Annotated in this window: 96 protein-coding genes and 1 pseudogene (1 of these 97 running past the window's edge); 70 read left to right on the forward strand and 27 right to left on the reverse strand. The window is 70.5% G+C overall.

All coding sequences use genetic code 11. The annotated features are described in order from the left end of the window. The 3 genes from BMY07_RS35010 to BMY07_RS24735 all read left to right on the forward strand — a co-directional run. On the forward strand, positions 1-221 hold a 221-nt coding region (locus BMY07_RS35010), incomplete at its 5' end, for a hypothetical protein (RefSeq protein ID WP_218150754.1). A gap of 656 nt (positions 222-877) precedes the next feature. After that, on the forward strand, positions 878-1,687 hold the full coding sequence (locus tag BMY07_RS24730) for a S66 peptidase family protein (RefSeq protein WP_092783337.1): 810 nt from the start codon (positions 878-880) through the stop codon (positions 1,685-1,687). Positions 1,688-2,077: 390 nt separating this feature from the next. Beyond that, positions 2,078-5,584 carry a M28 family peptidase gene (locus BMY07_RS24735; protein WP_245782637.1) on the forward strand — a complete coding sequence of 1,169 codons (3,507 nt, stop codon included), beginning with the start codon at positions 2,078-2,080 and terminating at the stop codon, positions 5,582-5,584. A gap of 590 nt (positions 5,585-6,174) precedes the next feature. On the opposite strand, the gene BMY07_RS24740 is transcribed toward BMY07_RS24735, so the two are convergent. Next, a complete protein-coding gene (locus tag BMY07_RS24740; protein WP_092783339.1) occupies positions 6,175-7,698 on the reverse strand; it encodes an alpha/beta hydrolase in 1,524 nt (507 codons plus the stop codon). A 247-nt stretch (positions 7,699-7,945) separates the two neighbouring features. Here BMY07_RS24740 and BMY07_RS24745 point away from each other — a divergent pair, with 247 nt between their 5' ends. Then, the gene (locus BMY07_RS24745; RefSeq protein ID WP_092783341.1) at positions 7,946-11,365 is read left to right on the forward strand and encodes an aminoglycoside phosphotransferase family protein; all 3,420 of its coding nucleotides are present in this window, start codon (positions 7,946-7,948) and stop codon (positions 11,363-11,365) included. Positions 11,366-11,435: 70 nt separating this feature from the next. Further along, positions 11,436-11,879 carry a hypothetical protein gene (locus BMY07_RS35950; RefSeq protein ID WP_092783343.1) on the forward strand — a complete coding sequence of 148 codons (444 nt, stop codon included), beginning with the start codon at positions 11,436-11,438 and terminating at the stop codon, positions 11,877-11,879. On the opposite strand, the gene BMY07_RS24755 is transcribed toward BMY07_RS35950, so the two are convergent. After that, positions 11,868-12,860 carry a DNA cytosine methyltransferase gene (locus BMY07_RS24755; protein ID WP_218150755.1) on the reverse strand — a complete coding sequence of 331 codons (993 nt, stop codon included), beginning with the start codon at positions 12,858-12,860 and terminating at the stop codon, positions 11,868-11,870. The genes BMY07_RS35950 and BMY07_RS24755 overlap by 12 nt on opposite strands. A 454-nt stretch (positions 12,861-13,314) precedes the next feature. On the opposite strand from BMY07_RS24755, the gene BMY07_RS24760 reads away from it, so the two are divergent. After that, a complete protein-coding gene (locus BMY07_RS24760; RefSeq protein WP_092783346.1) occupies positions 13,315-15,453 on the forward strand; it encodes a M4 family metallopeptidase in 2,139 nt (712 codons plus the stop codon). Between the two features lie 89 nt (positions 15,454-15,542). Here BMY07_RS24760 and BMY07_RS24765 read toward each other — a convergent pair whose 3' ends face one another. Continuing rightward, positions 15,543-17,063, reverse strand: a complete 1,521-nt coding sequence (locus BMY07_RS24765; protein WP_092783349.1) for a M1 family metallopeptidase — start codon at positions 17,061-17,063, stop codon at positions 15,543-15,545. 212 nt (positions 17,064-17,275) lie between these two features. Here BMY07_RS24765 and BMY07_RS24770 point away from each other — a divergent pair, with 212 nt between their 5' ends. The 8 genes and pseudogenes from BMY07_RS24770 to BMY07_RS24805 all read left to right on the forward strand — a co-directional run. After that, the gene (locus BMY07_RS24770) at positions 17,276-17,662 is read left to right on the forward strand and encodes a helix-turn-helix transcriptional regulator (RefSeq protein WP_218150765.1); all 387 of its coding nucleotides are present in this window, start codon (positions 17,276-17,278) and stop codon (positions 17,660-17,662) included. 10 nt (positions 17,663-17,672) lie between these two features. Continuing rightward, the gene (locus tag BMY07_RS24775) at positions 17,673-18,089 is read left to right on the forward strand and encodes a VOC family protein (RefSeq protein WP_092783355.1); all 417 of its coding nucleotides are present in this window, start codon (positions 17,673-17,675) and stop codon (positions 18,087-18,089) included. Positions 18,090-18,165: 76 nt separating this feature from the next. Next, the gene (locus tag BMY07_RS24780; protein ID WP_092783358.1) at positions 18,166-19,437 is read left to right on the forward strand and encodes a caspase family protein; all 1,272 of its coding nucleotides are present in this window, start codon (positions 18,166-18,168) and stop codon (positions 19,435-19,437) included. Beyond that, positions 19,430-20,569, forward strand: a complete 1,140-nt coding sequence (locus BMY07_RS24785) for a Clp protease N-terminal domain-containing protein (protein WP_092783361.1) — start codon at positions 19,430-19,432, stop codon at positions 20,567-20,569. The genes BMY07_RS24780 and BMY07_RS24785 overlap by 8 nt, the downstream gene beginning before the upstream one ends. Further along, the gene (locus tag BMY07_RS24790) at positions 20,569-21,117 is read left to right on the forward strand and encodes a hypothetical protein (protein ID WP_143073626.1); all 549 of its coding nucleotides are present in this window, start codon (positions 20,569-20,571) and stop codon (positions 21,115-21,117) included. Before BMY07_RS24785 ends, BMY07_RS24790 begins: the two co-directional genes overlap by 1 nt. A gap of 113 nt (positions 21,118-21,230) precedes the next feature. After that, positions 21,231-21,647, forward strand: coding sequence for a glyoxalase superfamily protein (locus BMY07_RS24795; protein WP_092783367.1), 417 nt, complete (start codon positions 21,231-21,233; stop codon positions 21,645-21,647). A gap of 3 nt (positions 21,648-21,650) precedes the next feature. Then, on the forward strand, positions 21,651-22,550 hold the full coding sequence (locus BMY07_RS24800) for an RNA polymerase subunit sigma-70 (RefSeq protein WP_245782638.1): 900 nt from the start codon (positions 21,651-21,653) through the stop codon (positions 22,548-22,550). Between the two features lie 65 nt (positions 22,551-22,615). Further along, positions 22,616-23,359, forward strand: a pseudogene (locus BMY07_RS24805) (dolichyl-phosphate beta-glucosyltransferase); the annotation flags it as partial. 25 nt (positions 23,360-23,384) lie between these two features. On the opposite strand, the gene BMY07_RS24810 reads toward BMY07_RS24805, so the two are convergent. Both BMY07_RS24810 and BMY07_RS24815 read right to left on the reverse strand, forming a co-directional pair. Further along, complete coding sequence (locus tag BMY07_RS24810) at positions 23,385-23,969, reverse strand: hypothetical protein (protein ID WP_143073627.1); 585 nt, start codon at positions 23,967-23,969, stop codon at positions 23,385-23,387. Between the two features lie 944 nt (positions 23,970-24,913). Further along, positions 24,914-25,564 (reverse strand): Crp/Fnr family transcriptional regulator, encoded by a 651-nt coding sequence (locus BMY07_RS24815; RefSeq protein WP_092783377.1) that lies wholly within the window; start codon positions 25,562-25,564, stop codon positions 24,914-24,916. 260 nt (positions 25,565-25,824) lie between these two features. Here BMY07_RS24815 and BMY07_RS24820 point away from each other — a divergent pair, with 260 nt between their 5' ends. The 4 genes from BMY07_RS24820 to BMY07_RS24835 all read left to right on the forward strand — a co-directional run bounded on the left by BMY07_RS24820 (position 25,825) and on the right by BMY07_RS24835 (position 29,566). Beyond that, a complete protein-coding gene (locus BMY07_RS24820; protein ID WP_092783380.1) occupies positions 25,825-26,520 on the forward strand; it encodes a Crp/Fnr family transcriptional regulator in 696 nt (231 codons plus the stop codon). 499 nt (positions 26,521-27,019) lie between these two features. Continuing rightward, on the forward strand, positions 27,020-27,979 hold the full coding sequence (locus BMY07_RS24825; RefSeq protein ID WP_245782639.1) for a hypothetical protein: 960 nt from the start codon (positions 27,020-27,022) through the stop codon (positions 27,977-27,979). Between the two features lie 85 nt (positions 27,980-28,064). Continuing rightward, complete coding sequence (locus tag BMY07_RS24830; RefSeq protein WP_092783386.1) at positions 28,065-28,985, forward strand: alpha/beta fold hydrolase; 921 nt, start codon at positions 28,065-28,067, stop codon at positions 28,983-28,985. Beyond that, positions 28,982-29,566, forward strand: a complete 585-nt coding sequence (locus tag BMY07_RS24835; RefSeq protein WP_143073628.1) for an alpha/beta hydrolase — start codon at positions 28,982-28,984, stop codon at positions 29,564-29,566. The genes BMY07_RS24830 and BMY07_RS24835 overlap by 4 nt, the downstream gene beginning before the upstream one ends. A gap of 117 nt (positions 29,567-29,683) precedes the next feature. Here the strand turns inward: BMY07_RS24835 and BMY07_RS36250 are convergent, their stop codons facing one another. Beyond that, a complete protein-coding gene (locus tag BMY07_RS36250; protein WP_177215750.1) occupies positions 29,684-29,950 on the reverse strand; it encodes a transposase family protein in 267 nt (88 codons plus the stop codon). 1,163 nt (positions 29,951-31,113) lie between these two features. Between BMY07_RS36250 and BMY07_RS34520 the strand changes: the two genes are divergently transcribed. Then, entirely contained in the window at positions 31,114-32,478 is a 1,365-nt protein-coding gene (locus BMY07_RS34520) for a DUF6801 domain-containing protein (protein WP_177215751.1), read from the forward strand. A 134-nt stretch (positions 32,479-32,612) separates the two neighbouring features. On the opposite strand, the gene BMY07_RS24855 is transcribed toward BMY07_RS34520, so the two are convergent. From BMY07_RS24855 to BMY07_RS24880, 5 genes are all read right to left on the reverse strand, one after another. Beyond that, positions 32,613-33,767 carry a glycosyltransferase gene (locus BMY07_RS24855; protein ID WP_092783398.1) on the reverse strand — a complete coding sequence of 385 codons (1,155 nt, stop codon included), beginning with the start codon at positions 33,765-33,767 and terminating at the stop codon, positions 32,613-32,615. Positions 33,768-34,427: 660 nt separating this feature from the next. Then, a complete protein-coding gene (idi, locus tag BMY07_RS24865) occupies positions 34,428-35,009 on the reverse strand; it encodes an isopentenyl-diphosphate Delta-isomerase (protein WP_092783401.1) in 582 nt (193 codons plus the stop codon). A gap of 81 nt (positions 35,010-35,090) precedes the next feature. Further along, a complete protein-coding gene (argS, locus tag BMY07_RS24870) occupies positions 35,091-36,821 on the reverse strand; it encodes an arginine--tRNA ligase (protein ID WP_092783404.1) in 1,731 nt (576 codons plus the stop codon). 78 nt (positions 36,822-36,899) lie between these two features. Continuing rightward, a complete protein-coding gene (locus tag BMY07_RS24875; RefSeq protein WP_092783407.1) occupies positions 36,900-38,096 on the reverse strand; it encodes a lipase family protein in 1,197 nt (398 codons plus the stop codon). 470 nt (positions 38,097-38,566) lie between these two features. Then, positions 38,567-40,120 carry an amino acid permease gene (locus tag BMY07_RS24880; RefSeq protein WP_092783410.1) on the reverse strand — a complete coding sequence of 518 codons (1,554 nt, stop codon included), beginning with the start codon at positions 40,118-40,120 and terminating at the stop codon, positions 38,567-38,569. A 230-nt stretch (positions 40,121-40,350) separates the two neighbouring features. Here BMY07_RS24880 and BMY07_RS24885 point away from each other — a divergent pair, with 230 nt between their 5' ends. Genes BMY07_RS24885 through BMY07_RS24905 form a run of 5 tightly spaced genes read left to right on the forward strand, consistent with a single transcriptional unit; the run spans position 40,351 to position 45,237 of the window. Further along, positions 40,351-41,709, forward strand: coding sequence for a glutamine synthetase family protein (locus BMY07_RS24885; RefSeq protein WP_092783413.1), 1,359 nt, complete (start codon positions 40,351-40,353; stop codon positions 41,707-41,709). Then, positions 41,690-42,421 (forward strand): gamma-glutamyl-gamma-aminobutyrate hydrolase family protein, encoded by a 732-nt coding sequence (locus tag BMY07_RS24890; RefSeq protein ID WP_092783416.1) that lies wholly within the window; start codon positions 41,690-41,692, stop codon positions 42,419-42,421. Before BMY07_RS24885 ends, BMY07_RS24890 begins: the two co-directional genes overlap by 20 nt. Continuing rightward, complete coding sequence (locus BMY07_RS24895) at positions 42,418-43,773, forward strand: aldehyde dehydrogenase family protein (protein ID WP_092783419.1); 1,356 nt, start codon at positions 42,418-42,420, stop codon at positions 43,771-43,773. Before BMY07_RS24890 ends, BMY07_RS24895 begins: the two co-directional genes overlap by 4 nt. A 2-nt stretch (positions 43,774-43,775) precedes the next feature. Continuing rightward, the gene (locus BMY07_RS24900; protein ID WP_425426349.1) at positions 43,776-44,537 is read left to right on the forward strand and encodes a 3-oxoacyl-ACP reductase; all 762 of its coding nucleotides are present in this window, start codon (positions 43,776-43,778) and stop codon (positions 44,535-44,537) included. Next, complete coding sequence (locus BMY07_RS24905) at positions 44,521-45,237, forward strand: FadR/GntR family transcriptional regulator (protein ID WP_092783425.1); 717 nt, start codon at positions 44,521-44,523, stop codon at positions 45,235-45,237. Before BMY07_RS24900 ends, BMY07_RS24905 begins: the two co-directional genes overlap by 17 nt. Positions 45,238-45,240: 3 nt before the next feature. On the opposite strand, the gene BMY07_RS24910 is transcribed toward BMY07_RS24905, so the two are convergent. Genes BMY07_RS24910 through BMY07_RS24930 form a run of 5 tightly spaced genes read right to left on the reverse strand, consistent with a single transcriptional unit; the run spans position 45,241 to position 46,910 of the window. Beyond that, positions 45,241-45,456: a hypothetical protein gene (locus BMY07_RS24910; RefSeq protein ID WP_092783428.1), complete on the reverse strand. Its 216-nt coding sequence runs from the start codon at positions 45,454-45,456 to the stop codon at positions 45,241-45,243. Further along, positions 45,456-45,665, reverse strand: a complete 210-nt coding sequence (locus BMY07_RS24915; protein ID WP_092783431.1) for a hypothetical protein — start codon at positions 45,663-45,665, stop codon at positions 45,456-45,458. The genes BMY07_RS24910 and BMY07_RS24915 overlap by 1 nt, the downstream gene beginning before the upstream one ends. 50 nt (positions 45,666-45,715) lie before the next feature. Continuing rightward, a complete protein-coding gene (locus tag BMY07_RS24920; RefSeq protein ID WP_092783435.1) occupies positions 45,716-45,886 on the reverse strand; it encodes a DUF397 domain-containing protein in 171 nt (56 codons plus the stop codon). Further along, positions 45,883-46,068, reverse strand: coding sequence for a DUF397 domain-containing protein (locus BMY07_RS24925; protein ID WP_092783438.1), 186 nt, complete (start codon positions 46,066-46,068; stop codon positions 45,883-45,885). Before BMY07_RS24925 ends, BMY07_RS24920 begins: the two co-directional genes overlap by 4 nt. Then, positions 46,065-46,910 carry a helix-turn-helix domain-containing protein gene (locus BMY07_RS24930; protein ID WP_092783441.1) on the reverse strand — a complete coding sequence of 282 codons (846 nt, stop codon included), beginning with the start codon at positions 46,908-46,910 and terminating at the stop codon, positions 46,065-46,067. Before BMY07_RS24930 ends, BMY07_RS24925 begins: the two co-directional genes overlap by 4 nt. A gap of 117 nt (positions 46,911-47,027) precedes the next feature. Between BMY07_RS24930 and BMY07_RS24935 the strand changes: the two genes are divergently transcribed. From BMY07_RS24935 to BMY07_RS24960, 5 genes are all read left to right on the forward strand, one after another. Continuing rightward, a complete protein-coding gene (locus BMY07_RS24935) occupies positions 47,028-47,225 on the forward strand; it encodes a hypothetical protein (RefSeq protein WP_092783444.1) in 198 nt (65 codons plus the stop codon). 397 nt (positions 47,226-47,622) lie between these two features. Beyond that, a complete protein-coding gene (locus tag BMY07_RS24945; protein WP_245782640.1) occupies positions 47,623-48,774 on the forward strand; it encodes a class E sortase in 1,152 nt (383 codons plus the stop codon). Between the two features lie 153 nt (positions 48,775-48,927). Next, the gene (locus tag BMY07_RS24950; RefSeq protein ID WP_092783450.1) at positions 48,928-53,964 is read left to right on the forward strand and encodes an SdrD B-like domain-containing protein; all 5,037 of its coding nucleotides are present in this window, start codon (positions 48,928-48,930) and stop codon (positions 53,962-53,964) included. Positions 53,965-54,306: 342 nt separating this feature from the next. Then, a complete protein-coding gene (locus BMY07_RS24955) occupies positions 54,307-55,020 on the forward strand; it encodes a class I SAM-dependent methyltransferase (protein ID WP_092783453.1) in 714 nt (237 codons plus the stop codon). A gap of 89 nt (positions 55,021-55,109) precedes the next feature. After that, a complete protein-coding gene (locus BMY07_RS24960; protein WP_092783456.1) occupies positions 55,110-55,760 on the forward strand; it encodes a 4'-phosphopantetheinyl transferase family protein in 651 nt (216 codons plus the stop codon). Here BMY07_RS24960 and BMY07_RS24965 read toward each other — a convergent pair. Continuing rightward, positions 55,757-58,297: a P-loop NTPase fold protein gene (locus BMY07_RS24965; protein WP_092783459.1), complete on the reverse strand. Its 2,541-nt coding sequence runs from the start codon at positions 58,295-58,297 to the stop codon at positions 55,757-55,759. The genes BMY07_RS24960 and BMY07_RS24965 overlap by 4 nt on opposite strands. 328 nt (positions 58,298-58,625) lie before the next feature. Here BMY07_RS24965 and BMY07_RS24970 point away from each other — a divergent pair, with 328 nt between their 5' ends. From BMY07_RS24970 to BMY07_RS24990, 5 genes are all read left to right on the forward strand, one after another. Then, a complete protein-coding gene (locus tag BMY07_RS24970; protein ID WP_218150758.1) occupies positions 58,626-60,272 on the forward strand; it encodes a metallophosphoesterase in 1,647 nt (548 codons plus the stop codon). A 2-nt stretch (positions 60,273-60,274) separates the two neighbouring features. Further along, positions 60,275-61,945: an MFS transporter gene (locus BMY07_RS35600; RefSeq protein WP_425426350.1), complete on the forward strand. Its 1,671-nt coding sequence runs from the start codon at positions 60,275-60,277 to the stop codon at positions 61,943-61,945. A 34-nt stretch (positions 61,946-61,979) separates the two neighbouring features. Beyond that, the gene (locus tag BMY07_RS24980) at positions 61,980-62,720 is read left to right on the forward strand and encodes a TolB family protein (RefSeq protein ID WP_245782641.1); all 741 of its coding nucleotides are present in this window, start codon (positions 61,980-61,982) and stop codon (positions 62,718-62,720) included. A 20-nt stretch (positions 62,721-62,740) separates the two neighbouring features. Further along, positions 62,741-63,196 (forward strand): hypothetical protein, encoded by a 456-nt coding sequence (locus BMY07_RS24985; protein ID WP_143073629.1) that lies wholly within the window; start codon positions 62,741-62,743, stop codon positions 63,194-63,196. Positions 63,197-63,369: 173 nt separating this feature from the next. Further along, entirely contained in the window at positions 63,370-65,685 is a 2,316-nt protein-coding gene (locus BMY07_RS24990) for a tetratricopeptide repeat protein (RefSeq protein ID WP_143073630.1), read from the forward strand. Here BMY07_RS24990 and BMY07_RS24995 read toward each other — a convergent pair. From BMY07_RS24995 to BMY07_RS25015, 4 genes are all read right to left on the reverse strand, one after another. Continuing rightward, positions 65,682-68,102, reverse strand: coding sequence for an FtsX-like permease family protein (locus BMY07_RS24995; RefSeq protein WP_092783472.1), 2,421 nt, complete (start codon positions 68,100-68,102; stop codon positions 65,682-65,684). The two genes, BMY07_RS24990 and BMY07_RS24995, sit on opposite strands and share 4 nt — an antisense overlap. A 309-nt stretch (positions 68,103-68,411) precedes the next feature. Beyond that, entirely contained in the window at positions 68,412-69,149 is a 738-nt protein-coding gene (locus tag BMY07_RS25005) for an ABC transporter ATP-binding protein (protein WP_092783478.1), read from the reverse strand. A 97-nt stretch (positions 69,150-69,246) separates the two neighbouring features. After that, on the reverse strand, positions 69,247-70,461 hold the full coding sequence (locus BMY07_RS34525) for a DUF6923 family protein (RefSeq protein ID WP_092783481.1): 1,215 nt from the start codon (positions 70,459-70,461) through the stop codon (positions 69,247-69,249). Continuing rightward, complete coding sequence (locus tag BMY07_RS25015; RefSeq protein ID WP_092783484.1) at positions 70,458-71,219, reverse strand: bestrophin-like domain; 762 nt, start codon at positions 71,217-71,219, stop codon at positions 70,458-70,460. Before BMY07_RS25015 ends, BMY07_RS34525 begins: the two co-directional genes overlap by 4 nt. Positions 71,220-71,667: 448 nt before the next feature. Here BMY07_RS25015 and BMY07_RS25020 point away from each other — a divergent pair, with 448 nt between their 5' ends. The 4 genes from BMY07_RS25020 (at position 71,668) to BMY07_RS25035 (ending at position 76,395) form a co-directional block, all read left to right on the forward strand. Further along, positions 71,668-72,978, forward strand: a complete 1,311-nt coding sequence (locus BMY07_RS25020; protein WP_092783487.1) for a DUF2252 domain-containing protein — start codon at positions 71,668-71,670, stop codon at positions 72,976-72,978. Between the two features lie 50 nt (positions 72,979-73,028). Further along, positions 73,029-74,660, forward strand: a complete 1,632-nt coding sequence (locus tag BMY07_RS25025) for an alkaline phosphatase D family protein (RefSeq protein WP_092783490.1) — start codon at positions 73,029-73,031, stop codon at positions 74,658-74,660. A 29-nt stretch (positions 74,661-74,689) separates the two neighbouring features. Beyond that, positions 74,690-75,745, forward strand: a complete 1,056-nt coding sequence (locus tag BMY07_RS25030; RefSeq protein WP_092783493.1) for a hypothetical protein — start codon at positions 74,690-74,692, stop codon at positions 75,743-75,745. Between the two features lie 140 nt (positions 75,746-75,885). Further along, positions 75,886-76,395 carry a winged helix-turn-helix domain-containing protein gene (locus BMY07_RS25035; RefSeq protein ID WP_092783496.1) on the forward strand — a complete coding sequence of 170 codons (510 nt, stop codon included), beginning with the start codon at positions 75,886-75,888 and terminating at the stop codon, positions 76,393-76,395. 55 nt (positions 76,396-76,450) lie between these two features. On the opposite strand, the gene BMY07_RS25040 is transcribed toward BMY07_RS25035, so the two are convergent. Both BMY07_RS25040 and BMY07_RS25045 read right to left on the reverse strand, forming a co-directional pair. Continuing rightward, complete coding sequence (locus BMY07_RS25040; RefSeq protein WP_092783499.1) at positions 76,451-76,750, reverse strand: DUF3467 domain-containing protein; 300 nt, start codon at positions 76,748-76,750, stop codon at positions 76,451-76,453. A gap of 32 nt (positions 76,751-76,782) precedes the next feature. Beyond that, positions 76,783-77,727, reverse strand: a complete 945-nt coding sequence (locus BMY07_RS25045) for a DJ-1/PfpI family protein (RefSeq protein ID WP_092783501.1) — start codon at positions 77,725-77,727, stop codon at positions 76,783-76,785. Positions 77,728-77,798: 71 nt separating this feature from the next. Here BMY07_RS25045 and BMY07_RS25050 point away from each other — a divergent pair, with 71 nt between their 5' ends. The 5 genes from BMY07_RS25050 (at position 77,799) to BMY07_RS25070 (ending at position 81,302) form a co-directional block, all read left to right on the forward strand. Continuing rightward, complete coding sequence (locus BMY07_RS25050) at positions 77,799-78,200, forward strand: rhodanese-like domain-containing protein (protein ID WP_092783503.1); 402 nt, start codon at positions 77,799-77,801, stop codon at positions 78,198-78,200. A gap of 118 nt (positions 78,201-78,318) precedes the next feature. Continuing rightward, on the forward strand, positions 78,319-78,948 hold the full coding sequence (locus tag BMY07_RS25055; RefSeq protein WP_218150759.1) for a hypothetical protein: 630 nt from the start codon (positions 78,319-78,321) through the stop codon (positions 78,946-78,948). A 32-nt stretch (positions 78,949-78,980) separates the two neighbouring features. Continuing rightward, on the forward strand, positions 78,981-79,796 hold the full coding sequence (locus BMY07_RS25060) for a hypothetical protein (RefSeq protein ID WP_092783505.1): 816 nt from the start codon (positions 78,981-78,983) through the stop codon (positions 79,794-79,796). A gap of 70 nt (positions 79,797-79,866) precedes the next feature. Beyond that, entirely contained in the window at positions 79,867-80,388 is a 522-nt protein-coding gene (locus tag BMY07_RS25065; protein WP_092783507.1) for a methylated-DNA--[protein]-cysteine S-methyltransferase, read from the forward strand. Continuing rightward, complete coding sequence (locus tag BMY07_RS25070; protein WP_092783509.1) at positions 80,388-81,302, forward strand: hypothetical protein; 915 nt, start codon at positions 80,388-80,390, stop codon at positions 81,300-81,302. The genes BMY07_RS25065 and BMY07_RS25070 overlap by 1 nt, the downstream gene beginning before the upstream one ends. Here the strand turns inward: BMY07_RS25070 and BMY07_RS25075 are convergent. Continuing rightward, a complete protein-coding gene (locus BMY07_RS25075; protein WP_245782655.1) occupies positions 81,299-81,997 on the reverse strand; it encodes a FadR/GntR family transcriptional regulator in 699 nt (232 codons plus the stop codon). The two genes, BMY07_RS25070 and BMY07_RS25075, sit on opposite strands and share 4 nt — an antisense overlap. A 196-nt stretch (positions 81,998-82,193) precedes the next feature. On the opposite strand from BMY07_RS25075, the gene edd reads away from it, so the two are divergent. The 22 genes from edd (at position 82,194) to BMY07_RS25190 (ending at position 106,316) form a co-directional block, all read left to right on the forward strand. Continuing rightward, a complete protein-coding gene (edd, locus tag BMY07_RS25080) occupies positions 82,194-84,035 on the forward strand; it encodes a phosphogluconate dehydratase (protein WP_177215753.1) in 1,842 nt (613 codons plus the stop codon). An 11-nt stretch (positions 84,036-84,046) separates the two neighbouring features. Continuing rightward, complete coding sequence (gene eda, locus BMY07_RS25085) at positions 84,047-84,652, forward strand: bifunctional 4-hydroxy-2-oxoglutarate aldolase/2-dehydro-3-deoxy-phosphogluconate aldolase (protein ID WP_092783511.1); 606 nt, start codon at positions 84,047-84,049, stop codon at positions 84,650-84,652. Between the two features lie 140 nt (positions 84,653-84,792). Next, positions 84,793-85,650, forward strand: coding sequence for an SIS domain-containing protein (locus BMY07_RS25090; protein ID WP_425426351.1), 858 nt, complete (start codon positions 84,793-84,795; stop codon positions 85,648-85,650). 1 nt (position 85,651) lies between these two features. Further along, positions 85,652-86,506 (forward strand): class II fructose-bisphosphate aldolase, encoded by an 855-nt coding sequence (locus BMY07_RS25095; RefSeq protein ID WP_092783515.1) that lies wholly within the window; start codon positions 85,652-85,654, stop codon positions 86,504-86,506. Beyond that, positions 86,503-87,408 carry a 1-phosphofructokinase family hexose kinase gene (locus BMY07_RS25100; protein ID WP_092783517.1) on the forward strand — a complete coding sequence of 302 codons (906 nt, stop codon included), beginning with the start codon at positions 86,503-86,505 and terminating at the stop codon, positions 87,406-87,408. The genes BMY07_RS25095 and BMY07_RS25100 overlap by 4 nt, the downstream gene beginning before the upstream one ends. 76 nt (positions 87,409-87,484) lie before the next feature. Next, positions 87,485-87,829: a YidH family protein gene (locus BMY07_RS25105; RefSeq protein WP_092783520.1), complete on the forward strand. Its 345-nt coding sequence runs from the start codon at positions 87,485-87,487 to the stop codon at positions 87,827-87,829. Positions 87,830-87,949: 120 nt separating this feature from the next. Next, positions 87,950-88,234 carry a DUF202 domain-containing protein gene (locus BMY07_RS25110; RefSeq protein ID WP_092783523.1) on the forward strand — a complete coding sequence of 95 codons (285 nt, stop codon included), beginning with the start codon at positions 87,950-87,952 and terminating at the stop codon, positions 88,232-88,234. Between the two features lie 344 nt (positions 88,235-88,578). Continuing rightward, a complete protein-coding gene (locus BMY07_RS25115) occupies positions 88,579-89,052 on the forward strand; it encodes a helix-turn-helix domain-containing protein (RefSeq protein ID WP_092783526.1) in 474 nt (157 codons plus the stop codon). 723 nt (positions 89,053-89,775) lie between these two features. Continuing rightward, entirely contained in the window at positions 89,776-90,129 is a 354-nt protein-coding gene (locus BMY07_RS25120; protein ID WP_092783529.1) for a hypothetical protein, read from the forward strand. 157 nt (positions 90,130-90,286) lie between these two features. Next, entirely contained in the window at positions 90,287-91,303 is a 1,017-nt protein-coding gene (gene pstC, locus BMY07_RS25125; protein ID WP_092783532.1) for a phosphate ABC transporter permease subunit PstC, read from the forward strand. Then, the gene (pstA, locus tag BMY07_RS25130) at positions 91,303-92,700 is read left to right on the forward strand and encodes a phosphate ABC transporter permease PstA (protein WP_245782642.1); all 1,398 of its coding nucleotides are present in this window, start codon (positions 91,303-91,305) and stop codon (positions 92,698-92,700) included. Before pstC ends, pstA begins: the two co-directional genes overlap by 1 nt. Then, positions 92,697-94,292 carry a phosphate ABC transporter substrate-binding protein PstS gene (pstS, locus tag BMY07_RS25135; RefSeq protein WP_092783535.1) on the forward strand — a complete coding sequence of 532 codons (1,596 nt, stop codon included), beginning with the start codon at positions 92,697-92,699 and terminating at the stop codon, positions 94,290-94,292. Before pstA ends, pstS begins: the two co-directional genes overlap by 4 nt. After that, a complete protein-coding gene (locus tag BMY07_RS25140; protein ID WP_092783538.1) occupies positions 94,289-96,772 on the forward strand; it encodes a type 2 periplasmic-binding domain-containing protein in 2,484 nt (827 codons plus the stop codon). The genes pstS and BMY07_RS25140 overlap by 4 nt, the downstream gene beginning before the upstream one ends. 325 nt (positions 96,773-97,097) lie before the next feature. Then, positions 97,098-98,081 carry a substrate-binding domain-containing protein gene (locus BMY07_RS25145; RefSeq protein WP_092783541.1) on the forward strand — a complete coding sequence of 328 codons (984 nt, stop codon included), beginning with the start codon at positions 97,098-97,100 and terminating at the stop codon, positions 98,079-98,081. Positions 98,082-98,135: 54 nt separating this feature from the next. Beyond that, positions 98,136-99,710 (forward strand): Ig-like domain-containing protein, encoded by a 1,575-nt coding sequence (locus BMY07_RS25150; RefSeq protein ID WP_092783546.1) that lies wholly within the window; start codon positions 98,136-98,138, stop codon positions 99,708-99,710. 100 nt (positions 99,711-99,810) lie between these two features. Continuing rightward, positions 99,811-100,848: a WxL protein peptidoglycan domain-containing protein gene (locus BMY07_RS25155; protein ID WP_092783549.1), complete on the forward strand. Its 1,038-nt coding sequence runs from the start codon at positions 99,811-99,813 to the stop codon at positions 100,846-100,848. Beyond that, on the forward strand, positions 100,838-101,587 hold the full coding sequence (locus tag BMY07_RS25160) for a hypothetical protein (protein WP_092783552.1): 750 nt from the start codon (positions 100,838-100,840) through the stop codon (positions 101,585-101,587). Before BMY07_RS25155 ends, BMY07_RS25160 begins: the two co-directional genes overlap by 11 nt. A 43-nt stretch (positions 101,588-101,630) precedes the next feature. Further along, positions 101,631-103,253, forward strand: a complete 1,623-nt coding sequence (locus BMY07_RS34530) for a hypothetical protein (protein WP_177215754.1) — start codon at positions 101,631-101,633, stop codon at positions 103,251-103,253. Positions 103,254-103,323: 70 nt separating this feature from the next. Continuing rightward, positions 103,324-104,268: a sortase gene (locus tag BMY07_RS25175; RefSeq protein ID WP_245782643.1), complete on the forward strand. Its 945-nt coding sequence runs from the start codon at positions 103,324-103,326 to the stop codon at positions 104,266-104,268. Between the two features lie 11 nt (positions 104,269-104,279). Next, positions 104,280-105,098, forward strand: coding sequence for a phosphate ABC transporter ATP-binding protein (locus tag BMY07_RS25180; RefSeq protein WP_092783558.1), 819 nt, complete (start codon positions 104,280-104,282; stop codon positions 105,096-105,098). Between the two features lie 90 nt (positions 105,099-105,188). Continuing rightward, the gene (locus BMY07_RS25185; protein WP_170224670.1) at positions 105,189-105,506 is read left to right on the forward strand and encodes an STAS domain-containing protein; all 318 of its coding nucleotides are present in this window, start codon (positions 105,189-105,191) and stop codon (positions 105,504-105,506) included. Further along, complete coding sequence (locus tag BMY07_RS25190) at positions 105,507-106,316, forward strand: ankyrin repeat domain-containing protein (RefSeq protein WP_092783564.1); 810 nt, start codon at positions 105,507-105,509, stop codon at positions 106,314-106,316. Between the two features lie 11 nt (positions 106,317-106,327). Here BMY07_RS25190 and BMY07_RS25195 read toward each other — a convergent pair whose 3' ends face one another. Beyond that, positions 106,328-107,044 carry a CAP domain-containing protein gene (locus BMY07_RS25195; RefSeq protein WP_218150760.1) on the reverse strand — a complete coding sequence of 239 codons (717 nt, stop codon included), beginning with the start codon at positions 107,042-107,044 and terminating at the stop codon, positions 106,328-106,330. Positions 107,045-107,157: 113 nt separating this feature from the next. On the opposite strand from BMY07_RS25195, the gene BMY07_RS25200 reads away from it, so the two are divergent. The 3 genes from BMY07_RS25200 to BMY07_RS25210 all read left to right on the forward strand — a co-directional run bounded on the left by BMY07_RS25200 (position 107,158) and on the right by BMY07_RS25210 (position 110,194). After that, positions 107,158-108,525, forward strand: coding sequence for a sigma-70 family RNA polymerase sigma factor (locus BMY07_RS25200; protein WP_092783567.1), 1,368 nt, complete (start codon positions 107,158-107,160; stop codon positions 108,523-108,525). A gap of 110 nt (positions 108,526-108,635) precedes the next feature. Next, entirely contained in the window at positions 108,636-109,043 is a 408-nt protein-coding gene (locus tag BMY07_RS25205) for a YciI family protein (RefSeq protein WP_092783571.1), read from the forward strand. A gap of 8 nt (positions 109,044-109,051) precedes the next feature. Continuing rightward, on the forward strand, positions 109,052-110,194 hold the full coding sequence (locus tag BMY07_RS25210) for an RNA polymerase sigma factor (RefSeq protein WP_218150767.1): 1,143 nt from the start codon (positions 109,052-109,054) through the stop codon (positions 110,192-110,194). 15 nt (positions 110,195-110,209) lie between these two features. Here BMY07_RS25210 and BMY07_RS25215 read toward each other — a convergent pair whose 3' ends face one another. Together BMY07_RS25215 and BMY07_RS25220 are read right to left on the reverse strand one after the other, a co-directional pair. Continuing rightward, positions 110,210-111,592, reverse strand: a complete 1,383-nt coding sequence (locus tag BMY07_RS25215) for a lactate utilization protein B (protein ID WP_092783578.1) — start codon at positions 111,590-111,592, stop codon at positions 110,210-110,212. Continuing rightward, complete coding sequence (locus BMY07_RS25220; protein WP_092783581.1) at positions 111,589-112,275, reverse strand: (Fe-S)-binding protein; 687 nt, start codon at positions 112,273-112,275, stop codon at positions 111,589-111,591. Before BMY07_RS25220 ends, BMY07_RS25215 begins: the two co-directional genes overlap by 4 nt. A 190-nt stretch (positions 112,276-112,465) precedes the next feature. Here BMY07_RS25220 and BMY07_RS25225 point away from each other — a divergent pair, with 190 nt between their 5' ends. Together BMY07_RS25225 and BMY07_RS25230 are read left to right on the forward strand one after the other, a co-directional pair. Then, positions 112,466-114,817 carry a Tex family protein gene (locus BMY07_RS25225; RefSeq protein WP_092783584.1) on the forward strand — a complete coding sequence of 784 codons (2,352 nt, stop codon included), beginning with the start codon at positions 112,466-112,468 and terminating at the stop codon, positions 114,815-114,817. Between the two features lie 433 nt (positions 114,818-115,250). Further along, on the forward strand, positions 115,251-115,343 hold the 5' portion of the coding sequence (locus tag BMY07_RS25230; protein ID WP_092783587.1) for a LutC/YkgG family protein. The gene runs 510 nt beyond the window's last position; 93 of the gene's 603 nt are visible here — the first part of the coding sequence; its start codon is at positions 115,251-115,253; its stop codon lies off the right edge, out of view.

The following is a 115,343-nucleotide window of genomic DNA, read 5'->3' on the forward strand; positions in this document are numbered from 1 at the left end:
AGCAGCGCCGACCCTCGCGGGTTGGCGAGGATCGCAACGAGTGGCAGACCTACGACCTGCGCGACCCCGCGCAGCAGCGCCGACCCTCGCAGGTTGGCGAGGATCGCAACTCCTACGACGACCTGGTCGTCCGCTCCCCGCGCTACGGCAGCGCCGACCCTCGCGGGTCGGCGAGGATCGCAACCATGCCCTCGTGCAGCAGGCGCGCGCGGTGGGGATGAGGCACTGATCCTCACGGGTCGGCGAGCAACGTAACTCGTGGCAGGCATGCAACTGGTCGGTGGTTGCTTTCAGCTTGTCTGCACACTGGTTCTGGTGGAGCAGATCTGGAGCATGGCTCGGAGTTGAACGTCACCGAACGGGACTCTATGGCAGGAAACAGTACGCATCTGTGTCGGCTGATCAGGGGATACGCGATTCGCGCTGGTGAGAGCATTAGGTGAACCGGACTGGCAGTGTGAGGGTCAGGGGTTCGAATCCCCTCAGCTCCACCCAACTCAGGCGGCCTATGTCCATCGATTGCATGGACATAGGTCGTCTTTGTTTGTTGTGGGGGCCGAGCCCCCACACCCCCACGGTGCGGCGGTCGCCGGACCCAGCGGGGGCTCGCTCGGGCCTTCGGCCCTCACATCGAGTTTGTAACCAGTTGAGCTGTCGCCCACGGTGCGGTTGGTGGCGGAACCAGCGGGGGTCGCTTGACCTTCGGTCATCGCAACTGCGATCAGCTTCGTTGAGCTGTCTCTGTTCCCTGCAAGGTGGACTGTGCTTTGAAGTCCAGTGGCTTGGCGGTGTCCTGCACGAGGGCGGTATCGGGAACCGCGCGGGAAGTGGGTCCACTATGGACTGGTATGTCGGTTGACGGGGCGGTGGGGAGCGGGTGGCGGATTTGCATGCCGCGTTCGCGGATCCGGCCGTTGATGCCGTGATATACGCGATCGGGGGGCGGCACTCCGCCCAGTTGCTCTCGGCGCTCGACTTCGGCCTGATCGCCGATAATCCGAAGGTGTTGTGCGGGTACTCGGATGCGACGACGCTGCTTTCCGCGGTGCACCAGCAGACCGGGTTGGTCACGTTCTACGGGCCCGCGTTGATCCCGCAATTCGGTGAACTCCCCGAGCCGTACCCCGAGACCGTCGAGCACTTCACCCGCGTCGTGAGCACGGCGGCCCCAGCGGGAGTCCTGCCCCGGTTCGACTACGAGGTCGTGGACCTGGATTTCGACCGCAGGGAGCGCGAGCAGCGGCCCCGCGACCGTCGTCGGCCGTTGCCGCGGAAGGTGTTGCGGGGTGGGTGGGCGAGAGGGCCTGCGTTCGCGGCGTGCCTGCCGTCGTTGTGCACGCTGATCGGAACGCCCTGGATGCCCGATTTGGCAGGACATGTACTATTTCTCGAAACCCCCGAGCCGCCCTACGGTGCGCCCACCGCTGACTCCCACCTCTGGCACTTGCGCAACGCCGGGGTGCTCGACGACGTCGCGGCTGTGGTCTTCGGCAGGCCGCTCGGGTGGTCGGCCGAGGAGGACGTCGCCTTCGAGGTGGCCGCGCTCGAATGCTTTGGCGGTGGGGCGTTCCCAGTTATGGCCGAGGTGGAGTTCGGGCACACCAACCCCATCGCGACCATCCCGCTCGGGGTGGACGTCAGCGTCGACGGCGACGAGATCGCCATCCTGGGCCTCGCCGTCGCCTGACGCGGTGGTGCTTTTGGAGCAGTGGCGGACGGAGTAACGGGAGGCCCGGCGTCAAGATCTGGCGGCATCCTGGCCAACCTGGTGAGAACTTGTCCGGAAAGTCCGAAAAGTGCCGGGACTATTCGGCGAAAACGGTCTGAGCGGACACAACCCGTGGTCACGGCGGGTATGGATGATCTTGACGGTCCGAGTGGGCCGGTGCTGCGCCAGCCGAAGGACTTGCCAGATGTTGACAGTTGCGACCCTGGGCTTTTGTTTTCCTTGACTCGCATTTGAGCAAGACCAATGCTTCAGCGCGCTCGGTGCTGTCCTATTCCTCCCCTGCGGTGTTCTGCCCACGAGGCGGGAGCCGGTCGTGCCGTGCGCAACCCTGCACAAAGGAGCATTCGGATGAAGCGCAGAACGATGGCGGCTGGTGTCGCCTTCGCCGTGCTGGCCGGGGGGACGGTCGCGTTGACCGTCAGCCCGGTGTTCGCCAGCCAAGGGCAGCAGGCCCAGGTCCAGGACCGCCAGGCACTGGCGATCTCGGCCGCCGACCGCGCCGCGAACAGCGGCCTGGACGCGCTGGCCAAGGGCCCGGACGAGGCCTACTCCCGCGACCTGGTCAACCCGTTCTTCAACGACCTGTACTCGGTCTCCTACCAGCGCAGCTACCGCGGCCTCCCGGTCGTCGGCGGCGACGCGACCGTCCTGGCCGACGGCCAGGGCCGCGTCCAGGCCGTGATGGCCGCGACCAAGGCGAAGGTGGCTGTCCCCTCCACCTCCGCCAGGGTCACCAAGGCCGCCGCCGAGCAGACCTCGCGCGGCCTGCAGGGCAAGACCACCAAGGTCGAGTCCTCGCGGCTGGTCGTCAAGGTCACCAACGACGCCCCCTCGCTCGCGTGGGAGCACCTGGTGGTCGGCTCCACCAAGGAGGGTGGCCCGAGCCACCTGACCGTCTGGGTCGACGCCAACTCCGGCGCCGTGCTGGACAAGGTCGAGGACGCCGCCCACGGCACGTTGAACAGCGAGTGGAACGGCAACGTCAACATCGACACCACCAACTCCGGTGGCACCTACCGCATGGTTGACCCGAACCGCCCGGGCCTGCAGTGCGCGGACTACTCGAACAACACCGTCTTCTCGAAGTCGTCGGACTCCTGGGGCACCGGCAACGCCACCTCCAAGGAGACCGGCTGCGGCGACCTGCTCTACGGCGCCCAGCAGGAGTGGAACATGCTCCGCGACTGGCTGGGTCGCAACGGCCACAACGGCTCCGGCCGCAGCTGGCCCGCGAAGGTCGGCCTGAACGAGCAGAACGCCTACTGGGACGGCTCGACCGTCACCATCGGCCGCAACGGGTCCAACAAGTGGATCGCGGGCATGGACGTCGTCGGCCACGAGTACGGCCACGGCCTGGACCAGAACACCCCCGGCGGCACCTCCTCCGAGGCGGGCCTGGGTGAGGCGACCGGTGACATCTTCGGTGCGCTGACCGAGGCGTACGCCAACAACCCGAAGGACCCCGCGGACTACCTCGTCGGCGAGACGATCAACCTCGTCGGCAACGGCCCGATCCGCAACATGTACCAGCCGTCGCTGGTCAACAACGACCCGAACTGCTACAGCTCCTCGATCCCCAACACCGAGGTGCACAAGGCAGCGGGCCCGCTCAACCACTGGTTCTACCTGCTGGCTGAGGGCACCAACCCGGGCAACGGCAAGCCGAACAGCCCGACCTGCAACAACACCACGCTGACCGGCGTGGGCATCCAGACCGCGGGCAAGATCTTCTACGGCGGCATGCTCCTCAAGACCTCGGGCATGACCCACCGCAAGTACCGCATCGCCACCCTGACCTCGGCGAAGAACCTGGACGCGACCTGCGGTCTCTACAACAAGACCAAGGCCGCGTGGGACGCCATCACCCTGCCCGCGCAGACCGGTGAGCCGACCTGCACCCCGTCCGGCGGCAACGAGTTCTCCCTGTCGCTGAACCCGTCCTCGGGCTCCATCGCCAAGGGCAACTCGGGCACCTTCTCCGTCGCCACCCAGACCACCTCGGGCTCGGCGCAGAACGTGAACCTGTCCGCCTCGGGTCAGCCCTCCGGCGTGACCGTGTCGTTCTCGCCGACCTCGGTGCAGACCGGCGCGTCCTCGACCGCGACCGTGGCCGTCGCCTCGTCGGCCACCAACGGCACCTACACGATCACCGTGACCGCGGCGGGCGCTACCAGCCACACCGCGACCTACTCGCTGACCGTGACCGGTGGCACCGACCCGAACCCGAACCCGACCGCGCCGGACATCGACGTGGCCGCTGTTCAGGCGCACATCTCGCAGTTCGGCACGATCGCGTCGCAGAACGGTGGCAACCGCCGCGCCGGTAGCGCGGGTCACACCGCCTCCGTCGCGTACATCAAGGGCAAGCTGCAGGCCGCGGGCTACACCGTGGTCGAGCAGGTCTGCTCCTCCGGCTGCACCTACCGCTCGAACAACCTGATCGCGGACTGGCCCGGTGGCGACACCGCCCAGACCTACATGTTCGGTGCCCACCTCGACGGTGTCGCGGCCGGCCCCGGCATCAACGACAATGCCTCCGGCTCCGCGACGCTGCTCGAGGTCGCGCTCCAGCTCGCCGCCAAGAACCCGACCATGGTCAAGCACGTGCGCTTCGGTTGGTGGACCGACGAGGAGCAGGGCCTCAACGGCTCGAAGTTCTACGTCAACCAGCTGACCTCCGCGCAGCGGTCGCAGATCAAGGGTTACTACAACTTCGACATGGTTGCCTCGGTCAACGGCGGCTACTTCATCAACAACATCAACACCGCCGTCGCGACCCCGCTCAAGGAGTACTGGACCTCGCTGAACCTGGCTCCCGAGGAGAACACCGAGGGCGCTGGCCGCTCGGACGACTACTCGTTCCAGAACGCGGGCATCCCGTCCTCGGGCTACGCCTCGGGTGCCTCGGCCCGCAAGACCTCGGCCCAGGCGCAGAAGTGGGGCGGCACGGCGAACTCCGCCTACGACCCCTGCTACCACAGCTCGTGCGACACGGTGAACAACATCAGCGCGACGCACCTGAACCGGTCCGCTGACGGTGTCGCCTACGCGATCTGGAAGCAGGCCGTTGGCACCACGCCGAACCCGACCAACGACTTCTCCGTGTCGTTGAGCCCGACGTCCGCGTCGGTCCAGCCGGGCGGCTCCACCACCACGACGGTGTCGACCCAGACCACCTCTGGTTCGGCGCAGAACGTCACCCTGTCGGCCACCGGCGCCCCCACCGGCGTCACCGTGTCCTTCAACCCGAGCTCGGTGCAGACCGGCGCCTCTTCCACCGCGACGATCAACGTCGGTTCCTCGGTGGCGGCGGGCAACTACCCGATCACCATCTCCGGTGTCGGCTCCGCCACCCGCTCGGCGACGTTCACCCTGACCGTCGGCAGCACCAACCCGGGTAACTGCACCGGATCGAACGTCATCGTCAACGGTGGCTTCGAGTCCGGCACCACGCCGTGGACCCTCACCTCGGGTGTCCGCGACAGCAGCGCCCAGGAAGCGGCCCGCACCGGTAGCTGGAAGGCCTGGCTCAACGGCTGGGGCTCCACCCGCACCGACAGCGCCGCGCAGACCGTCACCATCCCGGCGGGCTGCTCCAACTCGACGCTGACCTACTGGCTGAAGATCACCACCAACGAGACCGAGAACGTGGTCTACGACCGCCTCACCGTCACGGTGAACGGCGCGTCGGTCGCCTCGTACTCGAACGTCAACGCCGGTGGCGGCTACATCCAGCGCACCGTCAACGTCGGCTCGTACGCGGGCCAGTCGGTCACCATCAAGTTCAACGGAGTCGAGGACGCCAGTCTCCAGACCAGCTTCCTCATCGACGACGTGGCACTGCAGACCAGCTGACCGGGCAGGACAACTGAATAGGTAGTGCCGCTGGAGCGGGGTGGGACCCTTGGGTCCCACCCCGCTTCGCTGTTCGGGGGGTTCGACCGGATCGCTCGTCAGCAGTGGAGTCACCGCGGGGAACTCGGCCCTGCGCCTGCCTGCTTCAGCCCGCCGAGCGCGGTCCGGTCGGATCGGACCGCCGCCCTGTCGTCCGCCACTCCCCGATGCACGGGCTGGGTTTCCGCCTCGACGTCCACGACCCCGATGTGTGGGCCGGGCCTCCGCCGTGAGCGCCCACGACCCTCGACGTGTGGACGATCACACACCCCGAACGCCCGCCCACCCCGCCCCGGCGCCCGCCCGACCAAGATCAACTCCCCGACCCGGGGCCCGCCCTCCCGGGGTACGGGGTCCCACGTTCGAGACTATCGAACTCGGCCGCTTGTCAAGAGGGGGTGGCGGTGGGCTGTGGATGGTTGGCGGGGTTGTGGACAAGTCGTCCTGGGATCGCCTGGGGCCACGAGAAACGGTGTGGGACTGGCGGGTGTTGCCCTGAACGCACCGGGGGCCGCCTCTTCGCGCAGAGGCGGCCCCCGGCGGTCAAGCGGCTACCTCACCCAGCCGGGCAGGCCGGGGAACGGGCCTGCGGGCAGGGGGCGTGCGGTCGCCGCGATGGACGGCCCCGTGGTCGGCTCGACGGCGGCGCAGCGGGTGCCGTCGCGGGGGGTGCGCAGGGTGGTCAGGTAGGTGTCGGCGATGCCGATCGTGCAGTCGGAGCGGGGGTAGACGCCGTGGCCCCAGCCCTCGTAGGTGACGAGGACGGTGGTGTCGCGGGTCTGCCGGTGCGTGGAGACGGCCCAGTCGTGGCCGGTGGCCGGGTCGTGCACGGCGTTGAGCATCAGGATCTTCGGGGCGGTGGTGATGTTCAGCCGGTGTTGCGGGTTGGTGGCCTTGGGCAGTCCGATGCAGCCGACGGTCGCCACGTGCCCGAGCACCGAGCCGCGCATGTGCGGCGCGAGCCGGTTCGCGGTGGACACCAGGGTGGCGAGTTCGCGGTGGTTGCGCACCCGGAAGTCCCAGTCCTGGCAGAACACCGAGGTGAACGGGTTCTCCACCGGCTCGGTGCTCGCCGCCGCCCTGGTCGCCGCCGGGGTGTCGAGCGAGGCGAGCGCCGAGGCCAGCGTGGCCCACTCGGGACCGTAGAACGCCCCGAACGAGGCGTTGATGATCTGCGCGGACGTGACGGGCGTGGTCTGGTCTGAGGGATCCACGATCTCGCCCCGGTCGGCGCGGGCCAGCAATTCGTCCCACCACTTCGCGACGTCCTTGCCGTGCAGCGCGCACGACGTGGTCCGCTCGCACCAGCGCACGAACTCGGTGAACGAGTCTTCCGCGGTGGCCGCGCTCTCCGCGCCGAACCGGGTGATCCCGGCGCTGCGGTCCATGTTCGAGTCGATGACCATGGCGCGCAGGTTCTGCCCGAACTCCTCGGCGTACTGCTGCCCGATCAGCGTGCCGTAGGAGACGCCGAAGTAGTTGATCTTCCGCTCGCCCAGTGCGACCCGAAGCGCATCGATGTCGCGCACCACCGACTTGGTGTCGACGTGGTCGAAGATCGGCCCGCTCTGCGCGCGGCAATCGGCGGCCAGTTCCCGGTTGTAGGCGGCCAGCGCCTCGAACTCCCGCTGGTTGGCCGGGTACAACGACGGCTGCCGCGCCACCACGTCCGCCGAGCACTTCACCGGCTGGCTGCGCGCCACCCCGCGCGGGTCGAACCCGATGATGTCGAAGCGCGCCAACACCTCTGGGCTGAAGAACCGCTCCGCCCCCAGCGCGAAGTTGACCCCGGACCCACCCGGCCCACCCGGGTTGATCACCAACACCCCGATCCGCCTACTCGGCTCGGTCGCCTTGCGCCGAGCCACCGCCAGGTCGAACTTCTCCCCCCGCGGCGCCCGCCAGTCCACCGGCAACCGCACCGTCCCGCAGTCCGCATCCCCCCGCTCCGCACAGGGTTTCCAGTCGATCCGCCCCCCGCGCTCCTGCACCTGCGCCCCGGCTAAGGACACACTCCCCACCACCAGCGCGATGGCCGAGGCCACCACACCCACTACCCGCGTCGTCGCTCGCACAGCTCCCACCCCTTGTCCGTCCACAGTGTCCATTCCCCCGCGTTCGGGTCCCGCGAACACTCCCAGCAGCCGATCACCGGTCACAACATGCTGGGGGAGGACCCGGTGATCACACCCGGGAATGACATGACTCGACTCGCCCCCTAGGGCTGACACCGAAGCCATCCGGCCCACCGGGCAGATCCGGACCGCGGTCCCCGGAGGCCGTTCGCCGTACAGCAAACGCGCGCTACGGCATGATGGCCCCATGGCACTGAGCGCGCGCTTCCAACCAGGGGCGACCCGCAGGCTGTTCGTGAACCGCGAGTCCGCGATCGCGAAGTTCGACGCCATGCTGGCTGCCGCGGGCACCCGACCGCAGGTGCTGCAGCTCAGCGGGGTCGGCGGGATCGGGAAGTCGCGGCTGCTCACCGAACTGCGCGCGCGCCTGGCCAAGGACCAGCCCGTCGCCCTGCTCGACCTGCAGGTCCCCTCCCAGCGGCAGCCGGAGAACGCCCTTGCCGTGCTGCGCCACCAGTTCGGCGCTCGGAAGATCAAGTTCCACCGCTTCGACATCGCCTACACCGTGCTGTGGCAACGGCTGCACCCGCACCTGCGCGTCAGCGCGGACCTGGCGCTCGCCGAGCGCAGCGAGGTGATCGGCGAGATCCTCAACGACGCGACCGGCATCCCGGTCTTCGGCACCGCGGCGCGCCTGCTGCAGACCGGCGCGGGCAAGATCCGGCGCAGCAGGCTCATCCAGTCCGACCAGACGTTGCAGGAGCTCGATCACTTGACGTTGCCCGCGTTGGAGGAAGCCGTCTCCTACCTCTTCGCGGGCGACCTCAAGGCGGGCGCGGACCAGCCGTACGTGCTGTTCGTTGATGCCTACGAAGCGCTGACGGGGGAGGGGCAGGCCGATGTCTGGCTGCGCGACGTGGTGGCGCAGTTGGACACCGGCCTCGTCGTCATCGCCAGCAGGGAACTGCTCGGCTGGGAGCGGCACGACCCCGAGTGGTCCACTCGCACCACCACCATTCGCGTTGACGACCTCCCCGTCGACGCCCGCCACCGGTTGTTGGCCGCGGAGGGCGTCGACGACGAGGGCGAACGTGACGCGATAGCCCGGTCCAGCGCGGGCGTGCCCTTCTACCTGCACCTCGCGATCGACGCGCGCAAGCGGTCCGGGGTCGCGACCGTGCACGAGCCGGTGTCGCACCAGGTGGTCCTCGAACGGTTCCTGCACCACGTGCGGCCCGATGAGGTCCGCACGCTCGAACTGCTGAGCCTGCCGCGCACCTTCGACTTCGAGATCTTCCAGGCGCTCACCGAGGGGTACGGCCTCCCGAGCCACCGGGACGCGTGGATCTCGCTGATCGGCTACTCGTTCGTCTACCCGACCGACGAGTCCGACCGCACGACCCGGTTCCAGTTCCACCAGCTCATGGTCGAGGCGCTGCGCGGCCGCATCGACGCCGAGGTGACCGCGGACCTGCACGGCGCGTTGCAGGACCTGTGGCTCGCCAGGGCGGAGGTGCCGATGGACCGGGTCACCGCGTTGCGGGAGGCCGCCTACCACGGCATCCGGGCAGGCAGGCTCGACGCCGTCGACCTCCTCCAGTACGCCGACCGGATCGCCGCGGCGGGTGGGAAGCAGGGCATCGACGGGGTGCTGGCGGACCTGGAGGCGTACCTGCGGCGTGCCCGCGACCGCGGCGAGGACGTGCGGCAGTTCGCCGACCTCACCCGGTGCCTGCTGGCCGAGGGCGCGCTGCTGATCGGTGACGCCAAACTGGCCGACGGTTACACGGCGGGCGCCCCACCCGCGGCCGGACCTGTGGCGGAGCGGTTGGCGCTGGCGGCGGCGAACGCGCGGCGGATCCTCGGCAAGACGGACGAGGCGCTCGCGGCGTACACGGCCCTGTGGACCACCGGGACGAGTCGGGTCCGGCTCGGTGCCGGGTTGTGGGCCGCGGACCTGCACATGGCCCAGGCCCGGTTCGCGCGCGCCATCGAGCTGTGCGCCGAGCTGACCACGCTCGCCGATCCCGACGACCACGAGTTCCTGGGGGACGTCGCGCGGCTGCGTCATCTCGCCTACCGGTTCGCGTTCGAACCGGACCGGGCAGCGCACTACCTCGCCGAGGCCGATGCGCACTACCGGGCAGCGGGAACCGTCATCGGACAGGCCAATCTGGCCACGAACACCGCCGAACTGCTGGCCATCACCGATCCCGCGCGGGCGGTCGCGGCCGCGGGCAGGGCGATCGAGGTGCAGCGCGAACTCGGGGCCTTGCACGAACTGGGCAAGGCGTACACCGCGCTCGGCCTGGCCCAGCTGTCCACCGGCGACCTCGACGCCGCCGAGCGGACCTTCGCCGACGCCTGCGACACGCTCGACCGCGCCGGGTACCGCTCCGGACGGGCCAGGGCCGAGCTCTTCAGGTCGGCGCTGCACGCCCGGCGCGGCGACCGGGCCTCGGCGGTCGCCGGGGTCCGCTGGACCGTCGCCGAACTCGAGGCGGCCAACGTCTACCCGACGCTCGTCCTGGTCGCGCGGGCCGCGCTGGCCCTGTACGGGTGGACCGATCCCGAGGTGTCCGCCGCCGCCGTCCGGGCCCGCGGCAAGATCGAGCCGCCCGACCCGACCCGGGACCTCGACCACGACGCCCAGCGGCTGATCGCCCGGGTGCTCGGTGTCGACCCGGATGCCTGCTACCGCGAGGCGCTCACCCGGACCGACGCAGCGGCGGGCTTCTACAACCACAACATCCGCGTGGACGGTTCGACCGGCGCGGTGAACGTCCGCATCGCGATCGCGGACGCGGACGTCATGGACCTGCGACTCTGGCCGGAACCCGAGGTGCTGCGCGCGATCGAGCCGCATGTCACCGCGGCGCCGCGGCTGCGCTGGGCCTCGGAACAGCCCAGCTACCAGGTCCACGACTTCATCCACGGCCAACTCCTCGACGACGTCGCGCCCCGTGGGCACGCGGTCCCCGCAGGCGTCATCGGCGATGTGGTCCACCTGTTCAGTGAGCTGGACCGCGTTCCGCCAGACGCCCTACCTCGGCCGACGGGGTGGCCTGAGGATGACCCGGCGGCGTTCGCACGCAGGCTGTCGGACGTGACCCAGGGGGTCTACGAGACCAACGCGGAGTCGTTCGCGCAGGTCTACCGGGACCTCGGAGTTCCGCGAGACCCGCTGGAGTCCGTCCTCGACGGCTGGCGGACGGTGCGCCACCGCCCGTTCCGCCTGGTACACGCCGACGTGCACCGCAAGAACATGATCATTCAGGCGGACGGCACGATCGCGTTCATCGACTGGGAGCTCGCGCTGTGGGGCGATCCGGTCTACGACGTCGCTGGCCACCTGCACAAGATGGGGTACCTGCCCGACGAACTCGACGCCTTCCACACGGCCCTGGCCGCCGCCGACCCACGGGCCGCTTCCGCTTCGTGGCAGGAGGACCTGGCCACCTACCTCGGTCATGAGCGGATCAAGTCCGTGATCGTGGACGGGGTCCGCTACGCGAAACTGCTCGCCGAAGGCAGTCGGAGTCCGCGGCAGGAACAGGAACTGGTCGCGAGCCTGGTCGGGAAACTGCGTGCCGCGCGCGCTACCTGGGGACAACAGGTCGACGTCGACTCGGCGGCTGTCGAGGCCGCACTGCGTTCCTGGCAGTGATTTCTCGGATGTGTCCCCTGTTCACCGCCAAGCCATTCTTGATCACCATGGGTGAGGTAGACCCGGACGCGTGACAGAGCACAAGGACTGGCGTTGGACCGAGGTGGCCATCGCGGTGGTGTTTCCTGGGGCGGTTTTGGGGCCGGTGTCGCGGTGGCTGGAGTTCGGCTTGCCGGGGTGGGTGCGGGGCACGGCGGATGTGGTGACTGTGGTGTTCGGGGTGTTGGTGGCGGCGTACCTGTTCTCGGACCGGGGTTATCGGGCCGTGATCAGGCGTGGGCGCGGGGTCGCGGGGGTGGTCGCGCCGGTGGTCGGGGTGGGGGCGGTGGCGGCGTTCTTGGTGGTCATGGCTTATGCCAACGTCGAGGAGGACTTCCTGGAGGGGCAGCAGATGCCGCAGGTGTGGGCGCTGGCGCGTGAGGTCGCGATGGTGGGGTTCGTCGCACTGCTGCCGGTTTACGTGGCGTTGCGGGCCATTGGCGGCAGGGGATCGGTGGATGAGTCAGTGGAGTGAGTCGATTGTGGCCGGGTCCAGGTCGATGCCCAGAGCGGCAGCCAGCACGTGGGCGGCGAGGCGAGGCGGGATGGCGTTGCCTATTTGTTGGGGGATGTCGTTGCCGGACCACGGGTAGTCGGGGGGGAATGTTTGCAGTGTGCCCGCTTCGGCGGGGGTGAAGCGGGGGAGTTCCGTTCCGTCTTGTGTGGTCAGGCGGTTGCGGGAGATCTTGCCGGTGACCGTGGCGGCGGGTTCGGCGGAGGTTCGGCGGCCTCGGGCTTTCGGGTCGCCGCCGGTGCCGTAGTTGGAGATGACCACGAAGTCGTCGCGGTCGAGGGCGTCAGCCATGGAGCGCCAGCGGGGCAGTCCGGGGACCGGCGCGGACCCCTTGCGGTAGCGCTGGTGCGTGGGCTGGGGCAAGGACGGTTGGCGGTCGCGGCGGGCGATGAGGATGGCGCGGCGGCGGGTTTGCGGGACCCCGTACTCCTCGGTGTGCAGGATCCCGAGGTCCGAGCGGTACCCGATCCCGGCGAGCGCCTCCGCGACCGCGACCCACACCGGCAGCACCGCCTGCACCTGCTCCAGGACGATCGCCTCGTACGGCCGCCCCAGCCGGTGCGCCTCCAGTGCCCACCGCAGCGGCTCCAGCACCAGTCCGGTCCGCTCGTCGTCCAGCCCGGCCAGGTCGTCGCGCACGTCCTCGCCCGCGGCCATCCGCTTCACGAACCCGAGCACGACCTCGAGCGCCCGTCGACCCGCCCCGGAACCGGCGACGGTGTACGTCTGGCACGGCGGCCCGCCCGCCAGCACCGTGGCGTCGGGGAACTCGGCGGGCCCGTGGTCGCGGACGTCGCCCACGACCGTCGCCAGCCCGGCCGCCGCCCTGGTGGCGCACGCGTTGCGGTCCCACTCGATCCCGGTTGCCACTACCCCGAGCCACCGCGCGGCCACGTCGAGTCCGCCGGGACCGGCGAACAGGTCGACCATCGCCACCGTCATAGCGGCCGAGTCTAGGTAACGGCTGCCCCGCGTCCCTTGATGGCCGCGCGGTCGCCGACTAGCGTCTGCGCACTTCACCCCAGCCGAGGGAGGCGCGAATGGTGTTCGCCAGGGTGGCGACCGTGCTGCTCGCCGTGGTCGCGATGATGATCGGGGACTCCCGCGCCTCGACCCAGTGGATGACCTACCTACCATTCTGAGTCAATTCTATGTATAAGTGGAAAGCGCCATTTGAGTACGGCCCGGTTGCCCATAAAATGCCCGCGATCGCACCGTTTGTCCGCTTTGACCTGCACCTTCACGGTGATGACGTTGTGAAGATTTAGCCGTGTGAAGGACCTGGTTTCACTCGCTTGCGCGGGGATAGCGTTCGGCGCCAATAGTTCATCCCTGCGTTTTCCAGGTTTCCCTGCCGTGGATTTCCCAACCACGTGAGGCCTGGGAAAGGAGCACCATGAAGCCGGCACATCGCCTGCTCGCCGTCGGCGGCGCGGTCGCCGCGGGACTGGTCGTCGTCGGGACCGCCATCGCGGTCCCGAACACCCAGGCCCAGCCCGCGACCGCCACCACTGCCGCCCAGGCACAGGCCAACGCCACCAGCGCTGTCTCGGCGCTGGTCGCCAACCCGCCTGCCGCACTGCACGCCAGTGGCAAGGACAAGTTCGTGCAGAAGGCCGTGCGGTCCGCCGGTGGCCTCAACTACGTCGCCTACGACCGCACCTACAAGGACCTCACCGTCATCGGCGGTGACTTCGTGGTCGCCACCGACGACCAGGGCACCGTCAAGGCGACCTCCGTCGCCCAGGACAACACCCTCGGCGAGGTGGACGTCACCACCGCCAAGCTGACCCAGGCGGGTGCCGACGCCATCGCGCTCAAGCAGGTCACCGGCGGCAAGTCCAACGGCGCGGGCCGCAAGGTCGTCGTCGCCGAGGGCAGTGGGCGCCTCGCCTTCGAGAGCAACGTGATCGGCAAGGACGAGCACGGCCACGCCAGCGCGCTCAGCGTCTACGTCGACGCCCAGGACGGCCGCGTGCTGCGCACCGTCGAGCACCTCGCGGAGGGCACCGGCACCGGGTACTGGAACGGCCCGAACCTGCCGCTCAACACCACCAAGTCCGGCAGCACGTACTCGCTCAAGGACCCCAGCATCACGGGTCTGGACTGCCGCGACTACAGCTCCGGCGCGGTCTTCTCCGGCTCCGACGACTCGTGGGGCAACGGCACCGCGACCAACAAGGAGACCGGCTGCGCCGACGCGCTGTTCGTCGCCCAGACCGAGAACAAGATGCTCTCGCAGTGGGTCGGCCGCAACAGCTTCGACGGCCAGGGCGGCGCCTGGAAGATCAACGTCGGCCTCGACGAGCAGAACGCGTACTACTACTCCTCGCGCCCGGCGTACGTGAACCTCGGCCACAACCCGCAGGGCCAGTGGGTCGGCTCGCTCGACATCCTGGGCCACGAGATGGGCCACGGCATCGACGACCACTCCGGCTCCGGCGGCTTCTCCGGTGGTGGCACCCAGGAGTTCATCGGTGACACCTTCGGCACCGCGACCGAGTGGTTCGCCAACGAGCCCTCGGCCTACGACGAGCCCGACTACATCATGGGCGAGGACACCAACCTCGTCGGCTCCGGCCCGATCCGCTACATGTACAAGCCCTCCCTGCACGGCAGCGACCCCAACTGCTACTCCAGCAGCGTGCCCAACATGGAGGTGCACGCGGCGGCCGGTCCCGGCAACCACTGGTTCTACCTGCTCGCCGAGGGCTCGAACCCGAGCAACGGCCAGCCGGTCAGCCCGACCTGCAACAACACCACGCTGCAGGGCATCGGCATCCAGAAGGCCATCAAGATCATGCACGGCGCCGTGCAGCTGAAGACCTCCAGCAGCTCCTACCTCAAGTACCGCACCTGGACGCTGACCGCGGCCAAGAACCTGTACTCGGGCAGCTGCGCGGAGTTCAACGCGGTCAAGGCCGCCTGGGACGCGGTGAGCGTCCCGGCCCAGTCCGGTGACCCGACCTGCACCGGTGGCACCACGCCGCCGAGCAGCACCACCACGACGCCGCCGACCACCTCGTCGACCCCGCCGACCACGAGCACCCCGCCGACCACCACGACCCAGCCCCCCGGCGGCTGCTCCGGCCAGAAGATCCTGAACCCGGGCTTCGAGTCGGGCAAGACCAGCTGGACCGACCCGAACACCACCATCGGCAACTGGACCAGCTACCGCGAGCCCGCTCGTAGCGGCACCCAGTCGTCCTGGCTCGGTGGCTGGGGCTCGGCGCACACCGACACCGTCTCCCAGTCGGTCACCATCCCGGCCGGGTGCCGGGCGACGCTGAGCTTCTACCTGCACATCGACTCCGCCGAGACCGAGAACCTGGCCTACGACAAGCTCGCGGTCACCCTCGGCTCGACCACGGTCGCCTCGTTCTCGAACACCAACAAGGCGAGCGGCTACGTGCAGAAGACCTACGACGTCTCCGCCCTGGCAGGGCAGACGGTGACGTTGAAGTTCGCGGGCAGCGAGGACAGCAACCTGCAGACCTCGTTCGTCCTCGACGACCTGGCGCTGACCCTGGGCTGAGTCCCCAGAGCAGTCCGGTAGGGATAACAGGGAAACGGGCGGGCACCCGGGGTAACACCCGGGTGCCCGCCCTCTTCCCATTCAGTAGCTCACTCGTGCTCGTGCAGGTGCGTCCTGACGTGGTTGTCCAGCGCGGCCCGGATCGCCTTGTACGACTTGGGCTCCGCGGTGGCGGCCACTCGAGCGGTAGGACCGTTCGGGCCCGCGAACGGCTTGCCCGGGGTGTAGAGCCACACCTTCAGCAGTTGCCGGACAGGCCTACCGGGCGCGATCCGCTCGGCCAGTGCGGTGAAGTCCTCGATCCGGCCGGTGCCGCCCTTCTTGGTGGCCTGCCAGGTCTTGAGGATCTGGAAGAACTTCTCGTCGCCGACCTGCGAGCGCAGCGCGTGCACGGCGGCGGCACCCCGGTCGTAGACCGCGGCGTCGAACTGCCGGTCCGCGCCCGGGTCACCGGGCAGGACCTGCCAGAACGGGTCGTCGGCTGGCTTGGAGTCGTAGACGTACTGCGCCAGCTCCGCCGCCGTGCCCTCGCCGACGTGCTCCGACCACAGGTACTGCGCGTAGGTCGCGAAGCCCTCGTTGAGCCAGATGTCGCTCCAGCGGCCCACCGCGACGCTGTCGCCGAACCACTGGTGGGCGTTCTCGTGCGCGACCAGCGAGGCGTTCGAGCCCGCGATGAACCCGCGCGCCCCGTACACCGGCCTGGTCTGGTTCTCCAGCGCGAACCCGATCGCGGTGGTCACCACGCCGCCCTGCGCCTCGAACGGGTAGGGCCCGAACTGGGTGGCCAGGAACTCGTTGATCTCCGGGGTGCGCTCGACGCTGGCCTTCGCCGCGCCGAGTGAGTCGCCCAGGTCGGCGCCGTAGGCGGTCACGAACGGCTTGCCGTCCGGCGTGGTCTGCCGGTTGACCTCGAACTTGCCGACCTCCAGCGAGGTCAGGTAGGTGGCCTGCGGCTGGGTGCTGCGCCACCACCAGCGGGTCCAGCCGGTGCGGTTCTTGGTGGTGCGCACCAGGGTGCCGTTGGACAGCGCGACGACGCTGTCGGGCACCTCGACCGACACGTCGAAGGTGGCCTTGTCGGTGGGGTGGTCGTTGGACGGGTACCACCAGGACGCGATCTCCGGCTCGTTCACCGCGAGCGCGCCGTCGGCGGTCTTCACCCAGGAGGTGAACCCGTTGATCTTCACGGTGGACGGCCGGTCGTTGTAGGCGACGACCACGGTGACCGGGGCGCCCTTGGCCAGCGGCCGCGCCGGGGTGACCACCAGCTCGCCGTCACCGGCGGCGTTGGCCGAGAAGGTCGCCGCCACGTTGTTCACCAGCACCGACGAGACCCGCAGTCCGAAATCCAGGTTGAATCTGGACAATTCCTGCGTGGTGGTCGCGGTGATGGTGGTGGTACCGGACAGGACATCCGTCGTGGGCTGGTAGGTCAGTCGGATGTCGTAGTGCGAAACGTCATATCCGCCGTTTCCGGCATTCGGGTAGTACGGGTCGCCGACGCTCGGCGCACCCGGGCCGGGTGCGGCCGCTGCGACGCTGGTCAGCAGGGTTGCGGCGACGGCAGCGAGCGCTGCGGTGGATGTTCCGCGAACAGTTCTGCGCATGATTCCCTCCCTCGTGGGCGCCGCCGAAGGTAGTGCTTTCCGGGCCGTCGACATACAGCCGAAAGTGGGCTCCTACAAACTGGGAATCATTTATTTCACCACTGCAAGCGATAGCGACGAACGACGTGGGCCATTGCGGCTAACCCGTCGTGTGCCATGCTGGCGGCGTGCTCAGCGACGACCTGGTCCGACTGCGGCAGGCCCGCGACCGGATGGACCGCGACTACGCGCAGCCGCTGGACGTGGCCGCGCTGGCCAAGGGGGCGCTCATGTCCTCCGGCCACTTCTCCCGCAGCTTCCGCGCCGCCTACGGCGAGTCACCGCACAGCTACCTGATGACGCGGCGCGTCGAGCGGGCCAAGGCCCTGCTGCGCCGGGGCGACCTGAGCGTCACCGAGGTGTGCTTCGCGGTCGGCTGCTCGTCGCTGGGCTCGTTCAGCTCCCGGTTCACCGAGCTGGTCGGCGAGACCCCCAGCGCGTACCGGGCGCGCTCGCACGACGACGCGGTGGGCATCCCCGCCTGCTACGCCAAGCGCTTCACCAGGCCGGTCCGCCACCCGGTCACGAATGGAGAAGCGACCGGGCCGGGGCCGAAGTAGCGTCGTCCACATGGCACTGACGATCTCGCACACCTTCATCGCCGTCCACGACCACGACGCGGCGCTGGCCTTCTACCGCGACGCCCTCGGGCTCGAGGTCAGCAAGGACGTCTCCTACGAGGGCATGCGGTGGGTGTCGCTGCGCCCGCAGGCCCAGCCCGAGCTCGAGATCGTGCTCGAGCCGCCCGCCGCGGACCCGAACACCTCCGCCGCCGACCGCGCCGTCCTCACCGACCTGCTCGCCAAGGGCCTGCTGCGCGGGGTCATCTTCGCGACCGACGACTGCGACGCGACCTACGAGCGGGTCGCGGCCAGCGGCGCCGAGGTCGTGCAGGAGCCGATGGACCAGCACTACGGCGTTCGGGACTGCGCGTTCCGGGACCCTTCTGGCAACCTGATCAGGTTCACCCAGGCCAAGCAGGCGTAACACCCGGTAGGCAGGGGCCGACATCCTGTTGGCGCCGCTCGGGACCGGGGCGGCGCGGAGGGGGTTGGTGCGGTCAATGCCGGGCAAGTCCCGCGCCGTGCTCATCGGCACGTCGACCTACAGCGACGCCGACCTGCCCGACATCCCGCAGGTCGGCCCCGGCCTGGCCGAACTGGGCCGGTTGTTCACCGCGCTCGGGCTGGTGCAGGGCTGCGACCTGCTGCTCGACCAGCCCAGCGTGCCCGAGCTCGGCCGCGGCCTGACCGCGGCGATGGACCTGGCCGAGGACCTGCTGCTGGTCTACTACATCGGCCACGGCCTGGTCGGCCGCTCGCACGAGCTGTACCTGGGCATGCGCGACTCGGTGCCCGCGCACCCGGACTTCGGGTCGCTGTCGTACAACTCGCTGCGCGAGCGGGTGCTGGACAGCCCGGCCGCCACGAAGATCGTCATCCTGGACTGCTGCTTCTCCGGCCGCGCGCTCGGCTCGGCGCTGTCCTCCCAGGTCGACGAGCTCATCATCGACGGCACCTACCTGTTGACCTCGTCACCGCGCGACAGGGTGTCTCTTGTGCTGCCTGGTGAGGAGCACACTGCCTTCACCGGCCGCCTCTTGCGCCTGCTCTCCACCGGCATCCCCGGCCGCGGCGACCACGTGACCATTGACGACGTGTACCACGAACTCCTGCGGGTCATGACCGCCAGCGGTCTACCCCGCCCCCAGAAACGCGCCACCCGCGCCGCCGACCAGTTCCGCATCCCCAACCGGGCCGCCGTTGTCTCTCCTGAGGACCTGCGCGCCCAGGTCGAGGCTGTTGTCGACGTGGCCCGCGCCTCCGGCTGGCCTACCGCGGTCGATGACCTCACCGGCCTGCTCAACCGCCAACTCGACTCCCTCCCGACCGACCACCCGGACGTCCTGCGCACCCAGTCCCACGTGCTGTTCGCGCTCGCTGCCGGTGGTGCCGCCGCTGAGTCCGCCGGTCGGTTGGCCGAGGTGCACGCCGCCCAGGTCGGTGTGCACGGACAGGACCACGTCGACCCGCTGCGCACTCAGCACTATCTCGCCATCTGCGTCGGCGAGAGCGAAGGGCCTCTTGCGGCTATCCCGCTGCTGAGACTGCTGACTCCCGCGCAGCGCCGCGTGCTCGGGTACGAACACGAGGACACTCTTCGCGCCCACCACACGTTGGCCAGGTATCTCTACCGGTCAGGAGCGGTGGAAGAGGCACAGGTGCTGCTGGAGGAGGTGCTCGTGATCCGCGAACGAGCCCTGGCGGCCGACGACCCGGTGCTGCTGCGGAGCAGGCGCGACCTGGAGCTGGTGCGGGGGTGGTCCGGTGGTTGAGGGGTTCGAGGGGTTCACCGCGGACGCCCAGCGGGTCATCGCCCTCGCGGAGGCTGAGGCCGGGCGGTCGCACCACGACTACCTCGGGTCCGTCCACCTGCTGCTCGGCCTCGCCCGGGGGCCGGGCCACGCGTCGCGCGTGCTGGTGGGGGAGAAGCTCGGGCCGGACGTGCTGCGCGCGCGGGCCGAGTCCCACGTCCGCCGCGGGGTGTCGACCGGCCGGGCACCGCTGCGGGTGGCGGCCGAGGTGCGCCGGGTGGTGGAACACGCTCGGGAAGAGGCCGCCGAGCTGGGCCGCCCGTTGGTCGACACCGAGCACCTCTTGCTCGGCCTGCTCAGCGAACCCAACTGCGTCGCCGCCCAGATGCTGCACAGCCTGGGCGCGGACCGCTTCGACCTGCGCCAACGGGTCATGGCAGCGCTAACTCCGACCCCCCGCCCTACCGGCAACCGGCCGGTCGACCGCTACACCGAGGCCGTACCTCCCGCGCCGGCTCTTGGCCGTGACGCCGAGATCGACCAGGTCGTGAGGATCCTGGGCCACCGCACCGGCGGCGTCGTCCTCCACGGACCAGCGGGCATCGGCAAGTCCGCGGTCGTGCGCGGGGTCGTCCACCGGATCAGCACCGGCAAGGTGGTCCGCGCCCTCGCCAACCGCCCGGTCCGCGTCCTGCGCGCCTCGCTGGTGACCGATGTCCGTGAACTGGTGGAAGAGCTCCTCCAGCTGCACTGCGTGCTCTGGGTCCCCGTGCCATCCCCGCAGGCTTCGGCGGTCTTGACCCTTGCCAAGCAGCTCGGCGTGAGGGTCATCGTCACTACCGACGACCTGTTGAAGCTCCCCGAGGACAGTCCCCGCGAGACCGTCGAACTCGCGCCCTTGACCGTCGACGCCACCGTCCAGGTCCTCGCCACCCTCCGCCCAGACCTCCAAACCCACTACGCCATCACCATCACCGACGACGCCTTGGTGGCCGCAGCAGAATCCGCCCCCACCCCCCTCCCCGGCGCCGCCATAGATCTCCTGGAGCACCTCTGCTCCCGCGCCACAGACTCGGTCCTTACCGCCGACCACGTCCGCCCCACCCGAACCGCACCCACTGACTTCGACACCGACATGTGGTCCCTCGGGTGATGGTCGACCAACTTCTGTTCGGCTGGCGTCCAGGGCAGGGGTACGACGTCGTCGCGGCCTCGATCAGCGACCCTCAGACCTGGGTTGACAGGTTGCGCCCACACGTCCGCTTATACGGGTTCGAGCACATACCGCCACCGGCTGACGCCCTGTCCTACCTGGTCTTCCCCGACCACACAGCCGCCGTGGTGCGTCGGTTCAACGACGGCCCCACGGTCGGTCTCGGCACTACGCACGCCCTAGTGGGACAGCAGTCCGATCTCACCCCGGAGACCGCGCTCGGCCTGGCCAACTGGGCCGGCTGGCTCCAGGCAGACCCTCTTACCCCAGCAACCCTGCCCGACGGCGTGGTGGCGCCGGCCCAAGAGGCGATCCGCCGAGTCCAACCCAGGTTGGCCGCGCTCACCAGGACAACGCCCATCACCATCGTCGGCTGCCCCGAGGACGACAAGATCCCGCTCCTCTGGTGCCTGCGCCCACGCTCGTTCACGACCCACCACCACACCCCCGAGGCCGGGGTGGACGTCGTCTTCCTCCCCGAAGGCTGACGTTCGCGCTGGTCAGGGCGAATTCATCGCCCGACCGATGAGTTTCTGCGCCCGGTCCCGTTACACGGGTACAAGGATGGCCACCGAGGCCCCCGACCCGAGGAGACACAGCAATGGACTGGCAGCTTCAGGTAGTCGTCGTTCCGGTTTCCGATGTGGACCGCGCGAAGGAGTTCTACGCGGACAAGCTCGGGTTCCGGGTGGACAACGACTTCCGCGCGGGCGAGCACTTCCGGGTGGTCCAGGTGACCCCGCCCGGCAGCGCCTGCTCGATCACCTTCGGCAAGGGCATGGGCGACGGCGAGCCGGGCAGCGTGAAGGGCTGCCACCTGGTCGTCACCGACATCGTGGCCGCCGGGAAGCAGCTCGACGCCGCCGGGGTCGAGCACTCCGGGCCGCAGCACTTCGTGGACGGCGTGATGACCCCCGGCCCCGACCCGGAGAACCGCGACTACGGCTCGTTCATCTTCTTCGCCGACCCGGACGGCAACGCGTGGGCGGTGCAGCAGGTCGTCACCCCGGCCAGGTGAGCGGTGACCGACTTCGAGCAGTACCGGCGTGAGCTGCACGTCCACTGCTACCGCATGCTCGCCTCGTACGAGCAGGCCGAGGACGCCGTGCAGGAGACCTTCCTGAAGGCGTGGCGCGGCCGGGAGGGCTTCGACGGCGGCAACACCAGGGCGTGGCTCTACAAGATCGCGACCAACGTGTGCGTCGACCAGGCCCGCTCGGCCACGGCGCGCACCGAGGTGGCGTGGCTGACCCCGTACCCCGACCGGGAGCTCGACGAGGTCGCGCCGACCGCGCAGGAGCCGCACGTGGTGGCGGTCGCCAGGGAGACCATCGAGTTGGCCTTCCTGGCGGCCCTGCAGGTCCTGCCCGGCCGCCAGCGGGCCGCGCTGCTGGCCAGGGAGGTGCTGGGGATGCCCGCCGCGGAGATCGCCGACTTGCTCGGGGTGAGCGTCGCGGCGGCCAACAGTGCCCTGCAGCGGGCCCGCGCGACCCTGCGCGACCACCTGCCTGCCCGGCGCGACGAGTGGGCGGCGCGGGAGCCGACAGTGGCCGAGCGGGACCTGCTCGCCCGGTTCATCGACGCCCACGAGCGGTGCGACGCCCCCGCGGCGCTGGCCGTGGCCGCCGAGGACATCCGGGTCACCATGCCGCCCAACCCGCTGCGCTTCGACGGCCGCGACGCCATCGCGGGCCTGCTGGAGCGCGCCTTCGGCCCCGACCGCGACGGCGACTGGCGGCTGCTGCCGACCACCGCCAACCGGATGCCCGCCGCCGCGAGCTACCTGCGCAGGCCGGGTGACACCGAGTTCCGGGCGTTCAAGCTCGACGTCCTGCGGGTCGAGGCCGGGCTGATCACCGAGATCACCACCTTCGGGTACGCCCTGTTCGACCACTTCGGACTGCCGATGCGGCTGCCGTGAGGTGCACAGGGTCCACATAGGTCGGCCACAACGGGGGCAAAGCGTCCGGGCCGATCGTTGTGGGCATGGAGACGGTGCTGGCCCCGGTGGGCGGACGGACGGACAACGGTGACCCGGTCGTGCTCGACGTGGTCATCCCGGTCTACAACGAGGAGCGGGACCTGGAGCCCTGCGTGCGGACGGTGCGCGCGTACCTGGCGGTGTCGGTGCCCTACCGGTTCCGGATCACCATCGCCGACAACGCGAGCACCGACAGCACGCCGCTGGTCGCGCGCGGGCTGGCGGAGCGGTTCCCCGAGGTCGCGGTGCTGAGCATGGCCGAGAAGGGCCGGGGGCGGGCGCTCAAGGCGGCGTGGCTGGCGTCCGACGCGGCGGTGGTCGCGTACATGGACGTCGACCTGTCGACCGACCTGGCCGCGCTGGGGGCGCTGGTGGCGCCGCTGCTGTCCGGGCACTCGGACGTGGCCATCGGGTCGCGGCTGGCCAGGGGCGCGCGGGTGGTGCGCGGCGCGAAGCGGGAGTTCATCTCGCGGTCGTACAACCTGATCCTGCGCGCGGTGCTCGGGGCCAGGTTCTCCGACGCCCAGTGCGGCTTCAAGGCGTTGCGCGCCGACGCGGCCCGCTCGCTGCTCCCGCACGTGGAGGACACCGGCTGGTTCTTCGACACCGAACTGCTGGTGCTGGCCCAGCGCGGCGGCATGCGCACCTACGAGGTCCCGGTCGACTGGATCGACGACCCGAACTCGTCGGTGCACATCGTGGCGACGGCGGCCGCCGACCTGCGCGGCGTCGCCCGCCTGTGGCGCTCCCGGTCCCGCAAGGCCGGCCGCGCCCTCAGGTACGCCCGCGTCGCGGCTCCGGCGTGGTGAACCCGTGCGTGAGCAGCTCCCCGGTCGGCACCGGGACCCGGAGGTAGGCGGTCTGGGCGAAGGACTTGACCCGCACCGGAACCGGGACGTAGAGCCCAGGGTCGTCGTTCGCGTACCCCGACAAGACAGCGTCCACGTACGCCCGCTCCGACACGACGGCAGCGACCTTGGTGCCTGGCCCCGACCGCTCCAACAACGCACGCACGGGCCCGGCATCGAGTAACCGGTGCGCCTGCACGCGGGCCATACCGCTACCTGCCGTGATGGACCTACCTCCGGTGAGCGGTCCTATATGGATGGTCGCCCGCATCCGCACCCCGTCGCTCAGCACCTCTTGCAACGCAGGCAGAAACGGGTTCAACAGCCGCGGTAGCAGCCCTGACCGCAGCCCTAACACCCACCCGTCCCCCGTGCTCACGCTCAACGAGGCCCGCCCCCACTCGGCCCCCAACCCACAAACCTCCAACGCCCGCACCAAAACCCGCGGCACCAACCCCGTCAACGCCGCCTGCTCACGCCCCAGCCGCCCCGCGAAGTCCTTGACATCCACCACCAAAATAGCCCGATACGGCGGCAACTCCACCCCACCACCCACTGTCGACTCCTCTCACCAGGAGCCCCCACCCTGCCCACCCCACCCACCCCCCAACCGTCCGCCACCGGACTGATTCCACCGTGGAAACCACCGCGCCCTTTCGTGCCCGATGCCCAGCGCCCACAACCGCGCCGCCCCCACTGGCCTGGCAACCCCTGCGTCTTCACCCAGCCCAGCGACTCCGTGCGCCTTTACCCAGCTACTCGCGACCCTGTGCACTCCGTGCAGCCATCGGCAACCCTGTGCACTCCACCCAGCCCAGCGACCCCGCGCACCACCCCAGTCCTGTCAACGCCTAGTGCTTCGCCCAGTCCAGCGCCCTCAAGCACTCGACGCTGCCGTCGCGATGCGTTCCGCCCCCCGCTGCTCCGCGACACGGCACCCCCGCACGCCCCCAGCGCCGCCTCGCGCTCCCGCGTTACCCCTGAGATGCCCCCGCCACGACACGTCACCCCCGCATGCCCCCCAGCGCCGCCTCGCGCTCCGCGCTGCCCCGCCGCGCACTGCACCCCCAAGCTGGGTGGTGCCCCTCGTCTCCGCACTGCCTAGCGCTGCCTTCCGCCCCCACCACCCAGCGAGGTCCCGCGCCTCCGCGCTGCCCCACACCGCGACATGCCCGCGTCCTACCCCGTGACGCAGCGCGCCCAGCGCCACCCCTTGCGCTCCACCACAACGCTTCGCGACCCCGTAGTGCCCCCCTGCGCCACCCCGCGCCTCTTACGCCCTCACCCCGCCACACGCCCGCGACCGGGGCGCAGCCCCCACCCTCTCCGGGGGGCGGCCCCGACGCCAGTCTAACGAATGTCAAGCCCCCGCAGGCCAAGTCCGGGCAATCTGTGGACAACCCGACCGATGTGGATAAGCCCGACCAGCGCGGCCGGGACCAAGCGGCTCAGGCTTCACCCGATTGAGAGCCCAGCGCGCCGCGCCAGTTCCGACCTGTCCACAACCACCAACCGCGGCCCACGCCCCAAAGCCCCGCATCGCCGCAACTCCGCGATCTGTTCGGCAACAGTGCTCCGCGCCATCCCCAACGCCTCCGCGACCGCCTCTTGCGACAACGGCACCCGCCGGTCCGACCCCTCTGCGCGGTCGATCACCTCCAGCAGCAGCCGCGCGACTCGAGCGCCGCTAGACAGGTGCACCACCGGAACCGCGCCCACCATCGCCACCAGCTTGATCCGCAGGTACTCCCTAACGGCGCCTCTAGCACCACCCGCCAACACCCCGTCCAACACCGCAGCCCCCAACACGGCAACCGTGCACCGGTCCAACGCCACCACCGACGCCGTTCGCGTAACCCCCGCCTCTGGCGCCAACTCGCCCACCAAGTCCCCGGGCCCGCGCAACGACACCAGCAGCTGCGCCCCCGACACGTCCGACACCATCACCCGGACCCGCCCTCGCAGCAGCGCTAACACCTGTCCGCCCGGTTCGCCCTGCCGCAGCAGCACGGCACCTCTCGCGTACTCCCGCGCTGTCCCAGCGGCTACGACCGCTGCCCATAACCGCGCGCCGACCAGGGCTTGGAAGGTCTGCACACTCTCCACCTACCGCCCTAAGACCCGCTGCGCGCGCTAAGAGCGGCCTGGTTCGCCCGAACTGATCACGTGTGGCCCCCTCGTCAACCTGGACAGAACTTGGTCAACCGGTGCCTGATCCCCGCCGGTCCGCGTCGCGGCGGTTTACCGTCGGGCGCTGTCGAGCAGAGAGGAGCTCCACCATGGAGACCGAACATCCGAGGTGAGTAGCGCGCCGCCCACCGCCCGGCGATGATCACGGTGACCTGGTGAGCGGCGGAGGGTGGCCCATGCGACTTCCGAGTGACCTGGTGGCCGAGTCCCTGATGGCCTACCTCTCCGAGGAGGACCGCGCGCACGTGGTCGGGACCGGGACGCCGCGGGTGTTCGGCGCGGGTGAGACGTTGCTGCGCCAGGGCGACCCGACCGACCACGTGCTGGTCCTGGTGCACGGTTGGGCACGGGTGCTGACCAGGCGCGCGGACGGGCAGACCGTGCTGGTGGCGTTCCGCGGCCCCGGTGACGTGCTCGGCGACCTGGCCGCGTTGCACGGGTGGGTGCGGTCGGCGGATGTGGAGAGCCTGGAGGAGGTGCACGCCGTGCACTTGCGGGCGCACGAGTTCGGCACGTTGCTCGAGGAGCGCCCTTCCGTTGCGATCGCGATGGTCAAGCAGCTCGCGGCCCGGCTGCGTGAGGCGGAGAACGCCCGCGCCGAGTTCGCAACGATGCACGTCACCGAGCGCGTCGCCGCCTATTTGCTCTGGCTGTCGCACACCTACGGCGTCACGACCGACGCGGGTGTCGCGTTGCGCGTCCCGTTCACCCAGCAGGACATTGCCAACCGAGTCGGCGCCTCGTTGCGCGCGGTGGCCAGGGCGTTCGCCGTGTTGCGCGACCGCGGCATCGTCGTGAACACCCGCAGGCAGACCGTCATCGCGCGCCCGGACGTGCTGCGCGCCTTCGTCCGCGAGGTTCCCGAGCTCTGATGTGCCAAATGGCGTGCTGGGGGCGCGCCACAGGTCATCGCGAGGGCGTTGTCCCAGGGGCATCCTTGGTCTTGCGAGCGAGATCCGGGGAGGGATCGGGATGAGGATGCTGATGACGGTGGGATCGGTAGCGCGAATCGGTTTCTGGACTTTCCTGGCCGGGTTCGGTTCCGGCATGTTGCTGGTCATCGGTTTCTGACCGGCCACCACGGGTGTTTCACCACGGGGGAGTCGTCTGCCCTTGAGCTGGAGGAGGTGTGTGCGATGGAGAGCCACTGGATCCTGTTCTTGCTGGTCTGAGCGCTGCCGCCGCTCGTCGGGGGGTGGGCGGCGGCAGTAGGGGGAATGGGGGGTGGCGCCCGGTCCGCGTCGGGGTAATGCGGACCGGGCGCCCTTCTTTCCGCCATTGTCGGCGGGATTGCGCGGCGGTCGTGGTAACGGGAAGGCGGGTGCGGCGATGCTGGTGGGTGGAATGGGCGTGCGAAAGGGTGGTGGCCGGGTGGGAGTCGAGATCGCCGATGTCGTCGCCGAGCTGAAGGAGGTCCGCCGGGGTCGGGGCGTGCGCTCCGACGACCTGCACCACCGGGTCGGCCCGGCGCTGCGGATGGCCTGCGACATCACCGACCTCGACGACCCGGCGCTGGTGCGGCGCAAGCTGGTGCTGCGGCTGACCCACCTGGGCGCTCGGCTCCCGTCCGACCTGAACCTGGCCGCGACCGCCGCGCTCGGCCTGCACAAGGAGGCCGACGGCGGGTTCCTCGACCAGCGGATCGACTGGCTGGCAACGAGGTTCGACCGCGATCCGCGTACCGCGCGCAGGCGGGTGGACAGCGCGTTCCAACTCTTGGCGGAACTGCTCTACGACGCGGGCATGCGCGACCGCAAGTCGGGCTCGTACTCGCCTGACGGGTGGTACGTGGAGTCCCTGCGGGCGGCGCTACGGCTGGATCTTGAGGTACCGACGCTGACCGAACAACGGCAAATCGTTGCCGCAGTAGATGAACTCGACGAGTTGGTGCTATCGCTGAGTGCTCCGCGCGATCAGGCGATGCCGGACGGACAAGCGATCACCGCTGAGATCGCCTACGGCGGCGAGATCGTCGAGGAGCAACGCGTCTCCTCTAGCCACACCCGCTTCATCGTCCGCTTGCCTAGTCCGCTGAGTCTTGGACAGCGGCATGACTACAGCATCAAGTTCACCTCTTACCCGCGATCGTGGATGCGGCCGTACTACGTGTTCACGCCGTTGCGCCGGTGCGAGGAGTTCACGGTTCGCGTGCGGTTCGATCCCACGCATCCGCCGAAGCGCGTGTGGCGCATCAATGGCTTGCCCGCCAAGGCTTTCGAGGACTTCGCCCCGGGCTCGGACAGCCTGGAGATCGACCGAGTGGGGGACGTCGCCCTGGAGTTCCACGACCTCCAACAGGGCCTCAGCTACGGCCTGCAATGGCACGACTAGCTTTCCGTTCGCCCTAAAGTGAATCCGCGTCCGCTTCGGGTGAACTCCCTGGCACGCCAGCACTTTCCCGGGACACGATGGATGCATGCGACTGCTCCTCATCCTCACCCTGCTGCTGACCGCACTCCCCACCACCGCGACGGCCACAGTCTCCGCGGCGATGGCCGCATCGCCCGCCACTACAACCTCGACACCCACTGAGATCCAGTGGCGCGCATGCCCAGGCGGAACCCGCGCGGCGGATGCGGGCCTGACGCCCACCGCCCGATCGCCTGCCGCGCAAGGACAACAGTGTGGCCAGATCCGGGCGCCCCTCGACCACGGCAAGGCCAACGGTCCAGCGATCACCATCGCCGTATCTCGGTTGACCGTGGCCGATCCCGCTGTCCGCCGCGGTGTTCTGCTCATCGTCCCCGGCGGCCCTGGTGGCGCGGGACTCGACCTGCCCGGCCTGTTGGCGACGCTGATGCCGCCGGAGGTGCTCGCGCGCTACGACCTGGTCAGTTTCGACCCGCGTTTGGTTGGTCGCAGCACCCCGGTGACCTGTGGCATCCCGGAGTCCCGCCTCATCGACATCGAGCCATGGCCGCGGCCGGGGTTGGCGGCGTCCATGGACCGGATCGCTGCGGGGTGTGATCCTCGGTTGGCGCACACCAGCTCCGCGGACATCGCGCGGGACATGGACCTCGTCCGCCGGGCGCTAGGGGAGGAGCGGTTGTCGCTGCTCGGCTATTCCGCGGGGACCTACCTGTCGGCGGTGTACCAGTCGCTCTTCCCGGACCGGGTGGACCGCGCGCTACTCGACAGCGGCGGCGATCCCGCCCTGGTGTGGCGGGGCATCGTCCGAGCGTGGGGCGCGGCGACCGAGGCACGGTTCCCCGACTTCGCGGCCTACGGCACCCGCACCGGCCTGGTGGCGAGCCCAGCCGAGGCCCGGGCCCTGTACTTCACCCTCGCCGCCCGGCTCGACGCCCGGCCGGTGACACTGCCGATGGCAATGCCTTGACCGGCCCGGTGTTCCGGGAGGCGACCCGGCAGGCGCTCTACTCCGACCAGTCGTTCCCCGGCCTGGCAGCGCTGTGGTCGGCGCTCCGGGACGGGCGAGCGCCGAGAGTGACACTGGCCCAGGTCGTCCCGATCCTGGCCAGCAGGGCGGCCCCTGCCGAACCCGGGTGGCCCGCGGTCCCGCCCGATTCCTTCGCGGTCGGCTTCCTCGGCGTCGTGTGCCGTGACGCCGCCTGGCCACGCTCCGCCCACCGGTACGCGGCAGACGTCGCAGTCGACTCACTCCGCTACCCCATGGTCGGCTCGATGTCCGCAGGCATGTTTCCCTGCGCACGGTGGCGCTTCCCCGCTGTCCCACCGGTCACGCTGCGTCCAGCCGCCAGAGACACCCTCGTCCTGCACAACCTCCGCGACCCGGCAGCCCCCATACCCGGCGGCCGCGCCCTGGCATTAGCCCTAGGCCCCAAGGCCCGATTCCTGTCCTTCGACCAAGGCGGCCACGGGACCTACCTCCTGTCGGCCAATCCCGAAGCGAACGCCATCGGTGCGGCCTACCTGGCCCACGGCCTATTACCCGGCTAGCAGCCAACCGAGCCATTCCCTCCGCGCTTGTCGTTGAGGGCGAATACTCCACACCGACTACCGACGCCCCTGCAACACCTTCGCCACGACCATCACAGCGGTCATCGGACTATACTTTTACGCCCGCTCTGAATAACCCTTGTCGGCAGGCCAGGACGTGGTGTTCCGATCTCGCACGATTCCCGATTGCTGAAGACAGTGGAAGTCGTGACGACGACCTTCGAACGGTTCCGACACCCATACGAGTTGGCCGTTGAGGGTGCGGGCGACCTGGACGTTGACCCCGGTCTTGCGGTGTCGCCGCGAGTGCAGGCCGGGTTGTGATGCCCGTGACCAGCAGGGCAACAGTGTTCCATCGACGATGTGGCGCCGTTGGTCGTCCACATCGTCAACCGTGGGGTGAGTGTCTTCGGTGTGGTAATCAGATTCTCTCAAACGGGCCGCCGTCTATTTCATCCACCCCCACCTTGACGATCATCCGATCGCCGGTAGACGGCGTCCTGAATAAGCCTCGTTGTCCACCCGCCAACCCAACTGATCATCTCCAGCGATATCTGCCGCTGCCTGTCCAGCAGGCGCCTTGGCGAGTTCGGCGACGACATTCGTATCGGGAGGTCGAGTGCAGCCGTTAACCAGGCAAGCGTGACCGCCGTGGACGGGGTCTGCTGCACGACTAGGTGACAGCGGTAGTCACGCAGCCTGGACGGCCGGCGTGGTCATGATTGTCTCGTAGTGGACGGGTCCCCGGCCGAGGGTGGTTTGGCGCCTGTGGCGGTGGTAGGTGCGTTCATTCCGGGTGACGATCGCGGTCCGGAGTTCGTCTCGGGTGGTCCAGGCGGGTCGGTCGAGGGTGTTGTTCTGCAGCAGCGCGAAGAGCTCTCCATTCGGCGTTGTCGCCCGCGGCGCCGACGAGGCCCATCGAGCTGGTCCGGCCCTGGCGGGCGAGTGCGCGAACGAGTCTCCTTGATCGGAATTGCGATCCGCGGTCGGTGCGGAGCACGCAGCCAGCGACCTCGTCACGTCACACGCCGGCGTTGGTGAGGGCGGTGACGGCGAGATGGCCTCGCATCCGGGAGTCGATGGAGTTACCCACGATCCGTGTGGAGCAGCCGTCTCTGACCGGCTGGGCACGCCAACGGCAATGGGCTTGGCGGGCGATCCCGGGTACCCGGCAGGTCACGGCGACCGAACCCCGTTCGCGGCCGGCTCGCTCACGAGCGGGTAGAGCCCCTTCCCAGCAGGTTCGCCTGCGACAAGTACGCCGCCGCGCGGCGCAGCACCTCGTTCTCCTGCTCCACCAACTCGTGGCGGCGACAGTGGAGTGAGTGGGGGAAGGGGAGTAGGAATTGTCACCTGCGTGATAAGTGGGGCGGCGTTTTTTGGAATGCTGTGACAATGGGGTTGATGACAAGGGAAAGGGGGGTTGCTGTGGTCGGGTGATAACTTCGCCGGGACTTCTTGCGGGTGTACTGGCCGGTAGTTAGCGTGGGCCCACGGCGGCTTTCTGCTGATTATCCCGGGTTGTTCGCACCCGAGGGAGGAATACCGTGAATCCTGCCAAGATCTCTAGGACCCTGGTCGCGGCGGTGGCGGGCACCGGTGCCGTGGGGCTGGTGGCGGCTGGGCTGCTGCTGGGCTCCGGTGCAGGCGTGGCCGAGCCGGTCTCGTTGACGCTGAACTACACCTGCCCGTTCCCGCTGATCGGCAACCAGGCCATCAAGGTGGTCATCAGTTCCGACATCCCGGCCAGTGTCGGAGTCGGGGAGCCGACCGGCGCGTTCGACATCACCGCGATCACCACCGTTCCGGACACCGCCACCCAGGGGCTGACCCTGGTCGGTGCCGCGACGGTGGAGGGCAAGGCGGTGTCGGGGGCCAGTGTGGCGGCGCCGGGGGTGACGGTGCCGGTCAGTGTGCCGATCACGGTGGAGAAGACACCGGTGCCCGCGTCCGGGGCGTTCGACGTCAAGGCCACCGGGCAGACCCCGTCGCTGACGTTCACCCAGGCGGGGACGGCGCGGATCAGCGTCAACGAGTTGACGTTGACCCTCACCCCGAAGAAGGCGGACGGGACCCTGACCGGGCTCGGCACGTTCGACTCGCCCTGCACGCTCAACCCCGGCCAGGACAACACCCTGCACACGTTCCAGATCACAGGAGGCACCACCCAACCCACGACCACCACCACCCAGTCGACGCCGACCAGCACCACCACCACGACGCCGACCAGCACGACGCCGACAACGACCACCACGCCGACCAGCACCACGCCGACGACCACGAGCACGACGCCGACGAGCACGACGCCCACCAGTACGTCGTCCACCGCCACGACACCGTCGACCACGTCAACGACCCCGACCACGTCGACGACCACCCCGTCGACCACGCAGCCGCCCGGTCCCGGGGTAAAGGTGGACTACGACCTGACCGGCAGTTCGACCCTCAAGGCGCTCAAGGGGTCCGTCGCGCTCACCGGTGGGTTCAGCGCGGAGGCGGATCTGGCGGCGGGGCGGTACACCGGCAAGCTCGCGCTCAACCCGACCAGCGGCAGGTTCACCATCCTGGGGTTCTTGCCCGCGACGTCGACGGTGGCGTTCGAGCAGGTCGGCACCGCGGGCGGCGCGCTGAGCACCGGCGCCATCACCTTCGCCGGGAAGCTGGACATCAAGATCACCCGCATCGCCGTCCTGGGGCTACCCGTCTACCAGGGTGACACCTGCAAGATCGTCACCCCGTCCGAGGTCACCCTCACCTCGGTCGGTCCCTTCGACGTCCTCAAGGGCGGCAAACTCACCGGCGGCTACGACCTCGGCAAGGTCAGTGGTTGCGGCAAGCTGAACAACCTCATCGCCCCTCTCATCACCAGCAAGGGCAACACCATCGACGTCACCCTGGCGATCAAGAAGTAGCTCGGCACGGCCAACCCCGGGGCTCTTCTCCACCCGCTTGAGGAGTCCCGGGGAGTCGCCGTGCCGCTCCGCGGTTCCTCGGGCACGCGACCGAGGAACCGCAGAGCAGGGGGCGCGTCATCGGGGCCGGTGGGCTACTGCTGGTCGGCCCACTCGGGGAGCCGGGCGGCGATGTCGGTGGGGCTGGGCATGGTGGCGATCTCCTCGGCGAGCGCGGCGACGATCTTGGCCGCGGTGTCGTCGGCGAGGAGGTCGGTCGCGGCCTCGGTCAGGGCCGCGGCGGTGACAGCGTCGCCGAGGAGTTGTTTGGCCGCGCCCGCGGTGGTGAAGGTCTCGGCGTTGGTGAACTGGTCGGCGCCCTGGGGGACGAACAGTTGGCGCACCCCGGCTGCCGCAGCGCCGAGGGTGGTGCCGGAGCCACCATGGTGGACGACCAGGTCGGTGTGGGGGAGCACCTCGGCCTGCGGGACCCACGACTCGATCGCGACGTTCGCGGGCGGTTCGCCGAGGGCGCTGAGGTCGACCGTGGGGCCCGCGGCGACCAGGACGCGGTGGCCGGTGGCGGCGAGGCCGTCGATGGCCTCGCGCAGGACCGCCGGGTTGCCGAACGCGGTGCCGAGGGTCAGGTAGATCAGCTTGCCCCCGCCCTGCGTGACCGCCGCCGGGAGCTCGCCCGGCGCGGCGAAGGCCACCGGTCGCAGCGGGACCCTGGTCGCGTACTCGGCCAGGGTTTCCTTGTCCTGCAACGACTCCGGGTAGATGTCCAGGTACGGGCCGCCGAACCCCAGCCTGTTCGTGCCGTCGAGTTCGACGCCGAACTCCGCGGCGAGGGTGGGCAGGATGTCCTTCAGGGCGGGCAGGTGGGCGAGCGAGGTCGGCTTGCTGATCCCGTGCGCCACCGCCGGGATGCCCGCGAGCTTCGCCGCGATCGCCGCACCGAACGCCGCCGACTCGTTGACGACCAGGTCGAAGTGCCGCTCCCGGAACAACGGCAGCAGGTCGGCGACGGCCTGCCGGGGCAGGACCTCACCGAACACCCGCATCGCGGCCCCGGTGACCTCCTCCGGGTCCATGTCCTGCAGGGTCCGGTCGCCGACCACCCGCTTGAACTCGGTGGCCATGTCCCCGCCCGCGTGGACGGTCTCGAACCCCAGCGCGGCCACAACGGGGTGGAACGTCTCCCAGGTGGCGTACGTGATCTCGTGCCCGGCCGCCTTGGCCGCGATGGCCAGCGGCAGCAGGGGGAAGGTGTGCCCGTGCGCGGGCAGACTGCTGAAGAGGATCTTCACCCTCTCCAAGGTAGGCAACATCGCCGCCCCCGGGCGAGTGATTTGCCCGCAGCGCCCGACTGCTGTCGGAATCCGCCGGAAAATCTCACCCCAGCGTGGCCAAGAACACCACCCGCGAACCCGGCGCGCGATCAGGTCCGGCCCAAGCGGCGGTGCGTGGGTGCGGCGAGCCGAACCTCGGCGCGGCCTGGACTCGGCCTGTCGTGCGCGTGAAGGTGGAACGGCGAGTCTTACCCCAGCGTGGCCAGGTACACCACCGACTAGCCAGTGCGCGACCGGGATTGGCCCACGCGGTGGCCGGCTTTGCGAAGGCGCGGCGAGCCGTGATGGGGAGGCTTATCCCAGGGCGGCAAGGAAGACCGGCCGATGCGTTCGGAGCAGGGTGCGGCTGGACTCTGCCCACTCGATCGCCCGGGATGTAGCTGAGGACGTCGCGGCCCTTCTCGTCCACGCCGAGGTGGCGCGGGGCGTAGGGGTAGCCCGCGGTTTCCAGGTACCGCAACACCTCCGCGGCGAACGCGGATCGACTCCGCCGGACCGTGTCCCCGACGCGGACGACCTCCGCGGTGTTGTTCCCCCCGACGAGGTGCTCCTCCACCATGCCCACACCCTCGGCTGATGACCAGGCCGAAGTCAACAGGCGAGGGTGTGGGGAGGCGGTCAGCGCAGTGCGGGCGGGAGTTGCGCCGGGTCCCCGGTCGGCCAGGTGAGCGGGTCGCCCAGGGGGACCAGGTCGGTGAGCTGGAGGACCGACCACGGGGAGATGTCCAGGGTGCCGGTGCTGACCTCGTCGAGGAAGTCCGGCCAGGTCAGCCAGCGGACGGAGTCGACCTCGGCGGGGTTGGGGCGGGGTTCGGTGTCGACCACGACCCGGTACACCGGGCAGATCTCGTGTTCGACGATGCCGTCCGGCATCACCGCGCGGTAGCGGAACGCGGGCAGGATCAGTTCGACCTTGTGCGGCCCCGGTAGGCCCAACTCCTCGACCAGCCTGCGCGACACCGCGTCGAGCGGGGACTCGCCGGGGGCGGGGTGCCCGCAGCAGGAGTTGGTCCAGATGCCCGGCCACGTCTTCTTCGTCAGCGCCCTGCGGGTGATCAGGAAGCGGCCGTCGGTGTCGAAGACGTAGCTGGAGAAGGCCAGGTGCAGCGGGGTGTGCTCGTGGTGCACGGTGGCCTTGTCCGCCGTGCCGATGCTGTTGCCCGCGTCATCGAGGAGCACGACCTGTTCGGCGATTGTCACCCGGTCACTGTGCCGTCACACCCTGCGCAGGGCAAGCCACAACCGGTCCCCCGATCGGGGCCAGAACGGGGGACCGGCCACTCACAGTTCCGCGGGCGCCTCGATGCCCAGCAGGTCCAGCCCCAGCACCAGCACGTCCGAGGTCACCTTGGTCAGCGCCAGCCGGGACGCGCGCACCTCGTCCGGGACGTCCGGGCGCAGGATCGGGCAGCTGTCGTAGAACGTGGTGAACGTCGAGGCCAGGTCGTAGAGGTACCCGGTCAGCTTGTGCGGCGCGTAGCCCTCCACCGCGGCGGTGATGGCGGCGGGCAGTTGCAGCAGCCGCACCAGCAGCGCGCGCTCGGCCGGGTCGGTCACCAGGACCTCGCCGAAGCGCGGCGTGCCCGCCTTGCGCAGCACCGACTGGCACCGGGCGTTGGCGTACTGCAGGTACACCGAGGTGTTGCCCTCCTTGGCCATCATCCGCGACCAGGTGAAGACGTAGTCCTTCTCCCGGTCGTTGGACAGGTCGGCGTACTTGACCGCGCCGATGCCCACCGCGCGGGCGACCTCGGCCTGCCGGTCGGAGTCCAATGAGGACCGTTCGGCGACCGTCTTGGCGGCCTGCTCGACGGCCTCGGCCAGCAGGTCGGCCAGCTTGACCGACTCGCCGGAGCGGGTGCGGATGGTCTTGCCGTCCTCGCCGAGGATGGTGCCGAATCCGATGTGGACGCTGGTCTGCGCCTCGGTCAGGTACCCGGCCTGCCGCGAGGCCGCGAAGATCATCGCGAAATGCTGGGCCTGCGGGGTGCCGACCACGTAGAGCAGGTCGGTCATCCCGCGCTCGGTGACCCAGTACCGCACGGTCGCCATGTCGGTGGCCGCGTAGCCGTACCCGCCGTCGCTCTTGCGCACGATCAGCGGCAGCGGCTCGGCCTCGCGGTTGGTGAACCCGGGCGGGAACACGCACACCGCGCCGTCGCTGATCTCGGTCAGCCCCTTGGCGGTCAGCTCGTCGATCACCGTGTCCAGGTACGGGTTGTAGAAGCTCTCCCCGTAGACGTCGCCGGGGGTGAGCAGGATGCCGAGCAGCTCGTAGGCCTGCTGGAAGTGCCGGGTGGACTCCTCGACCAGCGCCCGCCACAGCGTCAGCGTCCCCTCGTCGCCGCCCTGCAGCGCGACCACGCGCGCGCGGGCCCGGTCGGCGAAGGTCGGGTCGGCGTCGAACTTGGCCCTGGCCTGCTGGTAGAACCGGTTGAGGTCGCTGATGCCCGAGTCGGCGCCGTGCCCCTCGTCGACGAGGTGCTCGATGAGCATCCCGAACGGGGTGCCCCAGTCGCCGAGGTGGTTGTGCGGGACGACCTCGTGGCCCGCGAAGCGCAGCAGCCGCAGCAGCGCGTCGCCGATGATGGTCGAGCGCAGGTGCCCGATGTGCATCTCCTTGGCCACGTTCGGGCTGGAGTAGTCCAGCGCGAACCGGCGCGGCTGCTCGACCGGCGCGACCCCCAGCCGGGTGTCACCCACCAGGGCGCCGACCCGACCGGCCAGCCACTCGTCGCGCAGCCGCAGGTTGATGAACCCGGGCCCGGCGACCTCGGGCACCTCCAGCAGGTCGGCCGAGTCCAGGTGCGCCACGATCGCCTCGGCGACCTCGCGCGGCGCCTTGCCGATCTTCTTGGCCAGGCTCATCGCCGCGTTGCACTGGTAGTCGACACCCTCTCGGGTGGACGGTCGGATGACGGCCTCCGCCGGGGTGATCTCCAGACCGAGTCCGCGCCGCAGCGCCCCGGCCACCCGTGCCCCTAGCTCCAGCCCGACATCCCCGTGCGCCACCCTGGCACCTCCTCGCTTCTCGACACCGAGTATCCCAGGGTCGCGCACGGGGATTTCCGCCGCCCGCCGCGGCTCGGCTCAGCAGGTCGACTTCTGCGCCCGTCCGGCGAACCTGGCCTCCAGGAACCCGTACGCCTCCGGGTAGGCCGCCACCGCGCCGCCCACGTGGGTGGGTGCCACGTTCGTGGCGAACCGCACGTTCGCGCCGAGCCCGCACCACCGCCGCGCCAACGCCCGGCCGGTCGCGTACGGGATCACGTCGTCGAGCAGCGAGTGCGTCACGAGCACCGGCACCGCGGGCTTGCGCTGACCCAGCAGCTGCTCGGCCACGATCGTCCGGAACGGTTCCTCGCCCAGCAGCGCCGCGATCGGTCGACCGTCGCGGGTGAACCCGGCGGTCTTGGCGAAGGCGTAGCGGGGGATCGACTCGAACAGGCACTGCCCCTTGATGTCGGTCAGGAACCGCTTGCCCTTGTCGTTGAGGTAAGAGGCCGCGTCGATGCCATAGGACGCCTCAAGCCCCGCCACCGCGTAGCCGACGAACGCGACGTACAGGCTGCCGTCGAGCGTCGTGCCCACGTCGGCGAGGTCGGCCGGGACCGCTCCCGCCGAGACGCCCCGCAGGTCCAGTTCCGGCGCGTACGTCCCGGCGAGTTCGGCGGCCGACGCGGCGGCCCCGCCGCCCTGCGAGTACCCGACGACCGCGACCGGCCCGCGGTCCGGCAGTTCCGGCAGCTTCTGCGCCGCGCGGATCGAGTCGAGCACCGCGGTCCCCTGCACGACCCGGCTCATGTACGTGTGCACGCCCGGCGTCCCGAGCCCCTGGTAGTCGGTCAGCACGACGGCCCAGCCCCTGGCCAGCAGCCCCGCCACGAACGGACCCTCGTACTCCATCCCGGCCGCCAGCTGCCGCGACGGCGCGCACTGGTCGCCGAGGCCCTGCGTGCCTGCCGCGTACCCCACGACCGGCCGCACGCCCGCGCCCGTCCACGCCCTGCGCGGCGTGATCACCGTTCCCGTCACCGCGATGGCGGCACCCGTGCGGTCGCTGGAGCGGTACATGATCCGCGTGACCGTGCCGTCGACCCTGATCAGCTTCGCCGGGTCGACGAAGAACTCGGAGGGTTGTGTGCGCACGAGATCGCCGTTGTGCGCGGGCAGCGTCGCGGGCGGTTGGTAGAAGTCCTCTTGCGCCGTGGCGACCGCGGGCGCCGCGACAATCAGGGCACTCACGGCGAGCACGAGTGGCCCGAGCCGCTTTCGGTTGAGTGGCATGGGTTTTCCTCCGACCTGGTGGGGTACCGGATCGAAAGCTACTGACAGGTATGGCCACTGTGCTCGTCGTCACAACGAACTTTGTCCACCGCGACAACCGGGGAAATGGCAGTGGGGGCCACGACGCCCGTGCGGTAGGCGGTGGCCCCCACGCCAACTGGAGCCACTGCGTGGGACAGGCTCCTGGCCGGGCTGGCTTCGTGTCCTGGCTGGTCGGGGCAGGGCGCGGCGGTGGGGGTTCTGCACGCCCACCGCCGCCGCCACGCGTTCCCCAGACCCGCAGGGGGGCGGTCCGCGACGGGCGGCCTGCTCGGTGCAGGGTCCCCGGGCCCCCAGCCCTCGTTGGGGGTGCTCCGGCGAGTTGAGCGGTGTTCCCGTCGCGTGGAACGAAGTCAGTATTTGTTAACCACCGTGAACATGACAAGACGGTGCACCGGTGCGGAATTTCCCGTTTCCCAGTTCTGCGCCGTTCAGCTCTCGGCCAGGTCCCGTTCCACCGCGGCCAGTTCCGCCGCGCTGCCCTGCACCTTCGGCCCGGTGAACCACTTGCGCGCCGACACAATCCACCACAGCGCCGCCCCGCCGAGCACCACGGCGAACGCGATCGGGGTGTAGTTGAGCGAGTCCCAGGTCACCGGGTACACCTGCGGCAGCATGAACAGCACGAAGATGAACCCGACCCAGATGGTCGCGATCGTCCCAATAGGACGGCCCCAGCGGCCCAGGTGCCACGGTCCCGGCGTGAAGTCGTCACCGGCCCGCACCCGCAGGAAGATCGGGATGACATAAGCCGTGTAGAGGCCGACGACGGCGATCGAGGTGACCGCGGCGTAAGCGGTGTAGCTCCACAGGTACGGGACCGCCAATAGGAACGCTCCCACCGCCGCCAACCACACGGAATTCGTCGGCGTCCTGGTGCGCTTGTTGATGCGGTGCCACACCCGTGAACCGGGGATCGCGCCGTCGCGGGCGAAGGCGTAAATCATCCGCGAGTTGCCGGTCACCGCGGCCATCCCGCAGAACAGCTGCGCGCCGACGCAGATCAGCAGCAGCACCTTGCCGGTGGCGAGCCCGACCGCGTCGATGAACACCTGCGCGGGCGGCACCCCGGTCGCCGAGTTGACCGCGCCGTCGTAGTCCTGGATGGCGAAGGTCAGCCCGATCAGCAGCACCCAGCCCGCGGCCAGCGACACCAGGATGGACATGACGATCCCGCGCGGTCCGGCCACCGCGGCGCCTCGGGTCTCCTCGGTCATGTGCGCGGACGCGTCGTACCCGGTCAGTGTGTACTGGGCCAGCAGCAGGCCGATGAGGAAAACGTAGACCGGTGAGCTCCACCCCGTCTGGTTCACGAACTCGCCGAACACGAACGACGCGTCCTGGTGCTTGTCCGGTACTACAGCCAGCACGATCACGATCGCCAGCACGCCCAGTAGGTGCCACCAGACGCTGACGGTGTTCAGGATCGCCACGACTCTTACGCCGAAGGTGTTCAGCAGCGCGTGCGCCAAGAGGATGATCGCCAGCAGCAGCACGGTGTGCCCGGGCGTCGCCGCGAAGCCGAATTGCAGGTCTAGGAACGCGTTGAGGAACAGCGCCGCGCCGAAGTCGATGCCCGCGGTGACCGCGACCTGCCCGACCAGGTTGAACCAGCCGGTGAACCACGCCCACGCGGGCGCGTTGCGCTTGGCCAGCTTCGCCGCCCAGTAGTACAGGCCGCCCGCGGTCGGGTAGCTGGAGCACACCTCCGCCATGCCGAGCCCGACCAGCACGACGAACACGCCGACCAGCGGCCAGCCCCAGATCATCGCCGCCGGTCCGCCGGTCTTCATGCCGAACCCGTAGAGGGTCAGGCAGCCGGACAGGATCGAGATGATCGTGAAGGACACCGCGAAGTTGCTGAACCCCGACAGCGAGCGGCGCAGCTCCTGGGCGTAGCCGAGGGAGTGCAGCCTCGCCTCGTCGGAGTCGGAGTCGGCGGGGGTGTCGGGAGTCTCGGAGGTGGACTTGCCGGAGGTGGACATACATCCTCCAATGGATCGAAGGCGCTCCATTGCTGGCCAACAAGTGTGATCCTCGCTACTCGGCCGGTCAAGGTCCATTCGCGGTGACCTGTCGACTTCGCCGGGTAGTCACCGGCTGGGCCAGGTCGGCGGCTTCGCGGCGTGGCGGTTGCGCGGCGGGCGCGGCACTGCGAGCATGCTGGGGGATAGCGCTCCAATGGTCTTTTCCCGATCCTTTGCGGGAGGTAGGCGTGGCCGAGACCGGGTTGCCCCTCGAACGGCTGCGCGCGCTGGCCGACCAGGGCGAGGTCGACACCGTCCTGGTCGCGGTCACCGACATGCAGGGCAGGCTCCAGGGCAAGCGGGTCACCGCCCGGTTCTTCTTCGACGAGGTCGTCGCCAACGCCACCGAGGCCTGCGACTACCTGCTCGCGGTGGACGTGGAGATGAACACCGTCCCCGGCTACGCCAGCTCGTCCTGGGAGGACGGCTACGGCGACTTCGTCCTGCGGCCGGACCTGTCCACCCTGCGGCTGCTGCCGTGGCACCCCGCGACCGCGCTGGTGCTCGCGGACCTGGAGCTGGTCGGGGGCGGCCCGGTCACCGTCTCGCCCCGGCAGGTGCTGCGCCGCCAGCTCGACCGGCTCGCCGAGCGCGGCCTCACCGCGTACGTCGGCACCGAGCTGGAGTTCCTGCTGTTCAAGGACACCTACGAGCAGGCGTGGGACGCGGGCTACCGGGGCCTGACCCCGGCCAACCAGTACAACGTGGACTACTCGCTGCTGGGCACCGGCCGGGTCGAGCCGGTGCTGCGCGCGATCCGCAACGGCATGGCGGGCGCCGGGATGTACCCGGAGTCGGCCAAGGGCGAGTGCAACCCCGGCCAGCACGAGATCGCGTTCCGCTACGCCGACGCGCTCACCACCTGCGACAACCACAGCGTCTACAAGACCGGCGCCAAGGAGATCGCGGCCGCGCTCGGGCACAGCCTGACGTTCATGGCCAAGTACAACGAGCGCGAGGGCAACTCCTGCCACATCCACCTGAGCCTGCGCGAGGTCGACGGCACCCCGGTGATGGCGGGCGACGACGAGCACGGGTTCTCCCCGCTGATGCGGCACTTCATCGCCGGTCAACTGGCCTACCTGCGTGAGCTGACCTTCCTGATGGCGCCTAACGTGAACTCTTACAAGCGCTTCGCCGATGGGTCGTTCGCGCCAACGGCGTTGGCGTGGGGAGTGGACAACCGCACGTGCGCGCTACGGGTCGTCGGGCACGGACAGTCGCTGCGCGTGGAGAACCGGGTACCGGGCGGTGACGTGAACCCGTACCTCGCCGTGGCCGCCATGATTGCCGCCGGGTTACGCGGCGTCGACGAGCGTCTACCGCTGGAGGACCCGGTGACCGGCAACGCTTACACTGCCGCCAAACCCCGTGTCCCGACCACCCTGCGCGAGGCGGCCGACCTGTTCGCGGCGAGCACGGTCGCGGCTGAGGAACTCGGCGCGGACGTGGTCGACCACTACCGCAACGCGGCCGCGGTCGAACTGCGTGCGTTCGACGCCGCCGTCACCGACTGGGAGCGCGTGCGTGGCTTCGAACGGCTCTGACCGGCCGCCGGTCATCGGCATCACGACCTACCTGGAGAACGCCACCTTCGGGATCTGGGAAACCGAGGCCGCGGTCCTGCACCGCGACTACCTGGACTCAGTACGGGTAGGTGGCGGTAACCCGGTCCTCTTGTCCCCGATCGGCGACTGGCGCCCCTCGACCCTGGACTGGCTCGACGGGTTAGTGCTGTCCGGCGGCGCTGACGTTGACCCGGCGCGATACGGCCAACCGCCGCACCCAACCACTGGGACCCCTCAGCCACTACGGGACGCGTCGGAGTTTGCACTGTTGGCTGCCGCGATCGAGATGGACTTGCCTTTGTTGGCCGTCTGCCGCGGCCTTCAGGTGCTCAACGTGGCTCTTGGCGGGACCTTGCACCAACACACACCCGAGATCGTTGGCACCAACGATCACCTCCCGCACGTGGCGTCCTTCGGTAAGACGGAGATCTCGGTGACGCCGGGGTCGCTGCTCGGCCGGATCCTGGGGGAGTCCGTGTCGGTGCTGTGCCACCACCACCAGTCAGTCGACCGAGTAGCCGACGGCCTCCACGTCGTCGCCCACGCCCAGGACGGCACGGTCGAGGCCCTGGAACTCCCCGGCCGCCGCTTCGCGCTCGCCACCCAATCCCACCCGGAACAGAACGCCGACGACGCCCGCCTGTTCACCGCCCTGGTGGACGCGGCCAGGGCCAGGAGGGAAGACCGATGACCGCGTTCGAGGTCGTGAACCCGGCGACCGAGGAAGTGATCGCCTCGGTCGGGTTGGCCGGGGTGGACGAGGCCGATCGGGCGATCGAGCGGGCCGCGGCGGCGTTCGCGGGGTGGCGGGCGGTGGCGCCTGCGGATCGTGCTCGGCTGTTGCGGCGGTTCGCGGACGCGGTGGACGCGGATCTGGAGAACCTGGCCGGGCTCGAGGTGGCCAACGCGGGGCACACCATCGGGAACGCGCGGTGGGAGGCGGGCAACGTCCGCGACGTCCTGCACTACTACTCGGCCGCGCCGGAGCGGTTGTTCGGGCGGCAGATCCCGGTCGCGGGGGGTGTGAACATCACCTTCGCCGAGCCGCTGGGGGTCGTGGGGGTGATCGTGCCGTGGAACTTCCCGATGCCGATCGCGGCGTGGGGGTTCGCGCCCGCGTTGGCGGCGGGCAACACCGTGGTGCTCAAGCCCGCCGAGTTGACGCCGTTGACCGCGCTCCGGCTGGCCGAGCTGGCGCGCGAGGCTGGTATCCCGGAGGACGTGTTCCAGGTCGTCCCCGGGCGGGGCGATGTCGTCGGGCAGCGGTTCGTGACGCACCCCGCCGTGCGCAAGGTCGTGTTCACCGGGTCGACCAGGGTCGGCAAGCAGATCATGGCCGGGTGCGCCGACCAGGTGAAACGGGTGACCCTGGAGCTCGGCGGCAAGAGCGCGAACATCGTCTTCGCCGACGCCGACCTGGCGAAAGCAGCCGCCACCGCCCCGTACGCGGTGTTCGACAACGCCGGTCAGGACTGCTGCGCGCGCTCGCGGATCCTGGTCGAGCGGTCGGCCTACGACGAGTTCATGGCCGCGTTCGAGGTGGCCGTGCGCGGGGTCGTGGTCGGGGCGCCCGGCGAGGAGACCACGGAGATGGGGCCGTTGATCTCCGCCGCGCACCTGGACCGGGTGCGGTCCTATGTGGACGACGCGCCGGTCGCGTTCCGGGGTGCCGCGCCGGACGGGCCGGGCTTCTGGTTCCCGCCGACCGTGCTCGAAGCGGGGAGCTACCGGGCCCAGTCGGAGGAGGTTTTCGGCCCCGTCGTGTCCGTGGTCCCGTTCGCCGACGAGGCGGAGGCGCTGCGGCTGGCCAACGACACCGAGTACGGCCTGTCCGGGTCGATCTGGACCCGCGACGTCGGCCGGGCGCTGCGGGTCGCGCGCGGGGTCGAGGCCGGGAACCTGTCGGTCAACTCGCACTCGTCGGTGCGGTACTCGACGCCCTTCGGCGGCTTCAAGCAGTCCGGGCTCGGCCGCGAGCTCGGACCGGACGCGCTGGCCGCGTTCACCGAGGTCAAGAACGTCTATGTGGACACCCAGGAGTGAGCATGCGTCTAGAGGGACGGGTCGCCGTGGTCACCGGCGGCGCCAGCGGCATCGGTCTGGCGTCGGTCCGGCGGCTGGCCAGTGAGGGCGCCAAGGTCGTAGTGGGTGATATCGACCCATCAAGCGGGCGGAAAGCGGCCGAAGAGGTGGACGGGCTGTTCGTCCAGGTCGACGTGACCAGTGAGGACGAGGTCAAGGCCCTGTTCCAGGCCGCCGCCGACACCTACGGCTCGGTCGACATCGCGTTCAACAACGCGGGCATCTCCCCGCCCGAGGACGACTCGATCCTCACCACCGGCCTCGACGCCTGGCGCCGCGTGCAGGACGTCAACCTGACCTCGGTGTTCCTGTGCTCGAAGTACGCGATTGAGCACATGCGCCGCGCGGGGAAGGGGTCGGTGATCAACACGGCCTCGTTCGTGGCGGTCATGGGCGCGGCGACCTCGCAGATCTCCTACACCGCGTCCAAGGGCGGGGTGCTGGCGATGAGCCGGGAGCTGGGCGTGCAGTTCGCCCGCGAGGGCATCCGGGTGAACGCCCTGTGCCCCGGACCGGTGAACACCCCGCTACTGCGCGAGTTGTTCGCCGCGGACCCGGAGCGCGCCGCCCGTCGCCTGGTGCACATCCCGCTCGGCCGCTTCGCCGAGCCGGAGGAGATCGCCGCCGCGGTGGCCTTCCTGGCCAGCGACGACTCGTCGTTCATGACCGCGTCGCAGTTCCTGGTCGACGGCGGGATCTCGGGGGCATATGTCACTCCCGAATGACCCGCTCGACCCGGCCCTGGCCGCCCTGTTCCGCCCGGTCCGCGCGGGCAACGCCCTCGAGGAGACCATGGAGCGCATGCTCCAGGCCATCCGCCTCGGGGTCGTGCCGCCGGGCGGGCAGCTGCCACCCGAACGTGAGCTGTCGTCACGCCTCGGGGTGAGCCGGGTGACCTTGCGTGAGGCTTTGCGGGCGTTGCAGGAGTCCGGCCACGTCGAGTCCCGGCGCGGCCGCTACGGCGGCACCTTCGTCCGCGTCCCGTCGTCGGACCCCCTGCCCGCCCCGGACCGCGACGCCATCGAGGACACCCTCACCCTGCGCTACGCCCTGGAAACCGGCGCCGCCGAACTGGCCGCCGCCCGCTCCCTACCCCCGGCGACCCGCCGCCACCTGCGCGGCTGCCTCGCCGACGCCTCCGCCGCGGGCATCGACCACTACCGCCGCACCGACTCCCGCCTGCACCTGGCCATAGCCGAGGCCACCGCCACGCCATCCCTGACCGCCGCCCTGGCCGACGTCCGCACCCGCCTCAACGCCCTCCTGGCAGCCATCCCCCTGATCCCCGCCAACCTCACCCACTCCAACGCCCAACACAAGACCATCATCGACGCCATCCTCGACGGCGACGCCACGGCGGCCCGCGCCGCGATGGCCGAACACCTGGCCGGAACGGCGGCGCTTCTGCGGGGTTTCCTGGCCTGAGGGCTACTTGGTGACGATCGGCTCGGGCTCGGCGAAGTTGTCGCCGCCGGGGGGTGAGAGGCGGGTGGTGTGGAGGGAGATCACGCGGCCGTCGGTGCAGGTGATGCGGAGGTCGGTGACGCCCTTGTCGACGGCGTAGGTGTCGATGCTGGTGATGTCGGGGTGGCCTGCTGCTTGGAGTTGCTCGCGCAGGTAGTCGACGAAGCGGTCGCGGCGCATCAGAGAGCCGACTCGGGGATCGCGTACGCGGCGTGGGCGGGGACACCGGGGCCGCTGACCTCGCGGACCATGATGGTGGCTCGGGCGCCGCTGGCGAAGTCCACGCGGAGCCTGCTGTGCCCCTTGTCGATCTTGACCACCTCGGTGATCTCCGGGTGGTCCTTGCTCAGGACGTCGAACAGCACGTCATCGAGTTCGCGGCGGCGCATGGATCAATATAGGCACACAAAGGCCCCCGAAATGATCCGGGGGCCTCGTGTCAGCTGACTCTGGTGAGGAGGCTGGTGAACGCGCGGGTGGGGAACCGGAGGGTGGGGGTCGGGTTCTTGGTGTCGCGCAGGTGGACGGTGGTGGGGGTGGGGTGGGCTACCTCTACGCAGTCGTTGTTGCCGCCGCCTGTGCCGCTGAAACTGCTGCGGCGCCAGGTCATCGGGTGACGCCGGTGAGGAAGGTGGCGAATGACCCGGGAGTGAAGCGCAGGGTGGGCGCGGCGTTCTTGCTGTCACGAAGGTAGACAGTGGACTCGGTGACTGGCATGGCTACCTCGACGCAGGCGTTGTTGCCGCCCCCGGCGCCGCTGCGGCTGCTACGACGCCACTGAAGCTCGTTCACTTGCTCAAACTCCTTACTCTCGCGCGGATCACCTCCGCGCTGGCCTCTGGGTCCAGACTGGCGGTCCGAACCTCGTCGAACATGGTTTGGAAGTGCTGGACGTCGCTTTCATTCTCCACCCACACACCACCGGCTGGGTGCTCCAGATACACCACATCCGAGTCACCCTCGTCGCCGAAGGTCATGATCCAGCAACCCCCGGACATGTTGCCGTAAGCGCCTGTCTCGAACGGGATGATGTGAACAGTCACGTTCGGTTGCTCAATGAGTTCGAGTAGCCGCTGCAACTGATCGCGAAGCACCTTGCTGCCTCCGACTTCCCGGTGCAGCACGGCGATGTCCAAGCAAACGCACAACTCGATCGCGTCTGGACCTTCCAGGTAGCGCTGGCGTTCCAGTCGGATGTTGACAAGTTCGTCCACATCGGAGGTCACCTTGGCGGTGGCGAAGACTGCCATCGCGTAGTCCGCTGTCTGCAGAAGGCCTGGGATTACTGAGGTTTCGAGGATGTAGATCTGCTCGGCCTCGCGCTCGGTGTTGACGAGTTCGCGGAAGGCTTTGGGGGAGTCGGCGGGGAGGCGGATCTTGGGCATGGTGACCGAGGCGGCGTCGTAGAGGGTGCTGGCCTTCTCCTCGGCGTCGTCGCCCGCGCCGTAGTAGGTGAGCAGGACGGAGACGGCGGCCCAGGCGGGCTTGTAGATGCCGTTCTCGTACCGGCTGATCGTGCTCTCCTCCGTCTTCAGCTTGCGTGCCGCGTCCACCGCGCGCAGGCCCGCTGCCTCTCGGAGTTCGCGCAGGTATCGGCCGAGTCGCTTCTTGCGTCGGGTCGGGGTTGCCGCCATGGGATGAGCCTAGCGACTGTCCGTGTGGAGCATGTGCACTCTAACGGGGCATTGTTGGAGCAACTTGCGCCGGCCTAGGTTGGCGTCACCACGAACCGATGACAGGAAGGTGCCCCCATGCTGCGCTCCGATCTGGAGATCACCACCTGGGCCAAGATCAACGACAGTTGCTCGATCTCCGCCGAGGTGGAGGGGACTGACCTGGTGGTGCGCTTCGCCGGTCAGCTCGACAACTTCGAGGTCCTGTTCACCCCCGCCAGCCTCGACCAGCTCATCACCGCGGCCACCGAGGGCCGCGCCCTGCTCAACGCCTGACCCCGCCGTCCGACCCGCCGCCGGTAGAGGGCATTCACCTCCTCCGAACGGACCTGTGACGTACCTTTTAGGGGTCCGTTCCACAGCCGAGGGGGTGCACCACATGCCGGACGACCGGCGGCGGGTCCCCCCACGCCGCCCCCAAGATCCCGAGGCCCCCCGTCCTGCCCGGCGGGCCCCCGAACCCCCGCCGGAGCGCACCCGCCACTCGGGCTCGCTCGACGGCTCTCTCGACCCGATCCCCTCCCGCCCCACCAGCGCCAACCCCGGACCGCCTCGTCCGGCCCCCGCCGGGCAGCCACCTCCCCACGGCCGCCCCGCGACCGGCCAGTCCGCGAACGGCCGCCCCGCGACCAGCCAGCCCGCGAACGGCCGGCCCACGCACCCGCCCCGCCCGGTGAACGGGCAGCCGCTCAACGGCAGGCCGATCCGCCCGGCGACCGGTCGCCCGGCGGCGGACCGGCCCGCGGCAGGCAGGCCGCCGCACGCGCGAGCCCACCCCGCCGAGGCGCGGACCGAGTTGATCCCGCCGGTCACCGACGACGATCCCACCGAGTTCATCCGGGCCCACCGCGGCTCGCTCGGCTACCGGGACCCGGAGACCGAGCGCATCCGGCCCGCAGGCCAGGACGAGCCGGACGACCGGGTCCACCTCGACGACCTAGCCGACTACGACGACCACGACGACGACAACCACGACCCCGACCACGACGACGAGTTCGACGATGACCCTCCGCCGCCCAGGCGCAAGGAGAGCGTCGCCTCCGTCATCGTCCGGTCTGTCGGCGAGATCATGGTCACCCTGGGCGTGATCGTGCTGCTCTTCGTCGTCTACGAGGTCTGGGTCACCGACCTGGTCTCCGCCGAGAAGCAGGAAGACGTCACCGTCGCGCTCGACGACCAGTGGCAGCACCCCGGCCCCGCCGATCCGCAGCGGCAGCAGAAGTTCGAGTTCGCCGACGGCGAGGGCATGGCGAAGCTCTACATCCCCGCGCTCGGCGACGACTACCACTTCACCATCGTCGAGGGCACCTCCGCCGCCGACCTCGAGACCGGGCCCGGGCACTACAAGAAATCCGCCCTGCCCGGCCAGCCCGGCAACTTCGCCGTCGCCGGCCATCGGGTCGGCAAGGGCGCTCCGTTCAACGACCTCGACCTGCTGTCCTCCTGCGACGCGATCGTGGTCGAGACGCAGACCTCGTGGTTCGTCTACCGGATGCTCCCCACCTCCGACGACGCCAAGAACTGGGCCGCCAAGGCCGCCGACCCGAGGTGCGCCGGGGTGGCCCCGCAGACCGGTGACTACGCCAGGGCGACCGGCCGCCAGATCGTCACCCCGCAGCAGAGCGAGGTCGTCGCGCCCGTTCCCGGCAACCCCTCGGCGAAGACCCCGGCCGAGCAGCGGCAAAAGATGATCACGCTGACCACCTGCCACCCCAAGTTCTCCAACCGGCAGCGGATGGTCCTGCAGGGCGTTCTGGTGCGCGAGCAGCCCAAGAACGCAGCGGCGCCCACTGAGGTTCCCGCCGAATTGCGCGAGACCGCCTAGCAACGCCCCATGGTCCACTTCACACACTGCTGACCAGCATCGTTACCGACATTTACCCGACCTGGTGAATCCGGCGGTGCTGGCGCGCGCCGCCCGTGCACCCAAGGCAGATTCCGATTCGTCGGAAACTGTCGTTCTGCATGGGAGTCGGACATGTCCATAACGAGAGCGGTCCGCCGTGGCCTAGCGGCGGTATTGGCAACGGTGACCGCCGCCGCCGGGGTCGTCGTCCTGGGGGTCGCTCCCGTGGAGGCCGCGGTCGTACGCCCGTTCACCCTGAACTACGACAAGGAGCTCTACGGCGACTTCGTGCAGGCGGGCAACGGCAACATGCAGTGCCCGAGCGTCTCCGACCCCGTAGACCCGTTCGGTGAGCCGATCGCGACCTGCGCGCAGTCCCAGGCCAGGACGTACACCGCGTCCACCGGCATCAACGACAGCTACTACATGCGGTGGGCCGACGTCGACGGCTCCGCCGCGACCTACAACTCCAGCACCGGCTCGGTCACCGTCCCGGCGGGCGCCAAGATCGACTACGCCCGGCTGAACTGGGCGGGCGACACCGGCACCATCCGACTCGCCGACGGCACCATCTCGGCCGCGCCCGGCTGCAACACCCGCCAGTTCCTCGCGGGCGGCGGCACGGCGGTCCTGCCCTCGGGCACCCCGGAGTCGACCTCGGCCCGGTTCACCGTCGGCGGTGTCACCCAGGCCGTCGCGCCCGCGGTGATCAGTCGCGACGCGCTGGCGAACGTGCCGAACTCGCAGCCGCAGTTCTACACCGCCTACGCCAACGTGACCGCGCAGGTCGCGGCGAACCTGACCACCGGGTCCGCGCAGACCATCACCGTCGGCAACGTGTGGTCGCCGCAGGGCTTCGGCTGCTTCGCAGGCTGGTCGCTGGTCGTGGTCTGGTACTTCGACGCGCCCAACGGTGACGCCCCCGCCAAGCGCGAGGTCTACATCTACGACGGCCACGTGCGCCAGTCCTCCGCCGACGCCGCGACCACCACGACCGTGTCCGGCTTCCGCGTGGGCGACAACAACGTCCGCGTCGGCGTCACCGCCTACGAGGGCGACTTCAACATCAGCGGCGACTCGTTCGCCATCAACGGCACCGCCGTGGAGGAACCGATCTCGGCGGCCGTGACGAACAACTTCTTCGTCTCCTACGCCGAGAACGACGTCAACCCCGCCGTCGACAACAACATGAGCGTCGACTCGAAGGTGGTCGCGACGAACCTGATCACCACGGGGTCCACGTCGGCGACACTGACCTTCGCGACCTCCGGCGACACCTACCTCGCCGAGAACCTCGTGCTGTCGGTGCCGATCCCGTCGATCAGCGTCACCAAGACGCTCAACGCCCCCGGCCCGTACAAGCCGGGTGACACGGTGACCTACAACTTCTCCATCGTCTCGCCGGGCGGCTCCAGCGCCACCAGCGTCGAGGTGGACGACCCGCTCGCCGCGAACTGCGACAAGGTCATCGGCACGCTGCTCGCCGACGTGCCCTACACCTACTCGTGCACCGGCCTCGCGGGCTCGGACGACTACATCAACACCGCGACGGCCACCGGTGACAGCTCCTTCGGCGACCCGCTCACCGGCACCGGCGAGGTCCCGGTCACGGTGATCAACCCGTCGATCGACATCACCAAGGTCGCCGACCAGGCCACCTACACCACCGGCCAGACGATCACCTTCACCATCACCGTCCACAACGACGGCGACAGCCCGATCACCGGCATCTCGGTGAGCGACCCGACCGTGCCCTCGTGCGCCAACGCCACGATCGGCACCCTGGGCGCGGGCGGCAGCACCAGCTACACCTGCACCGCGACGGCGCCGATCACCGGTGACAGCAACACCGCCACCGTCAACGGCACCGACCAGCTCGGCGATCCGATCAGCGACTCGGCCACGTCCTCGGTGCCGACCGTGGGCGAGATCTCCGGCCGCGTGTTCATCGACCGGAGCAACAACGGCACCTACGACCCGGGCGCCACGCAGTACGACACGGGTGTCTCCGGTGTGACCGTCACGCTGACCGGTACTACCGCGGGCGGTAGCCCGGTCAACACGCCTGGCACTACCGCAAGCGACGGCACGTTCGTGTTCCCGAGCATCCAGGCCGGTACGTACACGGTCACCGAGACCCAGCCCGCCGCCTACGACGACGGCACGGACACCGCGGGCACGCACGCCGTGTCGGGTGGCAACGACATCTTCACGGTGACGTTGACCTCCGGGCAGTCGAGCACCGGCAACCTCTTCGCCGAACTGGCGACGTCAAGCCTGGCGGGTCGCGTTTACCTTGACGCCGACAACAGCGGCACGGTCAACGGCGCCGAGGGTGCGCTCACGGGCAACCCGGCGGTGACCATCTCGCTGACCGGTACCGACAACGGCGGCAACGCGGTCACGCTGTCCACGACGACCAACGGCGCGGGCAACTACACCTTCTCCGCGCTGCGGCCCGGTACCTACACGATCACCGAGACGCAGCCTGGCGGGTTCACCGACGGCAAGGAGACCGTCGGGACCTCGGGCGGCACGCTGTCGCCGCCGAACGCCATCAGCGCCATCTCGCTGGCGGCCAGGACGAACGGCACCGGCTACCTGTTCGGTGAGTACGTGGCCACCTCGATCACCGGCAGCGTCGTCGACGACGGCGGCAACGCCATCGCCAACGTGACGATCACGCTCTCCGGCGACGCGTCGGCCACCACCACGACGGCGCCCAACGGCACGTTCAGCTTCACCACCCTGGCGCCCGGCACGTACACGATCACCGAGACCCAGCCGATCGCGTATGGCGACGGTCCGGAGAGCGCGGGCAGCCCGGCGGGCAACATCTCGGTCAACGACGTGATCAGCGGCATCGTGCTGTCCTCGGGCACCGCGGGCGCCGAGTACGTCTTCGCCGAGGACCGCGGGTCCATCGCCGGTGTCGTGTTCGACGACTACGACAACGACGGGATCAAGGACGCGGGCGAGCCCGGTCTGGCGGCATCGGTCACGCTGACCGGGGTCGACGCCAACTCGGTCACGATCACCCCGGTGACGATCACGTCCAACGCCACGACGGGCGTGTACACCTTCCCGAACCTGCTGGGCGGCACCTACGTGGTGACCGAGGCGACGCCGGGCAACCGGCTCGACGGCAAGGAGACGGTCGGCAGCACCGGTGGCACGCTGTCGCCGCCGAACGCGATCACCAACATCACCCTCGCCGGTGGTGAGGACGCGACCGGCTACACCTTCGCCGAGCTCACCGCGTCGTCCATCTCGGGTCTGGTCACCGACGACTCCGTCGACGCCCACCCGCTCGCCGGTGTCACGCTCACCCTGACCGGTACCGATGATCTCGGCAACCCGATCCCCACGCCGGGATCGCCGACCGTTCCCGTCACGGTGGTCACCGGGCCCGACGGCACCTACTCCTTCGACAACCTGCGGCCCGGCACCTACACGATCACCGAGACCCAGCCCAACGGATACGGGTCGGGGTCGTCGGCCGCCGGTTCGGAGGGTGGCGACGACTCGCTGCCGAACGTGATCGCCGAGATCATCCTCGACCCGAACAAGTCGATCACGGACTACAACTTCGTCGACGCGCTCGGCTCGCTGACCGGCACGGTGTTCCAGGACAACAACAAGAACGGGATCCAGAACCTGCCCGGTGACATCGGGCTCCCGAACGTCGTCCTGCACCTGACCGGCACCGACGTCAACAGCCAGCCGGTGAGCCTGACCGCGACCAGCAAGGGCGACGGGTCCTACCTGTTCCCCGACCTGGTGGCGGGCACCTACTCGCTGACCGAGGAGCAGCCGGACACCTACAACGACGGCCAGGACACCCCGGGAACCGGCGGCGGGTCGACCAGCGGGTCGGACACCATCACCCCGATCACGATCACCGCGGGTGAGGTGGCGAGCGGCTACAACTTCGCCGAGTACCCGGACTCCATCGGTGGCCGGGTGTGGGTCGACCTCGACGGCGACGGCGTGATCGACGTCGACGAGACGACCTTCCTGGCCAACGTGACCGTCACGCTGCAGGACGGCAACGGCGTGCAGATCACCACGACCACCACCGACTCGAACGGGCACTACTCGTTCCCGAACCTGCCGCTGGGCAACTACATCGTCGTGGAGACCCAGCCGGTCGGGTACGGGTCGACGACGCCGAACACGGTGCCGGTCACCCTGCTGCAGATCAACCCGAACACCATCGAGGGCAAGGTCGTCAACTTCGGTGAGCGGCACGGCAGCATCGGTGACTTCGTCTGGAGCGACACCAACGGCAACGGGCTGCAGGACAGCGGCGAGCCGGGTGTGGCCGGGGTGACCCTGACGCTCTACAGCGACACGGGCACGCCGATCACGACGACCACCACCGACGGCGACGGCAAGTACCACTTCGCCGACCTGCCCTCGGGCACCTACTACGTCGGCGTCACGCTGCCCGCGGGCAAGTCGTTCACCAAGCCCAACGTGGAGGGTGACGCGACCAACTCCGACGTCAGCTGGGTGACCGGCGTCAGCGCGGCCCTCGTGGTCGAGCCGGACGGCAACGGTGCCATCCCGCAGCTGACCGATGTGGACGCGGGCCTGGTCACCAAGGTCGTCGACCTCGCGGTGGGCGTCACCACGCCGACCCCGAGCGCCAACATCGGCCAGACGGTGATCTTCACCGCCACGGTCGCCAACACCGGCACCTCACCGGTCCAGGGCGCCCGGACGACGATCACCATCCCGGCGGGCCTGAGCGTGGTCTCCGCGGGCGGCACCGCGGTTCCCGCCGCGAGCTCGCAGGACATCAACGCGGCCGCGGCCATCGAGTGGCAGTGCTCCACCGCCGGGCAGGTCGTCACCTGCGCGACGGACGCGATCATCCTGCCGGGCCAGTCGCTCGGCGCGATCACGGTGAACACCACGGCCACCCGCGCGGTCACCGACACGACCGCCCGGGCCACGGTGACCCTGGCCGACGGCTCGTCCGACGACAACCCGAACAACGACGCCGCCGTCGTCACGGTCGGGGTGTCGGCCACGTCCTCCTCGGACCTGGTGGACACGGGCGCCGACGTCAAGTGGCCGTTCTTCGGCGGCCTGTTCCTGCTGCTGGTCGGCTCGGTGACGGTCTTCGTCACGCGTCGGCGGCGGGGGAGCAGTAGCGAGTGATCTGTAGCTAGGTAGGCACGAGGCCCGCGGGGATCCCCGCGGGCCTCGTCGCGTGTCGGGGCTGATCGCCTGGGTCTGTGCGCGGTGGCCCTGGTGGGGTTCGTCGTTAGTGGGGTGGTGGTTGCGACTGGTCGGTCGCTGGATGGGGTGTGCCGGGGGTGTCGCGTGTGGACCCTGCTTGTGGCGGGTGTTGTGACGGGGCGTTATGTGCATCGCTGGGTCGTGGTGTTCTTTCGTTATCTGATTTCACCTGTTCAGCCCAAAAAGTCGATCAAGGACTTGTGTCCGTAGCTGACTGGCCGTAAACCATCACCCATCAGTGGGTCAGTGGTAGGAGGCATCATGGGTCAGCCGGTCAACGCCAACTGGCAGGGGTTCTGGTCGGACACCGCGCGCGAGCAGGGGGTGGCCATCTGGGACAGCGCGCCCGGGGTGACCTCGACCGCGCACCTGCCGTTGTTCGAGCAGCACTTCGCCGTCGACCTGCCGGTCCTCGACATCGGGTGCGGCAACGGGACGCAGTCCGCCGCGTTGGCCGCGCACTACCCCCGCGTCCTCGGCCTCGACTTCGCGCCCGCCGCCATCGAGCACGCCACCGCGCTGTACGGCGACTCCGGTGTCGACTTCCGCACCTTCGACCTGGCCGACACCACCGCCGCCACCGCCCTGCACGCCGAACTCGGCGACGTGAACATCTACATGCGCGGCGTCCTGCACCAGATGCCCGACGACCGCCGCGCCGACGCCGCCGCCTCGCTGGCCACCCTGATCGGCGCGTCCGGCCACCTCTTCGCCGTGGAACTCGCCCCCGCCGCGGGCGAGACCATCAAGTCCGCGATGTCGGAGAGCCCCACCGCCGTCCCCAAGATGCGCCAGGTCTTCAAGCACAACCTGACCCCCGCCGCCTGGGTCGACGGCAAGCTCGAGGAGCTGCTGACCGGCGCGGGCCTCACCATCCTCGACACCGGCCCCATCACCCTCGAGGGCACCGACACCCGCGTGGACGGCACCCGCCTGGACCTCCCCATGACCTACGCGGTCGCCCGTCGCGCCTGACCCCCACCCACTCCGGCAGGCCGGGCTGCCGGGGTGGGGCATGATCCACGCCACTCCCGCGGGCGCGGGTGGGTGGATAGGGTCGAGGGGTGATTGAGCAGATCCTCCCGGCCGCCGCGGTGGCGGTGGAGGCGTTCGTGGATCCGGTCGGGGCAGTGCTGTTGCCCGAGGAGGAGCCGTTCGTCGCCAAGGCGGTGGACAAGCGGCGGCGGGAGTACACGACGGTTCGGCACTGCGCTCGGGTGGCGCTGGGGCGGATGGGGCGCGCGCCCGCGCCGATCCTGCCGGGGGAGAAGGGGGCGCCGCGGTGGCCGGACGGGGTGGTCGGCAGCATGACCCACTGCGCCGGGTACCGGGCCGCCGTGCTCGCTGAGTCCGCGCACCTCACCACCATCGGCATCGACGCCGAACCCCACGTCGCCCTCCCCGACGGTGTCCTCGACGCCGTCAGCCTGCCCGACGAGCGCGACCACCTGGCCGACCTTGCCCGCCGCGCCCCCGACGTCCACTGGGACAAACTCCTCTTCACCGCCAAGGAAAGCGTCTACAAGGCCTGGTTCCCCCTAGCCCGCACATGGCTCGGCTTCTCCGACGCCCGCCTCCGCCTGAACGAGGACGGCACCTTCACCGCCGCCCTCCTGGTCCCCGGCCCCACCGTCAACGGCACCGAACTCACCGGCTTCACCGGCCACTGGACCACCGGCGAAGGCCTCGTCATCGCCGCCATCGCCCTGCCCTAGACCAGTTCGGCGGCGAGCTTCGCCAACTGCTCACCTTCGTAGCGCAACAGCAGTCCCCGGATTCCCGCGACGGCCTTGTGCTGCTGGTGGGTGTGCAGGTCCAGTTGCCGCAGCGCCCGTGCCCACTGCCAGTCATCCGCCATCCCCTGCGCGAGGACCTGCAGCCCGTGCTCGCCGTCGACCCGCCGGTGCAACCCGCGCTGGGCGGACGGCCACCGGGTGATGATCTCCGCGAGTACGACCAACTGCCGCGCTTCCTCGACCAGCTGCGCCGTCCCCCGTCGGCGGATGAGCACGCGCAGGTAGTACTGCCACGTGGTCAGCAGCCGCTTGGTCTCGCGGACCGACGGCGCGGGCTGGTCCCGCAGCCTCTCGGCCATGCGCTCCCGCACCCGGGGGTCGTGCTCCAGGAAGCTCACCGTCTTGGTGACCTCGGGGCTGCTCGGACGTGCGGCGGTCGCGGGTGACAGCGTGGCGACGTGCTGGTGCGGGAGGTCCTCGACGTTGTCCGCGAGCGGCCGCCGGTCCGTTGGCGCGACGCTGCCGAGGAGGTTGCCGAGCACGCCACCCACCGCCGAGTGGGAGACGGTGGGGACGGTGATCGGCAGCTGGATCAGCTTCCGCAGGAAACTCCACCCCGGCGTCGGGTCGTCACCGTGCAGCGTCTTGCCCTGCAACGCGGAGTGCACCTCGTCCAGGTGCGTCGCGACGGCGGTCGTGTCGAGGCACAGGACGAACCTGGTGACCGGGAAGGTGCGGGTGACGAACAGGTTGATCGCCTCGAACACCTCGGCCGTGGTGCTCGGCGCGCACCGGTCGAGGTCGTCGATGAAGACCACCAGGTGGTGCCCGGCCGCCTCGACGTCGCGCAGCACCGCGAAGACGTCGTGCTGCGCCAGGTAGAGGTAGCCGGAGCGGGCGTTGTGGTACGGGTCGCGCAGGTCTTCGTCGGTTGGGTTGCCCGCCAGGGTGTTGCTGAGTGGACCGACGAACAGGTCAGTGGGCAACAGCGCCGTCGCGGGCTTGAGGTAGCGGTAGGCCGTGTGCGCGGCCCCGGCGGCGAGGAGCGCGACGATCAGCAGCACCGCGATGTTGGACCCCGCGATCTCGACCCACCTGACCAGGACGTACCGGTCCATCGACCGCGCCATCTGCGCCGCGATCGGTATCACCAGCGCCAGCACCGCCGCCGTGAGCAGCGGTGACCACGCGTTCTTCCGCAACGCCTTGCGCAGGCGCGTGCGGTCGACCCGCTCGATGTTGCGCTGGAACCAGTACCGCTCGGTCGCGGCATCCCCGGTTGGCAACAACCGTTCCCCGACCGCGTCGAGCAGAGTCTTCGCCAGCCCCGCCCACACCTGTTCGCCGGTCTGGTGCGCCCACGGCTCGAACCGCGCCGTCACCACCGGCGGTCGCGTGTTCTCCTTGGCTTGCGGCATCATCCTCTGTGTCCACAACGGACGTTTGTTGCCGCCGAGCGCCCGGTAGGCCGCGTGCGCCCTGAGCCGCTTCGGCCGCTCCGCCTGATCGACCGCTCGCGGCAACGCCACGACCTGCCGCTCGGTCAACTCGATCAACGATGTCTTGCCGGTTCCCCACGCCCCATCCAGCGCGATGACGGTGGGCCCTGCCAGGTCGTCGGGCCCACTTCCCCTCGGGGACACCAACTCCACCAACGTGTCCACCGCCGCCGCTCGGTCGAGCAGGTCCACCTCGGGTGGGCGATCGCCGTAACCCCGGGTCCGCACCACCCACTCCGTGTCGGCTTCGTCGTCCACCGGTGCGAGCGCGCTGGGCGCGTAGGCGACCAATGCCCTGAACGCTTCCGGCGTCACCACCACCGCGGGTGGCATCGTCAGGGGCGCGAGCCTGGACATCTCGGCGACCACCGCTTGGTGCAACTCGACCGGGGTGATGAGCCCATCGCCGTCCGCGTCCGCCGTCCCGGTCCGCAGCGTCCTGATCAACGCTTGGACGAACAGCGAGCGACCGGGGCTGTCGATCATCTGGGGTATGCCGGAGTTCGTGAACGAGTACTGGAGTTCTTCCGCGGACACCATGGCGAAGATGCCGCTACGGCTGGCGAAACTGCCTGCGGCAGTCAGATCGATGATCGTGCCGAGGTCCGTCGTCCCGAGCGTGTGGCAGTCGGCGACGAAGATGACCTGGCCGGAATGGCTGTCGCGGACGAGCGATGTGAGGCGTTCTGCGGATAGTGCCGTGGCGGCGAGGTCGTCGGCTCGCGAATCGACGGTCGTCAGGAACAGTCCGCGCTGCTCGTCGTGCAGGACGTGTCCGCTGAAGTAGATGACCACGAGGTCATCCGGTCCCGCTGTGCCCAACAGGTCGATGACCGCCGGGATGACCTCTGTGGTCGGCCGGTCCAGGAGCACATCGACTGTGTAGTCGCCGATGGACGGGTCGGCGAGGATCTCGGCCAAGGCTGCGGTATCGCGTGTCGGCGCCTGTAGCCGGGCCAGTCGCTCGTCGGTGTACCTCCCCGCCCCGATGAGCAGTGCTCGCCGTGTGCCTGTCATGCACGCCCTCCCCTGTCTGGAGGTACATCGTACGGCTGCGGGTATCCGCTTGTACTCGGAATACGCGGAACGATCCGGTGGTCTGGGCCAGGATCAGGGGTAACGCGGGGTGTGAGCTGCGGGGCGGGTGGGTGTGTGTTCCGGGAATAGGGCGGCGGTTGTCGCTGGGCATTGCTTGTTCGGGTGAGCTGAATACGTTCCTCAACGGAAAGCCCTGCGTGAGGAAGGTTTGGTCACAGTGGACGCGAAATGGCGATGGTGGGCCGCGGGGGCGGCCTTGTGCTTGGTGGGCGGGTTGTCCGTGGCGGTCGGGGTGCACGGGGGTGCGGTGGCTCAGGGGCGGGGGTCGGCCGAGGTGGTGGTGGTTGGGGCCGGGGACATCTGCGGGTCCAACTGCAAGCAGACCGCCGATCTGGTGAAGGCGGCCAATCCGGCGGCGGTTTTCACCACCGGTGACAACGCGTACGATAACGGGGCGCTCAGTGATTATCGGACCTACTACGAGCCCGCGTGGGGGCAGTTCCGGTCGTTGATCAAGCCGACGCCGGGGAATCACGAGTATCAGACTTCGGGTGCGGCCGGGTATTGGGATTACTTCAACGGGGTCGGGAACAACAACGGGGTCGCGGGGGAGCGCGGCAAGGGGTACTACAGCTGGGATGTCGGCGATTGGCACTTCGTCGCGCTCAACAGCAACATCTCGATGTCGGCCGGGTCGGCGCAAGAGGTGTGGTTGCGCAACGACCTCAAGGCCACCGGGAAGCCGTGCACCGCGGCGTACTTCCACCACCCGTTGTTCACCCGCGGCTCGCACAGCCCCACCACCACGGCGCGCCCGATCTGGCAGGCGCTGTACGACAACAAGGCCGACCTCATCCTTAACGGCCACGACCACAACTACCAGCGCTACGCCCCACAGCGCCCCGATGGCACGGCTGACGCGACTAACGGCATCCGCGAGGTCCTAGTCGGTACCGGTGGTCGGGCGTTCTACACCTTCTCGCGCACCATGCCCAACATCGAGGCCAGTAACGACAACACCTACGGCATCCTCAAGTTGACCCTATCTGCCACCGGTTACCGCGGTCAGTTCGTGCCGGTCGCTGGGCGTACCTTCACCGATGACTTCTCCGGCGCGTGCAAGCAGAAGGGCACTACAGGCGGGTTCTCCCTGACCGCCGACCCTGCCACTGTCGCGCCCGGTGGGTCGACGACCACGAAGGTCACCGTAAGCGGCACCGGTTCGGCCAACCTCAGCCTGTCAGGGCTGCCGTCCGGTGTTACCGCGAGCATCCAGCCCAATCCGGTCACTGCCCCTGGTGCCGCGACGGTCACCCTCAACGCGGCCGCTAGCGCCACACCTGGCACGACCACGGTCACGGTAAGCGGCACTGCCGGGGGTCAGACCAAAACGACGACGTTTGCGCTAACTGTCGGGTCGCCATCCAGTGACGTCTACTTCGACGACTTCGAGCGCGACACTGGCTGGACGGTCGGCGCCTCCGACACCGCGACCACCGGGGTCTGGGAGCGCCGCGACCCCGAGGCGACCGCCGAGAACGGCGACAAGCAGCTCGGCACCACCACCAGCGGCAGCAACAGCCTGGTCACCGGTCGGCTGGCCGGGTCGGGCGCGGGCAGCTACGACGTCGACGGCGGTCGCACCTCGATGCGGTCACCGGCGATCACCCTGCCCAGCGGCCAACCGCGGCTGTCGTTCCGGTGGAGCGTCGGCCTCGGCGCGAACGCGTCCACAGAGGACTACTTCCGGGTGACCGTGCAGGGCACCAGCAGCACCGTCGTGCTCGAGCAGAAGGGGACCGGCGCGCACGTCAACGGGTCGTGGCGCACCGCGTCGGTCGACCTGTCGGCGTTCGCGGGGCAGACGGTCCGGCTGCTGGTCGAGGCGGCGGACGGCGGGGCGACCAGCCTGGTGGAAGCCCAGGTCGACGATGTCCGGGTCAGTCGGGGGTAGGGGTGTACCTGCGCGAACTCCCGCGCGGGGCCGCACGGTCGGCGGCGAGCAGGGTGCCGTCGACCGTGCTCGCCCTCGGCGTGGTCAGCCTGCTCACCGACATCTCCGCCGAGATGGTCACCGCGTTCCTGCCGATGTACCTGGTCTACGGGCTCGGCGCGGGCTACCTGCACCTCGGCCTGGTCGACGGCCTCCACACCGGCGCCACCGCCCTGCTGCGCCTCGCGGGCGGCCACATCGCCGACCGCACCGGGCGGCCCAAGGCGGTCGCGCTGGTCGGGTACGGCCTGTCGGCGGTCACCAAGCTCGGCTTCCCGGCGGCGGGCTCGTCACTGCCGCTGATCGGCGGGCTGCTCGCGGTCGACCGGGCGGGCAAGGGCATCCGCACCGGACCGCGGGACGCGATGATCACCTTCGCCAGCCCGGCCGGGCAGTTGGGGCGCGCGTTCGGCGTGCACCGGATGCTGGACGCGGTCGGGGCGCTGCTCGGGCCGGTGGTCGCGTTCACGCTGATCGCCCTGGCCGCGCCCGACTCGGTGTTCGTGGTCAGCTTCGGTTTCGCGGCGGCCGGGGTGCTGGTGCTGGCGACGTGGGTGCGCGACCCGGGCGGTCGGGTGCAACGCGTGCAGGGGGCCGGTGAACGCCAGGTCCAGCGCGATCCGGTCGGTGATCACGTCGTGCCGGAACTGGGCGGTGAGCGGGCGGTGGGTCTGGCCGGTCGCCTCGATGCCGGTGACGGTGAGGCCGCCGTCACCGGTGCGGTGCCGTTAAGGCCGGAGCGGCTGGACCTGCGGGCGTTGCTGCGGCCCGAGTACCGGCGGGTGACGGTGCTGGCCGTGCTCCTCGGATTCACCACGGTCAGCGACGCGTTCCTGTTCCTGGCCGCCCAGCAGCGGACCGGGGTGGACCCGGGGTGGTTGCCGCTGCTGCCGGTCGGGGTCGCGGTGACCTTCCTGACGTGCGCGGTCCCGGTGGGGCGGCTCGCTGACCGGTTCGGCCGGTGGCGGGTGTTCCTGCTCGGGCACCTGCTGTTGCTGGTTGTGTACGGGTTGCTGCTGGTTGGCGGGCAATGGCCGGTGTTGCTGGTGGCGCTGGGGTTGCACGGACTGTTCTACGCGGCGACCGATGGCGTGCTCATGGCGTGCGTCGGCGCGTTGGTGCCGGAAGAGCAGACGGCGGGTGGGCTGGCGGTGGTGCAGACGGCGCAAGCGCTTGCCCGGACGTGCGCGGCGCTGGGTTTGGGGCGTTGGCGGCTACGGCTGGGTTGGGTGTGTCGTTTGTGTGCTTTGGGGTCGGGCTCGCTGTGGCGGTCGTGGTGGCTTGGCGGTTGCGGTGATGTGTGGTCGTGCCTGGCGTGCGGGAGCGGCGGTTGTGGTGCTGCGGTGATGGATCAGGCAGGCCGGGTCTTAGTGCGGGAGGTCGGCGTGGGTCTTTCGGCGTGGGCTTGCCAGATGCGTGCTGGGTTTCGCTGGGTGGGCGTTGGTGGTGGATGTCGCGAGGTGGAGGTGTGCGGTGAGGAAGCTCTTCGGTGTGGCGGCCATGGTCGCGGTGGTGGCGGCGACGGTGGCGTATGTGGTGGTGTCCGCCGAGTCGAGCGGCGCGGTGGACCTCACGGCGTCGGACTCGTTGCTGTATGTGGACAACGGCCGGGTCGGGCGGGCGCCATTGGGTGACCCGGGGGCGGGTGGGCCTGGCGGGATGCCGTGCTTGCGCGTCTACGCGGCTGGTGGCGCGGCGGTGTGCCTGCGTGCGGTTGCCGTGCCGCCGAGCTTTGAGGCCGTTGTCTACGCGGGCAATGACGCGGAGAAGACGATCCCGCTCGACGGCACTCCCAGCCGCGCGCGGGTGTCCCCCTCGGGGCGCCTGGTGGGGTGGACCGTGTTCCGCGAGGGCGATTCGTACATGCCCGCGGGCTACTTCTCCACCACCGCAGGCATTTACGACCGCGTCTCGGGCACCCTCTATGGCTCGATGGAGGATTTCACCGTCCAGGGCATCGACTCCCATGACCGCAACTTCTGGGGCATCACGTTCACGCCCGACGACAAGGGTTTCTACGCGACCCTCGCTACCGGCGGCACGACGTGGCTGGTCAAGGGGGACCTTGCCAGCCGCACGATGGTTCCGGTTCGCGAGAACGCGGAGTGCCCGTCCCTTTCGCCTGACGGGGGCCGTGTTGTCTACAAGAAGCGGGTGGGGGACAAGTGGCGGCTGCACCTGCTTGAGCTGGGAACAGGGCAGGAGCGCCCCCTCGGCGACACCGCGGAAGTCGACGACCAAGCCGCCTGGCTCGACGACCGCACGATCCTGTACTCCCGCCCAGGCCCGGACGGCCACCCCGCCATCCACAGCCTGTCCACCGATCCCTCGGCCACACCCCGCTTGATCCGGGCGAACGCGACATCGCCCGTCGTAACAGTGCGAACCGATCACTCGACTGAAGGGTGAAGTGGAGATCGGGAGGGCGCATGCTTGAGGAAGTCGCGGCTTTGGCCGCAGCCGGGGGAACGGCGCTGGTGGAGGCCGCCGCCACCGACGCGTGGGAGACCGCCAAGCAGAGGATCGCCGCGGTGCTCGGCGGCGGCGACAGCCGCAAGGTCGAACTGGCCGACACCCGCATGGAGAGCACGCGAACCGAACTCGCCCCGCTCACCGGCGCCGACTTGGAGCAGGCGAGGACCGCGCACGCCACCGTGTGGACCACCCGGCTGCGCGACGCGATCGAAGAGCGCCCCGAGGCGGCCGACGCCCTCCGCGACGCCCTCGCGGCTCTGCCTGCCACGGGCATCTCGATCAGCGGAGGCGTGTACGTCGCCGGGAACTCCACCACCGTCGCCACCTCGGGCGGCATCGCCGCGTCGGTCATCCACGGGGGTGCGTCGACCTCCGGAAACCCTCCCCAGCCGGGAGCGGCCAAGGGCTGACCGCTCCCGGGGACACGTTCGTCTTCGCCCAGCAGGCAGTTGTCGCGTCCAGCGGCGGGATCGCCTCCCGCGGTGACCTGTTCGGGTCTGCGCCGGTAGATCTCTCGGTGCTGGCCGAGTCGGTGACCCCGCCTCCGATCAACATCACTCGACGCCTGCGAGGCCGCGAGGAGGTGATCGAAGCCCTGGCCAACCCAGCCGGAGGACAGGCTCACCTGCTGCACGGCCTCGGCGGCAGCGGCAAGACCTCGATCGCCGTCGACATCGCCCACCGCCCACTCGACCGGGACGTCTGGTGGATCTCGGCGGTCGACAGCGCCACCGTGCTGACCGGCCTGCGCACCGTCGCCCGCTTGGTCGGCCTGACCGCCGACGCGCCGACCGCGGACGAGTTGTGGGGAAGGCTCAACGGTCGCACTAGGCCGTGGCTGCTCGTCATCGACAACGCCGATGATCCTTCCTTGCTCGACTGCGACCCGGGCACTCTGGTCGCGGGCCGGGGTTGGGTGCGGCAGCCGCGTTCCGGCCATGGCCAGGTGATCATCACCAGCAGGCTGGGAGGCGATCCGGACAAGTGGGGGACCTGGCTCACCACCCACCCCATCCGCATGCTGACCCCAGCCGACGGCGCGCAAATCCTCTTCGACCACACCAACCACCGTGGCGGTACCCAGCGCGAGGCTGAGGCCCTGGCCACCCGCCTCGGTGGACTGTCCCTGGCCCTTACCCTCGCTGGTGCCTACTTGGCGCAGGCTATCGACGACCCGTGGCCCGACCCGGCCACACCGCGCTCCTTCGCCGAGTTGCACGCCGTTTTCGACGACAGCCACGCAGGTGCTCTGGGCATCGCCACCGGCGAACAACTCGGCAACCACTTGGTCGACCGCATCTGGCAACTCGCCGTCGACCTCCTCAAAACCCGCGACCTGCCCCTCGGTGCTCCGTTCATGCACCTGCTGGCCCACTTCGCGGACGCCCCCATCCCTTACCGGTTGTTGCTGGATCCCGAGACGGTCACCCAGTCCCCGATCTTCGCCGCTCTCGACCACGCCCAGGTCAAGGCCTTGCTCAAGGGAGCGTCCCACCTGGACCTCGCTGAGATCAGCCACATCCCCGAGCACCCCACGTTGCGCATCCACCCCCTGATGCGCGACGCGGCCCTGCGCTACCGCGACGCCGACCACGACGACCCCGAGTACATCGCGCTTGCCGCCACCCTCCTCGTCCACGCCTGTGCGGGGGAGGGCGAGGAATCGATGGAAGACCACCTGCGCTGGCCGTTCTGGGTCCTGTTCTCCCCCCATGTGGTGCACGTGTGGCGGAAGTTGGTGGCCAGCGCGGACCCCGACCCCGTGTTGATGGGGCACTACGCGCGGATCGTCTTGTGCGTCGCCCAGTTCGTGAGCGCCCGGGGTCTCGTCGACCAGGAGGGTGCCGAGTTCGAACGACTCAGCGGTGAGTTCGACCGCCTTTTCGGTGCGGACAGCAAACACACACTGCTGGCCCGGCAGGGCGCGGCGTACATGCGCATGAGAGCAGGCGACTGGCGTCGGGCACGAGTCGAGATCAACTCTGTCCTCGCCCGACAACGAATGATCCTCGGCGAGGATCACAAGGAAACCTTGTTCTCGCGATTCCACCTCGCCAGAACGTTCCTGATGGCAGGCGACCTCGCTACCGCGGAATCGCAGGCCGCTGCCCTCTTCGAGACCATCCGAGGTGTCTTCGGCGATACCCACGCGTACGCGCTGGGAGCGCGGACCTTGTGGATCACGGTGCTCACGGAGATGGGCAGGTACGACCAGGGCCGAGTCGAGAGCGAGGCGGCACTGGTGCTCTCACGTCGAGCCTTCGGCGACGAACATGCCAGCACCATGGAGATCCGCGCGAGCTATGCCAACCTGCTCCTGTACTTGGGGGACGATGCTGCCGCGGAAATCGAACTCCGCTCTCTCGCCGAGGACTCTGGTCGACTCAGAGGACCGCGGGATCTGACAACTCTCAACGCTCGCAATGGCCTCGCCGAGATCTACGTCCGGCGGAGTGACTACGTCGCCGCACTCGCGGTGTACGAGGAGGTCCTCCCGGCCGTGATCGATATGTTCGGACCAGCTGGGCAGGAGACGTTGGCGTTGCGGTGCAACCGCGCGAGGTCCCTCCAAGCTGCGGGTCGCTTCGACGAGGCGATGGTGGAGTACGACAGCGCTCTCCCCCTGTTCCTGGGGAACTATGGTGACCAGCACCCCGACACTGTGAAGATCCGGGTCAACCGCGCCGCGCTCCTGTCGATGATGGGACGGCGAGTGGAAGCCGAGAGCGAGATGCGGGCCGCGCTGGACATCCAACTTCGCACGCTCGGCCCTGATCATCCGAACACCCAGGTGGTCAAGAAGAACCTCCAGGCCATCCGACAGCAAGCCCTGGGGTTGGGCAGGCCGGTGATGTGGCATGGGCCTGGGAAGCGGAAGAAGAAGGGGAAGAAGCGCTAGTCGGGGAGGGTTGCGGCGGTGATGGGGCGGGTCTTGGTGGCGCGCCAGGTGGGGATGAGGGTGGCGGTGAGGGTGAGGAGGGCCATGGTGGTGGCTATGGCGAGGTAGATCCATAAGGGGCCGAGGGGGAGGAGGGAGTCGCGGACTACGAGGGTGAAGGGGATGAGGGTGCCTGCGGAGACGGCGGTGCCGAGGGTGAGGCCGACGAGGGTGGTGAGCAGGGCCTCGGTGGTCATCATGCGCAGGACCTGGGGGCGGGTGGAGCCGGTGAGGCGTTGGAGGGCGAACTCGCGGCGGCGGGTGGTGGTGGACATCGCGAGGGTGTTGATCACGGCGATGACGGTGTAGGCGATGATCATGCCGACGAGGGTGTAGTTGACCCAGGCGCCGATGTCCTGGCCTTTCTGGAAGGCGGCGGTGAGGGACTCGCGGGTGCCGATGACGGCGTCCGGGGTGGTGGCGATCGCGGCGGCGAGGGCTGTGGTGTCGCCGCGGAGCAGGATCTGCTGCGGCAGGGCCGTTGTGGTGTGGGGGAGCACCAACGAGGTCGGGGCCAGGATGGTCTCGAAGCCGGGGACGCCGGTGAAGGTGGCGGTGACCGTGACCCTGGTTTCCGCGCCGTCGCCCAGGCGGACGGTGAGGGAGTCGCCCGGGTGGTAACCGAGGGACTGCGGTGCGGCGATGGCGTTGCCGGACAACCTGTCCAGGGTGCCCTCGGTGAGGGTCACGGCGGTGGTGGCCGAGATGTCGCCGGAGACGGCCTGGGTGGGGAAGCCGTCGTCGTCCTGGCCGGAGTGGAACGGGGCGGTGATGTACATGCGGGTGCTCGTCAGCGCGGTGGCGGCGGTGATGCCGGGGGTGGCGCGGAGGCGGTCGGCGAGGTCGACGGGGAGTCCACCGGTGGTGGAGGTGACCACGGCGTCGGCGCGCAGGGTGGCGGCGTAGGCCTCCTGGGTCACCGCGACCTGGGTGGTCTGGAGGTAGATGTTCGCGGTCGCGATGCCGGTGGCCAGCATGATCGGGGTGACGGCCGAGGCGAGCCGGACCGTGCGGGCGCGGGCGTTGAGCAGGCCCAGTTCGCCCGCGACACCGGTGACCGCTCTGAGCGGCCAGCGCAGGACGGCCACCAGGAACCGGGTGATGCCGGGCGAGACGAGGGCCAGCGCGATCGCCCAGAGGATCACGGACGGTCCGGCGGTGCTCGCGGCGACCGGGCCCTCCATGACCGTGACGGTGACGATGGCCAGCGCGAGCCCGCCGCCGAGGGCCAGGAACGCCAGGACCGCGCGAGGCGCGCTCAGCCACCGCGCCTCCAGCGACGACTCGGTCAACGCCTCGGTCGGCCGGGTTCGCGCTGCCCGCCTGGCCGCGACCAGAGCCGCCGCGACCGTCGTCAGCAGACCGGACCCGACGGCGACGATCATCGGGATCCAGCCCTGGTGGAACACGACCCCGGCCGACACCACGCCCTTGGCCACGAGCTCGTCGAACAGCAGCTCGCCGATCCACCGCCCCGGGACGCAGCCCAGCACGGTCGCCACGACGCCGACCAGCAACGCCTCGTTGAGCACCATCCGGCGCAGCTGCCCCGGTGTGGTGCCGATCGCGCGCAGCAGGGCCAGTTCGCGGGACCGCTGCCGCACGGACAGGCCGAGCGTGGAGGCGACGACGAACACCGCCGTCGTGATCGCCAGGCCCCCGATGACCCCGGCGAGCGCGATCAGCCCGCCGCCCTTCTCCTCGGCGTCGGGGTGCTCGACCAGGCCGCGGTCGTCGCCCGCGAGGACGACCCCGAACCGGCTCAACCGCTCGGACAGCGCCGCCAGGTCTGTTCCGGGTATGGCCACCACGGACACGCTGTCCACAGTGGATCGCCCGGCCAGCTCGGCGACGTCTTTATCGGCGAACACCGGCCACTCGGATGTCCCGGCGACGTCGAACTCGCGTGACTTGCCCCGGTAGGAGACTGTGACTTTCTCGCCTGCCCCAGCGGGCAGCCATACCTGACCCGGCGCGGTGGTCTTGCCTGTGGACGCCGAACCGTGCGCGGTGGTGGGGACGCCGTTGATGGCTACCGGGAACGACACGTCCGGTTCGGCTGAGCGCACCCCTTGCACGCCCTTGACCTGATCGACGACGGCTGGAGCCAACCGCACCCGCTCGGTCAGGAGCACGGTGTCGGTGTGGTGCTTGTCGTCCTCATCGGACGGATCGTCCCGCGCCATCTCGAACTTGTTGGGCGCCACCACCTGGAGATCCGCGTGCGCCAACCGCTGCGGCGGGGTGGCGGTCCGGATCCCGGTCTCCATGAGACCGGCGCAGGCCAGAACCAGCGCACTGCCGAAGAACAGCGCGACGAAGGTGCCGAGGAAGCCGCCCTTGCGGAAGCGCAGGGTGCGCAGGGCTAGGCCAAGCATGGTGCTACCACCCTGGTTCGGCTGTGGGCCATCTTGTCCACTGGTGCCTGATGCTGATCGCGATGGCGCAGGGGACGGAGGGTTAGGCCGAGCATCACGCCACCACTCTGGTGCCGGAGCCCGGTATCGGGCCGCTGCGGTAGAGGTGTCGTCCGGACGCCCGTTTCCGTGAGGCTGGCGGAGGCTAGTACTAGGGCGCTGCCGAAGAACAATGCGACGAAGGTGCCGAGGAAGCCGCCCTTGCGGAAGCGCAGGGTGTGGAGGGCTAGGGCGAGCATGGGGTCACCGCGCAGGTGGGAGAGGTGGGCATCAGGCTGCTGCCCAGGCGCCGAGGTGGGTCATTCGGTCGGCTACGGCTTCGGGGGTGGGGGAGTGGAGTTCGCCGACCAGGGTGCCGTCGGCGAGGAAGATGACTCGGTCGGCGAAGGAGGCGGCTACCGGGTCGTGGGTGACCATGACGATGGTCTGGGATGACGCGGTGACTGCTTGGCGGAGGAGGGTGAGGACCTCGCGGGCGGTGCGGGTGTCGAGGGCGCCGGTGGGTTCGTCGGCGAAGATGACGGCGGGGCGGGTCACCAGGGCCCTGGCGATGGCGACGCGTTGCTGCTGGCCGCCGGAGAGCTGGGCTGGGCGGTGGCCGAGGCGGTTCTCGAGGCCGACCCGGTGCACCACCTCGGACATCGCGGCGCGGTCCGGTGTGCGGCCAGCCAGGCGCAGCGGGAGGGCGATGTTCTGCGCGACCGTCAACGCGGGCAGCAGGTTGAACGCCTGGAACACAAAGCCGATCTTGTCGCGGCGCAGCCTGGTCAGCTGGTTCTCCCCGAGCCCGGTCAGCTCGACCCCCGCCAGCTCCACCGACCCGCTGGTCGGCTTGTCCAACCCGGCGGCGCAGTGCAGGAACGTGCTCTTGCCGGACCCGGACGGCCCCATCACCGCCGTGAACGTCCCCCGCTCGAACCCCGCGCTCACCCCCGCGAGCGCGGCCACCGCCCCGCTGCCCTTGCCGTAGACCTTCCGCACCCCGGACAGGCGCACCGCGTCACTCACGTCTTCTCCCCGTGTCGATTCGACCTGGGACAGACGTTAGGGCGCTGAACAGCCGGAACCCATGGCGCTGGCACTAGTCTTCGGGGTAGGGCTAGCACTACCTCCGGCGGCGTCGGCTCCCCGCGGCGGCCGCCCCGGCGCCCACGATCAGCACGATCGCCGTCAGCCCCCAGCGCCGCTTCTCCTCGGTGCTGCTGCGTGCCCGACCAGCCGCCCGGGGGTCCTCTGTTGGCGTCGTCGGCTGCGGTCGGTACGAGCGCTTGGTCGTCAACTCAGGCGGTGGCGGGACGGGCGGAACGGCCGTGGTCGGTTGCAGCGGAGGCGGGGGCACCACCGGGATCGGGGTCGGGCTGATCACCGGCGGCGACACGGGAACCACCGGCGCACGGGCGGGCGGCGGCGCCGGAACAGGCGCCGGGCCGGGAGCCGGGCCGGGAGCCGGGGCGGGCGGGGTCGGCTGCGGTGTCGTCGCGGGTGCCACCCCCGGCAGGCACGCCGTGGCGTCCGACGAGCTCACCGCGGGCCACGAGCCCACCTCCGTCGCCGCGCCCGTACCCAGGTCGATCCGGAACAACGGTGACCGCCCCGCGATCCGGTTCGCGGCCGCATAGAGCGCGCCATCGGGAGCCAGCACCGCGACCCCGAACGACGCACCCCCCGGCAGGCCCGTTGTCGCTACCTGGACGACCTGCCCGTTCCTGAGGTCGACCCGGACCACCCGGCTGCCGCTGTAGTCGGACGCCACCCCGTACGCGACCCCACCGCGCACGTCGAAGTCGTCCACGCCGACGATCAGCCCCCGCGGCGAGGTCATCACCGCGTCGACCACACCGAGGTAGGTGTTGCTCCCCGGGTCCAGGTCGATCCGGTAGATGGCCGAGTCGACGCGCACGACCAGCTCGGAGCCGACGATCGTGCCCGCCGTCGCGCTGGTGAACCTGTCGTTGGGGAAGTTCAGCTCGTTGACCCTGCGCACCGGCCCGTGGTCGATGACGTCGCCCTCGGTGCCGATGGACACCACGTGCGCGCCGTCGCCGAACGTCCCCTCGGTGGAACGCGTGGACAGCCCCCACAGCGAGTTCGTGTCCTCGGAGTAGGCGATCGCGTTGACCCGGTAGCGCAAGGTCGCTATCTGCTGCGCCGCGGTGTTGGCGAGGTTGACCCGGCTCAACACCGAGAACCCGGTCACGTCCGTGCTGTGCACGCGGAAGAACGTGCACGACACCGGTGCCGCCTCGCCTTCCGCGAGCCCGAGCACGGCGCCACCGGCCAACACCACCCCTACGGCGCCGACGGTCGCGAGGCGTTTCATTGCAGTCGCGCCTGCGCGCTCTCGAACGCCGAGGGCTCTACCTTCGCCCCACCGCTGTAAGGGTTCTGCAATTGGTGCGTCGCGAACAGCAGCAGAGAGAGCGTTCCGGCCAGAATCGACACGATGACGATATGGGTAATCGGCCGAGGCCCACCGAACATCAGCGGTAGGGCTACCGACATGACGCTGCCCGCGATGAGCGCGAACCACAGCACGTCACTGATGCCGTTGCCCGCCGCGTTGAGCCTCTCCTGCCGCGCCTGGTAGACGTCCCACAGCTTGTTCGCCGCGTCGATCTTCTGGTTGTTCTGCCAGTCGTCGTTGGCGGGCGCCTTCGCCACCGCCGCGCGCATCCGCTCCAGCATCGACCACCCGTCGCCCGCGACGTCGTCGTTGCCCTGCTCCATGTCCGGCCACTCCTGCTCGACCACGGTGGTGGCGTAGTCGGCGCTGAGCCTGCGCACCTCGGACGCGGTCGGCTCGCCGAGCGAGTCCGTCGCCCACCTGGCCGCGACCAGGTTCTCCGCCTCGCGGTACGAGGTGTCCTCCGCGGCGCTGGTGCCGTCGAACAGCGAGATCAGCACGAACGCGAGCAGCACGGCGTGCAACCCGCCCACGATGGTGAACACCTGACCCGCGGCCTCGTTGTTGTCGACGGTGCCCAGGGTCTCGCCGAAGCGGCGGATCAGGTACGCGACGGCGGCGGTGGCGATGGCCGCGCCGAAGACCCAGATCAACCCGGAGAGGTAGATGTTCATCGCAGCTTCAGGTGCCCTTTCGCAAGAACATTCACGATATGGCGCACGGCGGTCCGTGACGCAGCAACTGTGCCGGAAGGACGGTCGCCGGTGCGCGGCGAGAGTGACCGAACTACTCGATCGGATTACCAGCCATCGTGAATTCCGCGCTACCGGCGAGTCCACAAGGTAGTGACCGGCGCGGTTGGCCCACAAGGGCGCCGGGCGAAAGCCCCTATTCGTTGCTCCTGAATGACCGAATAGCGGCACGCCGGTCCGGCCGGGCGCACCCAGGCGAGACCGAGCCCACCGGACGCGGGGCTTGATCGGCTGTCGGGGTGATGGGAACCTCTGCCGTGGTGACCACGCGTGCTCGCCGGGGCCGCGGGCACTCCCTCCACTGTGGAAGTGCCGCCCGGTCGGTCGGGTCCCGGGTCACCCGCGGCAGTTCACCCCCCGAGGAGTCCCCATGAGCGACGACCGTCGCCAGCGCATCGTGTCCGTCCTGCACGCGGCCTTCGCCGACCTGATGGCCGCCGACCCCACCGCGTTCCGCAGCAAGTTCCGCAAGATGGCCGCCGAGCCGTTCGCGTTCTACCGGGGCAGCGCCTGCCTGTTCTACGCCGACATGGTGGACGAACCGGACGAATGGTCCGACCCGCGCACCGGCCGGGTGTGGATCCAGGGCGACCTGCACGCGGAGAACTTCGGCACCTACATGGACGCCGAGGGCACCCTGGTCTTCGACGTCAACGACTTCGACGAGGCCTACCTGGGCGCCTTCACCTGGGACGTGCGCCGCTTCGCCGCGAGCATGGCGCTGCTGGGCTGGCGCAAGGCGTTCCCGGACGAGGCGATCACCCGGCTGGTGCGCGCCTACACCGAGACCTACGTCCGCCAGGTCCGCGAGTTCGCCGACAAGCCGGGCGACGAGATGTTCAGCCTGCGCCTGGACAACACCGAGGGCGCCATCAACCAGGTGCTCCTGCGGGCCAGGCTCGCCACCAGGGTCGGCCTGCTCAACGAGACCACCAGCGTGCGCGACTTCGACCGCGTGTTCCGCGTCGGCCCCGGCGTGCGCAAACTCGACGACGAGGAGCGCGCCAAGGTCGAGGCCGCGTTCGAGGGCTACCTCGACACCATCCCCAGCGGCAAGCGCGCGTCGAGCAGCCTGAGCTACAAGGTGAAGGACGTGGTCGGCCGCAGCGGGTTCGGCATCGGCTCGGCCGGGCTGCCCGCGTACAACGTGCTGGTCGAGGGCCGGTCGCAGGCGCTGGAGAACGACGTGGTGCTGTCGATGAAGCAGGCCAACGTCGCCGCGCCCAGCCGGGTGGTCGACGACGAGAAGATCCGCTCGTACTTCCACCACCACGGCCACCGGACCGCGGTCTCGCAGCGGGCCCTGCAGGCGCACGCCGACCCGTGGCTCGGCTTCACCGAACTCGACGGCACCGGGTTCGTGGTGGCCGAGTTGTCCCCTTACGTCACGGATCTGGACTGGTCCGACCTCACCGAACCGGGTGACATCCTCCCGGTGGTCGAGTACCTCGGCCGGGCCAGCGCCAAGGCGCACTGCGTGTCGGACTCCGACTCCGAGCAGACCCTGGTGGACTTCCAGGTGGAGGAGGCCATCGCGGGCGCCATCGGGGACCGGGAGGGGCCGTTCGTCGACGCCGTGGTGGACTTCGCGCACCGCTACGCCGAGCAGACCCGTCTTGACCACAGGCTCTTCGTCGAGGCGTTCCGGGGTGGTGAGATCAAGGGCGTCGAATCCGTGTGAGGGTTCACCGGATCGGGGTACGTAGCGCCGGGCGGAGCTGAGGAGGTTTCATGCCTGATCTGATTCTCGGTCCGGTGCTGCGGCACGTCGACTCGACATCGGCCACGGTGTGGGTGGAAACGGACGCGTCCTGCGACGTCACGGTCGCGGGGCGGTCCACCCGCACGTTCGAGGTGCTCGGGCACCACTACGCGCTCGTCGTGCTCACCGACCTCGAACCGGCGTCGGTCACCGAGTACGACGTCCGGCTCGACGGCACCGTCCGCTGGCCGGAACCGGGCGACGACCTGCCGCCCAGCCGGATCCGGACGCTGCCGGACGGCGGTGACCACGACTTCCTGCTGCTGTTCGGCTCCTGCCGCAAGCCGGAGAGCGACGACCCCACCGAGCACAAGCTGTGGGGCACCGACGCGCTGGCCGCCTACGCGCTGCGGATGGCCACCCAGGAGGAGGTCGACTGGCCGGACTCGCTGGTGCTGCTCGGTGACCAGGTGTACGCCGACGAGACCAGCAAGGCCACCCAGGAGTGGATCAAGGGTCGGCGGGACGCGAGCAAGCCGCCGGGCACCGAGGTCGCCGACTTCACCGAGTACGTGCGGCTCTACCACGAGTCCTGGTCGACCCGGCTGGTCCGCTGGCTGTTCGCCACCGTGCCCACCTCGATGATCTTCGACGACCACGACGTGCGCGACGACTGGAACACCTCCCAGACCTGGCGCGACGAGATCGAGGCCACCGACTGGTGGGCCAAGCGCGAGCGCGCCGCCGTCGTCTCGTACTGGATCTACCAGCACATCGGCAACCTCGCGCCGCAGGAGCTGGCGCAGGACGAGACCTTCCGCGCGGTCACCGCCTCCGGCAGCGACGCGGTGTCGGTGCTCAGCGACTTCGCCGACGTGGCCACCCAGGAGTTCAACGGCCGCAAGGGCACGAGGTGGAGCTACCGGCGCGACTTCGGCAACGTGCGGCTGCTCGTGGTCGACACCCGGTCGGGCCGCATCCTCAAGGACGGCCACCGCTCGATGGTCGGCGACGGCGAGTTCGAGTGGATCGAGGCCAACGCCGACGGCGACTACGACCACCTGCTCATCGGCTCCTCGCTGCCCTGGCTGATGCCGCACGTGATCGCGCACGTCCAGTCCATGAACGAGGTCTCCTGCCGCCGCACCGACTGGCGCGGCAGGCTCGCCGAGAAGCTGCGCCAGGCCGCCGACCTGGAGCACTGGCCGTCCTTCCGGGCGTCATCGGACCGGCTGACCCGACTGATCCGGCGCATCGCCGAGGGGGACGCCGCGACCGTGTGCGTCCTGTCCGGGGACGTCCACCACGTGTACGCCGCCGAGGCCACCTTCGACCGGCCGGTCAACGCCCGGGTCTACCAGCTCACCTGCTCGCCGCTGCACAACGCCGTCGAGCGGTTCATGCGGCCGCTGTTCCGGCTGGCCTGGTGGCAGCCGCTGGCCGGGGTGCTGCGCCGGTGGATGTACCGGTCGCCGGAGATCGAGCCGCTGCCGGTGGACTGGACGAAGGTCGCGGGCCCGTTCTTCGGCAACGCCGTCGCCACGCTGCGGGTTCGCGGTCGGGACGCGGACGTGGTCATCGAGATGGCAGGCGACGGCGACGACGGGCCGACGCTGCGCCCGCTGCCCGCCGTCGCGCTCACGGCGGGTCGCTCGAGCTGACCCGGGCGCCCGCTCCTAGACTTCGCGGCGTGGAATACCAGCTCACCGCCGATGTGTCGCCGCCGTCGGACACCGACCTCGACCCGTTGCAGCGCCACGGTGTCGCCGCCGTGCTCGACGAGCAGCTGGAGCTGCTCGCGGGCATCGAGGGACCGGACGGGGTCGAGGTAGAGCCGCTGGACCACAGGGTCGCGGTGCACCCCACCGGCGCCGTCATCACCTGGCTGCTGGACGCCCCCGCGCTGTCGTTCGCCGAGGAAGCGGCCAGGCACGTGCTGACCGAGCTGCTCGCCACCAGTGAGCTGCTCTCGGACTGGACCCTGGGCCGCTGCGAGGTCATCGCCTCCGACGACGACCTGGCCGCCGCGCTCGGCCAGGACGACCCCGAGCTCGACGACGAGGACGAGGACGAGGAGCTGAGCCCGGAGGAGGTCGCCGCGCTGCGCGACGAGCTGCTCGTCTCCGCGGGCACCCTGCGCGCGTTCGGCCCCGAGGCCTTCGGCCACGACCCGGCCGACCCGGACAGCCCGGTCTCCGCCGAGGCCGCGCGCCTGGTCGCCGGCGCGCTGGTGCAGGCGATGGAGATCCTCACCGACGAGCTGTTCGCCGACGTGCAGGAGCTCGAGGACGCCGAGGAGACGGCCAGCGAGGTCGACGCGCTCAGCGTGCTCAACCAGCTGCCGCTGCGCTACGCCGAGCACTACGGCGCGCTGTTCGCCAAGCAGTTCCTGGTGGTCAGCGCGATCCTGGGCTACCGGCTCGCGCAGCCGGGCTGGACGCCGCCGCTGTGCACCGCCGAGGCGCTGGCGCTGCACGTGCTCAAGGCCGAGGCCGGGGTCCAGCTCGACCTGGCCGGGCTGCTCGACGAGCTGCCGCTCAAGGACATCTTCGCCGCCTTCGACGCGCACGCCTTCGCCGACCTCGACCACGAGCGGCTCTTCGACCTCGACGAGGAGACCGGCGAGGACGAGATCGACCTGCTCGGCACCCCCGGTCTCGACATCGACGAGTGGTTCCTGCCGCGCGGCGCCGAGGTCCTGCACCCGTACCTGGCCGCGGAGTCCGCCGCCAGCCACGCCGAGTAGCTCCCACCTTCCGGACACCGTTGACCAGCCGTCGCCCGACTGGTCAGCTTGTCGCTGTGCGTCCCTCCCCGATCACCGGCGGTCGATGTCAGGGCTGAGCACCATCGCGTCTCAGCCCTCCTTCGAACCCAGGGATAACCATGGCCTTGTCCGCGCTGCCCACCCACACCGAACCCTTGAGCGAGCCAGCCAGGGTCACCCTCACCGTCCACGTGACCGCCGAGGCCGACCGCATCCCGGAACTCACCGCCGGTCTCGTCAACGCCCTCAACGCCCTGGGCCGCGACGAACTGGCGGTCACGGTGGACGGCCCGGTGGCCCCGGTGCTGCCGCTGCCCGCCCGCAAGACCGCGCCACTGCGCGTCCAAGCCGACGCCCGCCGCGTGCTGTGGCGCGACCGCGAGGTTGTCCTGACGCGCCTTGAGTTCGACCTCTTGCTCTACCTGGCCACGCACCCGAACCGCGTCCATCGCCGCCGCGCGCTGATGACACAGGTCTGGCGCACCACGTACGTGAGCGAGCGGACCGTGGACGTCCACGTGCGGCGCTTGCGGGGGAAGATCGGGGGCGGCGAGCAGTTGATCCGCACCGTGCGCGGGGTCGGGTACCAGTTGGCCGACCCCGCAGTAGTCGCCGTGGAGCGGGGATAAGGCTAGTCGCCGTGGAGCGGGGATAGGGGCTAGTCGCGGTCGAGCGGGGCTAGCGCTACTGCAGCGGCTTGCGGCCGGTTTCCTGCTCCCACTTCGACAGCTGCTGCTCCAGGGCCTTCATGATCTCGAAGACCTGCGACGGGGGGATGCGGACGCGGGAGACGATGCGGGCCGGGGTGGCGAGGAACTCGGTGCCGCTGTCGTCCTGGGCGGGGTGGTTGGGGCCGACGATGGTGGCGAAGTCCAGCACGAAGGACTCCTTGTCGTGCCAGACGACGGCGAAGTTGGCGTAGTGGCCGACCTCCTGCTCCGGGGGCATGTTGACCATGAAGCGGGATTCCAGCGGCTGGTCCATCTGCGTCCTCTCGTCGGCCTCTGGCCGCGATGCTAGCCGCGTTCGCGGAACGCCCGGCGGTACGCGGACGGGGAGGTGCGCATCGCGCGGGTGAAGTGGTGCCGGTAGGTGACCGGGGAGTCGAAGCCGACCGCGGCGGCGACGTCGGGGATGGGGTGCTCGCCGGACTCCAGCAGGGCGAGGCTGGCCTGGACGCGCTGGGTGATCAGCCAGCGGATGGGGCTGGTGCCCGCGGTCAGCCGGAACCGGCGCAGGTAGGTGCGGGTCGACAGGTGGGCGAGCCTGGCCAGCGACTCGACGGTGATCGGCGCCGCCAGGTTCGCCAGCGCCCACGTCATGCTCGCGGCCACCGCGTCCTCGGTCGGTTCCTGCACCGGCGCCTCGATGAACTGCGCCTGCCCGCCCTCGCGGTGCGGGGCCACCACCAGCCTGCGCGCCACCGCGTTGGCGACCGTGGCGCCGTGGTCGGCGCGGACCAGGTGCACGCACAGGTCGATGCCCGCCGCGCTGCCCGCGCTGGTGAGGATGTCGCCGTCGTCGACGTAGAGCACGTCCGCGTCGACCTCGACCGCCGGGTGCCGCTCGGCCAGCAGCGCCGCGTACTGCCAGTGCGTCGCCGCCCGCTTGCCGTCGAGCAGCCCGGCCGCGGCGAGGGCGAACGCGCCGGAGCAGATGGACACCAGCCGGGCGCCCCTGGCGTGCGCGGTCCGCAGCGCGGCCACCACCGGCTCCGGCACCGGCGACCGCACGTCCGACACCCCGGGGATGATCACCGTGTCGGCCGCGGCCAGGTCGTCGAGCCCGTACCCGGCCAGCATGGTGGCCCCGCCGACCACCCGGACCGGGCCGTCCGCGCAGATCACCAGCCGGTACCACGGCACGTCCAACTCGGGCCTGGACAGGCCGAAGACCTCGGTCACGATGCCGAGTTCGAACGGTGACATGCCGTCGTAGGCCAGGACGCTCACGGTGCGGATGGCGGAATGTTAGCGCACGGCGGCGTCCGCGCCACTTCCTCGACGGTCGGCACACCCGCAGGATCAGCGGCATGAACGCCATCGCCCACTTCACCGCCCGGCTCACCTTCGAGACCGACTCCAGCGACGTGCACGCCACCCTCCCGGCGGGCGGCTTCACCCTCGTCGACACCCGCTCCGCCGAGGCGTGGGCCCAGGGGCACGTGCTCGGTGCCATCCACCTGCCGACCAAGGACATCGCCGCGCGCGCCGCCGAACTGGTGCCGGCCGGGACCCCGGTTGTCACCTATTGCTGGGGACCGGGGTGCAACGGCGCCACCAAGGCGGCACTGGAGTTCGCCCGGCTCGGCTACCCGGTGCGGGAGATGCTCGGCGGCTTCGAATACTGGGCCCGCGAGGGATTCCCGGTCGAGGGCCGCTCGGTGCCGGTCGACCCGTTGACCACCGTCGTCACCGGGGGTTGCGGCTGCTAGACGGGGTCCACAGTGGACGGGTTGGACCCAATGGCCCAACGTGGAACGGAAACCGTTTCACCCCCTGGGGGCGAGGGTATCTACCCGGCATCACGCGATGTCCGGGAAGGAGAACCCGATGTCAACAGGTGCGATCATCGGCATCGTCGTCGCGGTCGTCGTCGTTGTCGCCATCATCGCGGTGGCGCTGCGGGCCAAGGCGCGCAGCAGCCACCTGCGAGACCGGTTCGGGGACGAGTACGACCGCACGGTCCGCGCGAGCTCCAAGCGCGAGGCCGAGCGGGAGCTGCTCGGCCGCGAGAAGCGGCACGCCGAGCTCGAGATCCGCGACCTGACCCCGGCCGAGCGCGAGGACTACACCTCGCGGTGGTCGTTGGTGCAGGCCGAGTTCGTCGACCGGCCCGGTGCCGCCGTCGACGAGGCCGACCGGCTGGTGACCGCGCTCATGTCCGACCGCGGCTACCCCGTCGACGGCGACCACGACCAGCGGGTCGCCGACCTCTCGGTCCGCCACTCGTCCACTGTGGAGCACTACCGGCTGGCCCGTTCGGTGCGCGCCAAGCACACCGGCGACGGGGACGCCTCCACCGAGGAGCTGCGCGAGGCGATCGTGCGCTACCGCGCGCTGTTCGACGACCTGCTCTCCGACGGTTCCGGCACGCCTGTCGACAAGTCCTCTGTGGACGGTCAGGTGACGGACCGGGCGGACACCGCCCACCCGCACGACGCCCGCCCCGCCACCCAGTGAGTCAGCCCCACGTCCCCACGGAAGGCCCAACCGTGACCAAGCCAGACAACGAACACCGGCTCCAGACCGAGGACCTGCTGGTCGACCGCGACACCGAGCACGCGACGACCGGCACCGGAAGAAAACCCGACGCGGACACCCACGACGGTGACATCCGCGACGGGGACACCTACGAGGGCGCCCGCGACGGGGACACCCGCGACGATGTCTACCGCGACGGCGAGGACACCCGCACCGCTGACACCACCTACGCGGGCACCACCCACGGTGACGCGGCCGACACCCCGCGCGGGGACTCGGCCTACCGGGACTCGGGCTACGCCGACGACGCTTATAGCGACACCGGCTACGGCGACCGCGACGAGGCGCGCACCGACCCGCCGAACTCGCTGACCGACCCCGACTCGACCGGCGCCGGGTACGCGGAGCCCGCCGGGTCCACGCACGCGGGGGCCGAGCACCCCGGGTCCGAACACACCGAGGCCGAGTACACCGAGAACGCGCCCACCGCGGCGATCCCCGAGCAGCAGAGCGTCCGCGAGGCAGGCCTCCCGGTCGCGACCGACGCCGAGGAGCCCGCCGCGCAGCTGTTCTCCGAGGACGAGGTCGGGCGCTTCCGCGAGCAGTGGCAGGCCATCCAGACCACCTTCGTCGACGACCCGCAGGACGCGGTCCGCGGCGCCGACCACCTGGTGGCCGAGGTGATGCAGGCCCTCGCGGCGACCTTCACCGAGCACAAGCGCGGCCTGGAAGAGCAGTGGCAGGGCGGGTCCGAGGCGCAGACCGAGGACCTGCGGCTCGCGCTGCGCCGCTACCGGTCGTTCTTCCACCAGCTCCTGCACTCCTGAGCTGTCGCCAGGTCCCCGTTTCCGGCACACTGCCGGGGGCGGGGATCTCGGCACGTCCGGAGGTGGTTCGGTGTACGCGCTGTTCGACACGGCGATCGGCCGGTGCGGGGTCGCCTGGGGTGAGCACGGCATCACCGCGGTGCAACTGCCCGAGCGCACCGAGTCGGCGACCGCGGCCCGGCTGCGCCGCTACGGCACCGAGGCCGAACCGCCCGCCGCGGTCGCGTCCGCGGTCGTGCGCATGACCGCCCTGCTCGACGGGGAACGCGACGACCTCACCGACATCGTCGTCGACCCCGAGGGCATTCCCGAGTTCGACCTGCGCGTGCACGCTGTCGCCCGCGCCATCCCGGTCGGCGAGACCCTCACTTACGGCGAGGTCGCCAACCTGATCGGCCTGCCCGGTTCGGCGCAGGCTGTCGGCCAGGCACTCGGCCGCAACCCTTACCCCATCGTCGTTCCGTGCCACCGGGTGCTGGGCGTGAACGGGAAGGTCGGCGGGTTCTCCGCGGGCGACGGCGCGGTCACCAAGCTGCGCATCCTGGGCATCGAGGGCGCCGCGCCCGGCGGCCAACCGTCCCTTTTCGACTGATGGGCGCCGACGCCCGCCTGCGCGAGGCACTGGTCACCGGGCCGTTCAGCCTCGCGCTGCGGCTGGCGCTGCGGGCAAGCGGGCTGAGCCTCGACCGCGTGCAGCACCGCCTCGCCGAACGCGAGGTGCCGGTGAGCAAGACGGCGCTGAGCAACTGGCAAAGCGGCCGCACACAACCGGAACGGCCGGACTCGTTGCGCGCACTCGCTGTGCTGGAAGAGATCCTGGTGCTCCCGGACCGCGCTTTGTCGTCACTGCTTGGCCCCCCGCGCCCGCGCGGCCGGTGGCTGACCCGCGCGCCGGACGACATGCGCGCCGACCAGGCGTGGGCGCGGCCGGACGGGTTGCTGCGCACGCTCGACAGCCTCGGGACCACGCTGGCCGCGGTCGACCGGATGTCGAAGGTGTCGCTCCAGGTCATCTGCGTCGTGGGCGCGGACCGGTTGCTGTGCCGGGTCGAGCACGTGGTCGTGCTCCGGGCCGAACAGGCGGGCGTCGACCGCTACACCGTCGCCTACCGCAGCGACCTCGGCGAACCGGAGATCACCGCGACGGTCGGGTGCAGGCAGGGGCGACGGCGCGGCGACGCGGAGACCGGGTTCACGACATTCGAGTTGTTGCTCGACCGCGGCCTGGCGGCGGGGGAGTTGGTGTCACTGGGGTACACGATCGCTCCCGGGTCGCCGGAGCTGTACCACTCGCAGCGGATCGGGGCGGCTACGCGGGTCTACGGGGCGATGGTCCAGTTCGACGCGGCCGCGCTGCCGGTCCGGGTCTACCGCCGCTTCCAGTCCTCCGTCGGCGAAACCGGCTGCGCGGAAACCGATCTCCAACTCGGCGCCACCGCCACGGCACAACACGTCGAAGCCGACCCACCACCCGGCATCCACCGCCTCGGCTGGGACTGGGACTAGGCCGCTCGTGCCGCTGTGATCCTGAGGCGGATGGGGGCGTAGTGGGCGGCTACCGCGGTGGCGAAGCTGTCGAGGTCGTTGGCGCGGGCGGCGGTGACGATGTCGCGGTGGAGCGTCACGGTGTCGTGCTCGTCGGTCGGGAGGCCCAGGTGGGGCGCGACCGTGGTGTAGACGTCCCAGAAGGCGTCGGTGAGCTGGCTGACCAGTTCGTTGCCGAGGGGGTGCACGAGCAGGGCGTGGAACGCGCGGTCGGCGCCGAGCGGGTCGTCGCCGGTGTCCATGCGGTCGACCAGGGCGTCCAGGCTGGCCAGGTGCTCGGCGTCCAGGGCGGTGACGATGCCCGCCGCGTTGCCGCGCTCGAACAGCTCGCGGACCTCCACCAGGTCCGACAGCACGCCGAACTCGTCGTCCGGGCTGAGCAGGCCGCGGAAGGTCAGGCCCTCCACCAGCGCCGACAGGCTGAGGCCGCCGACGTAGGTGCCGTGCCCGTGCCGCACCTCGACGATGTCGAGCGCGTCCAGCGTCTTGATCGCCTCGCGGACACTGGAACGGGAGGCGCCCAGCGCGGCGCACAGCTCGTTCTCCGTGGGCAGCGGGGCACCCGGGCGCAGGCGGTTGTCGAGGATGTAGCGCTTGATGCGCTCGCTGACCTCCTCGCGCAGCAGCGACCGGCCGACCCGTTCGTTGGACACCACCTCGGGCAACCCCTCTCCTGTCGTGGGCGACACCCTCTCACGTTCCGGCTGCCCCCGCGTCGGGCGATCGGGGCACCGCAGCTGAATCGATTTTGACACCCGCTCGGGCCAGTCGGTAGTTTCGGTGGCGCGGTGCACGCCAGTGTCGTCGTTCGCCCGGGGGAACAACACCGACGATGCCCGGAGAGTAGTGACGATGAGCGTGCCGTTGAACTCGGTCGTTGCCGATGTGACCGCGAGGATCGCCGCCCGCAGCGCCGGGAGCCGGTCGGACTACTTACGCCGGATGGCCGCCGCCGTGACGCCGCGGCCGATGCGCGCCGGGCTGGGGTGCAGCAACCTCGCGCACGGGTTCGCCGCCTGCGCGGGACCGGACCGGCTGGCCGTCAAGGGGGTCAGCGCGCCGGGGGTGGCGATCGTGTCCGCGTACAACGACATGCTCTCGGCGCACCAGCCGTTGCACGAGTTCCCCGGCTGGATCAAGGAAGCGGCCCGCCAGGCCGGTGGCGTCGCGCAGTTCGCCGGTGGGGTGCCCGCGATGTGCGACGGGATCACCCAGGGGCGGCCGGGCATGGAGCTCTCGCTGTTCAGCCGCGAGGTCATCGCCATGGCCACGGGTGTGGCGCTCTCGCACGACATGTTCGACGCAACGTTGCTGCTCGGGGTGTGCGACAAGATCGTCCCGGGGCTGCTGATCGGCGCGCTGGCGTTCGGCCACCTGCCCGCGATCCTGGTGCCCGCCGGGCCGATGGCCTCGGGGCTGCCCAACGGGGAGAAGGCGCGGGTCCGGCAGGCGTTCGCCGAGGGCAAGGCCACCCGTGACGACTTGTTGGCCGCGGAGTCGGCGTCGTACCACTCGCCGGGCACGTGCACCTTCTACGGGACGGCGAACTCGAACCAGCTCGTGGTCGAGGTCATGGGATTGCACCTGCCCGGCGCCAGCTTCGTCCCGCCCGGCACGCCGCTGCGGCGCGCGGTGACGGAGGCCGCAGCGCGGCGGGTCGTCGAGATCACGGCGCAGGGCTCGGAGTACACCCCGATCTCGCAGGTGGTGGACGAGCGGTCGGTGGTCAACGGGGTGATCGCGTTGTTGGCCACGGGCGGGTCGACCAACCACACGCTGCACCTGGTGGCCATCGCCGCCGCGGCCGGGATCCACCTGACCTGGGACGACTTCTCGGACCTGTCGTCGGTCGTGCCGCTGCTCGCCCGGGTCTACCCGAACGGGTCGGCGGACATCAACCACTTCGTTGCGGCGGGCGGTGTCCAGTTGCTGATCGGGGAGCTGCTCGACGCCGGGTTGCTGCACGGCGATGTGTCCACAGTGGCCGGTCCGGGGCTGGACCGGTACCGGCAGGAGCCGGTGCTCGACGGCGGGGTGCTGCGCTGGCGGGACGGGCTGCGCGAGTCGGCCGACCTCGACGTGCTGCGACCGGTGTCGGCGCCGTTCGCGGCTGACGGCGGGCTGCGGATGCTGGCCGGGAACCTGGGGCGCGCGGTGATCAAGGTGTCGGCGGTGGCCGAGGCGCACCGGGTCGTGGAGGCGCCCGCGCGGGTGTTCACCACGCAGGAGGCGGTCGCGGAGGCGTTCCGGGCGGGGGAGCTGGACCGGGACGTGGTGATCGTGTTGCGGCAGCAGGGACCCCGGGCGAACGGGATGCCGGAGCTGCACGGGCTGACGCCGTCGTTGAGCGCGGTGATGAGCAGGGGGCACAAGGTCGCGCTGGTGACCGATGGGCGCATGTCCGGGGCCTCGGGCAAGATCCCCGCCGCTATTCACTGCACGCCGGAAGCCGCGGCGGGTGGTCCCATCGCGTTGATCCGCGACGGCGACCTGGTTCGGTTGGACGCGGACGCCGGGCGGGTGGATGTCCTGGTCGCCGCTGAGGTTCTTGCGGCGCGGACGCCCGAGGACGTCGTGCCCGCGGAGTGGACGGGCACCGGGCGTGAGCTGTTCACCGCGCTCCGTCGCGCCGTGGGCCCTGCCGACCAGGGCGCAAGCGTTTTCGCACCGTTCGACCTGGTCCCGGCGCTGTGAGGAGTCGTTCGATGAGCTTGCTCGATGTGTCGCCGGTGGTGCCGGTCGTGGTGGTCGACGACGTGGCGCGCGCGGTGCCGTTGGCCGAGGCGTTGGTGCGCGGCGGGGTCCGGATCATCGAGGTGACGCTGCGGACCGACGCGGCCCTGGAGTCCATCCGGCGGATCGTGGACGAGGTCCCGGACGCGGTGGTCGGCGCGGGCACGGTGACGACGCCCGCGCTGGCCGCCGCCGCGTTGGCCGCGGGCGCGAAGTTCCTGGTGACCCCCGGCACGACGGACTCCGTACTCGCCGCCGCCGCGGACACCGGCCTCCCCGTCCTCCCCGGCGCCGCCACCGTCTCGGAAGCCATGCGCCTGGCCGAACTCGGGTACTCGGACCTCAAGTTCTTCCCCGCCGAGGCCGCGGGCGGCATCCCCTTCCTCAAGTCCATCGCGGGCCCGCTCCCCACCCTCCGCTTCTGCCCCACCGGCGGCATCACCGCCACCACAGCCCCCACCTACCTATCCCTCCCCAACGTCGGCTGCGTAGGCGGCAGCTGGCTGACCCCCACCACCGCCGACCCATCCACCATCGAACGCCTGGCCCGCGAGGCCACCGCTCTCCGCTCCGGCTAGCCCCGCCTCACCGCTCCCGGGAACCCGGATCACACCCTCGTCCAGCGGTCGAATTGGTTGAGACATCTGACCTCTTCGGCTGGTAGTCTGCGCACTGCTGCACTGTGGGCGCCGGTAATGTGCAGCTCTGAGCACGGAGGGTGGCCATGTCGTTCGTCGCGGTGGAAATCGCGGGGCAGCCGGGGTGTTGGGGGCGGGTGAGCGGGGCGCCGGTGGCCCGGGTGGGCGAGCGGGTGGCTGTGGTGGGGTGCGGGACGTCGTGGTTTGTGGGGATGGCGTTCGCCGCGTTGAGGAGTGCGCGGGGGGAGTGGACGGATGCGTTCGCGGCCTCTGAGGCAGACCTGGGGCGTGGGTACGACCGGGTAGTGGCGATCACGCGGTCTGGGACGACCACCGAGGTTGTGGATCTGCTGGAGCGGGTCGACCTGCCGAGCACGGTGATCACGGGGGTTGCGGATTCACCTGCGGCGGAGTTGGCCGGCGAGACGGTGTTGCTCGACTTCGCCGATGAGCAATCCGTGGTCCAGACCAGGTTCGCGACGACCGCACTGGCGCACCTGCGGGCGTCGCTCGGGGAAGACCTGTCCGCGGCCATCGCCGACGCGGGAACGGCGCTCGAAGTTGACCTCCAGGACCTCCCGGACGCCGAGCAGTTCACCTTCCTCGGGCAGGGTTGGACCGTGGGACTCGCGCACGAAGCCGCCCTGAAGATCCGGGAAGCCGCCGGGTTGTGGAGTGAGTCGTACCCGGCCATGGAGTACCGGCACGGGCCGATCAGCATCGCGCAGCCGGGTCGGGTCGCCTGGGTGTTCGGGCAGGCGCCGGACGGGCTCGAGGCGGACATCGCCAAGACCGGGGCCACCTACGTCGGCAGCGACCTGGATCCCATGGCGCAGCTCGTGCTCGCCCAGCGGGTCGCGGTGGAAGCCGCGCTGCGGCGGGGGTTGGACCCGGACCGGCCGCGCAACCTCACCCGTTCCGTCGTCCTCGGCGCCTGAGATGCCACTCGTCCCCACCGCCGCCATCCTCGGCGCCGCGGCCGGTCGCGGTGTCGGGGCGTTCAACGTCATCCAGGTCGAGCACGCCGAAGCCGTCGCCGCCGGTGCCGAGCGCGCGGGTGCCGCGGTCGTGCTGCAGATCAGCGAGAACTGCGCGCGCTACCACGGCGCCCTGGAACCCATCACCCTCGCGACCATGGCCGTTGCCAGGAACGCCAGCGTGCCCGTCGCGGTCCACCTCGACCACCTCGAATGCACCGAGCTGGTCGAGGAAGGCCTGCGCCTCGGCGTCGGCTCGGTCATGTTCGACGCCTCCGCGCTGCCCTACGCCGACAACGTTGCGCTCACCACCGCCGTCGTGCGCCGCTGCCACGCGGCCGGGATCCCGGTCGAGGCCGAGCTCGGTGAGATCGGCGGCAAGGACGGCCACGCGCCCGGCGTGCGCACCGACCCCGACGAGGCCGCCGCGTTCGTCGCCGCGACCGGGGTGGACGCGCTCGCCGTCGCCGTGGGCAGCAGGCACGCGATGCTGACCAGGGACGCCCGGCTCGACCTCGCCCTGGTCGCCGCGATCCACGCCGCAGTGCCGGTCCCGCTGGTGCTGCACGGGTCCTCCGGCGTGCCGGACGCCGCGCTCGCCGCCGCCGTGCGGGCGGGCATCACGAAGGTCAACATCGGCACCCGGATCAACGCCGTGTTCACCGCGGCCGCCCGGTGCGCGCTCGCCGACGACGAGTCCCTCGTGGACACCAGGAAGTACCTCGGCCCGGCCCGCGCCGCGGTCGCCGCCGAGGTGGCCGGACTGCTGGGTGTGCTGGGCGCGGTCCCGGCACGGAAGATCGGGACAACCGGATGATCCTCACCGTCACCGCCAACCCCGCCCTCGACGTGAGCTACCGCGTCGACCGGCTGCGCCCCGGCCACGTCCACCGCATCGGCGCGGTGTTCGAGCGCGCGGGCGGCAAGGGCTTCAACGTCAGCCGGGTGCTGCACGACCAGAGCGTGCCCACCAGGGCGCTCGGCCCGGTCGGCGGCATCCTCGGCGACTCGCTGCGCGCGGACCTGCTCGACGCCGGGTTGCCGCACGACCTGCTGCCGGTCGCCGCCGCGACCAGGATGACCATCGCGGTGGTCGCGGACGAGGCCACCACGTTCAACGAGCCGGGCGGCCCGCTCTCGGCGTTCGACTGGTCCCGCCTGCACGACCTGGTGCGGTCGTACCTGCCGCGCACCGAGGTGCTGGTCTGCTCGGGCAGCCTCCCGCTCGACGCGCCGGACGAGTCCTATGCGGACTTCGTCGCGCTCGCCGCGGAGTTCGGCGTGCCGACCGTGGTGGACGTCGGCGGTGCCCCGCTGCGCGCGGCGGCCGAGGCCGGGGTCGCCATCGTGAAGCCGAACGCCGAGGAACTCGCGGCCGCGGTCGACGACGACGACCCGGTGGCCGGTGCCCGGCAGCTGCGCGCGCTGGGTGCCGAGGCCGTCGTCGTCTCGCTCGGCGCGGACGGTCTGCTGGCCGCGACCCCCGACGGCGAGTGGCGCGCGACCCTGCCCGAACCGGTCGCCGGCAACCCGACCGGCGCGGGTGACGCCGCCGTCGCCGCACTCGCCGACAGCCTCCGCCGCGGCCTCACCTGGCCCGAACGCCTCCGCCTCGCCGTCACCTGGGCAGGCGCCGCCGTCGCCGCCCCCCTCGCGGGCACCGTCGACCACGATGTCCTGCGCGCCCTCTACAACCAGGTCGACGTCACCCCGCTCTAGTCACCGTGGGGATGCCCACTGAGCAGCGGCACCAGCCTCCCGGCGACCTAGGATGCGCGGGGAGGCGATGCGACCGATGGGTGAGACAGTGGGCGAGGAACCGGACTACCGGTTCACGCTGGCCAACGAACGCACCTTCCTGGCCTGGGTCCGCACCGCCCTCGCCCTGGTGGCAGGCGGCGTCGCGGTCTGGCAGTACCTCCCGGACATGGGCCTGCCCGCCCTGCGCTCCGGCATCGGCATCGCCCTGGTGCTCCTGGGAACCGTGCTCGCCGCACTCAGCCACCACCGCTGGCGCGTCACCCAGCGCGCGATGCGCTCGGGGGAGCCGCTGCCCGCCGGTCTCCAGGTACCGCTGGTGGCCATCGGGGTGAGCGTGGTGGCAACCGCGGTCCTGATCCTCGTCATCGTCGGCCGGTGACCGTGAGCGGTGCCCCTGTGACTCCTGGTCGCCCACTGATTACTGTGGACGGTCGGCTGTGGCCATTTCCCTAACAGCCGCTGAAGCGATCTGCCGCGCATCGATCGCGGGCGGTGGGCTGTGACCACTGAGGACCGTGGGTTGCAGGCCGAGCGGACGCGGTTGGCGTGGTCGCGGACGGGGTTGGCTTGTGCCGGGGTGGGGGCCTTGCTGCTGCACGGGGCGATGACGCCCGTGGCGGTGGGGGGTGGGGTGGGGGTGTTGCTGTGCTCGCTGGCGATGGTCCTGTGTGGAGCGCGGCGGTACCGGGGGCGGGTGTTGGTGCTGCCCGCGTGGGTGGGGCTGGTGGCGGTGGTGCCGTGCGTGGTCGTGGTGCTGGTGTTGGTGGTGGGGCAGCGGGGGTGACCCGGGGCCGGTGCGGCACCACCGACCCCGGGCTCGCACTCGCTCGGACCCCGCCCCGCCGCAGGAGGGGGGCGGCGGGCTTCGACGCGGGGGCCGTGAGCCTGGTGCCCGGGCAGTATCCGCTGGTACCCGGCAGGTGGTCCAGCCCTACCGCGCGGTAGGAACGCCGCGGTCGTCGCGCTACGCAGTGTGGAGTTCACCCGGTGTGGGCTCACTCGATGGTGGCACAGTCCGCGCGCGCCGGGTGCGCCGAAAGCAAATGTGCGTAACGTGGCACCAATCGGGGAAACCGCAGGTCAGCGCGCTGTCGAGAACAGGGCCCCACACGGGACGGGGGAAGCGGCATGGATGGTGTGGCATACCAGCGCGCGCTGGGGCGTGAGTTGCAGCAGTTGCGGATGCGCCGAAGGTGGACGCGGGCGCAGCTCGTGCAGCGGCTGCCCAACGAGCTCTCCGCCCAGGCGCTCGCCTCATACGAGACCGGGACCCGCTCCTGCACCGTCGTCCGGTTCGTCCAGTTGTGCACCGCGCTGGAGGCCTCCCCGCACGACCTGCTGGAGCGGGTGCACGACCAGGTCAGCCACGAGGAGTACCCGGCGTCGCTGAAGGTCGACCTCACCGAGCTGGCCAGTGACTCGCGCCCGGAGCTGGCCCCGGCGCACCGCTGGGCGGTCACCGAGGTCGCCAGGCACGCGGCGAGCACCCGCGACCTCGACATCAGCGCGCTGGAGTCCCTCGCCGCCCTGTGTGGACTGTCCACTGTCGAGCTGGTCCGGATGCTGCGCTCCGGCGGCAAGGTCGACGCGGTCGCCGAGTAGTGCCTGGGAGCACTGCTCCTGGGGTGGTCTAAGAGCGGGTAGCCGCCAGGCGAACGGCGGTTGACCGCCAGGGCGGTGCACGAGCCCGCGGTCGGTCGCCGATCGCGCGGGCCCGCCGGTGTTCGGTGCATATCGTCGCGACCATTGCGCGCGTAACAGCTTCATGATCGGTACAGCCCCGCGCGGGGAGAACTCCACTGCGCCGGGGTGCCCCTCCGTGGGCGCCTGCGGGCCGATCGGCGACCGCGCCGGGGGAGATCGCCGCGCTCGACCGGCCGCGGGCCTTTGTCGCCGAATTCGTCCGCTTCGGCGATGTCGATCAGCCGTCCGCCGCGCCGGGCGTCGCTGCGGGCGATCGCGCGGACACCGCAAGTGCCGCAACGGATCCAGCCCGGGTGTGACCCGCGCGACCTTCTCGGGCGAATGTGGACCCAGGTCCAGCCGAAAACGTTGCACGCACCCCGCGACCGTGACCGGATCGGCACGCAGCGTTCCGGTTTACAGCCTTTACCGGCGGCCGTGGTGGTGATTTTCCGCCACCTGGCGAGATCTATAGCGGCTAAGGCGTTACACGTGGTTTCCGAGTTGTGACAATTGGTTGCCCGTCGTCCGTCGTGAGCGTGATCGCAACCGAGCGGACGCCGTGGATTTTTCTCCCGTACACCCCGGAACAAGACGATTCGCGCACACGTCGGGGTGTGCCAGTTGATGGGAGAAACCTCGATGGCCCTCGCTCGCTTCCAGATCTACAGATCCGCCGACGACGCGGTGACGTGGCGGTTCCTCTCCGCCAACAACCGCAGCCTCGGCCAGGCCGCGCAGCGGTTCGTCGACGCCGAAACCTGTTCACGGGCGATGTTGGAACTGCGCACCAGGCTCACCGAGACCTCGGCCACCACGGCGCGGGAGACCCCGTCGCAGTTGTGGTCGTGGCGGGTTCGGCTCGCCGGGCTCGACCTCGCGGTGTCGAGTCGGAAGTACCACCGGCGGGTGCAGGCGCAGTACGCGTGCCGCAGTTTTCTCGGCCTCGTCGCCGAAGCCCAGATCGCCGACCTCCCGCGCGTGGTGCATTTCTGATGCTCGGATCCGCCCATTCCCGGCGCTGCCATTCGGCGTATCCGAGGTCGGAGAATCCGGTGCGTTCGTCCGTTGTTCACACCGGGATGTGGACGCGGCCAACTGGGCGGGTTTGGCTATCGCCCATAACCCAGTCTGCGATCCGGAGCAACCCCAGATGACCCAGTTGACGAGCGCGCCCGGTCCGGTCGCGGTCGCCGAGGCACCGCGCAGGCGGGTGTCGCTGCCCGGCGGGATCGACCGGGTGTTCCGCACCGTGCTGCGCGGCGCCGGGTTGACCGTGCTGGCCCTGATGGCCACGGTCGGCGTCTTCCTGCTCATCCGCGGCCTCGGCGCGTTCTCCAGCGCGGGCTTCGGCTTCGTCACCACCCAGGCGTGGCAGCCGGACTCGGGGAACTTCGGCATCGCCGCGGTGCTGGTGGGCACGCTGCTGATCGCCTCGGTGGCGCTGGTGGTCGCCTTCCCGCTGGCCACCGGCATGGCCCTCTACATCTCCGAGTACGCGCCGCGGCGCGTGCGCGGGTTCTTCACCAGCCTGATCGACCTGATGGCCGCGGTGCCCAGCGTCGTCTACGGCCTGTTCGGCTCCACGCTGCTGCAGTGGAAGGGCACCGACATCCCGAAGTGGCTGTCCATCCAGTTCGGCTGGATCCCGTTCCTGGACGTGCCCGAGGCCGACCCGGACAACCCGCTCTCGCCCAACGGGGTCTACATGACCTCCACCTTCTGGGCGGGCCTGGTGGTCGGGTTCATGATCATGCCGTTCATCTGCTCGGTGATGCGCGAGTCGTTCACCCAGGCGCCGCAGGGCGAGCGGGAGGGCGCCTTCGCGCTCGGCTCGACCCGCTGGGGCATGATCCGCAGCGTCGTGCTGCCCTTCGGCCGCTCCGGCATGATCGGCGGCACCATGCTCGGCCTGGGCCGCGCGCTCGGCGAGACCATCGCGGTCGCCATGATCATCTCGCCGGTGTTCGTGATCCAGCCGCACATCCTGGGCTCCGGCGCGAACTCGGTCTCCGCGCTGATCGCCCAGCAGTGGGGATCGGCGAGCCCGTTCGGCCTCGGCGCGCTGATGGCCGCGGGCCTCGCGCTGTTCATGCTGACCCTGGTGGTCAACTTCGCCGCCTCCGCGGTCATCGCCCGCAGCCGGTCCGGCCAGGGGAGTGACGCCTGATGTCCACAGTGGAGCAGACGCCGATGGAGCAGCCCGCCCAGCGGCAGGGTCAGCCGAGGCACAGCAGACAACAGCAGGAGACGACCCGGGAGATCCCGGCCCACCAGGGTGGTGCCGACTTCATCGGCCAGGTCACCACCCGGCAGCCGGGACCGCCGCGCGTCGGCCCGCCGGAGGTCCGCCGCGACACCAGGACCATCCGCGGCACCGACATCGTGGCCGCGTTCGGCGCGCTGGTCGCCGCCGCGGCGCTGACCGGGGTGCTCTTCGACCAGATCGCCCCGTTCTCCGGGGTGGTCGGCTTCATCGCCATCGCCTACCCGCTGTTCCTGGCGATCTACGCGCTGCTGGTGTCGCTGGAGGAGAACGCACTGACGGTGCGCGACAAGGTGGTCTCCGCCGTCGTGCACAGCACGGCCGTCATCGCCATCGGCGCGCTCGGCGCGATCATCTTCTACCCCATCTGGATGGGCTGGGACGCGCTGTGGAAGTCCAACTTCTACACCGAGGACATGGCCGACGCGGGCACCCTCGACCCGCTCGAGCTCGGCGGCATCCTGCACGCCATCGTCGGCACGCTGGAGCAGATCAGCATCGCGCTGGTCATCACCGTCCCGCTCGGACTGGCCACCGCGGTGTTCCTCAACGAGACCAGGGGCGTGTTCACCCGGCTGGTGCGGACCGTGGTGGAGGCGATGACCGCGCTGCCCTCCATCGTGGCTGGCCTGTTCGTCTACGCCTCGCTGATCCTGCTGCTGGGCTTCCAGCGCTCCGGGTTCGCGGCGGGTACCGCGATCAGCATCATGATGCTGCCGATCATGATCAGGGCCGCTGACGTGGTGCTGCGGCTGGTGCCCAGCTCGCTGCGCGAGGCGTCGCTGGCGCTGGGTGCCGGGCAGCTGCGCACGGTGTGGCACGTGGTGCTGCCGACCGCGCGCTCCGGCCTGACCACCAGCGTGCTGCTGGCCACCGCCCGCGGCGTCGGCGAGACCTCGCCGGTGCTCATCGCCGCCGGGTTCACCCCCTACCTCAACGCCAACCCGTTCGTCGACGCCCAGGTCTCGCTGCCGCTGGCGACCTACCAGATGGTCGGCTCGTCCGAGGAGACCATGCAGACCAGGGCCTTCGGCGCCGCGACAGTGCTGATCGTGCTGGTGCTCGTGCTGTTCGTCCTGGCCCGGGTGCTCGGCGGCCGCGGCGCGGGCGCGCTGTCCAACGGCCAACTCCGCCGCAGGGCGCGGGCCTCGGCGCGCGACCGGGAGCGCTACATCGCCGCGCGCGCCCACCAGCAGGCGCACTTCCTGCCCGACCCCCAGCAGCCGCCCGGCCCGCAGCAGTACGGCCCCCAGCAGCCCAGCCCCCAGCAGCCCGACCCGCAGCAAGGAGCTCAGTCATGACCCCGCAGGGACGCACGCGTGGGCGGGTGGTGGGCCTGCTCACCACGCTCACCGTGCTCGTCACCGTGGCGGTCGGGTTCGCCCCGGCCGCGTCCGCCCAGGGCTACGTGCCGATCAGCGGCTCGGGGTCGACGTGGAGCTTCAACGCGCTCGACCAGTGGCGCAAGAACGTCCAGCAGTTCGGCATCCGGATCAACTTCTCCGGCACCGGCTCGACCGACGGCCGCAACCAGTTCAAGGCCAACCAGGTCGACTTCGCCGTCTCCGAGATCCCCTACGGGCTCACCGACGGCGGCGTGAAGGACGAGCCGCCCAAGGACGGCAACTTCGCCTACATGCCGATCGTCGCGGGCGGCACCTCGCTGATGTACAACCTGAACATCGGTGGCAAGCGGGTCACCAACCTGCGCCTGTCCGGCGACACGGTGACCAAGATGTTCACCCGCAAGATCACCATGTGGAACGACCCGGCGATCGCCGCGGACAACCCGGCGCTGAACCTGCCCGCCCGGCAGATCCTGCCGGTGGTGCGCAGCGACGGGTCCGGCTCCACCGCGCAGTTCACCAGCTACCTCGCCGACCAGCACGCCGCGGTGTGGGACGAGTTCTGCGCCAAGGCGGGCCGCAAGACCCCGTGCGGGTTCACCTCCAGCTACCCCGCCTACGCCGGGATCGTCGGCCAGGTCGGCTCGATCGGCGTGGCCAACTACGTGCGCCAGGCGCAGAGCGACGGCGCCATCACCTACGTCGAGTACTCCTACGCCAAGAACGCCGGTTTCCCGGTCGCCAAGCTGCTCAACAAGAGCGGCTACTACATCGCGCCGACCGCGCAGGCCGTGGCGGTCGGGTTGCTGCAGGCGCAGATCGACCCCAACGACCTGACCCAGAAGCTGCAGGGCGTCTACAACTCGACCGACAGCCGCACCTACCCGATGTCGAGCTACAGCTACATGATCTTGCCGACCGCGGTGAAGGGCAACTTCAACGAGCTCAAGGGCAAGACGCTCTCGGACTTCGCCTACTACTTCCTGTGCGAGGGCCAGCAGCAGGCCGAGCGGCTCGGGTTCTCGCCGCTGCCGATCAACCTGGTGACCGCGGGCCTCAAGCAGGTGGAGCGGATCCCCGGCTCGACGAAGAAGCCGACCGACATCTCCAAGTGCAACAACCCGACCTTCTCCACCAACGGCTCCAACACCCTGGCCGAGACCGCGCCGCGGCCCGCTGACTGCGACAAGGTCGGCTCGACGGTCCAGTGCGACGCCGCGGGCAAGTCGGTGACCAAGAAGGGCGGCACCACCAAGACGACCGGCGCGGCCAAGCCGGGGGAGACGGCGCCGGGTGCCGCCGAGGCGGCGGGTACCGATCCCGGGGCGGCGGGGGCGACCGGGGGCGACACAGCGGCCGAGGGGTCCGCCGACGGCGAGGGCGATGCCGGGACCGACGGGGGCAGCCTGTCGGCGATCCCGGTCTCGGTCGACCTGCCCCAGGACGACGGCACGCTGCTCGTCGTGGTCGCCGCGGTGCTCATGGTGGTGCTCGTCGCCGGACCGCCGCTGGCGGCCCGGCTGATGCGGGGCAAGGGGGGATCATGATCCGGCACCGGGTGGGACGACTGCTGCTCGTGGCGCTGGTGCTCGCGACCGGCGGCGCGCTGATGGTGCCCGCCACCGCGGCGGCGGCGCCGACCACGCCTGCCCCGGCGTCCGCGGTGACGGTGAGCGGCTCCGACGCGTTCGCGTCGTTGAGGTTCACCGTCGCGCAGACCAAGGGCCTGATCAACCAGACCGTGCACCTGTCGTGGACCGGCGCCAAGCCCACCGACTCCGGGCGCGGCTACAACTACCTGCAGATCATGCAGTGCTGGGGTGACGACGCCGCGGGGCCGCGGCGCGAGCAGTGCCAGTACGGCACGCCGATCGCGGCCTCCTACATCTCGGCGGCGCAGTGGTCGCGCTCGCTGTCGGTGCGGCCCAAGAAGCTGCCCCCCGGCGAACCCGACCCCCCGGGCGTGCTCATCGACAAGGCGGAGCTGACCCCGGAGCAGACCGACAAGCCCGGCTCGGCGACGTACCTGCCGTTCGTCCCGGTCGAGGCCTCCGGTCCGCCGACCAAGCCGAGCGAGCCGGGCTACGGCCTGTACTTCGACCCCAGCACCACCAACGAGGTGCAGTTGGGCGTCACGAGGGAAGACGGCAACGGCGCGATCGACTTCGAGATGCAGACCACGCTGGAGGCGCCCGGCCTCGACTGCGGTCGGGTGCGCACCTCGGGCCCCGACGCGGGCAAGCCGCGGCACTGCTGGCTGGTCGTGGTCCCCCGCGACGACACCGAGGTCAACGGCAAGAAGGTCACCGTCCCGACCGACCAGGGCGGGCACCTGCACGACTACCTCGACTCCTCCCCGCTGAGCCAGTTCAACTGGAACCGGCGGCTGCCGCCGATCCGGCTGGACTTCGAGCCGGTCGGCCTGTCCTGCCCGCTGGGCAAGGCCGAGCGCGCCCTCAGCGGCAACGAGTTCGTCGCCGACGCGGTCCTGCGCTGGCAGCCCGCGCTGTGCGCGAACGACGGCCCGGTGTTCGGCTTCGTGCAGATGCCCGACCGGCAGGCCCGCGACCTGCTCGGCGGCGACGACCCCGGGCTGGTCTTCCTCGCCAAGCCTGCCGCCAAGGCGTCGATGATCGACGACAGGGCGCTGGTGTACGCGCCGGTCTCGATCTCGGCCTACACCGTGGCGTTCATCATGGAGCGCCAGCCGCCCGGCAACGCGCCTGCCGAGGTGAAAGCCAACGACGGCAAGCTCATCGAGCAGCTCAAGCTCACCCCCCGGCTGGTGGCCAAGCTGCTCACCCAGTCCTACTCCGGGGCCATCCCCGGCGGACCGGACTACCTCAAGGGCAACCCGACCCGGCTGAGCCAGGACGAGGAGTTCCTCATCCTCAACCCCGAGTTCCGCAAGTACGCCTCGCTGAGCATGTTCACCGTCGACGCCATGGCGTCCTCGGTGGACATGGACGCCAACGAGTCGCTGTGGGAGTGGGTCAACGCCGACCCGGAGGCGCGCGCCTGGCTCAACGGCACGCCCGACCAGTACGGCATGAAGGTCAACAAGAACCACCAGAACGTCGCGCTGCCGGTGCAGAACTTCCCCAAGTCCGACCTGACCTGCGTGCAGGAGAAGGTCAACGGGCTCAAGGCCGAGGTGTGCGGCAACACGCGCCACCCGCTGGCCGCGGACATGCACGAGGCGGGCCGCTCGGTCAACCGCGGTGACACCCTCGGCCGCGAGCCCAACGGCGTGCGCGACCCCAACGACCGCGAGCGCTCGGCCTTCTCCAAGATCGGCCGTTCCGTGGTCGGCAAGCGCGCGATGCTGGCCGTGGTCGACACCGCGACCGCGCGGCGCTACGGCCTGACCGAGGCGCTGCTGCGCAACGCGGCGGGGGAGTTCGTCGCCCCGAGCGAGGCCGCGGTGCTCGCCGGTGTCGCCGAGATGACGCCGAGCGACACCCCCGGCGTGAAGATCACCAACCCCCGGCCCAAGGCTGCGAACGCCTACCCGCTGCCCGCGGTCACCTACGCCGCCACCGCGCCGTCGATGCTGACCAAGGACTCGGGCAAGGACTACGCAAGGCTGCTGCGCTACGTCACCGGCGACGGGCAGGTCCCCGGTGAGGGCACCGGCAAGCTGCCCGCGGGCTACATCCCGCTCCCGCAGGACATGCGCGACCAGGCCGCGGCGACCGCGACGGTGATCGAGCGGGACGCGGGCATCAAGCCGCCCGTGCCGCCGGAGCCGGTCGAGGAGCCCGCCGCCGACACCGCGACCGAGGACCCGGCGCCCGCGCCGGAGCCCGCGCCCGCACCGGAACCCGCTCCGGCGCCCGCACCCGCTCCGCAGGCCGCCGTGCCACCGGCGAAGACGACCCCGGTGGCGCAGAGCAAGACCACACCGTCCACTCCGGTCGCGTGGGTGATGCGCTACCTGCTCGCCGGGCTGCTCATCGCCGGTGGGCTGACCACCGCGGCAGGCCCGGTGCTGACCAGGCTCGGCGCCCGCACGAGGGTCGGGTGAGCGGCGGTGGTGCGCTCGGTAGTCCGTTCGTCACTGTCCAGAGTGGACAGTCTGTTGCCAACGCCCTGTTCGCCAACCGGCCATGTAGCGGTGCCTGGGATGACAACTGCGCCGCGATACACCGGGTGTGGGGACGATCCGGCCGCGGATCGCGCGGGCGTGGCGAGGGGGTGAGACGGCCGACCGGCCCGAGGCGGAGTAGCGACTCCGCCACCGGACCGGCCGGACCTGCTGCGTGGCTCCGGTGGTCAAGGCCTGACAACCACCCACCGGGACGTGCTCGGACACCAGTCCGCGCACCACTGCGAAGAAAAGGATACAGGTAGTGAGCAAGAAGCAGCGTTTGATCGTCGTGGCCGCCGCCGCGCTGGCGATGGCAGCGGCGTTCTCGACCACTGCCCAGGCGGACCCGACCGGTGCGCCGACCTTCCGCGAGCTGGTGGGCACCGGCTCCGACACCACCCAGACCGTGCTCAACGGCCTGGCCGACGTCGTGACCATCAACGGCACCAAGGTGCTGGGCTCCTACGACGCCCGCGGTACCGCGAACATCACCACCAAGGACGCGGCGACCAGCCCGAAATGCACCTTCGTGCGCCCGGAGAACTCCGGCCAGGGTGTCACCACGCTGAAGAACAACCTCACCAGCGGTGACGGCTGCGTGCAGTTCGCGCGCTCGTCGTCGAACTCGGCCGCGGCGAACCCGGACCTGAAGTTCATCCCCTTCGCCATCGACGCCCTCACCTACGCGGTGCGCAGCGACAGCGCGGTGCCGAAGAAGCTCACCAAGGCCCAGCTGACCGCGATCTACACCTGCACCAACACCGCGTTCAAGCCGCTGGCGCCGCAGTTCGGTTCCGGCACCCGCTCGTTCTTCGTCCGCTCGGTCATGCCGACCGGCACCGTGGACTCGGCGAACCTGTTCGGCCCGACCGGCCAGTACCCGTGCGTCACCGACAAGGACGCCGCGGGCGAGGGCATCCAGGAGCACGTCGGCACCTACCTGACCGACACCCGCCACCTGCTGCCCTACTCGATCGCGGTCTACAACTCGCAGGTCTACGGCAACGCCCCGGCCGCCCAGGGCAAGGCTGTTCTCGGCACCGTCGACAACATCCAGCCGACCAACCTGAACACCTCCTCGGTGTTCAAGCGCGACGTCTACAACGTGATCCCGGCCGACAAGCTGACCGTGGCCCCGTACAGCACCGTCTTCGTCGGCGGCGACTCCCTGATCTGCCAGCGCGGCGACATCATCACCCGCTACGGCTTCGGTGTCGCCGGCAACTGCGGCGTTCCGGTCCAGTAACTCCCCACCCCCTTTTCTTCGCTGTTCCCCAGATCACGGAAGGTTTGCACACCAGTGCGCGCTAACTCGTTCGCCCGCAAGCTCGTCGGCGGGGCCATCGTCTTCGCCGCGGCGACCGCGGCCACCCTCGGTGCGGCCGGTATCGCCGCCGCCGCCGCTCCCGCAGGCAACCTCGGCACCCTGAGCATCAACAAGACCACCGGTCTCGACACCGACGCCCCCACCTACACCACCTCCGCGGGCTGCACCCCGGACTCGGACGGCTACAGCCTGTTCGTGTACGGCCCGGGCGCCTGGGACGCGGGCTTCACCGCGACCCCGGTCACCGACGTCGGCTTCTCCCAGAGCGGTGGCTTCCCCATCGTGCAGGGCCTGTCCTTCAAGGACATCGCGGTGGACAACGCCACCACGATCGTCCCGGGCAAGTACACCGTCGCCGCCTACTGCGTCGACCAGTTCGGTGCCTCGAACAAGGGCGCGTTCACCCGCGACATCTGGTTCACCTCCGCCACCGCGTGGCGCGACACCGACCCGAACGCCCAGGTCGCCACCACCACCGCGCTGTCGGTCTCCCCGGCCGCCCCGGTGGCCTCCGGCACCAACGTCACCCTGACCGCCAACGTCACCCCGGCCACCGCCGCGGGCACCGTCCAGTTCAAGGACGGCGCCAACAACCTCGGCTCCCCGGTGACCGTGGTCAACGGTGTCGCCACCTTCTCCACCACCGCGCTCGCCGCAGGCACGCGTTCGCTGACCGCCTCGTTCTCCGGTGCCGGCTTCGCGACCTCCACCTCGGCCGCCGTGTCGTACGTGGTCAACGCGCCGGTCGCCGTGCCGACCACCACCGCCCTCGCGGTCTCCCCGAGCGGCACCGCCGCCGCGTACTCGCCCGTCACCCTCTCCGCCACCGTGAACCCGGGTGCGGCCGTCGGTGCGGTGCAGTTCTTCGACGGTGCCAACGCCCTGGGCAACCCGGTCGCCGTGTCCGCCGGTGCGGCCACGCTGACCACCTCCACCCTCGCGGTGGGCGCGCACAGCTTCACCGCGCGCTTCGTCCCCACCAACGCCGCCAACTACGCGACCTCCGTCTCGGTCGCCGTCGCCCTGGACGTCACCCCGTTCGCCGGTGTGACCGCCTCGGAGACCATCACCACCACCGTGCTCGCCGGTGAGCTCCTGATCAGCGTCGCGAACCAGAACGTGGTCCTGCCCTCGCCGGTCATGGCCGCCGACGGCTCGCTGCTGACCACCTCCGGCTCGCTCAACCCGATCAAGGTCACCGACACCCGCGCGGGCAACCCGGGCTGGAACGTCTCCGGCCAGGTGTCCGACTTCTCCAACGGCGCCAACTCGATCAACGGCGCGAACCTCGGCTGGACCCCGAAGCTCGTCGACAAGTCCGCCCCGCAGGTCATCGCGGTCGGCGCGCAGGTCAACCCGGCCAACGCCATCGCCCCGGGTGCCTCGGCCCCCAACGGCCTCGGCCTGGCCGCCGCCCGCGTTCTCGCCACCGCTGCCGCCCTCGGCGGCAACGGCACCGCGAACCTGTCGGCCGACCTCGCGCTCAACGTCCCCACCTCCACGGTGGCGGGCACCTACTCGGCGCTGCTGACCCTCACCGCCATCTGAGGTAGCCCCGAGAACGGCTGACAAGCACAGCCAGTGGGGCGGACCGGGCCAGGTACCCCGGTCCGCCCCACGCCCTTGACCCTCTACTAAGGACTCTGACATGACGCGGATCTGGCGCCGCGCGGTGCTCCCCGGTCTGCTCGCACTGCTGGCGACCACCCTGGTCCCGGCCGCGGCGAAGGCGCAGCCGCAGGCACGGGTTGCCGCGGTCGCGGCAGCACCCGCCACCTACGGCGTGCGCCCGGCGACGGCGCAGGCACCGGACAACCGCCCGAACTTCAGCTACAGCGCCACCCCCGGCGCGGTCGTCGTCGACTACGTCGCGGTGTCGAACGTGTCCAACGACCCGCTCTCGCTCAAGCTCTACCCCAACGACGCCTTCAACACCCCCGACGGCGGGTTCGACCTGCTGGCCTCCAGCGCCAAGTCGGTCGACGTCGGCTCGTGGGTCACCGTGGAGACCGGCCAGGTGGAGATCCCCGGCCGCTCCACCAAGATCGTGCCGTTCCGGCTGGCCATCCCGCAGAACGCGACCCCGGGCGACCACGTCGGCGGCATCGTCGCGGCGCTGGTCACCGAGGCCACCAACGCGGACGGGCAGAAGGTCGCCGTCGAGCAGCGCGTCGGCGCGCGGGTCTACCTGCGCGTCTCGGGTGACCTGCTGCCGAAGCTGAGCATCGACGAGCTGACCGCGGACTACGAGCACGCGCTGTTCGGCCGCGGTGACACCGTCGTCGAGTACACCGTGCGCAACACCGGCAACGTCCGCCTGGGCGGCAAGCAGAAGGTCACCGTCGAGACCCCCTGGGGCTCCGGGACCGCCGCGCCGAACCTGCCCGACCTGCCGGAGCTGCTGCCGGGCAACTCCTTCCGGGTGCGCACCGTCGTCCCCGGCGTCCTGCCCGCCGGTTGGCTGGACGCGCTGGTGCACATCGACCCGGTCGCCGCGCCCGGCCCGCAGCCGCGGGCGGTGGCCGTCGACGCGAGCGTCACCGTCGTCGCCGTCCCGTGGCTGGTCCTGATCCTGCTGCTGCTCGTGGTCGCCCTGGTGCTGTTCCTGCTGTGGCGCAGGCGAAGGCGCCGGGCCAGGACCACACCCGAGCCCGAACCGATGCCGGAGGTGGAACATGCGGTCTGATCGCTACCTGGTCGCGGCGCTGCTCGCGGTCCTGCTGGGGTTGTTGTTGCCCGGTACGGCTTGCGCGGACCGCGTCGGCGGGCTGCTGGTGACCCCCGGCGAGAGCGTCGACGAGGTCCCGGTCCGGCTCAAGACCGACAAGGGCTGCCCGCAGGGCGCGACCGGCTACATCGCGACCATGAAGGGCCACGGCCTCGACAACGTCGTGGTGGTGCCGACCTCGGACGTGCTGCTCTCGCACACCCAGGGCTTCGTCGTCCCGGTCGCCAACACCTTCCGCGACTACGCCACCGACAACAAGACCACGTTGCAGGGCAAGTACGAGATCACCCTGAGCTGCATCGACGCGTTCTCCCAGCAGAACTTCGGCGACTTCACCGCCGTCGTCGACATCCCGACCGCGGGCCACTACGCGGCGGTCGGCGCGGCCAAGGGGCCCGCGCGCAACACCGACCCGATCATCCCGCCGGAGCTGGGGCTGAACACGCCGCAGAACCCGGCGCCCGCCCCGCAGCCGGGCCAGGCGCAGCCGGAAACCCAGGCGCGGCCCGGTGCCGCGCAACCCGATGGCGAGCCGGTCGACACCGCGGCACCCGCCGCCGAGGGCGGCTCCGGCGTGCACCCGTTCCTCTACCTGGGTGGCGGGGTGGTCGTGCTCGTCGGGGCCGTCGCCATCGCCGCCGGGGTGCGCAGGCGCGCGGCCACGGCCGCCGAGGACACCGAGACCGAAACCGAGTGACGCCGAACCCGGCCGCAGCTCATGAACTGGAGGCAGAGAAGTCATGCGTAAGCGCCAACTGATCGCGGCAGGCGCGGCGGTCCTCACGACGGTCACCGCGGGCATCGTGCTCGCCGCGACCAACAGCCAGGCCGAACCGCCCGCGGCCACCCTGGGCACGTTGTCCTTCAGCAAGCAGTCCGGTTTGGACACCGACGCGCCGGTCTACACCACCTCGGCGCCGTGCGTCGAGAACTCCGACGGCTACCGGCTGTCGATCTTCGGCCCGGCCAAGTTCGGCCCCGGTCTCACCGGCGCCCCGGTCTCGGACGTCGGCTTCTCCACCACCGACCCGATCCAGGTGACGCAGGGCCTGACCTTCAAGGACATCGCGGTCGACGCCAACGCCACCATCGTCGCCGGTGAGTACACCGCCGTCGTCTACTGCGTCGACTCGTTCGAGGCCGCCGACCGGGGCACCTTCACCAAGAAGTTCTACTTCACCGACGCCACGCACTGGCAGGTGCGCAACCCGGCGGACCCGACGACGACCACGACCACCACGACGACGGCCCCGCCGACCACGACGACGACCACCACCACGGTCCCGCCGACGACCACCACGACCACGTCGACGGTCCCGCCGACGACCACCACGGTGCCCTCGACGACGACCACGACGGTCGAGCCGACGACCACCACCACGGTGGCGCCGACGACGACCACGACGACGGTCGAGCCGACCACCACCACGGTCGAGCCGACCACGACCACCGTCGAGCCCACGACCACGACGGTCGAGCCGACCACGACCACCGTGGCCCCCACGACCACGACGGTCGAGCCGACGTCGACCACCACCACGGTGGCGCCGACCAGCTCGACCACCACCTCGTCGACCTCGGTGACGACCACGACGAACTCGTCGACCACCTCGTCCTCGACGACCTCGTCGTCGGGTTCGACGACCACCACGACGACGACCACGAACCCGGTCCCCGGGCTGCTGGGCACCCTGACGCCGAGCAAGGAGTCGGGGATCTCCACCGACGCGGGCACCTTCACCACCGAGAAGGGCTGCGTCGAGGCGTCGGACATGTTCCTGATCAGGATCACCGGGCCGGGTGACGGGTTCAAGGACGGCCTGGTCATCACCACGGTGACCGACCAGGGCTACTTCGAGGACCAGCCGATCGTCGGCACGCAGACGCTGAGCTTCCGGGACGTGGCCAACGACAACCAGGCCACGATCGTGGTCGGCGCCGACTACACCGTCGAGCTGCACTGCATGGACAGCTTCGAGTCGAAGTCCAAGGGCTTCTTCGCCGCCGTGGTGACCTTCTCCAACGAGCGCAAGGACCCCGACGACGCCAAGCTCCTGCTGCACGACTGGACCTGGAAGAAGGGCGCTCTCCCGACGACCACCTCGGGCCCGACGACGACCACCACCACCGTCGCGGGCGGTAGCACCACGACCACCGTCCCCGGTGGCGGCACCAACCCGACGACCAACGACCCGACGCCGCAGGGCAGCGCCGGCAGCGGTGGGCTCGCCAGCACCGGTGCCTCCGTGGGTCTCGCGCTGCTCGCCGGTACCGCGCTGGTCGGCTTCGGCGCGCTCGCGCTGATCGCCTCCCGCCGCCGCCGGGCCGCGGCCGCGCCGGGTGAGTGGCCGACCGAGAGCTGATGACCGCCACCGGTGTGCGCCGTGGGATGCCTCCCGCGGCGCACACCGGTCTCCCCGAGAGGACACCAGGGTGACCGTGCTCGACACGACCCCACCGGCCCCGCCGCCACCCGGCGTCCCGCACGCACCGCCGCCCCCCGGCGTGCCGCAGGCGGGGCCGCCGCGCTACCGGCCGGAACGACCGGCGCTGGTGCTGGCCGGGCAGATGCTCGCCATCCTCGGCGCCGTGCTGCTGTGCTTCGTCGCGCAGCTCACCCTGCTCGGCGGCCTCAAGCACGAACGCGACCAGAACTCCGCCTACGACGCCTTCCGCACCGACCTGGCCAAGGCGACCGCGCCGGTCACCGGGCTCGACGGGGGCAGGCTGCTCGACAGCGGCACCCCGGTGGCCATCCTCGAGATCCCCCGGCTGCGGCTGCAGGAGGTCGTGCTGGAGGGCACCTCGGCGCGCACCCTGAAGTCCGGCCCCGGGCACGTCCGCAACACCCCGCTGCCCGGCCAGTCCGGCACCAGCCAGATCTTCGGCCGCAAGGCCGCCTACGGCGGACCGTTCGCCGAGATCGACAAGCTCCGCCAGGGCGACGAGATCGTCCTCACCACCGGCCAGGGCGAACACCGCTACCTCGTGCAGGGCGTGCGCCGCGCCAACGACAAGGAGCGCACCGCCCCCACCGGTGAGGGCCGCCTGACCCTGGCCACCGCGGACGGCTCGTACTTCCTGCCGACCGACATCATCCGGGTCGACGCGCGGCTCGTCTCCGAGGTCCAGGACAAGACCAGGCAACTGCCCTCCTTCGCCGTCCCCGACAACGAACGCGCCATGGTCGGCGACCGCTCCGCCCTGGTCCCCATCGCCCTGTGGACCCTGATCCTGGCCGCCGCCGCCGTCGCCGCCGTGTACGTCCGCCACCGCGTCGGCCGCTGGCAGACCTGGGTGATCGGCGTCCCCGTCATCGGCGCGGTGAGCCTCACCCTGGCCGACCAAGCCGCAGCGCTGCTGCCGAACCTGATGTGACCGGAGGACCGATGACCAGCGTGTTGCCCCATCCCCAGCCCACGGCCGCCGCCGAGTTGGCGAGCATCGACGCGCGGGAGGTGTCCGCGTGGTTCGGGGAGCGCAAGGTGCTCGACCGGGTGTCGTTGTTGATGCCGGGCGGGTCGGTGACCGCGTTGATCGGGCCGTCCGGGTGCGGGAAGTCGACGTTCCTGCGGACGTTGAACCGGATGCACGAGTTGATCCCCGGGGCGTCGTTGGCCGGGGAGGTGCTGCTCTCCGGGACCGACATCTACGACCCGGCCCGCAAGCTGACCGACGCGCGCAAGCAGATCGGGATGGTGTTCCAGAAGCCCAACCCGTTCCCGGCGATGTCGATCTACGACAACGTGGTGGCCGGGCTCAAGCTCACCGGGCTCAAGGCGAGCCGGTCCGAGCGCGACGACCTCGTCGAGCAGTGCCTGGCCAAGGCTGGCCTGTGGGTGGAGGTTCGCGACCGGCTGCGGCAGCCCGGTGGCGCTCTCTCCGGCGGGCAGCAGCAGCGGCTCTGCATCGCGCGGTCGCTCGCGGTGCGGCCCAAGGTGTTGCTGATGGACGAGCCGTGCTCCGCGCTGGACCCGACCTCGACCCGGCGCATCGAGCAGACGATCGCCGAGCTCGCGCACGAGGTGACGATCATCATCGTGACGCACAACATGCAGCAGGCCGCCCGCGTCTCGCAGCAGTGCGCGTTCTTCCTCGCCGAGCAGGGCACGCCAGGGGTGATCGTCGAGGCCGGGCCGACGACGCAGATCTTCGGCGCGCCGGTCGACCAGCGCACCGCCGACTACGTGCACGGCCGCTTCGGCTGATCAACCCGATCGTGGGGTCGGCGCGGACCGGGTCACGCGGGTAGCGTGGGAGACCGGCACGGTTCGCGTGGGGGTGTGGTGGATCTACGGTTGGACCCTGCGCCCGCCCCGGGGGTCGTCCTGGTCGCCATCGGCGGCGAGGTCGACCTGGTCGCGGCGGGCATCCTGGAGCGGTTCCTGCTCGGCGCGGTCGCCGAGCAGCGCAGCAGCAAACCGGGGCTGATCGTCGACCTGTCCGACGCCGAGTTCTTCGGCTGCGCGGGACTCAACGCGCTGCTGGCCGCCCAGCGCAGGCTCGAGCGCACCGGCGGCTGGCTGCGCCTGGTCGACATCTCCGCCGCCGTCGCCCGCGTCCTCGACGCCAACGGCATGAACACCCACCTCAAAGTGACGACCTCGGAGAAATAAGTGCCGATCCCGACCGGGGACGACCTGGCCCGGTCGCCGCACCTGGTGACCGAGTTCGCCTCGCCCGCCGACGAGTTCCTGGCGCACGCCTGCCTGACCTACGGCGGCGACGACGAGGCCAGGGTCGCGCACGCCGGGGACCTGCTGGCCGCGCACCCCGGCATCGACGGGATCGCCGTCGCGGTGGTGCTGGGTGATGTCGCGCGGGTGCGGTCCTGGATCGAGCGGGACCCCGAGGCGGCGACAGCGCAGACCGGGCCGTTCGCGTGGGAACCGTTGCTGTACCTGACTTACGGCCGGTTCGGCGGCGGCGACCCGGTCGGTGTCGCGGAGGCGTTGCTCGCCGCGGGGGCCGACCCGAACTCCGGGTACCTCTGGGAGGGCCTGCCGTCGCCGTTCACCGCGCTGACCGGGTGCTTCGGCCGCGGCGAGGGCGACCAGCCGCCGCACCCCGATGGCCTCGCCCTCGCCCGCGTGCTGCTGGTCGCCGGTGCCGACCCGAACGACAACCAGACCCTCTACAACCGCCAGTTCCGCACCGACGACGACCACCTGCGGCTGCTGTTCGAGTTCGGCCTCGGCCGCGGCGCGCCCCGGTGGCCGATGGCGCCGGAGCCCGCGCGGATGCTGCACGACGTGCTGCTGTGGGCGGCCTCGACCGGCCAGCGCGACCGGGTGGCCCTGCTGCTGGAGCACGGGGTCGACCCCGACCCCGGCATCGAGGGCCACCCGATCCACCGCGGCGCGACACCGCTGGCGCTGGCCGAGCGCGCCGGGCACACCGCGGTGGCCGACCTGCTCCGTCCTTAGTGGACCGGGGCTCAGCCGGTGCCGAAGGTCTGCGTCCAGTAGATCCGGTAGCTGCCGCCCTTGTACATCCCCACGCCGATCTCGGTGGACTTGCAGTTGAGGATGTTGGCGCGGTGCCCGGGGCTGTTCATCCACCCGGTCATGACGGCCTCCGGGGTGGCCTGGCCCGCCGCGATGTTCTCGCCGCTGGCCTTGGTGTAGCCCTCGGCCTTGATGCGGTCCCACGGGGTGCGGCCATCGGGGGAGTTGTGGTCGAAGTAGCCGCGCACCGCCATGTCCTGGCTGTGCTTGCGGGCGGCGGTGGCGAGCTTGTCGTTCCACCGCAGCGGCCCGCACCCGGCCTCGGCGCGCCGGGCGTTGACGATCTCGACGACCGCGAGCTCCTCGGGCTGGCCGCTCCCGGCGGTGGTGGTCGTCGGCTTGGGCGCGGTCGTCGTGGGCTTGGTCGTGGTCGGCTTGGTGGTGGTGGTCGTCGTGGTGGTCACCGGCACCGTGGTCGTGGTGGTGCTCGTGGGTATGGATGTGCTCGGCGCGGGGCTGGAGCCCGGGTGCGGCCGGGTGGGGTGCGGCCTGCTGGGCGCGCCGTGCAGCGGCTCGCCGACCAGCGCGGCGGGCAGGTCCTGCCGGGCCTCGGTCTGGTTCGGCCAGGCCATCACCATCGAGATGGCCGCTAGCGCCGATCCGGTGGCTGCGGCGGCCAACACGGTGACTCGGCGTCGTGATTTCACGATGGGTAATCCCTTCGGGCGGATCGCGTGTACGCCGGTTGGACGGAGGTCTTGCGCTAGGGATTACGGTCTGAGGCCGAACCGAACGCGAATTTTCTCCGCGGAGGCCCGCCGTGCGACCCAACGACCCCACCGACGCCGACCTCGTCGCGCGTGCGCGAGCGGGGGACACCGGGGCGTTCGCCCAGCTCTACGACCGGCACCGGGACCCGGTGACGCACTTCCTGACCAGGTTCGTCGGTGATCGGCACCTCGCCGAGGACCTCACCCAGGAGGCGTTCGTCAGCGCGATGCGCAACCTGGCGTCGCTGCGCCGCCCGGCCCGGTTCCGCCCCTGGCTGTTCAGCATCGCCCACCGGGGTGCGCTGGATCACATCCGCCGCGGCGGCCCGGTCCTGCTGGCCGACCTGCCCGATCTCGTCGACGCGGGGGACCATCCCGCCGAGGCCGCCACCGCCACCGAGGCGACCCGGCTGGTGTGGGACGCCGCCGCGAGCCTGGAGCCGCGGCAGCTGGCCATCCTCGAACTCACCCTGCGTGATGACCTGACCACGCCGGAGCTGGCGCACGCGCTCGACGTCAGCACCGCCCATGCCGCCGTCCTCGCGCACCGCTCCCGATCCGCCCTGGCCAACGCCGTGCGGATGCTGCTGCTGGCCCGCGACCCGGCGCACTGCCAGCGCCTCGCGGCGATGGTCCCCACCCGGCCGCGCGCGCTCACCCGGTCACAGCGCGTGTCCGTCGACCGGCACCTGCGCCGCTGCCAGGACTGCCGCGAACTGGTCGGTCGGCTCACCGCGCCGCTGGCCGTCCTGGCCGTGCTGCTGTCCGACCCGGCGCCCTCGGTCGAGGACCCGGCGTGGGCACTGGTCGACCCGCGCAGCCACCTCGCGCGCAAGGTCGCGGTGACGGCCGTGCTCACGCTGGGGCTGACGGTGGCCGTGTCGCTCTCGCCGCACAGCCAGATCCCGCCGGACACCGCGCCGCCGGTGGTCACGACCACCACCGCGATCCCCGCCGTGACCACCTCCGAACCCAGCCCGGCGCCCACCACGACCACCCGGCCGCCGATCGCGCCGCCCGCGGTGAGCAGCGCCCCCGCCGTCGCCCGGCCCGCGTCGGAGCCGTCGCGGCTGGTCGCCGAGCTCAACGACCGCCGCCTCGACCTGGGCTGCCGCCCCCTCCAGGTCGACTCCCACCTGACCACCGCCGCCCAGCGCCACAGCGCCGACATGGCCACCGGCGACTACATCGGCGTCAAGTCCCCGTCCGGGGTCACGGTGTCCGACCGAGCCCAGACCGCGGGCTACCCGGGGATGGTCGGCGCGTTCGTCGCCGCCAGCCGCGAGACCGCCGACGACCTGATGCCGCTGCTGTCGGACTCCCCGGCACTGACCTGCGGCACCAGGTCGATCGGCACGGCGAGGGCGGTCGGCGGGTCCTGCGGCTTCTACTGGACCCTGCTCTACGGGGCCGACTGACACATCGCGGAAAAAAAGATCCGGCCGCGATGTCGAGAACGCGTCACCGGCTCCGTCCCCGCCCTGGAACGCGGCCACACCGGGCCGCACCAGCACCGAGGAGAACCACGATGGCCAAGTACCTGCTTCTCAAGCACTACCGCGGCGCCCCGGCGGCGGTCAACGACGTGCCGATGGCGCAGTGGACCCCCGACGAGATCTCCGCGCACCTGGAGTACATGAACGACTTCGCGGCGCGGCTGGAGCAGACCGGCGAGTACGTCGACGGCCAGGCGCTCTCGCCGGAGGGCACCTTCGTCCGCTACGACGGCGAGGGGCGCCCGCCGGTGACCGACGGCCCGTTCGCCGAGACCAAGGACCTCATCGCGGGCTGGATGGTGATCGACGTCGACAGCTACGAGCGCGCCGTCGAGTTGGCGGGCGAGCTGTCGGCCGCCCCCGGCGCGGGCGGCAAGCCGATCCACGAGTGGCTGGAGCTGCGCCCGTTCTACGGCGTGTCGCCCACCATCACGGAATGACCCCGCCGGTGCACGAGGCCGTGCTGCGCGGCCTCATCCCGGGCGTCCTCGGGATCCTCGTCCGCCGCGGAGCCGACTTCGCGGCGGCCGAGGACGCCGTGCAGGACGCGCTGCTGGAGGCGGTCCGGGTCTGGCCGACCGACCCGCCCCGCGACCAGAAGGGCTGGCTGGTCACCGTCGCCTGGCGCCGGTTCCTCGACGCCACCCGCTCGGAGAGCACCCGCCGCCGCCGGGAGGAGCTGGTCGAGGAGGAACCGGCGCCGGGGCGGGCGGTGTCAGTGGATGACACCCTCCAGCTCTACTTCCTGTGCGCCCACCCCTGCCTGACCCCGTCCTCCGCCGTCGCCCTCACCCTCCGCGCGGTCGGCGGCCTCACCACCCGGCAGATCGCCCAGGCCTACCTCGTCCCGGAAGCGACGATGGCCCAGCGCATCAGCCGCGCCAAGCGCACCGTCTCCAGCACCCGCCTCAACCAGCCGGGGGACGTGGCCACCGTCCTGCGCACGCTGTACCTCGTGTTCAACGAGGGCTACTCCGGCGACGTCGACCTCGCCGCGGAGGCCATCCGGCTCACCCGCCAACTGGCCGCCGCGATCGACCACCCCGAGGTGGCCGGGCTGCTCGCGCTGATGCTGCTGCACCACGCCCGGCGGGCGTCCCGGACCGGTCCCGCTGGCGGCCTGATCCCGTTGGCCGAGCAGGACCGCGGGCTGTGGGACACCGCCCTGATCGCGGAGGGCGTGGACATCCTGCAGTCCGCGCTGTCCCGCGACCGGCTGGGCGAGTTCCAGGCGCAGGCGGCCATCGCGGCGTTGCACGCCGACGCCCAGGTGGCCGCGGAGACGGACTGGGTGCAGATCGCCGAGTGGTACGACGAACTGGTCCGGCTGACCGACAGCCCGGTGGTCCGGCTCAACCGGGCGGTCGCGGTGGGGGAGGCGGACGGGGCTCGTGCCGGGCTGGCCGCGTTGGCCGGGCTGGACGAGTCGCTGCCCCGGTATGTGGCCGTGGCCGCGTACCTGCGGGAGCGCGACGGGGATCTGGTTGCCGCCGCGCGGTTGTACGCGGAGGCGGCGGCCAAGGCGGGGACCCTGGCCGAGCGGGAGCACCTGACCCGCCAGGCGGCTCGGGTGAACGCGGGACTCGCCTGAGTCCGGGACCGGCTCTCACGCGCGTCCATCCCACCACTCCCGGAAGGACTCCTCGGCTGGCGCCGGGAGGTCCCGGGCCTGGGTCCACCGCCGCCACGGCCCAGGCAGCCAGCAGGCCAGGCGAGTACCCAGGGCGGTCACCCGGCGGACAGCGGCGAACCGCGAGGAGCTGCCCAGCACCCACGCCGCCGCGCGCATGATCGCCCGTTCGCGCGGCGGGTGGGTCACCTTGCCGCGCAGGTGCACCAGCGCCCGGGGGATGTCGATCTTCACGGGGCAGACGTCGAGGCAGGCGCCGCACAGGGTCGACGCGTACGGGAGGGAGTCGGCGACCGGGTCGGGGCCGCGCAGCTGCGGGGTCAGGATCGCGCCGATGGGGCCGGGGTAGACCGAGCCGTAGGCGTGGCCGCCGACGCGTTCGTAGACCGGGCAGACGTTGAGGCAGGCGGAGCAGCGGATGCAGCGCAGCGCCTCGCGGCCGATGTCATCGGCGAGGGCGGTGGTGCGGCCGTTGTCGAGCAGGACGAGGTGGAACTCGCGGGGGCCGTCGCCGGGGGTCGTCCCGCGCCAGACCGAGGTGTACGGGTTCATCCGCTCGCCGGTGGCCGAGCGGGGCAGCAGTTGCAGCATCACCGCCAGGTCCGCCGCGGTCGGGATGACCTTCTCGATGCCGACCACGCTGATCAGCACCTCCGGCAGCGTCAGGCACATCCGGCCGTTGCCCTCCGACTCGACCACCACCAGCGCGCCGGTCTCGGCCACCGCGAAGTTCGCGCCGGACACCGCGACCCTGGCCGAGAGGAACGCGCGCCGCAGGTGCGCCCTGGCCGCGGCGGCGAGAGCGACCGGGTCGTCGGTCAGCTCCGGGTCGACGCCGGGCATCTCGCGGCGGAACAGGTCGCGGATCTGCGCCCGGTTGCGGTGGATCGCCGGGACCAGGATGTGCGACGGCCGGTCGTGTCCCAACTGGACGATCAACTCGGCCAGGTCGGTCTCCAGCGCGGTGATCCCGGCCGCGGCGAGCGCCTCGTTCAGCCCGATCTCCTGCGTCGCCATGGACTTGACCTTGACCACCTCGGACGCGCCCGCCGCGCGCACCAGCCCGGCCACGATCCCGTTCGCCTCGTCCGCGTCGCGCGCCCAGTGCACGACCCCGCCCGCCTCGGTGACGCGGTGTTCGAGCTGGACCAGGTAGGTGTCCAGATCGTGCAGGGCGCGGTCCTTGATCGCGCGGCCCGCCTCGCGCAACTGCTCCCAGTCGTCGCGCTCGGCCACCACGGCGGCCCGTTTCGCGCGGATCGTCCCGGTGGCGGCGCGCAGGTTCGCGCGCAACTGGCTGTCCCCCAACGCCTCGCGCGCGGCCTCGGGGAACGGCGGCATGCCGAGCCAGGTGCTCATGTGCCCGCCAGGATCTCGGCGACGTGCAGCACGCGCGTGCCCGACCGCCACCGGGTCAGCAGGCCACCGATGTGCATGAGGCACGAGTTGTCGACCGCCGCCAACACCTCCGCGCCGGTACCGAGCACGGCGCGCGCCTTGTCGGTTCCCATCGCCACCGAGGTGTCCGCGTTCTTGAGGGCGAACGTGCCACCGAACCCGCAGCAGTGCTTGGCGTCCGGTAGGTCTATCAGCCGCAGGCCGCGTACCGCGCGCAGCAACGTGGTCGGGCGATCACCGAGGTCGAGCAGGCGCAGACCGTGGCAGGTCGGGTGGTAGGCGACCCGGTGCGGGAACGCGGCACCCACGTCCGTCACCCCCAGCACGTCCACCAGGAACTCGGTGAACTCGTAGACCGGCGGCGATTCCCCCACCAGGTCGCGGTAGTTCTCCCGGACCATCGCCACGCACGACGCGGACGGGGACACCACGTGGTCGAGACCTGCGAAGTCGCGGACGAACTTGCGCGCGAGCGGACCGCACTCGCGCCGGTAGCCGGTGTTGAAGTGCGCCTGCCCGCAACAGGTCTGCGCCCGCGGGAACACGACCTCGTGCCCCAACCGCTCCAGGACCTGGACCACGGCCTTGCCCGCGGCCGGGAACAGCGTGTCGTTGAGGCAGGTGAGGAACAGCCCGACCCGCACGGTGTCCTCCTCTCGCTGGGCCGACACCCTTTATCGCACAGGCCGGGCGCCGGTGCGCGGAGTTGTCCACAGGCCGGCCCTGTCCACAACCCCCGGAGTTGTCCACACCCCGGTGCCCCCGCCGCTCGCACCCCTCGCCGATCGACCAGAATGCAAAGAGGAAGTGACCAACACGTGGGAGCGAAGGCCGATGACCACAGCAATCCACCAGCGCATCGCCGAGGAGCTCGGGGTGCGCGAGCGGCAGGTGGCCGCCGCCGTCGAGCTGCTCGACGGGGGCTCGACCGTGCCGTTCATCGCCCGCTACCGCAAGGAGGTCACCGAGGCGCTCGACGACACCCAGCTGCGGACCCTGGAGGAGCGGCTGCGCTACCTGCGCGAGATGGAGGAGCGCCGCACGGCGATCCTCGACTCGATCCGCGAGCAGGGCAAGCTCGACGACGCGCTCACCGCGCAGATCATGGCGGCCGACTCGAAGGCGCGCCTGGAGGACATCTACCTGCCGTACAAGCCCAAGCGGCGGACCAAGGCGCAGATCGCGCGCGAGGCCGGCTTGCAGCCGCTGGCCGACCAGCTGCTCGACGACCCCACGCACGACCCGCGCGAGGTGGCCGCCGGGTTCGTCGACGCGGACAAGGGCGTCGCGGACGCCGGGGCGGCGCTGGAGGGCGCGCGGGCGATCCTGGTCGAGCGGTTCGCCGAGGACGCGGACCTGATCGGTGAACTGCGCGAGCGGATGTGGACGCGCGGGGTGCTGGTGTCCAAGGTCCGCGAGGGCAAGGAGGAGGACGGGGCGAAGTTCTCCGACTACTTCGACTTCTCCGAGCCGTTCGGGCGGCTGCCGTCGCACCGCGTGCTGGCGATGCTGCGCGGGGAGAAGGAAGAGGTCCTCGACCTGGCCCTGGAGCCGGACCCCGACGCGGACCCGACCGCGATGCCGCCGGTGCGCAGCGACTACGAGATCCGGATCGCGGCCCGCTTCGGCGTGGCCGACCGGGGCCGCGCGGGCGACAAGTGGCTCTCGGACACCGTGCGCTGGGCGTGGCGCACCCGGATCCTGGTGCACCTGGGCATCGACCTGCGCTCGCGGCTGCGGCAGAACGCCGAGGACGAGGCCGTCCGGGTGTTCGCCACCAACCTGCGCGACCTGCTGCTGGCCGCGCCAGCCGGGACCAGGGCCACGATGGGGCTGGACCCCGGTTTCCGCACCGGCGTCAAGGTGGCGGTGGTGGACGCGACCGGCAAGGTGGTCGCGACCGACGCGATCTTCCCGCACGTGCCGCAGCAGCGCTGGGACCAGTCGCTGGCCACGCTGGCGAAGCTGGCCGCCGAGCACCGGGTCGAGCTGATCGCGATCGGCAACGGCACCGCCTCGCGGGAGACCGACAAGCTCGCCGGTGAGCTGATCAAGAAGTTCCCCGAGCTGAAGCTGACCAAGGTCGTGGTGTCGGAGGCGGGCGCGTCGGTGTACTCGGCGTCGGCCTTCGCCTCGCAGGAGCTGCCGGGGATGGACGTGTCGCTGCGCGGCGCGGTGTCGATCGCCCGGCGGTTGCAGGACCCGCTGGCGGAGCTGGTGAAGATCGACCCGAAGTCCATCGGCGTCGGGCAGTACCAGCACGACCTGTCCGAGGTGAAGCTGTCCCGCTCGCTCGACGCAGTGGTCGAGGACTGCGTGAACGGCGTCGGCGTCGACGTGAACACCGCGTCCGCCCCGCTGCTGACCAGGGTGTCGGGCATCGGCGCGACGCTGGCCGAGAACATCGTGGCCCACCGCGACCAGCACGGCCCGTTCCGCACCAGGAAGGGCCTCAAGGACGTGGCCAGGCTCGGCGCGAAGGCGTTCGAGCAGTGCGCGGGCTTCCTGCGCATCCCCAGCGGCGACGACCCGCTCGACTCCTCCAGCGTGCACCCCGAGTCCTACCCGGTGGTCCGCCGCATCCTCGCCTCGACCGGCGGCGAACTGCCCACGCTGATCGGCAACACCGCGAAGCTGCGGTCACTGCGCCCCCAGGACTTCGTCGACGACACCGTCGGCCTGCCCACCGTCACCGACATCATCGCCGAACTCGAGAAGCCCGGCCGCGACCCCCGTCCCGAGTTCAAAACCGCCACCTTCGCCGACGGCGTCGAGAAACTCGGCGACCTCCGCCCCGGCATGACCCTCGAAGGCGTGGTCACCAACGTCGCCGCCTTCGGCGCCTTCGTGGACATCGGCGTCCACCAAGACGGCCTCGTCCACGTCTCCGCCCTCTCCCACAACTTCGTCAAAGACCCCCGCGAAGTAGTCAAGTCCGGCGACGTGGTCCGCGTCAAAGTCCTGGACATCGACATCCCCCGCAAACGCATCTCCCTGACCCTCCGCCTGGACGACGACCTCCCCACCCCCGGCACCCCCACCCAACCCCGCCGAGGCGACAACAACCCCTCCCGCCCCCGCCCCGCCCGCACCAACCAACCCAACCCCCGCTCCCGCCAGTCCACCCCCCCACCCCCCACCGGCTCCCTAGCCGACGCCCTCCGCCGCGCCGGCTACAAAGACTAGGCAGGGAGTAGAAGAAGGGAACGGTGGAAAGGGTCGGCCCCAACCGGTAGGGACTGCGCGACTCGGTAAGGACTATGCGAAGTTGGCCAACCACACGCCCCTCTGAAACGTTGGCCGACAAGCGCCCCTCTACGACGTTGGCCCACCACGCGCTCCTCGGAGTCGCTGGTGCCAGGCTGGCTCGATGGGGCGGACTTGTTTTGTGTGGGGGGACGGCACCCGTAGCGTCGCTCACCGTGGCAGGGCCTGCTTGTGGGCCCCTGCTTTGTGGTTCTGCCCGGGTGTCGTAGGGGCCCCGCGCAAAACAAGTTCGCCCCATCGAGCACAGCTCGAAACTCGCGCCCAGGCCAATGCCGAAGGCGAGGCCCCATCCATCGACGCCGCAGGCGAGACCGAGAGCCGCAGAACCCCAACCAGCGACAAGGCGACCCCCATGACCGCCCGCGACGAGATCCTCCGCCGTATCCAAGCAGCCCTCGGCAACGACAGACACGACATCCACGTCCCCACCAACTACCGCACCCAA

Origin of the sequence: Actinokineospora terrae (assembly GCF_900111175.1) — a bacterium.
Taxonomy (GTDB): Bacteria; Actinomycetota; Actinomycetes; order Mycobacteriales; family Pseudonocardiaceae; genus Actinokineospora; species Actinokineospora terrae.

Excerpts from the sequence above, each read along its gene's own strand:
- BMY07_RS24760 (WP_092783346.1), top strand. The coding sequence starts at position 13,315 with ATGAAGCCGGCACATCGCCTGCTCGCCGTCGGCGGCGCGGTCGCCGCG.
- BMY07_RS24915 (WP_092783431.1), bottom strand. The coding sequence starts at position 45,665 with ATGCGCCGCCGCGAACTCGATGACGTGCTGTTCGACGTCCTGAGCAAG.
- BMY07_RS24950 (WP_092783450.1), top strand. The coding sequence starts at position 48,928 with ATGTCCATAACGAGAGCGGTCCGCCGTGGCCTAGCGGCGGTATTGGCA.
- BMY07_RS24735 (WP_245782637.1), top strand. The coding sequence starts at position 2,078 with ATGAAGCGCAGAACGATGGCGGCTGGTGTCGCCTTCGCCGTGCTGGCC.
- BMY07_RS24935 (WP_092783444.1), top strand. The coding sequence starts at position 47,028 with ATGCTGCGCTCCGATCTGGAGATCACCACCTGGGCCAAGATCAACGAC.
- pstC (WP_092783532.1), top strand. The coding sequence starts at position 90,287 with ATGACCCAGTTGACGAGCGCGCCCGGTCCGGTCGCGGTCGCCGAGGCA.
- BMY07_RS25015 (WP_092783484.1), bottom strand. The coding sequence starts at position 71,219 with ATGAACATCTACCTCTCCGGGTTGATCTGGGTCTTCGGCGCGGCCATC.
- eda (WP_092783511.1), top strand. The coding sequence starts at position 84,047 with ATGAGCTTGCTCGATGTGTCGCCGGTGGTGCCGGTCGTGGTGGTCGAC.
- BMY07_RS24910 (WP_092783428.1), bottom strand. The coding sequence starts at position 45,456 with ATGCGCCGCGACCGCTTCGTCGACTACCTGCGCGAGCAACTCCAAGCA.
- BMY07_RS24985 (WP_143073629.1), top strand. The coding sequence starts at position 62,741 with ATGCTTGAGGAAGTCGCGGCTTTGGCCGCAGCCGGGGGAACGGCGCTG.
- BMY07_RS24905 (WP_092783425.1), top strand. The coding sequence starts at position 44,521 with ATGTCACTCCCGAATGACCCGCTCGACCCGGCCCTGGCCGCCCTGTTC.
- BMY07_RS24995 (WP_092783472.1), bottom strand. The coding sequence starts at position 68,102 with ATGCTTGGCCTAGCCCTGCGCACCCTGCGCTTCCGCAAGGGCGGCTTC.
- BMY07_RS25055 (WP_218150759.1), top strand. The coding sequence starts at position 78,319 with ATGTCAACAGGTGCGATCATCGGCATCGTCGTCGCGGTCGTCGTCGTT.
- BMY07_RS25205 (WP_092783571.1), top strand. The coding sequence starts at position 108,636 with ATGGCCAAGTACCTGCTTCTCAAGCACTACCGCGGCGCCCCGGCGGCG.
- BMY07_RS25215 (WP_092783578.1), bottom strand. The coding sequence starts at position 111,592 with ATGAGCACCTGGCTCGGCATGCCGCCGTTCCCCGAGGCCGCGCGCGAG.
- BMY07_RS24930 (WP_092783441.1), bottom strand. The coding sequence starts at position 46,910 with ATGGCGGCAACCCCGACCCGACGCAAGAAGCGACTCGGCCGATACCTG.
- BMY07_RS24775 (WP_092783355.1), top strand. The coding sequence starts at position 17,673 with ATGGCACTGACGATCTCGCACACCTTCATCGCCGTCCACGACCACGAC.
- BMY07_RS34525 (WP_092783481.1), bottom strand. The coding sequence starts at position 70,461 with ATGAAACGCCTCGCGACCGTCGGCGCCGTAGGGGTGGTGTTGGCCGGT.
- BMY07_RS25100 (WP_092783517.1), top strand. The coding sequence starts at position 86,503 with ATGATCCTCACCGTCACCGCCAACCCCGCCCTCGACGTGAGCTACCGC.
- BMY07_RS25070 (WP_092783509.1), top strand. The coding sequence starts at position 80,388 with ATGGGCGCCGACGCCCGCCTGCGCGAGGCACTGGTCACCGGGCCGTTC.
- BMY07_RS24790 (WP_143073626.1), top strand. The coding sequence starts at position 20,569 with ATGGTCGACCAACTTCTGTTCGGCTGGCGTCCAGGGCAGGGGTACGAC.
- BMY07_RS25155 (WP_092783549.1), top strand. The coding sequence starts at position 99,811 with ATGACGCGGATCTGGCGCCGCGCGGTGCTCCCCGGTCTGCTCGCACTG.
- BMY07_RS24770 (WP_218150765.1), top strand. The coding sequence starts at position 17,276 with ATGGACCGCGACTACGCGCAGCCGCTGGACGTGGCCGCGCTGGCCAAG.
- BMY07_RS25025 (WP_092783490.1), top strand. The coding sequence starts at position 73,029 with ATGCCTGATCTGATTCTCGGTCCGGTGCTGCGGCACGTCGACTCGACA.
- BMY07_RS24875 (WP_092783407.1), bottom strand. The coding sequence starts at position 38,096 with ATGCCACTCAACCGAAAGCGGCTCGGGCCACTCGTGCTCGCCGTGAGT.
- BMY07_RS24820 (WP_092783380.1), top strand. The coding sequence starts at position 25,825 with ATGCGACTTCCGAGTGACCTGGTGGCCGAGTCCCTGATGGCCTACCTC.
- pstA (WP_245782642.1), top strand. The coding sequence starts at position 91,303 with ATGTCCACAGTGGAGCAGACGCCGATGGAGCAGCCCGCCCAGCGGCAG.
- BMY07_RS24780 (WP_092783358.1), top strand. The coding sequence starts at position 18,166 with ATGCCGGGCAAGTCCCGCGCCGTGCTCATCGGCACGTCGACCTACAGC.
- BMY07_RS25020 (WP_092783487.1), top strand. The coding sequence starts at position 71,668 with ATGAGCGACGACCGTCGCCAGCGCATCGTGTCCGTCCTGCACGCGGCC.
- BMY07_RS24900 (WP_425426349.1), top strand. The coding sequence starts at position 43,776 with ATGCGTCTAGAGGGACGGGTCGCCGTGGTCACCGGCGGCGCCAGCGGC.
- BMY07_RS24880 (WP_092783410.1), bottom strand. The coding sequence starts at position 40,120 with ATGTCCACCTCCGGCAAGTCCACCTCCGAGACTCCCGACACCCCCGCC.
- BMY07_RS24795 (WP_092783367.1), top strand. The coding sequence starts at position 21,231 with ATGGACTGGCAGCTTCAGGTAGTCGTCGTTCCGGTTTCCGATGTGGAC.
- BMY07_RS25035 (WP_092783496.1), top strand. The coding sequence starts at position 75,886 with ATGGCCTTGTCCGCGCTGCCCACCCACACCGAACCCTTGAGCGAGCCA.
- BMY07_RS25140 (WP_092783538.1), top strand. The coding sequence starts at position 94,289 with ATGATCCGGCACCGGGTGGGACGACTGCTGCTCGTGGCGCTGGTGCTC.
- pstS (WP_092783535.1), top strand. The coding sequence starts at position 92,697 with ATGACCCCGCAGGGACGCACGCGTGGGCGGGTGGTGGGCCTGCTCACC.
- BMY07_RS25160 (WP_092783552.1), top strand. The coding sequence starts at position 100,838 with ATGCGGTCTGATCGCTACCTGGTCGCGGCGCTGCTCGCGGTCCTGCTG.
- BMY07_RS25105 (WP_092783520.1), top strand. The coding sequence starts at position 87,485 with ATGGGTGAGACAGTGGGCGAGGAACCGGACTACCGGTTCACGCTGGCC.
- BMY07_RS24920 (WP_092783435.1), bottom strand. The coding sequence starts at position 45,886 with ATGACCTGGCGCCGCAGCAGTTTCAGCGGCACAGGCGGCGGCAACAAC.
- BMY07_RS24955 (WP_092783453.1), top strand. The coding sequence starts at position 54,307 with ATGGGTCAGCCGGTCAACGCCAACTGGCAGGGGTTCTGGTCGGACACC.
- BMY07_RS25225 (WP_092783584.1), top strand. The coding sequence starts at position 112,466 with ATGACCACAGCAATCCACCAGCGCATCGCCGAGGAGCTCGGGGTGCGC.
- BMY07_RS24895 (WP_092783419.1), top strand. The coding sequence starts at position 42,418 with ATGACCGCGTTCGAGGTCGTGAACCCGGCGACCGAGGAAGTGATCGCC.
- edd (WP_177215753.1), top strand. The coding sequence starts at position 82,194 with ATGAGCGTGCCGTTGAACTCGGTCGTTGCCGATGTGACCGCGAGGATC.
- BMY07_RS25115 (WP_092783526.1), top strand. The coding sequence starts at position 88,579 with ATGGATGGTGTGGCATACCAGCGCGCGCTGGGGCGTGAGTTGCAGCAG.
- BMY07_RS24745 (WP_092783341.1), top strand. The coding sequence starts at position 7,946 with ATGGCACTGAGCGCGCGCTTCCAACCAGGGGCGACCCGCAGGCTGTTC.
- BMY07_RS34530 (WP_177215754.1), top strand. The coding sequence starts at position 101,631 with ATGCGTAAGCGCCAACTGATCGCGGCAGGCGCGGCGGTCCTCACGACG.
- BMY07_RS25040 (WP_092783499.1), bottom strand. The coding sequence starts at position 76,750 with ATGGACCAGCCGCTGGAATCCCGCTTCATGGTCAACATGCCCCCGGAG.
- BMY07_RS25095 (WP_092783515.1), top strand. The coding sequence starts at position 85,652 with ATGCCACTCGTCCCCACCGCCGCCATCCTCGGCGCCGCGGCCGGTCGC.
- BMY07_RS24830 (WP_092783386.1), top strand. The coding sequence starts at position 28,065 with ATGCGACTGCTCCTCATCCTCACCCTGCTGCTGACCGCACTCCCCACC.
- BMY07_RS25050 (WP_092783503.1), top strand. The coding sequence starts at position 77,799 with ATGAACGCCATCGCCCACTTCACCGCCCGGCTCACCTTCGAGACCGAC.
- BMY07_RS25180 (WP_092783558.1), top strand. The coding sequence starts at position 104,280 with ATGACCAGCGTGTTGCCCCATCCCCAGCCCACGGCCGCCGCCGAGTTG.
- BMY07_RS24765 (WP_092783349.1), bottom strand. The coding sequence starts at position 17,063 with ATGCGCAGAACTGTTCGCGGAACATCCACCGCAGCGCTCGCTGCCGTC.
- BMY07_RS25120 (WP_092783529.1), top strand. The coding sequence starts at position 89,776 with ATGGCCCTCGCTCGCTTCCAGATCTACAGATCCGCCGACGACGCGGTG.
- BMY07_RS24965 (WP_092783459.1), bottom strand. The coding sequence starts at position 58,297 with ATGACAGGCACACGGCGAGCACTGCTCATCGGGGCGGGGAGGTACACC.
- BMY07_RS24755 (WP_218150755.1), bottom strand. The coding sequence starts at position 12,860 with ATGACGGTGGCGATGGTCGACCTGTTCGCCGGTCCCGGCGGACTCGAC.